Here is an 85116-nt window from a genome sequence, read left to right as displayed (position 1 = left end):
CAATGTGGGTTTGGGGACGATCAGCGTCCCCAATGCCACATTGGGGGCACCGATCGTAGGGAGCATCATGTCCTGAAGGCCCCCTTGAGACGATCAACGTCCCCAAGGGCCTTCAGGAGCACCTTGGCAGTAGCGACAATCAGACCGGACAGCTGCCGGCGCGCCCGCATCCAGCGGACTAAAGGCGGGGCGGGACGGGGCGCCGCAGGTGGTAGATGTCCATGATCCAGCCCTTTCGCGAACGCGCCGAAGCGCGTACCTCTTGGATCCGCGAAGCGAGATCCGCGGTCAGTGGGCCGGAGAGCAGGAGCTCGTCGGGCGTCCCGAGGTACGCACCCCAGTAGATCTCCAGCCCTGTATCCACGAACCGCGAGAACGTGCACTGGGCGTCCAGCATCACGAACACGTCGTCGACCTCCGCGGGCCAGCCGGCTTCGAGGCGACGGCCGGTCGTGACGAGCACCGGGCGCCCGATCTGGTTCATCGTGGTCCGGTGCCGTGACGTCAGCGCGGCCACGCTGCTGACCCCGGGGACGACGTCGTACTCGAACTCGACGTTCCCCCTGGCGAGCACGGCGTCCAGCAAAGTCAGGGTCGAGTCGTAGAGCGCCGGGTCACCCCACACCATGAACGCGCCCCGCTCATCGGGACCCAGCGAAGCGATCATGTTCTCGTAGACGTCGGTGCGGAGCCGGTGCCAGTCCGCGACGGCCTTCCGGTAGTCGTCAGGGGTACGGTCGCGTTCGGGGTCCGGTGCCCGCACGACGCGGTACCCGGGCCGCTCGACGAACCGGTCGAGGATCTCCTGGCGCAACCCGACCAGGTCCTGCTTCTCTGAACCCTTGTCGAGCACGAAGAACACATCGGTCTCGTTCAGCCGCCGGACGGCCTGGACCGTCAGGTGTTCCGGGTCGCCGGCGCCGATGCCGATGGCGGAGATCTTTCGCATTTCCGCAGTGTGCCCGCACCCTCCGTGCACACCCCTACCCCCATGGGGTATAAAGGAAATGATCGCTTCGTTTGTCCTGTAGAGGAGTTCGCACCGATGGCCGAAACCACCTACACCGTCAAGGGCATGTCCTGCGGGCACTGCGCCTCCTCCGTCACCGAGGAGGTCGGCGGGATCGCGGGCGTCAGCGCCGTGAACGTGGACGTCGCCAGCGGCAAGGTAACCGTCACCAGCGACACCGCGCTCGATGTCCAGATCGTGGACGCGGCCGTCACCGAGGCCGGTTACCAGCTCGTCTCGTGAGCACCGCCGTCAAGGTGTCGGCGTTCGCCGCGGCTCTGGTCGCGGTGTTCGTCGCCGCCTGGACGATCGGGTCCGCCGTCGGACCGCTGGACGAGGCGCCGCCGGCCCCACCCGCGCCGACGACCAGCGTGCACGAAGGGCATCACGAAGGACACACGGGAGGCACGCCGTGACCGCCGGGACGTCCCAGCGTGTCGAACTGGCCATCGGTGGGATGACCTGCGCCTCCTGTGCCGCGCGGGTCGAACGCAAGCTGAACAAGGTCGACGGCGTCTCCGCCACGGTCAATTACGCCACCGAGAAGGCGCAGGTCGACTTCCCCGCCGCGCTCTCGGTCGACGACCTCGTCGGTGTCGTCGAGTCCGCGGGCTACACGGCCCAGCCGCCGAAACCCGAGGCGAGCGAAGACAGCACGGAAAGTCTCCGGCAGCGGCTCCTGGTCTCCGCCGTGCTCGCCGTGCCGGTGATCGTGCTGGCGATGGTCCCGGCCTGGCAGTTCACCTACTGGCAGTGGGTCTCGCTGGCACTGGCCGCCCCCGTCGTCACCTGGGGCGCGTGGCCGTTTCACCGCCCCGCCTGGACGAACTTCCGCCACGGCGCCGCCACCATGGACACCCTGATCTCGCTCGGCGTCGTCGCCGCCACGCTCTGGTCGCTGTACGCGCTGCTGTTCGGCACCGCCGGAGTCCCCGGCATGCGGCACGGCTTCGCGCTGACCATGGAGCGCGGCTCCGGCGCGGGCAACCTCTACCTCGAGGTCGCCGCGGGAGTGACCACCTTCCTCCTCGCCGGTCGCTACTTCGAGGCCCGGTCCAAGCGCCGCTCCGGTGCCGCCCTGCGCGCGCTGCTCGAACTCGGCGCGAAGGACGTCGCCCTCCTCAGGGACGGCGTCGAGAGCCGTGTCCCGATCGGCGAGCTGAAGGTCGGTGACGAGTTCGTCGTGCGGCCGGGGGAGAAGATCGCCACCGACGGCGTCGTGACCGACGGCGGATCCGCGGTCGACCTGAGCATGCTGACGGGTGAAGCCGTCCCGGTCGAGGTGGCCCCCGGTGACAACGTCGTCGGAGGGACGGTCAACGCCGGCGGCAGGCTCCTCGTCCGCGCCACCCGGATCGGCTCCGGCACCCAGCTCGCGCAGATGGCGCGCCTGGTCGAGGACGCGCAGAACGGCAAGGCGCGCGTCCAGCGGCTCGCCGACCGGGTGTCGGCCGTATTCGTGCCGGTGGTGATCGCGCTCGCGGTCGGCACGCTCGGCTTCTGGCTCGGGGCGGGCAGCGGGGCGGACGCCGCCTTCACCGCCGCCGTCGCGGTCCTGATCATCGCCTGCCCATGCGCGCTCGGCCTGGCCACGCCGACAGCGCTCCTGGTCGGCACCGGCCGCGGCGCGCAGCTGGGCATCCTCATCAAGGGCCCCGAGGTGCTGGAGTCCACTCGCCAGGCCGACACCGTCGTCCTGGACAAGACCGGCACGGTGACCGCGGGGAAGATGAGCGTCACCGACGTTCAGGGAGAAGAGGCCGAGGTGCTCCGGCTCGCGGCCGCTGTCGAGCACGCCTCCGAGCATCCGATCGCGCGCGCGATCGTCACGGCCGCCGAGGAGCGGGTGGGCGAGGTGCCGCCGGTCGGCGGGTTCCGCAACGTCGAGGGCCTGGGGGTGCTCGGCGAGGTCGAGGGCAAGACCGTCCTGGCCGGGCGGTCCGCGTTCCTCGAACAGCACGGCATCACCGTCGGCGACACGTTCTCCCAGGTCAAGACTGCCGCCGAGGATCGTGGTGCGACCGCCGTCGTCGTCGCCTGGGAAGGTGAGACGCGAGGAGTGATCGTCGTCGCGGACACGGTCAAGCCGACGTCGGCCAAGGCTGTCGCCGAGTTGAAGGCGCTCGGGCTCCGGCCGGTACTGCTGACCGGCGACAACGCCGGATCCGCGCGAGCGGTCGCCGCCGAGGTCGGGATCGACGAGGTCGTCGCGGAGGTGCTGCCCGCCGGCAAGGTCGACGTCGTCAAGCGCTTGCAGGCCGAAGGCCGTGTGGTCGCCATGGTCGGGGACGGTGTCAACGACGCGGCCGCGCTCGCCCAGGCCGATCTCGGCCTCTCGATGGGGACCGGAACGGACGCCGCGATCGAGGCCGGTGACCTGACGCTGGTGCGAGGTGACCTGCGCGCGGCCGTCGACGCCATCCGGCTTTCGCGCCGCACGCTCGGCACGATCAAGGGCAACCTGTTCTGGGCGTTCGCCTACAACGTCGCCGCGCTGCCCTTGGCCGCGCTCGGCCTGCTCAACCCCATGATCGCCGGGGCGGCGATGGCGTTCTCGTCGGTCTTCGTCGTCACCAACAGCCTGCGGCTGAGGCGCTTCCGCGGCGTCGCTTGATCAGGAGCGGACCAGCCGGGCAATGGCGTCGGACGCCTCCCGGACCTTGAGGTCGGCCTCTTCACCGCCCGCGGCGGCGGCCTGGACCACGCAGGTGGCGAGGTGCTCGTCCAGCAGTTCGAGGGAGAACGACTGGAGCGCCTTGGTGGCCGCGGACACCTGGGTCAGGATGTCGATGCAGTACTTGTCCTCTTCGACCATCCGCTGCAACCCGCGGATCTGCCCCTCGATCCGGCGCAGGCGCTTGAGGTAGGCCTCCCGCTCGCTGCCGTATCCCGTCATCCCGCACCCGCTCTCTCGTCGTTCCCTGCCGAAGTTCACTATACCCTCCCCACGTATCCGCCCCGGGCGGGTGAAATTCGCGGGTGCCAGGATGTCGAGGACGATCCGGCGGCTCCGACTCCTGCGTGAGTGGCCGGGCACCGGCCGGATGACCAGGAGGAACACCGATGAAGTACATGATCATGATCACCATGAACCCCACCGCCTGGGACGCCCTCCCCGAGAAGGAGCGCGACGAGGTGGTCGCCCGCATCGACCCTTTCATGAAGAAGCTCACCGAGAGCGGCGAACTGCTGGGGACGCAGGCGCTGGGGGAGCCGAAGGAGAGCACGGTGGTCCGGGTGCGTGACGGCGTCCCGGTGGTGACCGACGGCCCGTTCGCGGAGTCGAAGGAGTACCTGGCGGGCTTCTACCTGGTGGAATGCGACAGCAAGGAGCGCGCGATCGAGATCGCGGGCCAGGTCCCGGACGCGCACATCAACGCGATGGAGATCCGCCCGGTGGTCTTCTCCTCTGGAGATGGCGCCTAGGTGGCGGCCGCTTCGGTGCCGGTGCGGGCTTCGGGCCTGCTCCGGCGCTGAACGGGCACTTCCGGTTTCGGATCGGCGGTGATCGCCAGGACGGTCCCGGCTTCCGCGAGCAGCTCGCGGGCCCCGACCAGCTGTTTCAGTACGTCATCGCGCAGGCCGAGGGCCACGTCGGCCTTCTGTCGCGCCTCGGCGACCAGGCGCTCGCCCTTTTCGGCGGCGTCGTCGAGCAGCTTCCGTGCCTTCGCCTGCGAGGCTTCGTCCCGCGCGGCGAGGGCGCGCATCGCCTCCGCCCGGCGCAGCGTCATCGCGCGCTCGAAGTCCTCGGCGATCCGCTTCCGTTCCGCCTCGGCCTCGGCGGCCTCCTCGGCGGCGCGCGCTTTGATGTCGGCGGCTTCTTCACGGGTGAGTTCGAGCATCCGGCGCGACCGCTCCTGAAGCGCGTCCGGGGCGATCGGCACGCGGCTGATCCGGTCGACGCTGTTCTTCAGTTCGCGGTTTTCCTCCTGTGCCGCGGTGAGCCTGGCGGCGAGTGCCTCCCCGCGCCGGATCGCTTCGTCGCGTTCGGCGGCGACTCGTCGTAGCTCGGTTTCCACCTCGCGAACGAATTCCCGGACCTGGGCGCGGTTGAAGCCACGCCACGCCAGATCGAAGCCGGGCATCTCCATTGGTCACCTCCACAGTGCGCGATTTTTCTTGCCACACGGGGCTTTCCCTGCCCAGTGTGCCTGAAGCCGCGAGGACACGCGTCACGGGTGGGTGATCTTTGCGCCGAACGGTCGGGCGCAAAGCGGAAGAAGGAGCATCCTCCAACCGGTGGGAGAATGGACGATCATCGTTTTACCCTTACGGGAGGTGGCCGCGTGACGAGCAGCCGAATTCGGGTCCCTGGCTGGAATACGGCGACCGCGGCCGAAGGATATCGGCAGGTCAGAGAGAACATCGTGATCTTGATCGCCGATCACGCCGGCGCGGCGGACCGGGTCGTCCCGGCTTGTCCACAGTGGACCGTCCGGGACCTGCTCGCGCATCTGACCGAAATCTGCGACCGGGTCATCACCCGGTTCGGCGGTGAGGCCTGCCCGGTTCCGGAGACGGCGTCGGCCGCCGAGGTGCTGCGGCTGTGGACCGAACGCGGACCCGAGGCCGACGCGCTGCTCGCCGCCGACGGCGACGGCGAGAGCCGCGGCGACATCATGGTGATGGACGCCTTCACCCACGAACTCGATCTCCGGTACGCGCTCGGCGCCCCGCCGCCCGAAGCGCACGCCGCCTGGCTGCGGAGTTTCGAAGTGCTCGTCGGCGGCCTCGGCACCTCGCTGGGCAAGCACGGCCTGCCCGGGATGCGGATCGAGATCGAGGGCGCGACCTGGGTCGCCGGCACCGAACCGGTCGCCGCGGTGCTCTCAGGCGCGCCGGTGGACGTCTACCGGTCGCTCGCCGGGCGCCGGAGCCCGGCCCAGATCGCCGCCATGGACTGGCTGGGCGATCCCGAGCCGTGGCTCCGGGCCTTCACCTGGGGGGTGTTCGCCCCGCCGGAAGAGGCGGTCGAACGCTGATCAGCCGGTCGGGGACATCGAGGACAGCGCCGCGGCCAGCGCCAGTACCACGGCCACGATCAGCACCTCGACCCCGACGCTGACCCGCAGTTTCCGCAGGTCGGCGGTCACGACGCCGGTGCCTCCGCGGCCGGAGATCCCGCGGCGCACCGCGTTGCGGCTCATGTTCGCCACCAGCAGCAACGCGGCGAACCCGGTCAGCTTCAGCAGGAAGACGATGCCGTAGGCCGACGTCCACAGCGCCTCCACCGACGGCACGAGCCGGAAGCCGAGGTACGCGCCGCTGACCACCATGACGACGATCGACCAGGTGGCGATCGGGTGGAACCGCGCCAGCGCCGGTTCGGCCTCGGCCGCCGAGTACTTGCCGCGCAGGAGCACGGCCAGCTGGATCAGCCCGCCCACCCAGACGGCCATCGCGCCGAAGTGCGCGAGGTCGGCGGTGACCGAGAGGAACATGATCTTGTCGGCCACCGCGTGCCCGGTCGCGGAGAAGCTCAGCATCACGATGAACCCGGCCGCGATGCCGAGGTTCTCGTACCGCGACCGCAGCCGGTCCGGCAGCGCGTCCGCCAGCAGCCGCCGGACGAACACGGCGAGCGCGACGATCGCGGCCAGGCGCAGGAGCAGGAGCTTCCCGTACGCCACCCGCAGGGTCGCTTCGATCAGCGCCGGGTCGAAGACCGAGCCCGCGCCGCGGCCCGCGACGTACGGGCCTTGCAGCAGGAACCCGGCCACGGCCGTGACCCCGGAGAGCCAAAGGCCCGCGGTGAGCAGCTTCCGCGCCGCCGGATCGGCCCGCCCGCCCGGGCGGCAGACCAGCAGGAAAACCAGTCCGCCGAGCAGCGCGACGCCGAGGAACGAGCCCCAGCGGAAGGTGGTGAACAACGCGTCGGTCACCGGATCGGTGCCGGTGGAGGCGGACACCGCGCCCGCCGAGGTGATCAGGGGGCCGGTGCCGATCACGAAGGCGAGCGTGCCGCGCACCGGATGCGAGTCGGCCGAGACGAAGGCGTACTCGACGAGGTAGCTGCCGTCGGGGAGATCGGGTTCGAGTTTGACGGCGACCTGTTCGGCGACGTCACCAGGCTGGAACACCGGACCGGAGACGACGTCGGTCCCCTGCTGGTCGACGACCTTGATCGAGTTCGGCTGGATGCCGATGTTCTCCGACAGGGTGATCGAGACCAGCGGCGGCGCCGAGGTGAGCCGGGCGCCGTCGGCAGGGTTCGAGTTGAGGAGTTCGACGTGGGCCGAGGCCGGGGCCGCGGCGAGTACCGCGACCCCCAGCCAGGCCGCCACCAGGGCGAGGAGGGCGAAGAGCCTCCGGGTCACGATGCCGCGGTGGCCAGCTCACGCCGGCTTTCGGGCGAACACGTGCAGCCGGTCAGTTCCCGCTCGGCGGCGGAGGCCTTCCGGTGCACGATCATCGCGATGATCATCGGGATCGTGACGATCGTGTTGTAGAACAGGTGCAGCTCGACGCGCGGGATGAACAGCTGGATGATGCTGCTCGGCGCGGTGCCGCCGCCGAGCCGCCAGCCGCTCTGCGCCTGGATCAGCAGGAGAAGATGCTCGATGTGGTGCCAGAACTGCAGGCCCAGCGCCAGGTTCCACCACTGCCGCGAGCGGCCGGCGAAGCCCTTGCGCAGGGCGAACAGGAAGACCAGCATGACGATGGCGTAGCCGTAGTGCAGCCATTCGGAGCTGATCAGCTTGGGGAACGGGATGCCCAGCACGCCGCGGGCGTCCGCGGTCTTCCAGCCGAGGGCGTAGATCTGGAACGCCTGCACGAGGTGTTCCGCCCAGTGCGCCAGCACGACGAGCGCGAAGATGTTGAGCGCCGCGCGATGGTATTTCCCGTTGAGCGAGGCGAGCAGGCCGGGACGGTGGGGATCGAGTGCGGCCATGAAAGGGCTCCTTGGAGGAAAAGACCGGCCGGTGACGGACATCGACGATATCTCGCTCGCCGCCGGTTTTCGTTACTCCGGATTGCTGAGCTGATCTGCGAAATTACGCCATTCGGAGTGCTTGTACTACGAATGGACTGGGTAAAAACACCGCCGGTCACGAAAAGCGGGGCCGGTTGGTCAGTGGATGACGATTCCGGACGACACCTGGGGCGTGGCGGGGATGTGGAAGAGTTCGGTGAACAGCGCCAGGTATTCGAAGGCGCCTTCGACGCGGACCTTGCCGGTGCGCAGGGCGTCTTCGGCGGTGAGTTCCCCGTTCAGCAGTTCCTTGATGTACGGGCCCAGCGGTTCGATGATCGCGTCGGCACCGGGATGCGACCCGTCGGCGACCTTGAGCGCGCCGTCCTCGATGATCGCGTGCAGGACCATCCCGCCCGGGTAGTGCAGTTCGTAGGTGGCCTGGATGCCCTTGGCCTTCTCGCTGCGGAAGGTCGTGTACAGCGAGAGGATCGCCGCGTCCAGGGTGAAGACGTCCTCGGGGGCGGGCAGTCCCAGCGACCGCGCGCCCCAGAGACCGAGGTCCAGCACGATCTGGTCGAGCTCGCCGCCGTACTCGGTGAGTTCGTAGACGACCGCGGCGTCGAGCTGGGGGAGCACACGGCGGCGGAGCACACCGGACTGCTCGAGTTCGTTGAGCCGCGCGGACAGCGTGCTCGCCGGGATCTTGGGCAGGCCGGCCTGGAGTTCGGTGAACCGCTTCGGGCCGAGGACGAGGTCACGGACGATCAGCAGCGACCAGCGTTCGCCGATGATCTCCAGCGCCCGGGCCAGACCGCAGAACTGTCCATAGGTACGACTCATCCGCCGATCCTCACTTTCGTTTCCCGTGACAGCAGTGGTTTTTCACGCGGGTTCGCCCTCGGAAAGCAGGTCGTGGTGCAGGACCTGCAGTTCGTCGCAGGGTTCGACGCCCAGTTCATTGTTGAGCCTCGACCGCACCTGGCGGTAGGTCGCGAGCGCGTCGGATCGGCGGCCGCTGCGGCCGAGGACGCGGATCAGCTGGCCGTGCAGGGCCTCGTCCAGCGGGTTCGCGGTGACCAGTGACCGCAGTTCGCCGATCAGCTCGTGCCGCATCCCGGCCGCGATGTCGGCCTCGATCCGCAGATGCAGGGTGCTGCGCCGCTGTTCGACGAGGTCGACCGCGTACGCCGACAGCACCTGTCCACAGTGGACGTTCGCCAGCGGCGGCCCGGACCACAGGTCGAGCGCGGCCCTGAAGGACTTCGCCGCCTCGGCGTGCTCGCCCCGCAGTTGCAGCTCCCGGCCCGTCTTCTGGAGCGCCTGGAACTCGAAGACGTCCACCTGCTCCGGCTCGATCCGGAACACGTACCCCGGCGGCTTCGTCGCCAGCATGGTCTCGCCGTACGGGGCGAGGTCGTTCTCGTCGATGCACCGGCGCAGCTGATAGACGTAGGTGTGCATCGTGGTGCGGACGCTGCGTGGCGGGTGGTTTGCCCACAGTTCCTGGACGATCGTGTCGATGTGCACGATCTTTCCGGGGCTCATCACCAGCATGGCGAGCACCTGAAGCAGCTTCGGCGTCGTCGGCGCGTAGTCGATCCCGTCCCGCACGAGTTCGAGCGGGCCGAGCAGGGTGAAACGGAGGGGACTCGCGGGCGGGGCCGGAATCGGGTCGGGTGCCGAGCCGTGCCGCGTGTCCGCTACTCGTGATCCGGGGTACATCGCAAGCGCCCTCCAGCTCGATACGCGTAGTGTCCTTTTTCCAGTGCCTCGACAGTGACAGAGCGCCCGGTCACCCGGCCAGTGAGCCGTCCACCAGGTCCCGCGTGCGTGCGTCCCGGAAAATCATGGGTTTTTCATGTCCGAGGTGTGAATCGCGCACTGGCCGGTACCCGCCCCCGCGCAGCAGGATTCTGGGATCGCACCGACCTACGGGGGTTCCCATGCGCGAGGCAGTGTCGAACGGGTCCGGCTCGATCAGCGGCGGTCTGGGATTCAAACGGCATCTGCGCGCGGAGATCAGTGAGGGCAACGGCGCCTACCTGTTCTCCGAACAGGGCGTCATCGCGATGCGAGGCGCGCAGGTCGCGTCGGTCGCGGCCCTGCTCGACGGCACCCGTGACCTCGACGGTCTCCTGTCCGCCTGCCCCGAGGGGATGAGCGCCGAACAGGTCACCGGTGTCCTGGCGAGGCTGGTCGAAGCGGGGTTGGTCACCGTCCGGGTCCCGGACGAGCTCAGCGGGGACGAACGCGCGCTCGCGTACTGGGACGCGTGCGGGCTCGACGCGTCCGCGGTGGCCTGCCGTCAGAAACCGGCGACGGCGAGCCTGACCGCGATCGGCCGCGGGGTGGACACCTCGCAGGTGGAGAACGCGCTCGTCGCGAGCGGCATCGAAGTGGTCGAGACGGCGTCGGAACTGGCCATCGTGCTGTGCGACGACTACCTCGACCCGAGGCTGGCCGAGATCGACGCCGAGCACCGGCGCACCGGGCGGCCGTGGCTGCTGGCCAGGCCGTCGGGTTCGCAGGTGTGGATCGGTCCGATCATGCAGCCCGGCCGGTCCGGCTGCTGGCACTGCCTGACCAACCGGCTGTGGGGGCACCGGCACGCGGAGGCGTGCGTGCAGGAGGTCCTCGGACACGACGGCCCGGCCGCGTTCCCGATCCCCGCCGTGCCGCCGCTGACCGCGGCCGCGTCGCACCTGATCTCCCTCGAAGCGTCCAAATGGCTGGCGGGACACCGCTATCCGGGGCAGCAGGCCGTGTGGATCCTGGACACCCTCGACCTCCAAGGGCGGCTGCACGAACTGCGGCGGCGCCCGCAGTGCGCGGAATGCGGTGACGAAGGGATCGTCGCCGCGCGGACGGCCGAGCCGGTCGTGCTGCGGGAGGCCAAGAAGGCGACGTCGGGTGGAGGCGGGCACCGGACGCTCACCCCGGTCGAGGTGCTCGACCGCTACGGCCACCTGGTCAGCCCGGTCACCGGCATCGTCAAGGAGATCGCCCGCGACCCGAGGGCGCCGGCGTTCGTGAACGCGTACCGCTCGGGGCTGAACGTCGCGCGCCGCGTGCGCGGCGAGGCCGGGCTCCAGGCGGGGTTGCGCGGGGACAACGGCGGCAAGGGCGCGAGCCCGCTCGACGCCGAGGTCGGCGCGCTGTGCGAGGCGATCGAACGGTTCTCGGCCAACTACCAGGGCGACGAACTGCGGATCCGCGGCACCTTCCGCGCGCTCGGCGAGGACGCGGTCCACCCGAACTCGTGCATGCTCTTCGACGAGCGCCAGTACGACGGCCGGGACGAATGGAACGCCAGGCACGCGAACTTCCAGCACGTCCCCGAACGGTTCGACGACGAGGCCGAAGTCGACTGGACGCCGCTGTGGTCGCTGTCGCAGCAGCGCCGGAAGCTGATGCCGACGGCGTACCTCTACTACGGGGTGCCGCCGGAGTGCGGGATCAAGGGCATGCGCGCGGACTCCAACGGTTGCGCGGCCGGAAGCAGCATCGAGGACGCCGTCCTGCAAGGGCTGCTCGAACTCGTCGAACGCGACGCCGTCGCGATGTGGTGGTACAACCGGCTTCCCGTGCCCGGCGTCGACATCGCTTCGTTCGACGACCCGTGGGCCGAGGAGATGGTCGGGCAGTACGCGCGAGCCGGCCGGGAGCTGTGGGTCCTCGACCTGACCGCGGATCTCGGTGTCCCGGTCATGGTCGCGCTGTCCAGGAGTATCGCCGGGCCGCGCGAGAACGTCATGATGGGTTTCGGCGCCCACCTGGATCCCAGGACGGCGCTGCGGAGGGCGGTCAGCGAGCTCAACCAGATGATCCCGGCGGTGCTCGCGAACGACGTCGAACTCGACGATCCCGACGCGGCGCAGTGGCTCCGGCACGCCACGGTCGCGAACCAGCCGTATCTGCTGCCGGCGCCCGGACGCTCGGCGAAACGGGCCGCGGACTTCAAGTTCGTCCGGCGGCCCGACGTACGGGACGACGTGGAGTGCTTGGTACGCAAGCTTTCCGCGTTGGGAATGGAGACGCTCGTGCTGGATCAGACCAGGCCCGACATCGATCTTCCGGTGGTCAGGGTGGTCGTTCCGGGGCTGCGTCCGTTCTGGAGCCGCTTCGCCCCGGGGCGGCTGTTCGACGTGCCGGTGCGACTGGGCAGGCTCGCCGAACCGACTCCGTACGACCGGCTGAACCCCTTCCCCATGTTCTTGTAGATCCGGCTGGAGCACCCCTTGACGACTGATCCCCCCGGCGGTGTGGCCGAGATGATCCCCTTGTGGTCGCTCACCGACGACAGTCTTGTCGAAATCGGTGAGGACGGCTCACTGGTGGTCGTCACGCGCTGGGGGGAGTACGACTTCGATCGTGCGGAGCCGTTGGTCCGGGAGTCGTTGCGGCGGATGGCTTTGGGGCCGATCTCGCTGGCGAACGTGACGTCGTCGTGGGAGCCGGTCGAGCGCGAGCCCGATCTCGAAGGCGAGCTGAGCTGGACGGCCGAGGGGGCCGACGCGCTGCGGCGGGCGCTCAAGGAACTCGGCGGTTCCGTGGTGCACTCGCTCGGTCTCGCCGACGGCAGGGGACCTTTGCTGTCGGCGATCCCGGTGGCGCTCGCCCCGGTGTTCGTCCCGGTGGAGATCCCGCCTGCCCGCCCGATTCGGTTGTCCCGCTTCAGTTCCCTGCGTTCCGACGCCTACGGGATGGGGCTGGAGTCGCCGTCCGCGCGCTACCGTGTCGTGCTGTACCAACCGTGGGCCGTGCACGTCGCGGCGACGCTGGCGACGGCCAAGTCGGTCGGGGAGATCGTGACCACCACGGGAATCGGACCCGGCGTGGTCGGCGCGATCGTGTCCTATCTCGTCGCCGCGGGCGTCGTCCAGGTCGCCGGGGAGCACGGCCGGTTCGCTGAGGACGACGACCCCGAACTGAGCCTGTGGTCCCCGGACGAACTGCTGTTCCACACCACGAGCCGCACCTGGCGGCCGGGTGGGCCCGCCGACCTGCCGGGGATCGGGAAACCGCCGGTGGTCAAGGCTTCCACCGGCGAGGGACCGGTCTACGCGCTCTACCGGCCGGACCTGGCCGACCGCGCGGCGACCGATCCGACGCTGACGACCTTGCTGGAGAAGGACCACATCTGCCCCGAGTTCACCGAGGGCGTGCTGTCCGCCGAGCAGATCGGCGAGTTCCTCTTCCGCGGCGCGCGGATCCGGTCGATCGGGCCCGCGTATCTCCCGAACGGTCCCGCGCACAGCGCGTCGCAGCGGCCGTATTTCAGCGTGGCCTGCCTGTACGAGCTGGAGCTGTACGTCTCGGTGAACCGCTGTTCGGGGCTGGAACGCGGGATCTACCATTACGATCCGCTCGAACACCGGCTCAGCCTGGTCAACGACGACGAGTCCGATCTGGACGCGATGCTCGACATGGCGATGATCGGCGGCGGGAATCACCGGCGGCCGTCGGCGCTGATCACGGTGACCACGCGGATGCCTCGGATGGCGTCGGTGCTCGGTGGCGGCGCGTACGCCACGACGCTGGCGCACGTCGGCGCTTTGCAGCAGACGCTCTACCTCGTCGCTCGCGCGATGGGGCTGGCCGCGCACGCCGTCCCGGTCGACGCCGGTGACCGCGTGGACCGCGCGCTGAAGCTCGAATGGCCTGCCGAGGTCGGCGTCGGGGAATGCGTGCTGGACCTGCCCGCGTGACCGAAGACGGATCTCTCGTGCTTACAGGCGGAACTCGCGTGCTTGAGGGCGGATCTCGCGAGTTCCGTCTCTGATCACGCGAGTTCCGCCTTCAAGCACGCGAGTTCCGTGTTCCGTCACGCGAGTTCGGGGTTCGTCACCCGGTCGCGCCCGTGCTGTCCGGCGTCGGGCTCGACCTGTCCGCGTGATCGAACACCGCACTCGCGTGTTCGAAGACCGATCTCGCGTGATCGAAGGCGGAACTCACGAGAACGGTTTCTCCGTTCGTGCCACCGGTTCGACCGTTTGCCGATCGCGCAGAACCGGATAACCCCTGGGCAGGCCCCATCTCGATCGCGTGTCGAGTGCTCCGAAATCGATGACGCGTTTGCTGGCGTACAGAGGAAAAGCGACAGCGAATCCGAGGTTGGTCTGATGCAGCTACGAACAGTCGCCACGGCGGCGAACGAGAAAGGCCTCATCGAATCCGGTCGGCTCCCCGAGCCGGCGTCCCCCCTGCAACCCGCGGTCCTACAGGCCATCTCATCGATGCACGCGAGGTACTTCGACCCGATCACCTTGGGCGACCTGGCGTCGGAGGTCTTCGTCAGCCCGTTCCACTTCTCGCGGATCTTCACCAAGGCGACCGGCGTGACCCCCGGCCGGTATCTCACCGCGATCCGGCTCTTCGAGGCGAAACGACTGCTGCTGACGACGTCGCTGACGGTGTCGGACATCGTGTGCAGCGTGGGCTACAGCAGTGTCGGCACGTTCACCAGCCGCTTCACCCGCGCCGTCGGGATGACCCCGACCCAGTACCGCGACCCCGAGGTCGGCGAACTGCTCGTCGCGCTGGCCCCCCACTTCCAGCGGCTGCCGACACTGGAAGCCCTGCACAGCGCCGGAATGGGTTGCGCGACGATGCGCAGCGGCACCGGCACGATCAGCGTCCGGGTCGAGACCCCGCGCGGGGCGGGCCCGGCGAGTGTCCTCATCGGACTGTTCGCCGAGTCGATCCCGCAGTGCGGCCCGGTCGCGTTCGGCGGCAGGGCGAACGTCCTTTCGGCCGACATCGAGATCCAGAACGTCCCCGAGGGCCGGTGGACCGTCATCGCGGTCGCCGAGCACGCCGCCGGGACCGCGGCCTCCTCCTTCTCCGTGGGCACCCTGCCCGGCCGTGTCGACATCACCAGGTACGGCCGGGTCCATCTGCGGATGCCGATGCGCACGCCGCGGCCGACCGACGCGCCGATGGCGATCACCCTCGCCGGCGGCCCGACCTCCACCGGCAACCGGACGACCATGCCCGCTCCCGACTATCTCCGTGCGGTGGCCTGACCAAAGGTTATTCCCGCGTTCTCCCGATCACGCAAGCCGGGAGAACCGCGGGCGCAACCGTGGAGTAGCTGCCCCATCGTCACGCATGTGAGCCTTTAACCAGTCCGCAGAATTCGAATCCACCCGTTAGGGGGAGAGTGCGTTGGGCAATGGTTGGCGCACGATCAGGCGTCGCATGATCACTCCGGACGTCTCCGAGACGTCGCTGGACAAGCGCGGTTTCCACAAGAAGAGCCCAGCCGCTCAAGAATTGCTGGAGACCGTCGGCGAGAAATTCCTGCTCGGCTACGCTCACGCGGTCGAAGCGCGTTCCGTCGATCAGGCGGAAGAATGGCTGGAACGTATTCCGGTGAAATACCGCGGCTTCGCCTACGAAGGCGCCGGAATGGGTTACGGAATGCTCGACGGCCTGCCTGGTGGAGGCCGTGGGCACATCGCGGACTTTCTCGCCGGTCCCGGTGAGAAGCACGACTACATCATCTACGTCGGTGTCGGCTGGGCGATGGCGCGGCTGCCGCGCTTCCGCTGGCCGTCCGCCGAGGACTTCGACCCGTTGCTGCGCTGGCTGGTGCTCGACGGGTACGGGTTCCACCAGGCGTACTTCAAGACGGCCAAGTACGTCGACGGCCAGTTCCAGGACACGGACTTCAACTGGCCGCCCGGGAACAACGGGTACTCGCTGCGCGCGATCGACCAGGGCATCGGCCGGGCACTGTGGTTCATCTGCGGCACCGACGTCGATCTCGTCGCCGACACGGTCGCGCGTTTCCCCGAGCACCGCCACGGTGACCTCTACGCCGGGATCGGGCTCGCCTCGACCTACGCGTGCGGTGTCACCTCCGACGAACTGCTGAAGCTGGCCGAGTTCGCCGGTGAACACCGGGGAAATCTGGCCCAGGGCAGTGCTTTCGCCGCCGAAGCCCGCGTTCGCGCCGGGCTGCTGATCCCCGAGACGGAGGTCGCCACGCAGGCGATCTGCGGGCTGCCGGCCGAGCGCGCCGCGGCCATCACGCAGGAGGTCCGACCGGCCGTGGTGGTCGACGGCGAACTCCCGCATTTCGAAACCTGGCGACAGCGCATCGCCACCGAGGTACTCACTTCTGGAGGTGCAGGTAAATGACCGCGACCTTGGGCTGGCTCCGCAAGCAGCTTGCGGGCATCGTGGCGCTGTTGCTGATGGCGGGACTGTTCGTGGTGGCGCAGCTGCCCACGGTCTCGACCGCCGAGGCGGACACCATGGCCTCGAAGTACGCGTTCGAACCCCTGACGATCGCCTTGCCGGAAGCGGCGAAGAGCCAGTCGATCCGCACGGTGAACAAGGAGTACGAGCACATCCGTGCCTGGATCTCCTCGGTGGGCGCCGCGATCGCGGTCAACGACCTCGACGGCGACAAGCTCGCGAACGACCTGTGCTTCGTGGACCCGCGCAGCGACCAGGTGGTCGTCACCCCGACGCCGGGCAAGGGCGGCGACCGGTACAAGCCGTTCGCGCTCGACGCGGCACCGCTGCCGATGGGCAAGTACATCGCGCCCATGGGCTGCGTGCCGGGCGACTTCAACGAGGACGGCCGGGTCGACCTGCTGGCCTACTACTGGGGTCGCACCCCGATCCTGTTCCTCGCCAAGCCGGGCGCAGCGAAGCTGGAGCCCTCGGCCTACGAGCCGGTGGAACTGGTGTCGGGCAACAACTCCAAGAACGGCGAGTATGCCGGTCCACTGTGGAACACCAACGCCGCGACGGTCGGTGACTTCGACGGCGACGGTCACCAGGACATCTTCATCGGCAACTACTTCCCCGACAGCGCGGTGCTCGACGACCGGGTCGAGGGCGGGGTCGAGATGAACAAATCGATGTCGCACGCCGACAACGCCGGTGGCAAGTACATCTTCCGGTTCACCGGTGCCACCCAGGGTGCCAAGCCGACGGCCACGTTCGTCTGCGACGACCAGGCCATCCCGGCCGACGCCCGCGGCGGCTGGTCGCTCGCGGCGAGCGCCACCGACGTCGACGGCGACAACCTGCCGGAGCTCTACATCGGCAACGACTTCGGGCACGACCGCCTGCTGTACAACAAGTCCCGCCCCGGTCACGTCGAATTCGCCGAGGTGAAGGGCATTCGCGGGCCCAACGAGCCGAAGTCGAAGGTGCTCGGCAACGACTCCTTCAAGGGCATGGGCGTCGACTTCGCCGACCTCGACCACGACGGTCTCTACGACCTGTACGTCAGCAACATCACGACGTCCTGGGGTATCGAGGAAAGCCACTTCCAGTTCATGAACACCGCCAAGGACACCGCGGACCTGCGCGGCCGTCTCCAGGGCGGCGAGGCACCGTGGGTGGACCGCAGCGCACAGGCCGGCACCGCGTGGTCCGGCTGGGGCTGGGACGTCAAGATCGCCGACTACAACAACAGCGGCGAATCGGTGATCACCCAGGCGACCGGCTTCGTCAAGGGCGACGTCAACCGCTGGCCGCAGCTGCAGGAACTGGCGACGTCCAACGACGAACTGCTGAAGCACCCCACCTTCTGGCCGAACATGCGGGCCGGTGACGACGTCGGTGGCGACCACACCCTGCACTTCTGGGCCAAGAGCGCCGACGGCCGCTACACCGACCTGGCCCCGCGTCTGGGTCTCGCTGTCCCGGTGCCCACCCGCGGCATCGCCACCGGTGACGCCGACGGTGACGGCAAGCTCGACTTCGCCGTGGCCCGCCAGTGGGAGCAGCCGATCTTCTACCACAACGTCAGCCCCGACTCCGGTTCGTACCTGAACCTGAAGCTGGTGCACGACAAGGCGACGTCCGACGGTCCGCTCAAGGCCGCGGGTACCGCCGCGATCGGCGCCCAGGTCACTGTCGTCACCCCCGACGGCAAGAAGTACATGGACCGCGTCGACGGCGGCAGCGGGCACTCCGGCAAGCGCAGCCACGAGATCCAGATCGGGCTCGGCAAGGTCACCGGGCCGGTGAAGGTGTGCCTCCAGTGGCGCGACCTGACCGGGCAGATCCGCACGCAGGAAGTCCAGCTGACCCCGGGCAACCACACGTTCCAGCTCGGCGCTCAGGCTAAGGAGAAGTGACCCGTCATGGCTGAGCAGACACTAACGGCACCGAAGAGCAACAAGACGATCACGGCCCTTCGCCGGTTCGCGATCTCGATCACCATCTTCAACATCATCGGCTACACCGTGCTCGGTTTCGAGCAGCCCTACACCTATCCGTTCATCGCGCTGGCGACGGCGTACACCACCGAGATCCTGCTGGAGATCATCGGGGCTCGCGTCCAGGGCCGTCCGGTCCGGTTCCGGGGCAACGGTTTCAAGGGACTGGTGGAGTTCCTCTTCCCGGCGCACATCACCGGTCTCGCGCTCAACATGCTGACCTACGTCAACGACCAGGTACTGGTCATGATGTTCGGCGTCGTGGTCGCCGTCGGCGCCAAGTGGGTCCTCCAGGCCCCGGTGCGGGGACGGCTCCGCCACTACATGAACCCGTCGAACTTCGGCATCACGATCATCCTGCTGGTGTTCCCCTGGGCGAGCATCGCGCCGCCGTACCACTTCACCGAGCAGGTCGACTCGTGGGTCGGCTGGCTGATCGTCGGCATCATCATGATCTCGGGCACCGTGCTCAACGCGATGCTGACCCAGCGGATGTGGCTGATCGGCGCCTGGCTGATCACCTTCGCGCTCCAGGCGATCATCCGTGGCCTGGTGTTCGACACCGCGATCCCGGGCGCGCTCGGGATGATGACCGGCGTGGCGTTCGTGCTCTACACGAACTACATGGTCACCGACCCGGGCACGACCCCGTCGAAGCCCGCGTCGCAGGTGCTGTTCGGTTCGGGAGTGGCGCTGGCGTACGGGTTCTTCATGATCGTGCACGTCGCCTACGGCCTGTTCCTGGCGACCGCGCTGGTCTGCCTCATCCGCGGGATGTTCCTGTGGGGCCTGCACTTCTCCAAGAAGGCCACCGAGAAGTGGGAGGCCGAGCAGGCGAAGTCGGCCGAGGTCACGAGCCTGCCCAAGCCGGCCGACAAGCCGGAGACCGAAGAAACCGGGGCCGTGGCGGCATGACCACCGGTGCGGAAACCACCCGGGGGGCGCGTCTCGCGCCCCCCGGGCCGCCGCGCCGGGCGACCTTCGGTCTGCTGAAGAAGCTTTTCACCGACCGGCTGGCGCTCATGTCGGATTCGGCGGAGGCGCACGGGGACGTCGTCCGGATCGCGATCGGTCCCAAGACGATGTACCTGGTGAACCACCCCGAGCTGGCGAAACACGTGCTCGCGGACAACGCGGCCAACTACCACAAGGGAATCGGCCTCCAGGAGGCGCGGCGGGCGCTCGGCGACGGGCTGCTCACCAGCGACGGCGACGTCTGGAAGAAACAGCGCCGGACCATCCAGCCGGTGTTCCAGCCCAAGCGGATCGCGCGGCAGGCCTCGATCGTCGCGAACGAGGTCGAAGGCCTCGTGAAACGCTTGCGGGACACCGAGGGGCCGGTGGAGATCCTGCACGAGATGACTGGGCTGACGCTCGGCGTGCTCGGCAAGACGTTGCTCGACGCCGACCTCGCCGGGTTCACGTCGCTGGGTCATTCGTTCGAAGCCGTGCAGGACCAGGCGATGTTCGAAGCGGTGACGCTGAGCATGGTCCCGGAGTGGGCGCCGCTGAAGAAACAGCTGCGGTTCCGCGAGTCGCGGGCCGACCTCCGGCGGATCGCCGACGAGCTCGTCGAGCAGCGGCTGGCGAATCCGGTGGAGAACGGTGAGGACGTGCTCTCGCGGCTCATCGCGACCGACGGGACCCGCGAGCAGATGCGGGACGAGCTGATCACCCTGTTGCTGGCCGGGCACGAGACGACGGCGAGCACCCTGGGCTGGGCGTTCCACCTGCTCGACGAGCATCCCGACGTCGCGGCGAAACTGCGTGCCGAGGCCGATTCGGTACTGGGCGACCAGCTGCCGACGCACGACGACCTGCACCGGCTGCCGTACACGGCGCGGGTCGTCGAAGAGGTCATGCGGCTGTATCCGCCGGTGTGGCTGCTGCCGCGGGTGGCGCAGGCCGACGACGAGATCGGCGGCTACCACATCCCCGCCGGATCCGACGTAGTCGTCGTGCCCTACACGCTGCACCGGCATCCGGCGTTCTGGCCGGAGCCGGAGAAATTCGACCCGGACCGGTTCGACCCGGACCGGCCGAGCGGGCGGCCGCGGTACGCCTACATCCCGTTCGGCGCCGGGCCGCGGTTCTGCATCGGCAACAGCCTCGGCGTGATGGAGGCCGTTTTCGTGCTGACGATGGTCCTGCGGGACCTCGAACTCAGGAAGCCCCCGGGCTACGACGTGGTTCCCGAGGCGATGCTCTCGCTGCGGGTGCGCGGCGGGCTGCCGATGACCGTGCACACCAGGAACAGGAGGTAGGTTCCGTGGATTCGGACGAACAGGTCAAGGTGTCCACTTTGGAGGCCTACGCGGACACGATCGTGCCGGGGGAGAAGCGGTCCCCCGACGACCACGCGATCGCCGGCGCCTCGCCGGGGCCGGGCGCCGTCGTGGCGGGCGCGCTCGAACTGCTGCACACCGAGGCGACCGGGGTGACCGTCGGGCTGCCGTATCTGGCGCAGTCCCTCAACGATCACGCGAAGGTCTACGCCAAGGAACACGACCTCACGCTGGACGAGTCGCTGCCGTCGTTCGTGGCGCTGTCCTTCGCGGACAGGACGGCGCTCGTGCGGTCGCTGACCGCGCCAGGACATCCGGAGAAGGACGGCTGGGTCAGCCTCGCCTTGTTCTGCAACATGTCCTTCGACAGCGCGGCGCACAAGCACACCGCCGAAGCCATCGCCGAAGGCCACCCCGGTCTGCTGGCGATGGGCTACACCGCGCCGGACGAGGACGGCCTGTGGCGGTTCCCGAAGTTCTCCTACCGCCGCGAGCTCGCGCAACTCCACCCTGACACCACGCCTTCCGGGAGCCCCGCATGACTGCCTACGACAAGACCGACGTCGTCATCGTCGGCAGCGGGTTCGGCGGTTCGATCCCGGCCTATCACCTGGCGGCGGGCGGCGCGAAGGTCACCGTGCTGGAACGCGGTCCGTGGCTGGAGACGAAGGACTTCGAGCACGACTACCTGCTCGGTTCGTCCTACACCAGGGCGTTCGACTTCGTCGTCGGCGACGGCATGAGCGTGCTCGGCGGCAACTGCGTCGGCGGCGGCAGCGTGGTGTACTTCGCCGCGATGCCGCGCGCGCCGAAGTTCGTCTTCGAACGCCACGGCAGCATCGGCCGTCGCATGTGGCCCTCCGCGATCACGCGGGACTCGCTGGAGCCTTGGTACGACCGGGTCTCGGATTCGCTTCCGGTGTCCAAACAGGACTGGAACGACGTCTCGTACGCCGGTGGCCTGTGGGCGGCGTTCTGCAACCACTCCGGCCGGACCGCCAACCCGGCGCCGGTCGCGGTGGACAACGACCGGTGCGTGAACTGCAACTTCATGATGGCGGGCTGCCGGTTCGACGCGAAACGCTCGCTGCTGACCAACTACCTGCCCGCCGCGCTCGCGCACGGCGCGAAGATCCGCCCGCTGCACGAGGTCCAGCGGATCGAGCGTATCGACGACGGCGACTACCGCGTGCATTTCAACGTCGTCGACGATGTCGACTACCGGGTGCACTCGGGCAGCGGGACGATCGACGCGAAGATCGTCATCATCGCCGCCGGCGCCGGCGCGACCCCGGTGATCCTGCAGCGTTCGGAGTCGGCGCTGGGCGAGATGCCGCACGCGGTCGGCCGGTACTTCTCGGGCAACGGCGAGCGGCTCAACACCGCGATCATCGACGAGGACCGGGTCCGCGAGGTGCTCGGCCTGTCGCGTGAGGACGGCAAGGTCTACGAGGCCAACCACATCGGCAAGGGCCCGACCGTGGCGAACTGGGACAAGCTCGACGGATCGCTGCCGGAGTACGAGCGGTACTCGCTGGAGCAGCTGTACTTCCCGCCCGGGCTCGGCACGATCCTCGCGCAGGTGCCCGACGGCGACGACCCTCGCTGGTTCGGGGCGCAGAAGAAGGAGATCCTCAAGAAGTGGGCCTCCTGGCTGACCATCTTCCTGATGACCGAGGACGACAACGAGGGCGTCTTCGGCACGCCGCCGCCCACCGGCAACGCCTACCGCATCTCGCAGCAGATGCTCGGCCGCGGCCCGCTGAAGTACGACCCGACGCCGAACACCCTGCACGGCTGGTCGCTGGCCGACGCGGAGTGCAAGGAGATCCTGGAGAAGGACGGCCTGGCGAAGGTGGCGCCGTGGACCAACGACGTCGTCGGCGCGTACACCGTGCACCCGCTGGCGTCGTGCCGGATCGGTGACGACCCGGAGACCTCGGCGCTGCACCCGAACCACGAACTCCGCAACCACCCCGGGATCTTCGTGACCGACAGCGCTTCCGTGCCGGGCGCGCTGACGGTGAACCCGGCGATGACGATCGCGGCGCTGGCCGAACGGTCGATCCCGGGGATCGTGCGGGCGCTGCAGGCGCGCGGTGTCGACGTCACCTACGGCGCCCCGGCGCCGGACGGCTCCATCACCGGGCGACGGGCGGTCAGCAAGCTTTCGCTCGTCGCCGGGAGCTGATCATGGCCCCCAGGGTGATGCGGTTCGCGCTGCGGCGGGTGCTGCGCGAAGTCCGGCACGTCCGGCCGGTTCCTTACGGCCGGGCGACCGGGCTCGTGCGCGACGTCTACCGTCAGCTGGAACGGGACTTCGGCATGCTCGCCCCGCCGGTGGCCCTGCATTCGCCGTCCCCGCCGGTACTCGCGGCGAGCTGGGCGATGCTGCGGGAATCGCTGGTGGCGGCGGGGGAGACGAGCCGGGCGGAGCGGGAGATCGTCGCGACCCTGGTGTCGCAGGCGAATTCGTGCCCCTACTGTGTCGAGGTCCACGGGATGGCGCTGGAGTCGCTCGGGCGTTCCTCGGAGGCTTCGGCGATCGCGGCGGGCCGGACCGTTCCGGATCCGCTGGCCGGTGAGCTGTCGGCGGCGGCCCGGACGGAGCTGACGGCGGTCGCGTTCGCCTTCCACTACCTGAACCGGGTGGTGAGCGTGTTCCTCGGACCGTCGCCGTTGCCCTCGAACGTGCCGGATTCCGCGCGGGCGAAGGCGAAGGCGGTCTTGGGACGGTTCCTGCGGCCCGTACCGGGAGCCGAGCCCGGCGAGTCGTCGAACCTGCTGCCGGCGGGCTCGCGGGACTTCTCCTGGGCGGCCGGGAACCCGTTCGTCGAGGACGCCTTCTCGCGGGCTTCCGCGGCGTTCGATTCGCTGGCGGTTTCTTCGGCCGTGCGGGATGTCGTGACGCGGGAACTGTCCACATGGGACGGCTCCCCGCCGGGCTTGAGCCGATCCTGGGCCGCCGCGGCCGGTGATCCCGCCGTGCGCTTGGCCTTGGTGGTCGCGAAAGCGCCCTACCAGGTCGACGACGCCTTGGTCGCGGCGGCGGGGCTGGACGATCGAGAACTGGTCGAGCTGGTGGGGTGGGCGAGTTTCGCCGCCGCCGCTCACTGCGTCTCGTTGGCCCCTGCCCGCAATTAGTCCTCTGAATGCGGCGGCCCCGGTCGCCATGAAAGGTCCTTTCCTTGCGAAATTCACAAGGAAAGGACCTTTCATGGCGGTTCGGCCCGCCTTCAACAACATGAGAGAAGACCGCCAGCCCGGCTCAGGGTCATGCTTGACCGGACTGCAGATGCGGACGGCGTCGTACTCCTGGAGACAGAGCCCCGGCGCCGAGACCGGATTCCGTGACTTGAGTGGTTGAGAGCTAGGGGAGTGCGGTGGCATGAGCGTTGAGCGGATTTCGATTGTCGGTATCGGTCTCCGATACCCGGACGCCGGTTCCCCGGACGAACTGTGGGAAAACGTCCTCTCCGGTCGTCGGGCGTTCCGGAGGCTTCCCGACGAGCGGATGAACCGCGAGGACTACTACTCGCCCGACCCCAAGGCGCCGGACCGTTTCTACGCCCAGAAGGCCGCGGTCCTCCGCGACTACGAGTTCGACCGGATCAAGTACAAGGTCGCGGGCAGCACGTTCCGGTCGACCGACACCACGCACTGGCTCGCCCTCGACGTCGCCGCGCAGGCTTTGGCGGACGCGGGTTTCCCCGAGGGTGAAGGGCTGCCGCGGCCCGCCACCGGCGTGGTCATCGGCAACAGCCTCACCGGAGAGTTCTCGCGCGCCAACATCATGAGGCTGCGCTGGCCGTACGTCCGCCGCACGGTCGCGGCGGCGCTCGCCGAACGCGGCTGGGCCGAGAGCGACACCGCCGAGTTCCTCCACGACCTCGAAGCGCAGTACAAGGCGCCGTTCCCCGAGATCAACGAGGACACCCTCGCGGGCGGCCTGGCGAACACGATCGCCGGCCGCGTCTGCAACTTCTTCGACTTCGGCGGCGGCGGGTTCACTGTGGACGGTGCCTGCTCGTCGTCGCTGCTTTCCGTGGTCACCGCGGCGAACGCGCTTTCCGAGGGTGACCTCGACGTCGCCATCGCGGGCGGTGTCGACTTGTCGATCGACCCGTTCGAGGTGATCGGCTTCGCCAAGACCGGCGCGCTCGCCAAGCGCGAGATGAAGGTCTACGACGCCGATTCCAACGGCTTCTGGCCCGGCGAGGGTTCCGGCATGCTCGTGCTGATGCGCGAGGAGGACGCGATCGCGCAGGGCAAGCGGATCTACGCCTCCATCGGCGGCTGGGGTGTCTCTTCCGACGGCAAGGGCGGCATCACGCGGCCCGAGGCGTCGGGGCACCGCCTCGCGCTCAAGCGGGCGTACGAAAAGGCCGGATACGGCGTCGAGACCGTCTCCTACTTCGAAGGCCACGGCACCGGGACCGCGCTGGGCGACGCCACCGAGATCGAGGCGCTCTCCACCGCCCGCCGCGACGCCGACCCGCTCGCCGACCGTGCCGCGCTGAGCACGATCAAGGGCAACATCGGCCACACCAAGGCCGCGGCCGGGGTCGCCGGGCTGATCAAGGCCACCCTCGCCGTCTACCACCAGGTCATCCCGCCCGCGACCGGTCACTACGAACCGCACGAGTCGCTGGTCGGCGACTCCGCGCGGATGTACGTCCCGGCCGAGGCCGGCCTGTGGCCCGTGGACCACCCCGTTCGCGCGGGTGTCTCCGCGATGGGCTTCGGCGGCATCAACTCGCACGTCACCGTCACCGAAGCGCCGGGAGCGGCCCGGCGCAAGGAACTCGACGAGAAGACCCGGGCGCTCGTCGCCGGACGCCAGGACAGCGAGCTGCTGCTCCTCGACGCCGACGACGCCGCGTCGCTGCGCGGCCAGGTGACCGGGTTGCTGGAGGTCGTGCCGAAGCTTTCGTTCGCGGAGCTCGCGGACCTCGCCGGGACGCTTTCCGCCGAACTGTCCGGGAAACCGGTCCGCGCGGCGATCGTCGCGACCAGCCCGGAGGACGCCGAGCGCAAGCTGGCCAAACTCCTCGACCTCCTCGGCGAGGGCGAGCCGGAAGTCTTCTCGGCCAGTGAAGGCATCTTCGCGAGCTCGCGCTCGAAGGATCCGAAGATCGGATTCCTGTTCCCCGGGCAGGGTTCCGGACAGGGCACGGTCGGCGCGGTGCGCAAACGCTTCGCCCACGCCGACGACATCTACCGCGCCGCGGGCCTGTCCACCGGCGCCGACCAGGTCGCCACCGACGTCGCGCAGCCGCGCATCGTCACCGGTTCGCTCGCGGGGCTGCGTGTCCTCAAGAGCCTCGGCATCGAGGCGGGGACGGCCGCCGGGCACAGCCTCGGTGAGCTCACCGCGCTGCACTGGGGTGGCGCGCTCACCGAACGCGAAGTCCTCAAACTGGCCAAGATCCGCGGCAAGGTGATGGCGGGAGCCAGCGACGGAAACGGCGCCATGGCGGGGATCGCGGCCACGCCGGGAGTCACGGAGCGGCTCGCCGAGGGCGAAGAGGTCGTCATCGCGGGCTACAACGCGCCCGAGCAGACCGTCCTTTCCGGACCGGCGGAGGCGATCGACCGGGTCGTCGCCCGGGCCCGCGCGGAGGGCTTCACCGCCACCCGCATCAACGTCTCGCACGCCTTCCACTCACCCGCGGTCGTCCCGGCCGCCGAGGCGATGACCGAGGAACTCACCGCGTTCGACTTCGCCCGGCTCGACCGGCCCGTCGTGTCCACGGTGACCGGTGACGTCCTGCACGCCGCCGAGGACCTGCGCGATCTGCTGCGCGACCAGGTCGTCCTGCCGGTGCGTTTCCGTGAGGCGGCCGCGAAGGTCGCCGAGCGCAGCGACCTGGTGATCGAGGTCGGCCCCGGCCGCGTGCTCACCGGGCTGTTCGGGGAGATCGCGCCCGGCACGCCGGTGCTCGCGATCGACACCGACAGCCCGACACTGGCTTCGGTGCTGAAGGTCGCCGGTGCCGCGTTCGCGTTCGGTGTCGCGCTGGAGACCTCCGCGTTGTTCGCCGGCCGGGTCGTGCGGGCCCTGCCGGTGGACGGCGAGTTCTCCTTCCTCGCGAGCCCGTGCGAGGCCGCGCCGTCGATCGGCGCCGAACTGGCCCGCGACCGTGTCGCCGACTCCGCCGAGGCCACGGCGGGCGAAGCCTCGGAGAACGGCGGCAGCAGCACCCTCGACCTGCTGCGCAAGCTCGCCTCCGAGCGGGTCGAACTGCCGCTCGAAGCGGTCACCGCCGACACGCATCCGCTCGACGACCTGCACCTGTCGTCGATCACCGTCGGCCAGCTGGTCAACGACGTGACCCGCGCGCTCGGCCGTCCGGCGCTGGAGGGCATGCCGAACTTCGCGACGGTCTGTCTCGGCGAACTCGCCGAGATGATCGACGAACTCGCGCAGACCGCCAAACCCGCGGACAGCAACCAGGCCGAGGTCGCCGGCGTCGGACCGTGGGTCCGGCCGTTCGCGGTCGAATACGTCGTCGCGCCGAAGCCGGCGCCCGACCTCACGACCGGCGTCTCCACCGCCGAATGGACGGTGTTCGCCAAGGACGGTCATCCGCTGGCGGAGCCGCTGCGCGCGGCGCTGGCGGGAGCGGGGGTCGGCGACGGTGTCCTCCTGTGCCTGAACGAGGACAGCGACGCGGACGACGTCGGACTGTTCCTCGACGCGGGCCGCGCGGTGCTGGCCGCGCCCAACGGCACGCGGTTCGTCGTGGTTCAGCACGGACTCGGCGCTTCCGGCCTGGCGAAGACGCTGCGGCTGGAGGACCCGTCGGCGCGCACCACGATCGTCGATCTCGCCGACGTCAACCCGGTCGACCCCGAGGCCGTCGGCGCCGCGGTGTCCACAGTGGTCACCGAAGTCGCGGCCACCAACGACTTCAGCGAGGTCCGCTACGACTCCGCGGGTGTCCGTTCGGTCCCGAAGCTCGCCGCGCTCGCGCCTTCGGAGGCGGAGGGGACCCCGCTGGGCACCGACGACGTCCTGCTCGTCACCGGTGGCGGCAAGGGCATCACGGCGGAGAGCGCTTTGGCGCTGGCCAAGGACTCCGGCGCGAAACTGGCGCTGCTCGGCCGGAGCGACCCGGCCGACGACGCCGAACTGTCGGAGAACCTCGGGCGCATGGCGGCGGCGGGCATCACCTACCGCTACGAGCGCGCCGACGTCACCGACGGCAGGCAGATCGCGGACGCGATCGGCCGGGTCCAGGCCGAGTTCGGCCCGGTCACCGCGGTGCTGCACGGCGCGGGCCGCAACGAGCCCGCCGCGCTGTTCTCCTTGACCGAGGAGAGCTTCCGCAAGACCCTCGCGCCGAAGATCGGCGGTCTCAACGCCGTCCTCGACGCCGTCGACAAGGACAAGATCAAGCTGCTGGTCACCTTCGGCAGCATCATCGGACGGGCGGGCCTGCGCGGTGAGGCGCACTACGCCACGGCCAACGACTGGATGACCGAACTGACCGTGCGGTTCGGCCGCGAGCACCCCCAAGCCCGCGCCATCGCACTCGAATGGTCGGTCTGGTCCGGCACCGGGATGGGCGAAAAGCTCGGTGTCGTCAGCGCTTTGATGCGCGACGGCATCACCCCCATCCCGACCGAGGAGGGCATCGAGATCCTCCGCCAGGTCGTCGGCGATCCGGCCGCCCCGTCGGTACTGGTCGTCTGCGGCCGTACCGCGGGGCTGGCCACCCTGCCGGTGGAGAAGCGCGAACTGCCGCTGACCCGCTTCGTGGACCGCGCCGTGGTGCACTACCCGGGTGTCGAGCTGATCACCGAGGCCGATCTCTCCGCGGGCAGCGACCCGTATCTGGCCGATCACCTGCTCGACGGTCAGCTGCTGTTCCCGGCGGTGATCGGCATGGAGGCGATGACCCAGGTCGCCAAGGCCGCGCTGGCCGCGGAAACCCTGCCGGCGCCGGTGTTCTCCGACGTCGAGTTCCTGCGCCCGATCATCGTCTCGCCGGGCGGATCGACCACGATCCGGCTCGCCGCGCTGGCCAGGGACGCCGAAACGGTGGACGTGGTGCTGCGCAGCGGGGAGACCGGGTTCAGCGCCGATCACTTCCGCGCCCGGCTGCGGTTCTCGCGGCCGGATCCGCTCGGGGAGACGGTCGTCCGCGACGTCGCGCTGCCGCCGGTCCCGGTCGACCCGACGACCGAGCTGTACGGCACGGTTCTCTTCCAGGGCAAGCGGTTCCAGCGCGTCACCGGCTACCGGCGGGCCAGCGCCCGGCACGCGGTCGCGGAGATCGCGACCGGCGCCGAGGTCGACTGGTTCGCGCCGTTCCTCCCGCAGGAACAGCTGCTGGCCGACCCGGGCACCCGCGACGCGATGATGCACGCGATCCAGTGCTGCGTCCCGGACGCGACCCTGCTGCCGCAGGGGATCGAGCGGCTGTACCTGGCCGAGCCCGGCGAGCAGGACCCGGAGTACGTGCTCCTCGACGCCCGCGAGCGTTCGCAGGACGGCGACAGCTACGTCTACGACCTCGACGTCCGCAACCCGGACGGGAAGCTCGTCGAACGATGGGAAGGGCTGAAGCTGCGCGCGGTGCGCAAGCGTGACGGCGAAGGACCTTGGGTCCCGTCGATGCTCGGGTCCTATTTGGAGCGTTCCGTCGAACGGCTGCTCGGCTCGTCCCGCGCGATCGTCGTCGAACCGGATCCGGTGGGCGGCTCCGTGGAGACCACGCCGGAACGCCGGGCGCAGACGGCACTGGCCGCTGGTCGCGCCGTCGACACCCCGCTCGAGATCCGCTACCGCCCGGACGGGAAACCGGAAGCCGACGGCGTCGAGGTGAGCGCGTCGCACAGCGCCGACCTCACCCTGGCGATCACGGGCACCGGCCGGATCGCGTGCGACGTCGAGACGGCGATCGAACGGACGCCGGAGGACTGGGCGGGCTTGCTCGGCGAGGACCTCCTTTCGGTGGGCGAACTGCTCGCCGCGGACGCCCGCGAGCCGCTCTCGGTCGCGCACACCAGGGTCTGGAGCGCGCTGGAATGCGTGCGCAAGACCGGAGACATGACACAGGCGCTCACCGTGCACCGGGTCGACCCGGACGGCTGGGCGGTGCTTTCCCACGGCAGTGCCCGCATCGCCACCTGGGTGACGACCGTCAACGACCGGACCGATCCCGTCGTCTTCGCGGTGCTCCAGGGAGAGGAGAACTGACATGGCCGACTACTACGAGATCCTTCACACGGTCGGGTTCGAGGAGACCAACCTGGTCGGCAACGTCTACTACGTGAACTACGTGCGCTGGCAGGGCCGGTGCCGCGAGATGTTCCTGAAGGAGAAGGCGCCGGCGGTGCTCGAAGAGGTCCGCCACGACCTCAAGCTCTTCACGCTCAAGGTCGACTGCGAGTTCTACGCGGAGATCACCGCGTTCGACGAGCTGTCCATCCGGCTGCGGCTGGAGGAGCTGACCCAGACCCAGATCCAGTTCACCTTCGACTACGTCCACCTCACCGACGAGGGCGAGCGGCTGGTCGCCCGCGGGCGGCAGCGGATCGCGTGCATGCGCGGTCCGAACACGGCGACGGTGCCCAGCCGGGTGCCCGAGCAGCTGCGTGAGGCGCTGGCCCCGTACACGGTCGATCGCAAGGGAGAGTGACGTGGGCACTGAGGACGAGCCCAAGCGGCCGGTGCTGAAACGCCTGCCGACACCCGCGACGCGGCGCCGGTTGTCCGCGCAGGCCGGGTTGCGGGAGGTGATGGGCCAGTTCGCCACCGGGGTCACGGTGCTGACCGCCGGGGGTGAACGGGCCCACGGGATGACCGCCAACGCCGTCACCTCCGTGTCGCTGGAACCGCCGATGGTGCTGTGCTGCGTTTCCCGTGCGGCCAGAATGCACGAAGCGATCGTGACGGCCGGCTCGTACGCGGTAACGGTCCTGGCTTCGGACCAGAAGGATCTGGCGAAGTACTTCGCGGACTGGCGCCGTCCGGCCGGGTTCGCGCAGTTCGACTCGGTCGACTGGACGGCGGGGCCACAGACCGGCGCCCCGCTGCTCGACGGCGCGCTGGCCTGGCTGGAATGCGAGCTGGCGGAGGTCTACGAGGGCGGTGACCACTCGATCTTCCTCGGAAAGGTGGTCGCCTCCAGCCGCGGCACGGCGCAGGACTCGCTGGTCTTCTACAGCGGCGGCTACCACCAGATCGACGGCCGGGTACGGGCATCGGCCTAACAGGGAGAGGAACTGTCATGACCATCAACGAATCCGCCACGCCCGCCCCGGCTCTCTCGCCGGAGCGGCCGCCGGTGGTCACCACGATGCCTCGGCTCGGGCGGGGGGTGTGCTGGCGCGACATCGTGCGCGAGATCGAACTCGACGAGCTCGAGCGTGAGGCCCGGATGAAGGAGGCGGCGTGACCCTCCAGGGCGATCCGGGCGCTCAGCGCACGGAGGACTCCGAGGTGGTGCCGCTGCCGGAAGACCGGCTGCGGCGCCCCCGGCCCCCGAGGACGACCGACGGGCAGGTGATCCCGCTCGCCCGCGGCGCCGAACCGGTGCACCCGCCGGAGCCGACGATGCCGTTGCTGCGCACACAGCGCGACGAACTGCGCGATCACATCGTCGACGGACGGCTCGACGGGGTCCGGCGGCAGCACTCGCTCGGCAAGCACACCGCGCGCGAACGGCTGGAGCTGTTGCTGGACCCCGATTCCTTCACCGAGGTCGAGCTGTACCGGCGGCATCAGGCGAGCGGGCTCGGGCTGGCGGAGAACCGGCCGTACACCGACGGCGTCATCGCCGGATCGGGCACCATCGACGGACGGCGCGTGTTCGTCTACGCGCAGGACTTCACCGTCTTCGGCGGTTCGCTCGGCGAGGCGCACGCGGCGAAGATCCACAAAGTGATGGATCTGGCCATCGCCACCGGCTCGCCGCTGATCGGGCTCAACGACAGCGGGGGAGCACGGATCCAGGAAGGCGTCATGGCGCTCAACGGCTATGGCGGCATCTTCCGCCGTCAGGTCGAGGCGTCCGGCGTGATCCCGCAGATCAGCGTGGTGCTGGGGCCGTGCGCGGGCGGGGCGGCGTATTCGCCCGCGCTCGCGGACTTCGTCTTCATGGTGCGCGACACCGCCCGGATGTACCTGACCGGGCCGGACGTCGTCGAGACCGTGACCGGGGAACGCGTCACCCACGACGAACTGGGCGGCGCGGACGTGCACGGCGCGTCGTCCGGCGTGGCGACCGTGGTGCACGACGACGAGGAGAGCTGCCTCGCCGACGTCCGCTACCTGGTGTCGCTGCTGCCGTCGAACTACCTGGAGCCCGCGCCGCGCGAGCCGTCGCAGGACGCGGGCAAGGACCGGCGCCCCCGGTTCGCGGAACTCGTCCCCGTGGAGCCGAACAAGCCCTACGACATGCGGGACGTGTTCACCGAGCTCGCCGACGACGGCGAGTTCTTCGAGCTGCACGAACGCTGGGCGCGGAACGTGCTGTGCGCGCTCGCGCGGGTCGACGGGCGCGTGGTCGGCCTGGTCGGCAACCAGCCGGTGGTGTTCGCCGGCGTGCTCGACGGCCCCGCCTCGCAGAAGGCGGCGCGGTTCGTGCGGTTCTGCGACGCGTTCAGCATCCCGCTGGTGACCCTGGTGGACGTCCCCGGCTTCCTGCCCGGCGTCGAGCAGGAGCACTCCGGGATCATCCGGCACGGCGCGCAGCTGCTGCACGCCTACTGCGAGGCGACCGTGCCGCGGATCCAGGTCATCCTGCGCAAGGCCTACGGCGGCGCGTACATCGTGATGGACTCGCGGTCCATCGGGACCGACCTGTCGCTGGCGTGGCCGACCAACCAGATCGCCGTGATGGGCGCCGAGGGCGCGGTCAACGTGTTGTTCCGCAAAGATCTCGCGGCCGCCTCGGATCCGGACGCGTTGCGCGCGCACCTGGTCGCCGAATACACCGAGGAGTTCATGAATCCGCAGTACTCGGCCGAACGCGGGCTCGTCGACGACATCATCGACCCGGCGGACACCCGCTCGGCCGTCGCCAGGGCGCTGGACATGCTGCAGGACAAGCGAAAGGCGGCACCCCAGCGCAAGCACGGCAACCACCCGATCTGAACGGGGGAACCATGTCACCGTCCGGAATGGACAGTGCGCCGGTCTTCCGGGTCCTGCGGGGGGACCCGGAAGACGCCGAACTGGCGGCGGTCGTCGCCGTCTTCACCGCGCTCGCTTCGGCCGCGCCCCCGCCGCCCGCCGCGCCCGCGCGTTCCGCCTGGTCGCCCCTCGCTTCGGCGACCTGGCGCACCTCGACCCTGCGCTGATGCCGGGCCCGAGGACGTGACTCGCGTGATCAGGGACGTGACTCGCGTGCTTGGAGACGTGACTTGCGTGCTTGGAGGCGGAACTCACGAGTTCCGTCTTTAAACACGCGAGTCACGTCTCTGAGCACACGAGTCACGTGTCGCGTCACGCGGTGGTGGTCGTCAGCCGGCGCGTCGCCTCGGCTTCCCGCCGCGGCGGGTACGTGCTGTGGCGCGTATGCACGGCGACGTAAAGGACTTCGCCGTCGATCACGGTCTCCAGTCCCGTTCGCTCCCTGGGCGCGAACGGGCCGCCGCAGGCCGCGCAGGTCCGCTGGCGGTCCGCCGCGCTCACGGCCGGTCCCGTTGCTCGGGGACGGCCGGGTCGGGCCAGGACAGGCCGAGCAGGTCGACGTCGAGCTCGTCGTCGGCGTAGATCTCGTACGGGTCGAGGCGTTCGGTCATGATGGGCTCCTAGTGTTCCGGGGTACCACAAGGGCACTACCGGGACCCCCTCACCGGCGACTTGTTATTTGCTCATCGGGATCTTCAGCCTTCTTCGAGCGGACCACGATCGGCTTCCGATCGGAGGGGTTCATCCTTGGTTGTCAAGTGAGCTCTTCATCCAAGGCCGGGAGGAACGTCATGACGGCACAGGTGCGAATTTGGGTCGTGACCGATGATTTCGACCCGTCCGGGGTCGCCGACGCCGACGTGGCGGCGTTCGTCCCCGAGCCGAGGCAGACGGGCGAAAACGAGTTCCCGGCCGAACACATCGTCCTCGGTTACAACTGACGGACATGAAGCGCCACCAGCGAAGACAGCAAGGACAAAGAAGACCACCGGGTATCCCGCGCGGGAGAATGAAGATCACCCGCGACCCGGCGAGACCTCTAGGAGGCCTTCGGATGGCTATGCGCCTCCAGCTCACGTCGGGATTACAGGTGCTGGAAGAATGGGCGATCAACGCCCCGCAGGCCGACCGCAATGTTATCTACGAGGCGCTGTTCGCGGTAGCCGACGGATCCGCTTTTCTCATCTACGACATTTTCGGAGATGGCCGGGATCCGCATCAGTTCATCATTCTGGTGAAACACGACCTCGTCATCAGAATAGGGCTCAAGCGCGCCGATTCCTCGTTCGAGATCGTCTACATCGGCGCGCTGGAGCACGGGACGCCCGCCGCGGCGTGGGCCGAGGACTCCGACGGTTCGTGAGCCGCCGCAGGAGTGGACAGGGCCGAAAGAACCAGACCTCGTACCGCTGAACGGCCCAGTGCCGGGAGTTGTACCGGCGGCCTTTCGCAGTAATGGATCATGCGTTCCTCATCTTGACATCGTCCGCTTCGGCGTGAAATTCTTCGGGTGTTTGCGGATGGGGAAATAACGCCGGGTCGAAATTGCGTTTCTCGAGGTCTGGAGGCATGAAAGATGTCGTCACCTGAATTTCCGGGATTGGATGTTTCCACACGGGTACGCGCGCGTGACATTCAGATGGCCGGAGTCGCCGACGTCCGCCGCCGGGTGCTGATGATCTCCGGGGCGATCGACACCACCGACCACGACATCTCGGTCAGCGTCAACCTGCCGGAACCGGGACGCTGGCAGGTGATCAAGTCCGAGACCAACCTGACCGACAAGACCTGGGTCGCGATGCAGGTCGTCACCGACGAGGATTCGACCTTCGTCGACGACGCCGACACCCTGGTGCTGTCCCGTCAGTTCTCCAAGTCCTTCATGACGCCGGACCAGCGCCGTCTCACCTTCTACGACGGTGAAGTCCGGCCCGGCGAGGCCGTGCTGAAGGTGTACTCGCTGGACGCGGGCGGGCGGAAGCCGACCTACTCGTACTCCCGCTACAGCCCCATCGCGACCGACACCGCCGAGCAGTCCCAGCAGACCCTGGACGAACTGATCAGCAACGGGATGAAGCAGCGTCCCGTGATCGAGCTGATCGTCCCGGTGACCGTGATCGGCTGAGTACGCCGGTGATCACCTTCGTCCCGGAGCCTCACCTGCTCGACTCCCCGCGCGGGCGGGAATGGCCGGTGCTCCCGGCCACCCGCGCCGCGGCCGGTCCCGCGCCGCCGCCCGGCGCCGACGTCGTCATCGTCGGCGCGGGTCCGGCCGGGCTCGCGGTCGCGTCCGCGTTGTGGCACCACGGTGTCCGCGACATCGTCGTCGTCGACCGCGACGGCCGTCCCTGCGGCCGGTTCTTCGACCGCGTCGACCTGCTCGGCCAGCGCGTGCTGCGGTCGCCGTACGAACACCACCCCGGTGTCGAGGGCTACCGCGACTGCGAACTCCTGGACTTCGCCAGGCTGCACTGGTCGGTGCTGACCCCGGTGGAGCGGCGGGAGATCCGGATGGCGCAGGCCGGACACCGTTCGGTCGTCCCCGTCGACGTCTTCGAGGCCTACTGCCGTCATCTGGCCGCGAGCCATCACGTCACCGAGCGGACCTGGCGCGGTTCGGTCCGTGAGGTGCTGCCGACCTCGGACGCGGTCACCGTGCGCGCCGACCGGTTCTCCGTCACCGCGCGCCACGCGGTGCTGTGCCTCGGCGAGGAACGCCGGTCCGCGCCGGACACCTGGTGGGGCGGCGGTTTCCCGCCGCGCGGCGTGAGTTACTGGGACGAACCCGTTCCTCCCGGCGGAAAACGGCTCGCCGTCGTCGGCGCGGGCCTCACCGCCGCGCATCTGATCTCCGCCGGGCTCGCGCAAGGCCGCGAAGTGCACTGGGTGGTCCGCGAAGCCGGCGAACGCTACCAGTGCGCCGACGTCAACTCGTCGTTCTTCCGCCCGGAGGGCCGCGCCCGCTTCGACGGCGTGAGCTGGTCCGACCGGCTGGAACTGATGGGCCGCTTCCGCCGCGCGTCGATCATGTTCGAGTTCCGGCCGATGCTCGAAGCGGCCGAAGCCGAAGGGCGGCTGGTGGTGCATCGCGGCAAGGCGATCACGAAGGTGACCCCGGGTGTCGCCCTCCACCTCGAAGACGGTTCCCGTGTTTCCGTGGACCACGCCGTCCTGGCGCTCGGGACCACGCCGTCGATCGGTGACGGCCTGATGCCCGACGACGCCGTCCTCGACCGCGGCGGCTGGCCGCAGCTGGACGAGCGCACCTTCGCCTACGTCGGCGCGCCCCGGGTCTTCGCCGTCGGCGCGGCCGCGGGGATGGCGCTGGGCCCGGCCGCCCGCAACATCGACGGCCACCGCGTCGCCACCGCGCGGGTCGCGGCCACTGTCGCCGAGAACCTGCGCCGGGACGCCCCGCTGAGCACGGCCACGAAGGACCACGTCCGTGTCTGAGCCCTACGACTCCCGGTTCACCCTGCCCTCGATCGACGACGCCCCCTCGACCGAGGCCGGGGTGATCCTGATGGGCCTGGACGCCGAGCGGCTGCTCGCCGGTGTCGGGCTCGCGCGGCTGGCCGACGAGCCCGCGCTGGTCGCCCTCGCCGTGGACCAGGCCCGGCACGACGCGCTCGACCTGAGCACCGAAGCGCTGGCCGAAGCCGGGATCCTGCGCTGGCGCGCCGTCCGCCCGCTGATCGAAGCAGGTCCGGAGATGACGGCGGCCGGTTCCCTGCGCCGAGAATGGGAACACACCACCGCGCGGGTCACCGCCACGGTGACCGGGCTGGGACCGGCGTCGGTGGCGTGCCTCGCGGCCTGCTGGCTGCGTCGCGACGACATCGACGACTTGGCGAAGTCCGCCCGGCACGGGCGGGCACCGGAAAAGGGGAGCGGTACACACGATGTCCTATCTCGGGTCTTTGCCGACTGACGCCACCTTGCTCCAGGTCTTCCAGAAGTTCCCCGCCCCCGCGTCGAAACTGCTGGACTTCCACGAACTGATCATGCGGGCGCCGTCGGCGTTCGACGCGGGGCAGCGGGAACTCATCGCGGCGTACGTCTCCGGCGTCAATGATTGCCGTTACTGCCATGGGGTCCACACCGTCACCGCGGAGGCTTTCGGTGTGCCGGAAGGACTTCTGGCGGCCGCGCTGGCCGATCTCGACTCCTCGCCCGTGGACGCGCGCATGAAGCCCGTGCTGGCCTATGTGGGCAAGCTGACGCGCACGCCGTCCCAGGTGACCGACGAAGACGCCGAAGCCGTCTTCGCGGCGGGCTGGGACGAAAGCGCGCTGCACGACGCCGTACTCGTGTGCGCCTTGTTCAACTTCATGAACCGGATGGTCGAGGGGCTCGGGATCCGTGCCGACGCCGCTTACGCGCAGACCTCGGGCGTCCGGTTGAAAGAGGGCGGGTACGCCGGCCTGGCGCGCCTGCTCGCCGGATGACTACGCCATCCAGGTGATGAAATCGGCATGGTGACCACAAGCGGTCACCATGCCCCCAAAGGCTCAGTCAGACACGTTCCGTAATCGAAAACGGCCTCCACTACTCCGTTCGACGTCCATGATCGCGGAAGTGGAGCAGTCGGCCCCAGCCTTCTGGCGTAGGCGAAAAGCACATCTTCACGGTGATGCATGCCACTGGCCGCGAACAGGCCCCGCGAGCACGATTTCCTCATCGAAGGAAAACCGCCGAAACGTCTGGGAGCCACTCGATGAAGAACGCTGTGACCGACAACGTCCGCTCGCTCTTCGCCGTCCAGGGAATCGACACCGGTACCGCGGGGGACCAGGTGGAGCTGGTCATCGACCGTTTCGACCACTGGACCAACAAGTCGCGTGGTGAAGCCTTCAACTGTTTCACCGGCGCCTGTTGTACCGCTCCGCCGCTGGCGGAGGCGAGCTGAAGGAGCCCCGGCCGGCCGTTTCCCGATGGCGGGAAACGGCCGGTTTCGCGCGTGGGAGGGAACCGTGATGAGCACAGCCGGGCCGAATCCATGGCGCGTCCTCGGCGTGCTCTGTATCGCGAACTTCCTCGTGTTGCTGGACACCACCATCGTCAACACCGCCGTGCCCGACCTGATGACCCGGCTCGACGTCGGGATCGGCGAGATCCTCTGGATCCTCAACGGCTACCTGCTGGCACTGGCTTCGCTGCTGGTCTTCTTCGGCAGGCTCGGTGACCTGGCAGGGCCGCGGCGGCTGTTCGTACTGGGGCTCGCGGTGTTCACCCTCGCCTCCGCGCTCTGCGGCCTGGCGGGTGACCCGGCCTGGCTCATCGCCGCCCGTGTCGCGCAGGGAATCGGCGCGGCGATCCTGAGCCCGCAGGCGTTCGTGCTGATCGCGGCGATCTTCCCGCCCGCCCGGCGCGGTGCCGCGTTCGGCCTGTTCACCGCCGTCGCCGGGATCGCCGCCATCAGCGGGCCCACCCTCGGCGGGCTGCTGGTCACCGAATTCGGCTGGCAGTCGGTGTTCCTGCTCAACGTTCCGGTCGGCCTCGCCGGCATCGTCCTCGCGCTGCGGGTGGTGCCGGACGCGCGGACCGGCAGACCGCACCGCTTCGACGTCGTCGGCGTGCTGCTGGTGACCGCCGGCCTGGTCGGCGTCGTCTACGGGCTCATCGAGAAGGCGGGGACGATCGAGGGCTTCGCCGTCGCGACCGTCGCGCTGACCGCGTTCGTCCTCTGGGAGCGGGGGAGAAAGGATCCCCTGATCCCGCTGGGGCTCTACCGCGACCGCGGCTACCGGATCGCCACCGCGCTCACCGGTGCGACGGCGTTCTCGATCGCCGGTTTCCTGCTGGTCTTCGTGCTCCTGACCCAGAACCTGCTCGGGATGAGCCCGCTGATGTCGGGCGTGGCCGCGTTGCCGTGGACACTGGCGCTCAGCGCGGTCGCCCCGGTCGCGGGGCGGCTGGCCGACCGGTTCGGCGGCCGCTGGCTGCTCGTGGGCGGCCTGGCCTTGTACGCGACGGGCGTGGCCGCGACGGCGTTGCTGCCGGACGAGACCTCGACGGCCGCGGTCTTCCTCGCGCCGCTGATCGCCGTCGGCGTCGGACAGGGGCTCGCGATCGCGCCCGCGACGACCGAGGCGCTCCGCGCCATCCCACCGGACACCGTCGGTGCCGCGTCGGGCGTGCTCAACACCGCGCGCCACGTCGGATCGGCGCTCGGGGCCGCCGTCTCGGGCGTGCTGTTCCAGGCCGGTCTCGCCGACGGCGAACTCGCCGCGGCACGCACCACGTTCCTCGTGCTGGCGGTCGTGCTCGCGGCCGCGGCGCTCCTCGCGGTGCGGATCCCGGCCAGGACGACGGAAAGTCACCGACCGAGTACGGAATCCGTAGCCGTGTGACTCGTTTGCCGTAACGCCTTCGAAGTGGACCAAGCCGACTCACCACCCGAACGGTGGAACGCGTTCCGTGCGGGCGTGTTTATGTTGGGGCGCGGGGGCGTGCTCGAAAAGGGGGCGGCGCGATGGTGATCAGAGTTCTCGTGGCCGAAGACATGCACATCGTCAGGGGAGCGCTCGTCGCGCTGCTGCGGTTGGAACCGGATATCGAGGTGGTGTCCGAAGTGGCGTCCGGAGACGAGATCCTCACCTCCGCCAGGACTTCCCGCGCGCAGGTCGCGATCATCGACATCGATCTGCCCGGCAAGGACGGGCTCACCGCGGCCACGGAACTCCACGAACAGCTCCCCGAGGTCAGGACGCTGATCTTGACCAGCCTCGGCAGGCCCGGGACGCTCCGCCGGGCCCTGGCCGCCAAAGTGAACGGGTTCCTGTTGAAGGACGCGCCCGCGGAGAAACTCGCCAGCGCCGTGCGCGGCGTCGCGGCCGGACGGCGGATGGTCGACGGCGATCTGGCGCTCGCCGCCTGGGACACCGTGGAATGCCCGCTGACCCCGCGAGAGATCGACGTCCTGCGGCTGACCGCGGAAGGCCGCGACACCCTGGAGGTCGCGGCGAAAGCCTTTCTCTCCACCGGAACCGTGCGGAACTACCTGACCACCATCGTTTCGAAGCTCAACGCGCGCAACCGGGTCGACGCGATCCGCATCGCCAAAGAGTCCGGCTGGATCTGACCGCGAGCTAGACGGGCACCACCGCGCGCAGCCGGAACCGCCCGTCCGCCTCGACCCCCGCGGTCAGTTCGCCGCCCAGCCCGGCGACCCGGTCGGACATGTTCGTGATGCCGCTGCCCGCGGCCTCGACCCGCACCGGCTGCTCCGGCTTCGGCCGCCCGTTTTCGACGCCGTCGTTGACGATGTCCAGCGCGACCCCGTCGCCGATCCGCCGCACGGCGATCTCGCAGCGTTCGACCTTGCTGTGCCGCAATACGTTCGTCACACCCTCGCGCAGCACCACGGCCAGCACCGTCCGCACCGTCGCCGGCAGGTCCTCGTGCTCGATCTCCAGCCGCACCTGGACGTCGGCGGCCACCAGGACCGCCTGTGCCGACCGGGACTCCTGATCCAGCGACAGTTCGCGGTAGCCGCTCGCCACTGAGCGCACGTCGGTCAGCGCCTGCCGGGTCAGCCCGAGGATCTCCAGCAGCTCGTCGGAGGCACGCGTGGTGTCGATGTCCATGATCCGGCTGGTCAGCTCGCTCTTGAGGGCGATCGCCGACAGGCTCATCCCCAGCAGGTCGTGCAGGTCGCGGGCGAACCGGAGCCGCTCCTCCGCGACCGCGACCTCGGCGAGCCGCTTCCTGGTCTCGCCCAGTTCGGTCACCAGCCGGATCAGCCAGATGAGACCGAAGACCATCAGGCCCGTGTTCAGGATGGACGCGAAGCTGTAGAAGGCGCCGATGAAGTCGGTGCCGTATTCGAACCGGACCAGCACCACGCTGGCGGCGGTGAGGGCGAACGCCGACCATCCCAGCAGCGGCGGCAGCACCAGCAGCGCGGTGCCGGCGAACAGGCTGGGCAGGCTCACCCAGGTGCTCCCGAGCGGGATCAGCGGCAGGAAGGTCAGACAGGCCTGGACGAGCAGCAGCGCATAACTCTGCCGTGAGCGCAGCCGGACGTTCGGCCGGGCGAAATAGGACAGTTGCAGGGTGACCAGCGCGATGAGGTAGCCGGCGGTGAACGCGATGTACCAGGTGTCCTGGGTGAGCGCGGTCCACAGGTCGGCGTACCCGGTCAGCATGAAGGCGCGGGCCATCGCGGACAGGCCGAAGAGGATGAAGACCGCCGTCAGCGTCCATTGGACGTTCCTGGCGTCGATCCGGGACCAGTGGTCGGACGCCTGGGCCAGCGCGGTCTCGGTGGGTTCGGCCTGGTCGGGCACCGGGAGCTCGGCGTGCAGCCGCCACCGGCCCGCCGCGTCGGGGCCAGCGCTCAGCGTCCCGCCGTGCCCGGAGACCTCCGCGGTCACCTCGCGCAGGCTCTCGGCCGTTTCGGCCGGGACGTCTTCGTGCGCGCTTCCGTCGTGGACGATCTCCAGCGCGACCCGGCCCGCGCTCTCGCGCACGGTGATCTCGCACTGCTCGACGCCGGTGTAGCGGAGCACGTTCGTGACGCCCTCCCGCAGCACCTTCGCCAGCAGCGTGCGCAGCTTCACCGGCAGTTTGACCTGCTCGAGGTCCAGCCGCACCGCCACGTTCGACGCCGAGAGCAGCGACACCGCGGTCCGCGATTCCTTGTCGAGCGACAGCTCCCGGTACCCCCGGGCCACCGACCGCACGTCGGACAGCGTCCGCTGCGCGATCCCGGTGATCTCGGCGAGTTCCTCACGCGCCCGGTCCAGCGACTTGCGCAGGAGCCGGTGCACCAGCTCGCCCTTGAGCGCGATCGCGGACAGGCTGAGCCCGAGCAGGTCGTGCAGGTCCCTCGCGAAGGCCAGCCGCTGCTCGGCCACGGCCCGCCTCGCCAGTTCGGTCCTGGCCTGGTGCAGCTCGGTGACCAGCCTCGCGAGCCAGGTCAGCAGGTAGACGACCAGCGCGTAGAAGATCGCGGTGATGATGTCGAAGATCGCGCCGAGCCAGGTGTCGTCGTAGGTCCACAGGATCCACGTCGTCCCCGCCATGAACACGGCGAACACCGTCCAGCCCGTCCGCGGCCGGAACAGCAGCAGCGCGCTGCCCGCCGCGAGGGTGGTCAGCGAGCTCAGCGCCGCGTCGAAGTGCAGTGTCGGCAGATAGGCGAGGCACGCCTGGATCACCAGCATGGCCTTCGCGAGCCTGGTGTCCAGGCGGACCGCCGGACGGCTGAAGAACAGCAGCTGGATCGCCAGCACGGGCGCGACGTACAGCACCGCCAGCAGGCCCTGCCAGAAGTCCACCCCGGGTCGCAGGAGCACCGCGAGGAGACCGAACAGGCAGGAGTTGACGAAGACGACGGTGATGATCAGCCCGGCGAGGAGCAGTGCTCTCCGGGGGCGCCGGTCGATCCCGGCGGTACCCAGAGGTTCGGCGGTCACCGCGAGCTGTTCCGGCACAGGCACCCCAGTGGTAACGGAAGACGTCTTGATCCTTGTCGTGCGGCCCTCGCGGCGGAGGCCGCCGCGCGACCTCCATCGCGGTGTGATTCGGATCGTAACCCATGTTCGTTACCCGGGTTGCCGCTTTCGAGGAGGGGAAGAGGCGGATCAAGGAGAAGTTTTCCCTCCGGGGACAGGGAAAATCACCATGCTCACCCGCGCGAGTGTGGGACATTCGGCCCACGCGGAGGATCGCGGAACACGCCACGATGGAAGACATGGGCGGTTCCGGGATTCCATTGTGTACGCCACCGCGTACGCCACGCCGGGCGGGCTCTCGCGGCGGGCGAGGGCCACTGGCCCTAAGCTCGGCGCATGGCCAGGTATTTCGACGTACATCCGGAAAATCCGCAGCGGCGCGCGATCGGACAGGTCGTCGACATCCTGCGCGAGGACGGGCTCATCGCGTATCCGACGGACTCCTGTTTCGCCCTCGGCTGCCAGCTGGGGAACAAACAGGGCATCGACCGCATCCGGAGCATCCGCAAACTGGACGACCGCCACCATTTCACCCTGGTGTGCCAGGACTTCGCCCAGCTGGGGCAGTTCGTGCACGTGGACAACGCGGTCTTCCGCGCGGTCAAGGCGTCCACGCCGGGCAGCTACACGTTCATCCTCCCGGCCACCAAGGAGGTTCCGCGCCGTCTGCTGCACGCCAAGAAGAAGACCGTCGGCGTGCGCATCCCGGACCACGTGGTCACCCAGGCGCTGCTGGGCGAACTCGGCGAACCGCTGCTGTCGAGCACGCTGCTGCTGCCCGACCAGGAGGAGCCGATGACCCAGGGCTGGGACATCAAGGAACATCTGGAACACGTGGTGGACGCGGTGATCGACTCCGGTGACTGCGGGGTCGAGCCCACCACGGTCATCGACTTCTCGTCGGGCGAACCGGAGATCGTGCGCCGGGGCGCCGGCGACACCTCGCGCTTCGAGTGACCGTGCGGGACCGGTCGCCCGGTCCCGCCACGGAAGCGCCTTCAGTGCGTGAGGAGCCCTTCGACCTTCGACGGGGCCGAGGGGATGTGGAACAGCCGGGTGAACAGGTCCAGCATCGCCGGTTCGCCCTTGATGGCGACAGCGCCGCAGGTGAGCGCGCTCGTGGCGTCCAGCTCGCCGTTCAGCAGCTTGAGCATGACCGGGCCGCGCGGCTCGATGACCAGGTCCGGGTCCGGATGCGTGCCCTCACCCGCGGTGATCGCGCCGTCCTCGACCACCGCGTGGACGATCATCTGGTCGCCGTAGCGCAGCTCGAAAGCGCGCCGGACGCCGCGCGCCGCGTCCGGCTGGAACGTCGTGTACAGCGACAGGATGGCGGCGTCGAGGGTGAACAGGTCGTCCGCCGCCGGTTCGGTGAGCGAACGGGCGCCCCACAGGCCCAGTTGCAGCACGATCTGGTCGAGGTCGTTGCCGTACTCGGTCAGCTCGTAGACCACCCCCGCGTCGAGCTGCGAGAGCACCCGGCGCTGGATGACGCCGTGCCGTTCGAGTTCGTTGAGCCGGGTCGACAGGATGCTCGTCGGGATCTTGGGCAGGCCCTGCTGGAGTTCGTCGAAACGTTTGGGGCCGAGCAGCAGGTCGCGGATCATGAGGAGGGACCAGCGTTCCCCGATGATCTCGAGCGCGCGGGCGAGGCCGCAGAACTGGCCGTAGGTGCGAGCGGTCATGCTTGACTCCTCAACTTCCTTGATCTGGTGGCGGGGTGGTGCTGGTTCAGCGGATCGGGTTTCCCTCGGAAAGCAGTTCGCGGTGCAGCTCTCGCAGTTCGGCGCAGGGTTCCACCCCCAGCTCGTCCTCGAGTCGCGTCCTCAGCCAGTGGTAGGCCGCCAGCGCGTCGCTGCGCCGCCCGCTGAGTCCCAGCGCGCGGATCAGCTGGCCGTGCAGGGTTTCGTCGAACGGGTTCGCGGTGGCGAGCGAGCGCAGCACGCCGAGCATCTCCCGGTGCCGCCCGGACCGGATCTCGGCCTCGATCCACAGGTCACGGGCGTTGCGCCGGTGCTCCAGCAGATAGACGGTGTACGCGGCCAGGGTCGGTCCACAGTGGATGTTGGCCAGTGGGGGACCGGACCACAGGTCCAGCGCGGTACGGAACGCTTGCGCCGCGGCGGTGTTGTCGCCTTCGTCCAGCAGATCGCGCCCGAGCCGGTGCAGTCGCTGGAACTCCGACACGTCGACCATGGCGGGATCGACGTCCAGCCGGAACCCGGGCGGGCCGGTGACCAGGATCCCGCCGTCGCCGCCGGGGTCGAGGTGACGGCGGAGGTGGTGGACGTAGGTGTGCAGGGTCCGGCGGACACTGCGCGGGGGAGCATCGTTCCACAGCTCGTGGACCAGGGAGTCGACGTGCACCGTCTTACCGGGACGGATGAGCAGCATCGCCAGCAGTTGCAGGAGTTTCGGCGTGGTGGGCGCGCGATCGGCGCCGCCGGCGTGCAGTTCCAGAGGTCCGAGCAGCCGCGCGCGCACCGGGTCCGGCTCTCGGTTCGAGGCGACCGGCGCGGCGGCCGTGTCTCCCGGTTCGATGGTCATCGCGTGCATCCCCTGCCCCTCCGGCGGACTCCCCCTCTGTGACGGTGACAGAGTCCGAACCTCCGGGACAGTGCCGGAAACACCGGCGAACCGTGATTTCTCCGTTGCGCCGTATGCGATCGTCACGACCGGGGGTCGCGGAACCTTTGCGGCAAAGGAGAAGACGCGGTGTGGGTCAGAGCCAGTCGGAATCGGTGGCGATGCGGATGGCGTCGACCCGGTTGCGGGCGTTGAGTTTCGTGACCACCGTGGCGAGATAGTTCCGCACGGTGCCCGGTGAGAGGAACAGTTCCGCCGCGATGTCGGCGACCGTGCGCCCGTTCGCGGCGAGGCGGAGGATCTCGGCTTCCCGCGGGGTCAGCGGACAGTCTTCCGTTTCCCACGCGGACAACGCGAGTTCACTGTCGATCACCCGGCGGCCGATGGCGACCGAGCGGACGGCGTTGGCGAGTTTGTCGGCGGGCGCGTCCTTGAGCAGGAAGCCGTTGACCTTCGCGTCGAGCGCGCGGCGCACGGTGCCCGGGCGGCCGAGCGAGGTGAGGATCAGCGTGCGGACGCTGGGAAGTTGCTGGTAGAGCTCGCAAGCGGCGGAGAGTCCGTCCTTGGCTGGCAGGTCGATGTCGATGATCGCGACGTCCGGGAGGTACTCCGCGGCCATCGGGAGGATCTTGTCGCCCGAGCAGACCTCCGCGACGACCTCTATGTCCTGTTCGAGGTTCAGCAGAGCGACCAAGGCGCCGCGGACCATGTGCATATCCTCGGCCAATAGGACTCGGATCACTCCGGCCTCCTCTTCCCCCAAATGCCCCCAAAACGCGCTAACTCTCAGTGTACATAGCAAACCCGGAAGAGTGAATCTGAATCGCACGATTCAAGGTTGTGCTTTTTCGGGCGACCTGGGCGGGCGATCAGTGCCCTGGTGAGCTGCGGTGATGGCAAAGGTTCGACGTTCATAGAACTGCTATCGATCGATTACTCAGTGTCAGGCCAGGAGACGGTAAAATTGCCACCACGAGTGCTTTCCATTCCTGGTCGAGTACGTTCCACTCCGGTGAATTCATCCGGCGAACGGGTGAAATCCTTATTGTCGGAGTGTGGGGATCGACTGTTCGGCGGTACCGGCGCCTGCCTCGATCGGCCGTCGAGTGGGCGGCCAGCGCGACGTGGTCTCCTCGGCGGGAGCCGAGTTCGCGCGAAGCCGCCACTATCCACAAAGGACGTATGTGATGAGCTCATTGCTGGGTGCCCTCCGACAGGCCCTGTTCGCCCCTTCGCTGGCCTCGGTCGGTTTCGAGGGGCGCGGCTTCGGGGTGCCGCCGACGCCGGCGACCGCCAGGCTGGAGTCGATCCCGCAGGCGGTGGTGTGCGGGTTCGAGTGGGGGATCCACGGGCCGGCGCTGTGGGAGGCCGAGCGGCGCCTGGACATGGTCGAGCAGGAGATGCGCGGCTTCGCCTACGAGGGCGCGGCGATGGCGTTCACCATCCTCGACGTCATGCCCGGCGGCCGGAAGGACCGCACGGCCGAACTGATGAGCGGTCCCGGCCTCCCGCACGTGTTCCTGACCTACATCGGCATCGGGTTCGCGATGGCCCGGCTGCCCCGGCCGCTCTGGAAGAAGGTCCTGCCGGACCTGGACGGGGTGCCGTTCCACCCGACGATGAGCTGGCTGGCCGTCGACGGCTACGCGTTCGACCGCGCGTACTTCGACACGCGCAAGTGGGTCGACCAGCAGTTCGTACCCAAGCCGTACCCGTGGGCGGACGCTCCCGCGTACTTCCCCCGCGCCTGCGATCAGGGCATCGGGCGGGCGCTGTGGTTCATCAACGGCGCCGACCCGGTGAAGGTCGCGGCGGCGGTGAACCGCTTCTCCGCCGGACGCCGTCCGGACCTGTGGGCCGGGGTCGGGCTGGCCTCGACCTTCGCGGGCGGCTGTGACCAGCCCGGGCTGGCCCGGCTGCGCGAGTCGGCGGGGGAGCATCAGGACGAACTGGGGCTCGGCGTCGTGTTCGCGGTGAAGGCGAGGACGTTCTCGTCGTTCGTCCCCCCGCACACCCGCCGCGCCGCCCGGGCGCTCGCCGGGCTGAGCATCGAGGAGGCCGTCGACCTGGCCGACTCGACCGAGGTCGTCGTGAACGCCGCGGACGGGACGCCCGCCTATGAACTCTGGCGGCGGAACATCCGGGAGGGTCTCGCGCCTTCGGTGGGTCGCCTGTCTGCCTGAGGTCACGCGGATGTCATGAGGGGTCCCCTTCGGACATTTTTCGTCCGATGGGGACCCCTCATGACACCCGGGAGCGGGGTCAGGCCGCGTGCTTGACCGGCTCCGGGCGGTACCGCAGGTCGGGCAGCGCGATCAGGACCGGAGGGTCGAACAGGCGCTTCGGGCGCACCCGCAGGTCGGCCAGCCGCGCGGTGACGCCCGGCTCGACGGTGATCGGGCCGTGGTGCCCGGTGTAGCCGGTGCCGCGGCGGGTGAGCGGCCCGGTCGCGCAGTGCGCGACGAGGTGCCAGGTGCCCTCCGGGACATCGGTCAACTGGTAGGCGCCGGGAGCGTCGATGACCGTGTAGCGCACGGGCGCGCCCTCGGGGATGCGTGTCGGGAAAAGACCGACGAAGACCAGTCCGGGCGAGATCTCCGGCGGCGCCGACACGAAACCGCGGACGATCGCCGGCCTCGTCCCGGGACGAGGCTCGCCCGTCAGGCGGCGCTGGAAACCGCCCTGCTGGCGGTACGCGGAAGGAGAGAGCCCGACGCGGCCGCTGAACCGGGTGCTGAAGGTGCCGACACTGTTGTAGCCCACGCGGTGGCTGATGTCGGCGACCGTGATCGAGGTCGTCAGCAGCAGGCGCTTGGCCTCGTCGAGCCGGAGCGCGGAGAGAAACCTGCCGGGCGAGACACCGGTGGCCTGCTGGAACACCCGGGTGAAATGAAATTTGCTGAACGTCGCGGCGCGGGCGATGTCGTCGATAGTGAGCTCTTCGCCCAGTTTCTCGTTCATGGCGGCAATGGCTCGCTCCACGGCTCGCCGGACAGTCTCATCCATTGTACCGTCCTTTCGCTCGAGGAATTCTGGCGTGCTTTGCGGTTTCCGACAGTAGTGTTCGCCGCCGCTTCTCCTGAAGTGCTTGATTCACCGGCGGATATGGATTCATGTGTGCGATGACGTGAAAATTTCACGGTCGCCGTGAGGTGTCCGGGGAAGGCCGCACATCATGGGATGACCATGCGAAAACCACAGGTCGGCGGTGGTGCGAACACTGGATCTTCCTGGTGGGAGGCCGCAAAATTCCTGGTAGCGCATTCACGCCGGAACAACCCGGCCGTGTTGGCGCGGTCCGAAGAACGTATTCCCGCGGCAACACAGAACCGGCCCTTGACCGCGACCCCCGCGGCGGTCAAGGGCCGGTTTCCATTTCGCGGTAAGGTTGTGTGAGGATAGTATTGTCGGCCCGTGGGGCGGGCACAGGCGAAAGGCAGATGGGGTCGATGATCAAGGTCCTGGTGGCGGAGGACATGCACATTGTCCGTGGGGCCCTGGTCGCGCTGCTCGGACTGGAAGCCGACATCGAGGTCGTCGCGGAATGCGCCAGCGGTGACGAGATCCTCCCGCTCGCCCAGTCCGCGCGCCCCGACATCGCGCTCATCGACATCGACCTGCCGGGCAAGGACGGCCTCACCGCGGCCGCCGAGCTGCACGAGCAGCTGCCCGGAGTGCGCACGCTGATCCTCACCTCGCTCGGCAGCCCCGGCACCCTTCGGCGGGCGTTGGCCGCGAAGGTCAACGGTTTCCTTCGCAAGGACGCACCCGCCGACAGGCTGGCCAACGCGGTCCGCGGGGTCGCCGCCGGCAGGCGCGTCGTCGACGGCGATCTCGCGCTCGCCGCCTGGGACAGCGAGGAATGCCCGCTCACCACCCGCGAGATCGAGGTGCTCCGGCTGGCGTCGGTCGGCTCCGACCCGACCGAGATCGCGGCGGAACTGTTCCTGTCCGCCGGTACCGTGCGGAACTACCTGACGACGATCGTGTCGAAGCTCAGCGCCCGCAACCGGGTCGACGCGGTGCGGATCGCGCGGGAGTCCGGCTGGCTGTGACGCCGGTTCGCCTCACCGGGTCGGCACGTTCATCGTCGCGTGGGCGAGATCCGCGGCGAATTCACCCGGGGAAGCCGCTTCCGCGAGTAATCGGCGTTGCCGCGCCGCGCCGGTCCCGTGTTCGAACAGCGAGTCCAGTCCTCGTTCGACGTCCTCCGTGTCACCGGCGGCGTCGAGGGCGGGCCGGATGAAGGCGACGAGTTCGCCGAGCAGGTCCCGCTGATCGGCCTCCTCGCCGGTGAAGACGTCGACGCCGGGCCCGTCGAGGCCCCGGCGCGCGGCGGCCGTCAGCGCCGCGCCGATCCGCGATCCGCGGGCTCGTGGCAGTACCGCGGTCTCGGCGCAGGTCGCGACCAGCCCGCGTACCAGCGCCGCGAGGAGCACGGCGTCGTCGACGGCCAGGCAGACGTCGGCGATCCGTACTTCCACAGTGCGATAGCGAGGGGAAAGGCGGGCGTAGAAGTAGACGCCCGCCGCGTCGAGCGCGGCGCCGTGGCGCAAGGCGTCCCGGATGCTCCGGTCGTAGGCGGCCGCGCCGGGCCATTCGTCGGGCGGTCTCGCCGTCGGCCACCGGTCCCAGATCGGGAAGCGCCTGCTCGACCATCCGGAATCGGCGCCGTGCTCGACCGGGGAGTTGACACTGAGCGCCAGCAACGGCGCGAGCCACGGCCGCAGCCCGGCGAGGACCCGCGCGCCGACGTCCCGCGACGGCAAGCCGACGTGCACGTGGCAGGCGCACGTTCCCGCCGCGTCGATCAGCTCGGGGAACGCCTGGGCCAACCGCCGGTACCGGGGTTCGGGCGTGAGCGCGTCTCCCCGCAGGTCACCGGGCGGGACCCCCGCCGCCACCATCAGGCAGCCGTCGGCCTCCGCCGCCTTCGCGACGGTCTCCCGCAGCCGGGTCAGGTCCGAGCGCACTTCGTCCAGGCCGTGGCAGATGCCGGTCGCGGTCTCGATCTGGAACCGCATCAGCTCACCGGTGACGTCCGTTTCGGGGGCGAGGTTTTCGAGAAGATCGGGCGCGCGTAACGCGACCGAGCCGTCCAACGGGTCCAAGAGGACGAACTCTTCTTCCACGCCAAGGGTGAAGTTCATACCGTCAAGCGCCATGGTTCTCCGTTTCTGGTGATTTCGCCGGTATCGATGAATCTCCCCCTTCCGACGCGGCGAAGAAAGGGCCGGTGTGCTGAACTTCGTTGCGGCGAAAGTGTTTCGCGCTCTCACGGACGGTCTAGGCTGGCTTCATGATCGACCTGTATCCGCCCGTCGAGCCTTACGACGAGGGGCTGCTCGAAGTAGGTGACGGCAACCGCGTCCACTGGGAGACCTGCGGGAACCCGGCCGGGAAACCCGCGGTCGTGCTGCACGGCGGACCAGGACAGGGCTGCACGCCGGGCATGCGGCGGATGTTCGACCCGGCCCGCTATCGCGTCGTGCTGTTCGACCAGCGAGGCTGCGGCCGCAGCACCCCGCACGCGAGCGATCCGGCGACCGACATGCGCCACAACACGACGGCGCATCTCGTCGCCGACATGGAACGTTTACGGGAACACCTGGGCATCGAACGCTGGCTCGTCACCGGCGGCTCGTGGGGTACGACGCTCGCGCTCGCTTACGCCGAACGGTTTCCGGAGCGGGTCACGGAGATCATCGTCAGCTCGATCAGCACGACACGTCCTGCCGAGATCGACTGGTTGTATCACGGTGCCGGCCGGTTCTTCCCTGAAGCGTGGGCCCGCTTCCGCGGTGATCTCACCGGCGACCTCGTGGCCGCTTACGCGCGGCTCATGGCGGATCCCGACCCGGACGTGCGCACCGAGGCCGCTCGTTCCTGGTGTGCCTGGGAGGACACCGTCCTTTCGCTCGAACCCGGCGTGACCGTCCACAATGGTCCCATCGGCGAATGGGAACTGGCCTTCGCGCGCATCGTCACGCACTACTACTCCCACGCGGCCTGGCTGGAACCCGGCGCGCTGATCCGCGACGCCGGTCTGTTGAAGGACATTCCCGGGGTGCTGATCCACGGGCGCCGGGACCTGAGCTGCCCGGTGGACACGGCCTGGGAACTCGCCCGCGCCTGGCCCGGCGCGGAACTGCTGATCGACGACGACTCGGGACATCATTCGAGCGACCTGAAACGCGGCTGGAAGCTGGAGGCGCTGGACCGTTTCGCCGACTGATTCCTGGAGCGTCTCGGGGGTGGATGTTCCCAATGTGGCATTGGGGACGCTCAGCGTCTCCAATGCCACATTGGGACCGAGGTTCGGAAACAGGCGACCCACCAGACCGCCCACCCTCAAAGGAACTCAAGCGGCGCGCTGAACGACGATGTCGTCAAGCCGAGTGCGCGCGTACACCTTGACCCCGCCCTCGCCGCCCGCCGCGATGGAGTTGCGCACCGACCCCTTCTTGCTCTCGGCGTCCACCGACGCGGTGTCCCCGTCGATGCCGACCTCGATGCCGCCGGACGCGTTCACGAGCTGGGCCGCGCCGTGCGACAGCCGTCCGACGCGGATCGGGCAGTTGGCCGCTTTCGCGATGACGTCGCCGTCGGCGCGGTCGATGTCGAAGCTCCCGCTCGAACCGGCGAGGTCGACGCTGGACCGGGCGTGCCCGATCCAGACCTTCCCGGTGGCACCCACGTACTTGACGGCGCCTTCGGCCTCGCCGATCCGCAGTCCAGCCGTGCCGCCCTCGACGTTCACGGTCCCGGAGACGTGCCGGACGACGACCTCGCCCGCCGCCACGTTGCCTCGCACCGCCGCGACGTGGTCGACCTGGATCCGGCCCGACCCCACCTCGAGTTCGCAGTCGCCGAACCGGCCTTCGGCGAGGATCTCCGACCAAGCCGTGTTCAGGACCAGTTTGGAACCGGTGGGCACCTCGATCGTGATCGCCACTGATCCGCTCTTGCCGCCGGCCTTCTTCGTCTCGATCGAGAGCTCGCCACCGGCGAAGTCGACCTTGGTGTTCTCGGCGACCTTCACGTCCGACTTGCTCGTGCCGTCGATCGGCTCGACGAGCACCACCGTGTCCGGGCGGTCGCTGGCGGCGACGCGCACCCGGGCGCCGGCGGTGGTCAGGATGGCGGTGATCGGCGACGGCGTGGTGAAGACGGACATGATGGGAACTCCCTCGGTGGTGGTGATCTCTTGCTGGTGAAGCAACGATCGCCGACCGCCCTGACACCGGACCGCCACGGCGCTGACACGCCGGGGACACGGCGTCAGTCGTGCGAGTGGACCCGTGCGCCGAGCGCGATCACAGGTAGGTACGGGGTAGGCGTCTCGCCGCCACCGGCCGTGCTCGAACAGGACGACCATCGAAGAGGCCGGGGCATCGGTCGACCCGGCCGCCGTCAGCCGTGAGCCGGAAGCACGACGTCTCCGGGGGTCTTGTCCGCCCGCAGCCCCCGCCAGGTCGTGTGCCGGAGCCGTCCGTCCGGGGTCCAGTTCCGGTGCACGACCTCGCCGACGAGCTCCGGCTCCACCCAGCGCGCCCGCCGCGCCCGATCGCGCGGGACCTCCGAGGCGAAAGGAGGCGTCTTCCGTTCCAGCGGAGTGAGCCTGCCGTACAGGTCGTCGAGGACCTTGTCGCTGAACCCGGTCCCGACATCGCCGATGTACCGCAGCTCGCCCGCCTCGTCGTGCGCGCCGAGCAGCAGCGCGCCGAGCGTCCCCGAACGCCGTCCCTCGCCGGGGCGCCACCCGCCGATCACGACCTCCTGGCCATGCCACAGTGCCCGCTTGATCCACTGCCGTGTCCGTTTGCCGGGGTGGTAGTGGCTGTCGAGCTTCTTCGCGATCAGTCCTTCGAGGCCGTGTTGCCGGACGATCTCGAGCAGCTGATCGGGTGAGATGTCGTCGTCGGTGTACCCCGGCGGGATGACGACGCGGCCGCCGGCGTCCAGGGAGGTCAGCAGGTCGCGGCGGGCGGCGTACGGCGTGTCGAGCAGGCTCTCACCGTCGAGAAGCAGCACGTCGAAGGCGAAAAAGTGCACCGGGCTGCGTTCCAGCAGCGACGCGTCCGGAGTGCGCAGGTGCCGGGTCTGCAACAGCGGGAAACTGGGCCGCCCTTTGTCGTCGAGGACGACGATCTCGCCGTCGAGCACCACCTCGCGGCCATCGAGCGCTTCGCCGGTCACGTCCGGATACGTCGCCGTGATGTCGAGGCCGCGACGGCTGGTCAGGCGCGTTTCGCCGCCGCGCGCGACACGCAGGCAGCAGCGATAGCCATCCCATTTGTATTCGTACCCCCACCCGCCGGTGGGCAGGTCGCCGTCGGTCGCCAGCATCGGGGCGATCGCGTCCGGCACGGTACTCATGCCTCACGGTACCCCGGAAACGCCGCCGGTGATCTATCGTCGAAGGGTGCCTGAGGAGCGGATAACGGTCGAGGTCGAGGGACGGCGGCTGGGGCTGTCCAATCTGGACAAGGTGCTGTATCCGTCGCACGGTTTCACCAAACGCGAGGTCCTCGACTACTACCGCCGCGTCGCCCCGGCCATGCTGCCGCATCTGCGCGACCGGGCCGCCACGTTCCGCCGGTTCCCGGACGGCGTCGACGGCGAACCGTTCTACGAGAAGAACGTCTCCCGGCACGTGCCCGACTGGGTGCGCACCGCCCGGCTCACCAAGCACAGCCGCCGGGGCGGGGAGGAGACGCTCGACTACCCGGTGGTCGCAGACCTCCCGACGCTGATGTGGGCGGCGAACCTCGCCGCGCTGGAACTGCACGTTCCACAATGGACGGTCGGACCGCGTGGCGCGCGGAAACCACCGGATCTGCTGGTGTTCGACCTCGACCCCGGCCCGCCCGCGGACGTCGTCGACTGCTGCCGGGTCGCCGAGACGCTCAGCGACCTGCTCACCGGTGACGGCCTGACGGTGTACGCGAAGACCAGCGGCAACAAGGGAATGCAGTTGTACTGCCCGGTGCGCACCCGCTCCGACGAGCGCACCTCCGAGTACGCCAAGGCGGTCGCGGAGGAGCTCGCGCGCCGCTCACCGGAAACCGTCGTCGCCAGGATGACGAAGGCGATCCGCCCCGGCCGCGTGTTCATCGACTGGAGCCAGAACAACACCGCCAAGACCACCATCGCGCCCTACTCGCTGCGCGGCCGCGCCATCCCGACCGTGTCCACTCCGGTGACCTGGGAAGAGGTCGAGGCCTGCCGCAAGGCCGCCGACCTGCTCTTCACCGCCGATCAGGTGATCGAGCGCGTCGAGGAGATGGGCGATCTGTTCGGTGACATCGCCGAGCACCGGGCGGCCGTCCCCACCCGGTGAGCCCGCCCCGGCGTTGTCCGGAACCGGACACGATCCGGCCCCGAAAAGACCACTGTGGACTCACGCCGTTCCGCATACGATCGGCGGATCGGGCGCGCGGGGGTGCGTGCCCACCGGGCTGGTACCTCCGGGGCCGGTGAGGATGTGGGTGTTGACCGGGTATCACACGCTGGCCGAGACCGAGAGCGCCGTGCGCGCCAAGCTGGGCGGAATCCCCCTGCTGTGGGAGCGGATGGAGGCGGTGGCCAACCTCCACCGCGCGGCCATCGCGGTCCGGCTGCACTTCGAGAACTCGGTGCTGCGCACCGCGGGCCTCACCTGGACCGCGTTCGTGGTGCTCTGGGTGGTGTGGATCTTCGGCGAGAAGGAGACCAGGCACGTCGCCGCGGAATCCGGGATCACCAAGGGCACGCTGACCGGCGTGATGAAGACCCTGGAGGCCCACGGCCTGGTCACGCGGCGCAAACATCCCGAAGACGGACGCCTGGTGCTGCTCGCGCTGACACCGGAGGGGGAGCGGCTGATGCGGGAGCTGTTCCCGGAGTTCAACCAGGAGGAAGCGTTCGTCACCGACAGGCTCAGCCCGGCGGAATGCACCGAGTTGGCGGTTTCGCTGCGGGAGATCGTCAAGCAACTGGAAGAGAAGGGCGAAGAACGGCGCCAGGCGGCGGTCGCCAAGGGGCCCTGACCCCTACCGAAGACGGTTGCGCGAGACCTCCGGGGACTCTTACGTTTTTTGGAGCCGAACGATCGAAGGGCGCCCTTGATGGACTTCCGGTACTGGCTCGGGCAGGCGTTGACGTCGAACGAGGCGTGGGCGGAGACGTTCACCCCCGTGCGGCCGCATCCGTCGCTGGAGATCTCCGACGGGCGGTTCGAGACCGCGTTCGAGGAGCTCACCGAGCGCCTGAAGGACAACTACCCGTTCTTCCACCCCTCCTACGCGGGCCAGATGCTCAAACCGCCGCATCCGGCCGCGGTGGTCGGCTACCTGACCGCGATGCTGGTCAACCCCAACAACCACGCGCTCGACGGCGGTCCCGCGACGGCCGAGATGGAACGCGAAGTGGTTCAGCAGCTGGCCACGATGTTCGGCTACCAGGAGCATCTGGGGCATCTGACCACCAGCGGCACGGTGGCGAACCTGGAGGCGTTGTTCGTCGCGCGGGAAACGCATCCGGGCAAGGGGATCGCGTACAGCGCCGAGGCGCACTACACGCACGGCCGGATGTGCGGCGTACTCGGCGTCGAGGGGCATACGGTGCCCGCCGACGCTCGCGGCGCGATGGATCTCGACGCGCTCGAAGAGTTGCTGCGCACCGGGAAGATCGGCACCGTGGTGGTCACCGCGGGCACGACGGCGCTCGGCACGGTGGAGCCGGTCCACGAGGTGCTGGCGCTGCGCGAACGCTACGGCGTCCGGGTGCACGTCGACGCGGCCTACGGCGGTTTCTTCCGGCTTCTGTCCGGTTTGGACGGTCCGGAAGGGCTGCCCGAGGCCCCGTGGCTCGCCATCGCCGAGGCCGATTCGATCGTGATCGACCCGCACAAGCACGGCCTCCAGCCCTATGGCTGCGGCGCGGTGCTCTTCAAGGATCCGGCGGCGGGCCGGTTCTACCTGCACGATTCGCCGTACACCTACTTCACCTCGGAAGACCTGCACCTCGGCGAGATCAGTCTCGAATGCTCCCGGGCGGGCGCGGCCGCCGCCGCGTTGTGGCTCACCTTCCGGGTGCTGCCGCCCACGCCCGACGGGCTGGGCCGGGTCCTCGCGGCAGGCCGCCGCGCGGCGCTGCGGTGGGCGAAGCTGCTGGAGGACTCCGAGCGGTTCGACCTGTACCAGCCACCGGAACTCGACATCGTCACCTACTTCCCCCGCACGGAACCGCTTTCGCTGTCGAAGATCGACGAGGCGAGCGCGCGGATCATGCGCGTCGGCATGGCCGCGGCGAAGGATCCGGTGTTCCTCAGCACGCTCCGGGTGAGCGAGCAGCAGTTCGGTCTGCGTCACACCGGGGTCGACGCGGATGCGGACGGCGCGAGGATCCTGCGTAGCGTGCTGATGAAGCCCGAAAGCGAGGACCACGTCGACCGGCTGCACGAACGGCTGGAAGAGTTGTCCCGCGGTTGAGCTCCTCAGTACCGCCGCGAACGAATGGATCCACCATGCCCGCACCAGGTCCCGCCGAACCCGTGACCGCGATCGAGACCCGGTCGCTCGGCACCGGCTTCCGGCGGCGGCACGTCACCATGCTGGCCATCAGCGGGGCGATCGGGGCGGGCCTGTTCGTCGGCACCGGCGCGGGGATCAAGACCGCGGGCCCCGGCATCCTGCTGTCCTATGTGGTCGCCGGCCTGCTGATGGTGCTCGTCATGCGCATGCTGGGCGAGATGGCGGCCGCCGAGCCGAGCAGCGGTTCGTTCTCGGTGTACGCGGAGAAGGCGCTCGGCCGCTGGGCCGGGTTCACCGTCGGCTGGCTGTACTGGTCGCTGCTGGTGGTCGTGGTGGCCGCCGAGGCGACCGCGGCGGCGGGGATCGCGAACGGGCTGCTGCCCGGGATTCCACAGTGGACCTGGGTGCTGCTGTTCATGGCGGTGCTGACCGTGGTGAACCTGTTCGCGGTGCGCTCGTTCGGGGAGTTCGAGTTCTGGTTCGGCGCCATCAAGGTGACCGCCGTGGTCGGCTTCCTCGTGCTGGGCACGCTGGCGGTGTTCGGGATCCTGCCGGGGACGACGCCGGTCGGCCTGAGCAATCTCACCGGACACGGCGGTTTCCTGCCCAACGGCCTCCAGGGTGTGCTGACCGGCCTGCTCGCGGTCGCGTTCTCCTTCGGTGGCATGGAACTGGTCACCATCGCCGCGGCGGAGTCCGAGGACCCGGCCGACTCGATCCGCCGCACCACGCGCACGGTCATCGTGCGGCTGCTGCTGTTCTACATCGGCTCGGTCGCGCTGATGGTGTTGTTGCTGCCGTGGGAATCGGCTTCGGCCAACACCAGCCCGTTCGTGACCATCCTGGAGCAGATCGGCGTGCCAGCGGCGGCGTTGCTGATGAGCTTCGTCGTGCTGACTTCGCTGCTCTCGGCGCTGAACGCGAACCTCTACGGCGCCTCGCGGATGGTGTTCTCCCTGGCCGAACGCCATGAAGCGCCGCGCGCGATGCTGAAGCTGTCCGGCTCGGGCGTCCCCCGGACCGCGGTGCTGTCGTCGGTGGCCTTCGGGTTCGTGGCCGTACTGCTGAACTTCCTCGCGCCCGAACACGTGCTGCCGTTCCTGCTCAACGCCATCGGCGCGAACATCCTGCTGGTGTGGATCTTCGTCGCCGTTTCCCAGCTGCGGCTGAGGAAAGCGGCGGAACGCGACGGCACGGCCGCGGACCTGCCGGTGCGGATGTGGGGCTTCCCGTGGCTCAGCTGGGTCGCCCTGATCGCGATGGCGGGCGTCCTCATTCTCATGTGGACGGACGCCGACGCGCGGGCGCAGCTGTTCACCAGCGGCGCGGTGGCCGTGCTGATCGTGGCGATCAGCCTGCTCAGGCGACGTCCGCGACGCTGAACAGTTCGCGTTCCACGCGGCTCAGTGCCAGCCGTACCGCGCCGAGCGCCACCGAGTCCTCGCCGAGCGTCGACGCCTCGACGCGCACCGGGAACAGGCACAACCGGGTCAGTTCGGCGCGCAGTGGCGCGGTCAGCCAGTCTCCGGAGCCGCCGATCACCACCAGTTGCGGGTCGACGGCGAGCACGCTCGCGGCGACCAGCTCGACGAAACCGCCGCCCCGCCGCAGGACGCCGATCTCGCCCGCCGCGCCGTGGTGGCCGTCGTGCAGCTTCCCGCCGAGCAGCAGGCCCAGCGAGACGGTGCGCCCGGCCCGCACGTAGACGACGTCGTCCACACCGTGCGCGACGCCGCGCCAGTGCTCGGCCAGCGTCGCGAGCTTGGTGTCGTTGCCGGCGAGCACCGGGCAGCCACCGCCGAACTCCGTCGGCAGGTCGACGCCGGTCCAGCCGGGAAGACGGTCGTCGCGGACGACCTTGCCGCCGGACACCACGCCGGTGGTGCCGATGCCGAGCACTCGCACGTTCGCGTGGCCCCGGACGGCGACGTCGAGCATCCGGCGGGCGGTGCCGAGCCGGTCGGACGCGTCCATCTCCGGGGTGAGTTCGGCCTTCGCCCGCCCGATGACCTCGCCCCGCAGGTCGGCGACCAGGCACAACGCCCGATGCGGGCCGACTTCGAGGCCGGCGACCTGTCCGGCTTCGGGACGGAAGCGGTAGCGCTTCGCGGGCCTGCCCACCGGTCGCGGCGCGTCGGGGGAGAGCGGGACTTCCTCGACCAGGCCCTGACCGCCGAGGTCGGTGGCGATCTCCTCGACCGTCGGCCGGGAGACCTCGCTCGCTTTGACCAGTTCCGCGAGGGTGAGCTCCTCGGCCGCGTACAGCGCTCGCAGGACGGCGATGGCGTTGAGCCGCCGCAGCAGTGACGGATCCCCTCCGGACAGTCTGGCCATACGGCTCCCTAGGCGTTGACGCGTTTGTCGTACTGGTCGCGCGCGAGGGCGATCTCGCTCCGGTGGTCTTCGGTCCAGGTGACCAGCGACTGGATGGTCTTGTGCAGCGTCATGCCCAGCGGTGTCAGCGCGTAGTCCACGCGGGGCGGCACGACCGGGTAGACGGTCCGGGACACGAGCCCGTCGCGTTCGAGGTGACGCAGCGTCGTGGTGAGCATCCGCTGGCTGATGCCGTCGATCTTGTACTTCAGCTCGGTGAACCGGAGGGTGTTCAGGTCGAGCAGCGCGATGACCAGCAGCGACCACTTGTCCGCCACCCGGTCCAGGATCTGGCGGACCTCGCAGTCCTCGCGGGTGTCCCACTGGAAGGCCTCGTAGTCCTCCTCGGTGAGTTCACAACGACTGGGTGAGTTCAAAGTGCCTTCTTCCATGGTCACCGATAGTGTCCGAAGATCTCCTTGGTTACAAGAGGGAACCGACCGGCATTCGGGTAACCGTCGGTCCCTTGTCCACCGAGGGAGAACTGATCTTGACTACAACACGTGCCGCCGACCGGATGAGCGGACGTGCCTGGGGCGTGCTCCTGGTGCTGTGCGGCGCCATCTTCCTGGAAGGCATCGACATCGCGATGCTGAACGTGGCGCTGCCCTCCATCCGGGCCGAACTCGGCCTGTCGACCGCGACCCTGAGCGGCGTGGTGAGCGCCTACGTGCTCGGTTACGGCGGGTTCATGCTGCTGGGCGGGCGCGCCGCGGACCTGTACGGCCGCCGCCGCATGTTCCTCACCTGGCTGGTGGTGTTCCTCGTCTTCTCCGGGCTGGGCGGGTTCGCCACCGAAGGCTGGATGCTCTTGCTCGCCCGGTTCGTCACCGGGGTCGCGGCGGCCTTCATGACCCCCGCCGGCCTGTCGATCATCACCACGAGCTTCGAAGAAGGCCCGAAACGCACCAAGGCGCTGCTGTTCTACGCCGGTACCGCGGCCGGCGGTTTCGCGCTCGGCCTCGTCATCGGCGGACTGCTGACCGGGATCGACTGGCGCTGGGTGTTCTTCACGCCGGTGATCCTGGCCGCGGTCATCCTGGCCGCCGCGCTCTGGCTTATCAAGGAGCCGGTGAAACGAGCCCGCGCCGCCCGGGGCCTGGACTTCGGCGGAGCGGTCACGGTGACCGCGGCGATGCTGCTGCTCGCCTACGGGGTGATCCGGCTGGAACATCCTGGGCAGGACTGGGGCTGGACGCTCGCTTCCTTCGCCGGGGGAGCGGCGGCGCTGGCGGTCTTCGTGGCCATCGAACGCCGCTCGCCCGCGCCACTGGTGCGGCTGGGCATCCTGCGGTCGGGACCGTTGCTGCGGGCGAACATCAGCACCCTGCTCTACGCGGGCTCGTTCTTCGGGTTCCAGTTCCTCGTGACGCTGTACCTGCAGGAACTCCGCGGCTGGTCGACGCTGGAGACGAGCCTGGCGCTGCTGGCGACCGGGATCGACGCGATCCTCGCGCCGACGCTGACCCCCCGGCTGGTGGCGAAGTTCGGCAACCCGCGGGTGATCTTCGGCGGCATCGTGCTCGCTGTCGCGGCGTACGCGCTCTTCCTGCCGCTGGGCATGGACTGGACGTACGCGGCGATGTTCCCGTCGATGATCCTGTTGGGACTCGGGTTCGCCCTGGCCTACGGCCCGCTGACGATCGTCGCCACCGACGGGGTCGCCGAAGACGAACAGGGACTGGCGGGCGGCCTGCTGTACACGTCCTTCCAGTTCGGGGCGGCGCTCGGGCTGTCCGCGGTGACCGCCGTCAGCACCGCCGCTCTCGGGGACGGTTCGCCGCAGGCCGCGCTCGGCGGTTTCCGGGCGGCGCTGGTCGTGCCGCTGGTGATGGCCGTCCTCGCCGCGATCGTCATCGCGCCCCGCCGTCAGCGGGCTTCGGCGAAGGAAGCCAGATTGGCCAAGGAGGAGGCGATCCCGGCTTCGTGATCCGCCTGGCCGATGCCGGACGGGACGTCCGTCGCGGTGACGGTCACTTCGGTGCCGTCACCCGCGGCGGCCAGCTCCCAGGTCATCGTCATGGTGCCCGCGAACGACGGGTCCTCGGACTCGAAGACGGCCAGCTGCACCACGCGTTCTCGCGGCACCAGATCGGCGAAGCCGACTTCGACGACGTCCGTCGCGTCCGACGATTTGCCGGGCGCGGCGGACGCGTCGAGGTAGGTCAGCGTCATCCGGAAGCCGCCGCCGGGCCGCGGATCCCAGCGTTCGATCCGGCCGCGCATGCCTTCGGGCGGCAGCCAGGCTTCGAGGGACTCCGGGTCCAGTAAGGCTTCGTAGACGGTCGCGGGCGGTGCGGCGATCACCCGGCTGCCGCTGTCGATCCTGTCCATGGGCCCGAGTCTAGGGCGGATAGGCTGATCACCGGGGATCACGGACGTCGGTGATCCGGGGAGGGGTGATCCACATCGAGTACTTCATCGCCTGGTCCGCCTTTCTCGGCGGCTGGCTCCTCGTCGCCGGGCCGATGTACCAGGGCGCGCTCGAACTCCGCGAGGAGAGCGAGCGGTTCGGCGATCTGCGGTCGGTCAAGGAGGCGCCTCGCCCCTCCTTCGGCAAGCCCGTTTCGCGCTGGTGGTGGCTGCTGCCGCCGGTGGCCATCGCCAAGGAGCGGCGACGGCGAGCCAAGGCGCACCGCGAGATCATGAATTCGCTCACGACCGAGCAGCGGCGCACCATGGCCACCTTCGCCAACAAGGCTCGCGGCTGGTTCATCGTGACCGGGGGCGCGTTCTTCATCGCCCTCAAGGAAACCTGGCACCTGAACCATCTGTACCACTGGCCTTTGTGGACCTATTTCGCGCTGGTGCTCGTCCCGCTGATGCTGAGTTTCGCCCACACGTCACGGGGTGTCCGGCTCACCGTCCTCATCATGGGTTCCGAGGAGTGATGGTGTCGCGGGTGATCGACTCGACGTTCTCCTGCGCCTTCTTGGCGTCGGTGACCCAGAGCTTGTAGAAGTCGAACGGGCAGTCCGCGACGCCCTTGTCGCCTTCGTCCGCGTCCTGCACGCCGGTGTAACCGCGGTGCAGCAGCTTGAAGATGTGGTTCTGCGACTGGTCGTAGGTGCGCGCGTCGCGGATCGCCGACACCGAAAGCTGCGCGTACTGGATCCCGTACTCCTCTTCGCCGGTCTCGCCGAGCGTGCGCCCGTCGAAGCCGATGATCGCGGAATGCCCGAAGTACGAGTACACGCCGTCGAAACCGGCGGCGTTCGCCACGGCCACGTAGCAGTTGTTGGCCCACGCCATCGCCTTGGCCATCAGTACCTGCTGTTCCTTGGCCGGATACATGTAGCCCTGGCAGCGCACGATCAGCTCGGCGCCCTTCATCGCGCAGTCGCGCCAGATCTCCGGGTAGTTCCCGTCGTCGCAGATGATCAGCGAGATCTTCATGCCCTTGGGTCCGTCGCTGACGTAGGTCTCTTCGCCGGGGTACCAGCCTTCGATCGGGCACCACGGCAGGATCTTGCGGTACTTCTGGACGATCTCGCCGCGGTCGTTGATGAGCACGAGCGTGTTGTACGGCGGCTTGTCGGGGTGGTCCTCATGCCGCTCGCCGGTGATGGAGAAGACGCCCCAGGTCTGGGCTTCCCGGCAGGCCGCGGCGAAGATCTCGGTTTCCTCGCCGGGAATGGTCGCCGCCGTCTCGTACATTTCCTTGGGGTCGTACATGATGCCCTGCGTCGAGTACTCCGGGAAGATCACCAGGTCCATCCCGGGCAGACCGGACTTCATGCCCACCACCATTTCGGCGATCTTGCGGGCGTTGTCGAGGACTTCGGCCTTGGTGTGCAGTCGCGGCATCTTGTAGTTGACCACCGCGACGCCGACCGTGTCCGGGCTGGCGGAAATGTCACCGTGTCGCATGAAGACTCCTTTTCTCGGAACGGTTTTTCAGGACGTCGAGGGAACCGGCCGTCGCGATCAGCGCCACCGCGATCGCGGCCGCCAGCAACGCCGTCCCGGCGTCGCTGCGATAGGCGCCGGTCAGGCCGAGGAACGCGGGCACCGTGCAGGTCGGCTGGCTGAGCAGCAGCACGGTCCACCCGGTGAACCGGGTCAGCCGCTCCATGCCGAGACCGAGCACCAGGAAGAACAAGGTCCACAGCAGCGCCCAGGACAGCCAGATGACGCCGAACACCGGATCGTCGTCGCGCCAGAACGCGATCCCCGCGTAGACCACGGCGGCGCCCGCGACGAAGAGCGAGAACCAGCCGATGCCTTCGGGCGCCAGGCCGGCGAGGTTCGCGATGCCGACGTACAGGTAGGTGAAACCGAACAGGTACAGCCCCGACGCGGCGAGGACCGCGTCCGGATTCCCGTTCGCCTGGACGATCAGCACGGTCGGGGTGACGCATTGCAGCGCGCCGACGAACAGGTTCAGCACCGCCGCCGACCGTGGCGGTATCCGGCCGAGCAACATCAGGCCGTTGATCATCAAGGCGGCGCCGACGTAGAGCAGGCCCACGTTGCCCATGCTCACCTCCGCGTAACGTGCATCACGTGGAATAATTTCAAATGAAAGTATGTGGTGTGCCGGAGCGAGTCAAGAGGGTCTGGTTCTACAGTCGGGTGAGGACTTCGAAGTCGTAGCCGTCGGCGACCGCGAGGTGGACGTGCTGGTCGGCCTGCTGCCCGCGGAACTCGATCGTGCCGCGCGGGCCGTGGTAGGCGACGCCGTCGATCGCCGCGTTGAGCGCGGGCAGTTCCGGTGTCCCCGCCCGGCGGACGAGTTCCGCCAGCGTGTGCAGTCCCTCGTAACAGGATTCGGCGGCGTTGTTCAGTGCCGGCGCGCCGGGACCGTTGCGGTCGACGTAGCGGCCGAGCAGGTCCATCGCGTCGGCGGTGACCATGGAACGGAAGTAGGCGGCGGAGACGTAGAGGCCGCCGGTGGCGTGCGCGCCGCTGGCGAGGAGCATGTTCTCCTCCATCAACGGGCTGAAGCGGATCAGGCGGTCACTGAGCCCCTGTGCGGCGAAGGCGCGATTGAAGCGGACCGCGTCCTGTCCGACCAGCAACATGAGCACACCGTCGCTTGTGGACTGTTCGACCGAACGGACCACTGTGGACATGTCGCCCTCGCCGAGCCCGACGAACGCCTCGCCGGTGATGCGCAGGCCGAGATCCTTGGCGTAGTGCCGGATCGCCCGCGCCGACCGGTGTGGCCAGACGTAGTCGTCGCCGACGACGAACCAGCGGCGGGCGCCGAGATGGTCGCGCAGCCAGCGCAGTGCCGGCTCGATCTGGCACCGTGGTGTCTCGCCCGTGCAGAAGATGCCCGAACGCCGCTCGCCGCCTTCGTAGAGCGAGGTGTACACGTACGGGATCCTGTCGGCCACCACCGGCGCGAGCGCGTTCCGGACCGAGGAGATGTGCCAGCCGCTCACCGCGTCGACCCGCCCGCCCTCGACCAGGCGTCGCAGGTCTTCGGCCACTTGCCCCGGGCTGCCGCCGCCGTCGACCACTTCGGCCTCGACCTGTCTGCCGAGGATGCCGCCGGACTCGTTGAGCTCGTGGACGGCCAGCTCCGTGATCGCCTCGCAGGACGGGCCGAACAGTCCGGCGGGCCCCTGCAGCGGGACCACCATGGCCACGCGCCAGATGTCGTCGCGGGGCCGTGTGGCGAGGCGTAGGGGCATGGCGCTCCGTGCGGTGGCCCGGTAAGGTCAAAGTGCTTTCACCTGGAAGTATTGCGAGGGTGTCCGGTTTTGGCAAGGGGACGGGATATGGGGACACGCGGCGTCGCGACCGCCGGAATGTCGGTCACCGGCTCGCTCACCCGTGCCGCCAGGGCCGTCGCCGCCAGGGTCGAGCAGGTGCTCGCCAAAGAAGGTCTCACCCTGGACCAGTGGCTGGCGCTGGACGCGCTGAGCGGCAAGGGCGGCCTCGCGATGGCCGATCTCGCCGACCGGACGCTGGCCACCGCCCCGACGCTGACCAGGGTGGTCGACAAACTGGTGACCACCGCGCAGGCCTACCGCGAGGTCGACGCCGCCGACAGGCGCCGCGTGCTCGTCCACCTCAGCGCCCGTGGCCGGGCGACGCACCGGCGCGTGGCCGCGAAGGTGTCGGAAGTGGAAGCCGGGCTCGAAGTGCCGGACGAACTGCTCGCGGCGTTGCGGAGTCTCGGCAGCTGAAGGTCAGGGGTGCGCCGGTGTCTTCACCTTGACCAAGGCGACGATGCCGAGGACTCCGGCGACGACGAGCGCGACGAGCACGAACAGCGCGGCCACCACGAACACCACGCGGAAACCGGTGGCGTCCGAGAGCAGCCCGCCGAGGACAGGCGCGATCACCAAGGCGACGACACCGAGGCCCGCCGTGACTCCGGCCGCGGCGCCGCGGCCGGAGTGGAGCCGCCGGATCAGAGCGACGGTCACCCCGAGGACGGCGCCCGCGCCGAGTCCGCCGAGCACCCGGCCGACCAGGAGCAAGCCGCTGCTGGGCACGAAGGCGACCAGCGCCACGCCCATGAGCATCAGGGCGATGGCGGGCACGGTCACCGGCGTCGGGAAGCGCCCGCCAAGCAGCAGACCGGCGGGGAAGGCGATCGCGGCCGCGACGAGGTACGAGACGAGGCCGTTCAGCAGCAGGGACTGGCTGGACATGCCCAGGTCGATCTGCAGGGCCGACCCGCCGTCGAAGCGGTAGATCACGGTGACCAGGAAAAGGCCGATGAGCGCGGCGAAGCCGGGTCCGATGACCAGCCACCAGGGAGGCCCGGCGGTCGGCTGAGAGTCGCGCTGCGTCGGCGTCGGCACGTACATGCGCCACAACCTATAGCGCCTGGCGCCGCCGATGGACCACTTCGCCGAGAATGCCGTTGCTTCTGCGTTCGCGGCGTTACGGGGCGCGGTCTCTGGCTGGTCGAAGCCGTTCGTGGCTTGGGTACACGTTTCCGGTGACAGGACGGCGGTTCAGGTGGATAATTGACCTCGAACTGGGAAACCTCGATGGATCTTGACCATGTCTTCGGCCCGTGACCTGCTCGCTGGGCGAGGCGGCCGACGTCACAGACGCTACGTCCAGTGACGGCAGCCTGAAGCAGGCGGCTTCAGGATGAGTCATGAGGATCGGGACCCCTGGCCACTTTCGTGACCAGGGGTTTCCCTCTGGCGGCGTGCCCCCGGCAGGACTTGAACCTGCGACCTAGAGATTAGAAGGCTCTTGCTCTATCCAGCTGAGCTACGAGGGCCGACGTCGGCGACGTTGGGTGTCGCCCAGCATCGGCAGCTTAGCCGTCGCCAACCTGTCGATCGTTCGACACCGCCAGATCGTTTCAGGTCGAGCCCACCGTTTTTTGGAACGCCCGTGAGCGCGTCACGACGCGGGGTGACGCGCTCACGGGCCGGGGCCGCTTCGGGGGAGCGGCCCCAGGGTTCGCGCAGGTCGCGAGTCGACTCTTCCGCGAGCGACCGTCGCGAACCGCCGGGGTGGTCAGTCCCAGATCTTGAGGGCGCGGATCACGAACGGTCCCTGGGGTACATAGGTGCCGCCACCCGGATAGGTGATGAAATCTCCCTCCGTCGTGCATTCCTCGCTCTGGTAAATCGTCACGTCCCGGCTCAGCCGGTTGACGAACGAATGTCCGTCGAACCCTTCGGGTAGCGGAATGCATTCCTCGGGATTGGAGGTGCGCAAGTCGAATTTATGCACGGTGCCGCCGAAAGATTCTTCGCCCCAGACGCAGAACTCGCCCTTCTGGCAGGCGGGTGCGGGCGGCGCGGTGGCGGCGCTCGCGACCCCGGTGCTGGTCAGCAAGCCGAGCATGGCGAGCAGGAGCACGTGCGGGAGTCGGGCGCGCAGGTTCGTCAAACGTCGTTGCATGGCTGGGTTCTCCCCCGTGGATCGGCGGCTCGTGGGCCGTCGGTGAATGTGTGATTCCACGATGGCGCGCCCGGAAGGGTTTGTCTGCCCGCATTTCTACTTCTGGGGATAAGTAGTTGTCCGCCGCTCGATCGGGGCGAGTTGTCCACATATCGCCGGGACCGCCTTGCGCGTACCGAAATCGGCTGCTAAACGCGCGCGGTGGACTCCCGGACGACCAGTTCGGCGGGGATTTCGGCGGGTGCGGGGGCCTTCTCCCCGCGCAGCAGGGTCAGCACCAGATCGCCGGCCGCCCGTCCCTTGGCGGCGAGATCCTGCCGGACGGTCGTCAGCGGTGGTTCGGACCAGCGGGCGGGCGGGACGTCGTCGAAGCCGACGACGGAAAGATCACCCGGAACCGACAGGCCGAGATGTCTGGCCGCCGAGATCGCCGCCAGCGCCAGCAGATCCGACATGCACAACAACGCCGTCGGTCTCGGGTGCCGGTCCAGCAGGCCGAAAGCGCTCGGCAGCGCGCCCTCGACCGAGAGCCCGGACGCCTCCCAGATCGGCACGTCCGTCGCCGGGACACCCGCTGCGGCCAGCGTCTCCAGGTAGCCGGCCATCCGCTCGCGATTGTCGTGGAACCGGCTGTTCCCGGCCTCCGCCGCGCTCAGTTCGCCACCGCGCGGCGCCGAGAGGCACTGCGCCGAGAAGATCCCGATCCGCCGGTGCCCGAGTTCCAGCAGGTGCCGGGCCGCCGCGGCCGCCCCGGCCCGGTCCGCCACGCCGATCCTGGCCGAACCGCGGATGTGCGGCTGGTCGATCACCACCAGCGGCAGGCCGCGATCGCGGACCGCGTTCAGCGCCGGCGCGCCGTCGGCCAGCGAATACGCCACCGCGATGTCGGCCTGTGCGGTCAGGATCCGCTCCGCGCGCGGTCCACCGCTCTCGCCGTCGCCGGGGAGCAGTAGCAGAGCGTGGCCTTCGGGGTCGACGACGGTCGAGAGCGCGTCGAGGGTGAGCGACAGCGCGGGATCCGAGAACGCCGTCGAGAGATTCGTGTCGAGCAGGACGGCGATCGCGCCGGTGCGGCTGGTGGCCAGGCTGCGCGCCGTCGGGTTCGGCCCGGCGTAACCGATCTTCTTGGCCGCGCGAAGCACCTCTTCCCGCAGCTGGGCGGACAGCTGATCGGGCCGGTTGTAGGCGTTGGAGACGGTCGCCCGCGACACCCCGACGGCGTCGGCGACATCGTCCAACGTCGGCCTTCGCCGTCGGGTGCTGGTCACCGGCGCAGTCTAGGCGCTGTCCGGTAAGTCCGTCCGCGGTCTTCGCGCCCAGGCGGCCCCTGACGGCACGGGCGATCCAGCCGAGTACAACCCGGTACGAGACTGAATCGCCCGCACCGCCAGAGACCACCTGGATCACGAAGCCCATCGAACGGACTTACCGGACAGCGCCTAGTCCCGGGCAGGACCGGTGGACTTTCTGAAGCGCTTAAGTCATTCTGGGGGAACAAGAATCGGAAGGAGACTGGGGTCTATGCGTGACCGTACGGCCGTTTTCGTCGTGTTCGCGCTCAACGGGGCCGCGCTCGGCTCCTGGGCGCCGCGGACTCCGGCGCTGTCGGAAAGGGTGAACGCCTCACCGGGTGTCTTCGGCCTGGCCCTGCTGGGCGCCAGCGTCGGCATGCTGATCGCGGCGTCGGTTTCGGGGCGGCTCATCGAGCGGCACGGCGCCCGCGCCGTGGTCGCCGGCAGCACGATCATCGCCTGCGCCGCGCTGCCGATGATCGGTTTCTCGACGTCGGTCGTGCTGCTCGCCGGGGCGTTGTTCGTCCTCGGCGCGAGCGTCGGCGCGCTGGACGTCGCGATGAACGTCGCGGGCGTCGAAGTGGAGCGCCGGTCCGGGCAGGCCATCATGCCGGTCCTGCACGCCGGGTTCAGCTTCGGCGCGCTGGCGGGTTCCGTCGCCGCCGGATTCGCCGCGTCGCACCAATGGTCGCCGGGGCGGCATCTCACTGTCGCCGCGTTGGCCGCGCTCGTCGTGCTCGCCTTCGTCATCGTGGCCGTGCCCGGCGCGCGGCCCGAACACGCCGGACCCGTCGAAAAGCCGCGCGTGGCCCCGGTCAAACGCCCCGTCCTCTGGCTGCTGGCCGCCATCGCGCTGTTCTCGGCGATCGCGGAAGGCGCCAGTTCGGACTGGTCCGCCCTGCTGATGACGTCCGTGCACGGGGTCGGCGACGGCGCCGCGGCCTTCGCCTACTCCGGATTCGCCCTGGCCATGGCGCTGGCCAGGCTCGCGGGTGCCTGGCTTCAGAATCGCTTCGGCGCCACCCGCGCGCTGGCGGTGGGCGCGGGGATCGCCGCCGCCGGGCTCGTGCTCGCCGCGCTTGCGCCGCTTCCTGTGTTCGGGTTCGTCGGCTTCGCGCTGGCGGGTGCCGGGCTGGCCGCGGCCTTCCCGATCGCGTTGAGCCTCGCGGGGGCGTCGGGCAAACGCGCCGACGGCACCGGAGGCGAGCGGGAACTGGCCTTCGTCACGGCGATCGCCTACACCGGCTTCCTCGCCGGGCCACCGCTGATCGGCGGGATCGCGCAGGTGACGTCGCTTTCGGTGTCGTTCCTGTTCGTCGGGCTGACCGCCGCGCTGATCGTTCCGTCCGCGGTGGCCGCGGCGCGGGCGCGGAAACGCGAGGAGGTCTCGGAACCCGTCGCCCGTTGACAGCCGCGCCGGACCGCGGGCAAGCTGCTCGGTAAACTGAGATGAATGCGACCTGGTCGCAGTTTCAGGGCGGCTGATCCGGGGGAGGAGCGGCGTGAGGGTGCTGATGCTCGGGGGTGGCGTGGGGATCCCGGCGAGGCTGGTGCAGACCACGCTGCCGCGGCTCGCTCTGGTGCCGGTGGTGTTCCGGCTGGTGATGCTGGCGCAGGCGCTGTGGACGGCCGGTCTCACCGGATCCCCGGTGCTGTGGACGTTCGCGGTGCTGCACCTGGTGCCGAACGTCGCCGAAGCGGCCTGGATCTTCCGCTGGTCCCCGGCCGGTACGCGGCTGGTGCCGGTGGCCGACGCCGGGATCGCCGTCCTCTTCGTCCTGGGCGCCACGCTGGTCGAGCAGGACGCCCTGATCACGTCGATCACCTGGACCCATCTGATGGGGACGGTGATGATCTGGACACTGCTGCGCGGCGCGCCGGCGGGGGCGCTGGTCCTCGGCGGCACGGTGGCGCTGCACACCGTGCTGGACCCGGCTTCCTCGTTCGCCCTGGTTCTCACGCTCGCGACAGCGCTGGTGGCGTCGCTCGCGCTGGTCGGCCTGGTCGGCGCGTCGATGCGGTTCGCGCTCGGGTTCGGGGAGCAGCAAGGGCGCGCGGCGGAACGGGAACGGCACCGCCGCGACGTCCACGACACGGTCCTCCAGGTGATGGAGTCGTTCGCGATTCCCGCGCCCGCCGACGAACTCGATCCGGCGGCCAGCCTCGACAGGCTCCGCCGCACCGCTCGCGCCCAGGCGATGCGCATCCGGATCAGCCTCGAACACGAACCCACCGGACCGGTCGGGCTGCACCAGCGGCTCCGGCTGCTCGCCGCCGAAATGGCCGCGGAAGGCCTGCGCGCCGAGGTCGTCATCCAGGACGACTGCGGTCCGGAGCTTCCGGAGGAGGCGGCCATGGCCCTGCACGACTCGGCAAGGGAGGCCCTGCGCAACACGTTGAAGCACTCCGGGACCAGACGAGCCGTCGTCAGCGTCGAAGAGATCGGCGGCGGGGTTTCCTTGACGGTGCGCGATCACGGCGCCGGTTTCGACGTCGGTGACCGGCGTCGCGGCTTCGGTCTCGAGAACTCGATCATCGCGCGGATGGCGGAAGTCGGCGGCTTCGCGCGGATCGAATCGAGTCCGGGGCTGGGGACCAGGGTCGTGCTTCTCGCCCCCTCAGTCCTGAGTCTCCCCGTCGGGTGAGTCACGCCACTGGCGGAACGGACGGTCCAGCGTCCACTTGTCGCCCACCCGCTCGACGACGCGGTATTCGCAGGTCGTCGGGTTGGACAGGGACTCGAACAGCTCGATGCTCCAGCCGAAGAGGCGACGGCACAGCAACCGGATCGTCAGGCCGTGCGAAACGATCAGCACGGTTTCGGGGTGATCTTCGCCGCACGCCGCCAGCTCGCTGAGGAATGCCGCGACCCGGTCGTCGACGTCCGCCCCGGATTCGCCGAACGGGAGCCGGTAGAAGAAGTGCCCGAACTCGTGACGGCGTTGCTTCTGGACCTCCTGCTCCTGCGGATCCTGGAGGTTGCCCCAGTCCTGTTCCCGCAGCCTCGGCTCCGGGACGATCCGCTCGCAGTCGTCCCGGATGTCCAGCAGCCGCAACGTTTCCCGCGTCCGCAGATACGGGCTGACGTAGACCGCCGGACGCTGCCCGCCGAGGACCTCCTCGATCTCGGGGCCCGCCAGCCTGGCCTGCTCGCGGCCTTGATCGGTGAGCGGGAGGGCGTGGTCGGGGATCCGGGTGTAGGCGAGCTCGTCGACGTTGCCGAGCGACTCGGCGTGCCTCAGCAGGATGATCCGCACGCCGCCATCTTGCCCGTTTCGCGTCCGGCTTACCCTCGTGACGTGCCTTCAGACCCCGAGACGACACCGGCCCCACCCGCACGGAAGGCCGGTGTCCTGCCGCTGGTGTCGATCGGGGCGCTCCTGGCCGCGGTGGTCGCCGTCGGCCTGGTCGCGCTGACCGGTGGCGCCGGTTACGTCATCGCCGGCCTGCCGGATCCGGGGCTGGTGACGCGCTACGGCATCACCGTCGTCCGGGTGCTGGCCGAGGCGGCTTCGGTGCTGTGCGTGGGATCGCTGCTGCTCGCCGCGTTCCTCGTCCCGCCGCAGAAATCCGGCACACTCGCGGCGGACGGCTACTCGGCCATCCGCGTCGCGGGTGTCGCCGCTTGGGTCTGGTTCTTCGCGGCCGCCGCGTCGATCTTCTTCTCCGCGGCCGACGGCGCGGGGCGCCCGTTCACCGAGGTGCTCTCGCCCCAGGTGCTGATCGATCTCGTGGACGCCATCGAGCAGCCCAAGGCCTGGCTGTTCACCGCGTTGATCGCGCTGCTGGTCGCGCTCGGCTGCCGTCTCGCGCTGACCTGGGGCTGGACGACGGTGGTCTTCTTCCTGTCCGTCGGCGGCCTGGTCCCGGTCGCGGTCACCGGGCATTCCGCGAGCGGCGGCTCGCACGACATGGCGACCAACAGCCTGCTCTACCACCTGGTCGCCGCCGCGCTGTGGGTCGGCGGCCTGGTGGCGCTGCTCGCGCTCGGCTGGCGCCGCGGCGAGAACCTCAAGCTCGCCGCGACACGGTTCTCCAAACTGGCGCTGGTCTGCTGGATCGTGATGGCGGTCTCCGGCCTCGTCAACGCGCTCGTGCGGATCAGGATCGCCGACCTGTTCACCACCGACTACGGCCTGCTGGTGGTCGCGAAGATCGTCGCGTTGCTGCTGCTCGGCGTCTTCGGTCACCAGCAGCGGCAGAAGGGTGTCGCCGGGCTGGTGAACGGCGCCGGAGGCGGGCAGTTGCTGCGGCTCGCCGCCGTCGAGGTGCTGATCATGTTCATCACGATCGGCATCGCCACCGGGCTCGCGAAGACCCCGCCGCCGCAGGAATCGTTCACCCAGCCGTCGACCACGGAACTGCTGATCGGCTACGACCTCTACGGTCCGCCGACGGTCTTCAGGCTGCTCACGGACTGGCGGTTCGACCTCGTCTACGGCACCCTCGCGATCGTTCTCGCCGGGCTGTACCTCGCCGGGGTGCGGCGGTTGCGGCGCCGCGGCGACACCTGGGCCACCGGCCGGATCGTCGCGTGGCTCGCGGGCTGTTTCGTGCTGCTGATCGCGACGTCGTCCGGCATCGGCCGGTACGCGCCCGCGATGTTCAGCGTGCACATGGGCAACCACATGCTGCTGTCCATGGTGGCGCCGGTGCTGTTCGTCCTCGGCGGACCCGTGACGCTCGCCCTGCGCGCGCTGCCCGCGGCGGGCAAGGACGCCCCGCCCGGACCGCGTGAATGGCTGCTCGCGTTCGTGCACTCGCCGCTTTCGCGGTTCCTGACGCATCCGATCGTCGCGCTGCTGCTGTTCGTCGGTTCCTTCTACGGCCTGTACTTTTCGGGCCTGTTCGACTCCGCGCTGAACTACCACTGGGCGCATCTGGCGATGAACGCCCACTTCCTGCTCGCCGGATACGTCTTCTACTGGCCGGTGATCGGGGTCGACCCGGCGCCGCGCCGGATCCCGCCGCTGGGACGGCTGGGGATGATGTTCGCCGCCATGCCGTTCCACGCGTTCTTCGGGATCGCGCTGATGAGCATGCAGACCGTGCTGGGCCAGGACTTCTACCGCGGGCTCAAACTGCCGTGGGTCACCGACCTGCTGACCGATCAGCGGCTCGGCGGCGGGATCGCGTGGGCGTCCGGCGAGCTGCCGGTGCTGCTGGTGCTCGTCGCGCTGCTGGTGCAGTGGGCGCGTCAGGACGAGCGGGAGGCCCGGCGCAAGGACCGGCGCGAGGACGCCTCGGGCGACGCGGATCTCAACGCCTACAACGCGATGCTGAAGAACCTCGCGGATCAGGGGCGGGGGCAGGGGAAGAGCTCTTAGCGGTCTAAAGGTGTCCTGCCGTGTTGCCGAGTCCGTGAAGGCCTCCTTGAGGGACTCTGGGTCTCTCAAGGAGGCCTTCATGGACCGGCGCTTGGCGGTGATCGGCGAGGTGAAGGGGACTTTCTCCTCATCCTCGCCATATCGCTTCGTGAAGGCCTCCTTGCCTACCCTCAAGGTAGGGAAGGAGGCCTTCACGGACTCGCCACCCGACAGGACACCCTTGCCTGGCCCCTCAACAGCCGTCCTCACCGCTCATGAGCGCCGCTAGCACATCTCCCGGCCGGCCCGCGTCTTCCGGCCCGAGTTGTCCACAGGAAGCCCACAACACCCGCAGTTGTCCACAGATCCCGTTCGCGCCCGTTTCCGCCCCTTGATCCGAGGCAGTCTGTGATCAAGGGAGACACCGGGAACGGCCCGGATCGAGGAGAAAGGCGAGTGTGATGGCGATGGGCGAGACGTGGGTGACCATGATCGGCAACCTGACCAGCGAACCGGTCCACCATCCGGAACGGGTGCACGGGCACGACGTCGTGTCGTTCGGGTTGCGGAGTGTCGAACGCCGGTACGACAAGGAAAGAGGGGAGTGGGGCGAGGGGCGGCAACTCGCGGTCAAGGTCACCTGCTGGCGGAAGCTGGCGATGGCGGCGTTCGCCTGCCTGAGCAAGGGCGATCCGGTGATCGTGGCCGGGCGATTGCGTGGTGCCGAGACCGCGGAGGAGATCCCGGCACCTCTCGGTCTACCTGAGCTTGAGGCCTTTTCGATCGGGCCGAATCTCGCGCGGTGTTCGGCGGAGATCCAGCGCGCCGGGCGTGATCGGCCCCGGGCGATCCCGATGACTCCGCAGTCACCCCAAGCACCCCAGTCACCGCCGCTGTCTCCGCCGCAGAGAGGGAATCCCATGGTCACCGCGCTCGAGGACGCGCCCGTGTGACGAGGGTGCCGATGCTCGCTCAGTGATGTGAGGCTGACTGTCGGTAGTTCGGTGGTGACCGCCGTCAAGGTCCCGATCGGCTCGCTCTACGATCGCTTGTATGGCCGAGTTCATCTACACCATGAAGAAGGTGCGCAAGACCGTCGGGGACAAGGTCATCCTCGACGACGTCAGCACCGCGTTCTACCCCGGCGCCAAGATCGGCGTGGTGGGGCCGAACGGCGCGGGTAAGTCCACCGTTCTGAAGATCATGGCGGGGATCGAGCAGGCCAGCAACGGCGAAGCGTTCCTCCAGCCTGGCGCCAGCGTCGGCATCCTCATGCAGGAGCCGGAGCTCAACGAGGCGAAGACCGTCCGCGAGAACGTCGAGGAGGGCCTCGGCGACATCAAGGTCAAGCTCAACCGCTTCAACGAGGTCGCCGAGCTCATGGCGACCGACTACAGCGACGAGCTGATGGAGGAGATGGGCAAGCTCCAGGAGGAGCTCGACCACGCCGACGCGTGGGAGATCGACTCCACGGTCGAGCAGGCGATGGACGCCCTTCGCTGCCCGCCGCCGGACGAGCCGGTCACCCACCTCTCCGGTGGTGAGCGCCGCCGGGTCGCGCTGTGCAAGCTGCTCCTGTCCGCGCCCGACCTGCTGCTCCTCGACGAGCCCACCAACCATCTGGACGCCGAAAGCGTGCTGTGGCTGGAACAGTTCCTCGCGAACTACGCCGGCGCCGTCCTCGCCGTCACCCACGACCGGTACTTCCTGGACAACGTCGCGCAGTGGATCATGGAGCTCGACCGCGGCCGCGTCGTCGGCTACGAGGGCAACTACTCGACGTACCTGGAAAAGAAGCGCGAGCGCCTCGAGGTCCAGGGCAAGAAGGACGCCAAGCTCGCCAAGCGGCTGAAGTCCGAGCTCGACTGGGTCCGGTCCAACGCCAAGGCCCGCCAGACCAAGTCGCGGTCCCGGCTGGACCGCTACGAGGAGATGGCCGCGGAGGCCGACAAGCACCGCAAGCTCGACTTCGAAGAGATCCAGATCCCGCCGGGGCCCCGGCTGGGCAGCGTGGTCGTCGAGGTCGAGAAGCTGCGCAAGGGCTTCGACGACCGCGTGCTGATCGACGGGCTGTCGTTCGACCTGCCGCGCAACGGCATCGTCGGCGTGATCGGGCCGAACGGTGTCGGCAAGACGACCCTGTTCAAGACGATCGTCGGGCTCGAGGAGCCGGACGACGGCCGGGTCAAGATCGGCGAGACGGTCAAACTGTCCTATGTGGACCAGAACCGCGGCGGGATCGACCCGAAGAAGACGGTATGGGAGGTGGTTTCGGACAAGCTGGACTACATCCACGTCGGGCAGACCGAAATGCCCTCGCGTGCCTACGTCAGCGCGTTCGGTTTCAAGGGTCCGGACCAGCAGAAGCCGGCGGGCGTGCTCTCCGGTGGTGAGCGCAACCGGCTGAACCTGGCGCTGACCCTGAAGCAGGGCGGGAACCTGATCCTGCTCGACGAGCCGACGAACGACCTGGACGTCGAGACCCTGGGCTCGCTGGAGAACGCTCTCGAGCAGTTCCCCGGCTGCGCCGTGGTGATCTCGCACGACCGGTGGTTCCTCGACCGGGTCGCCACGCACATCCTCGCCTGGGAAGGCACCGACGAGAACCCCTCGCAATGGTTCTGGTTCGAAGGTAACTTCGAGGGCTACGAGAAGAACAAGGTCGAACGTCTCGGTGCCGAGGCGGCTCGTCCGCACCGCGTCACCCATCGCAAGCTGACCCGCGACTGAGGGCCGGGGGTTCCCCGTGGAAGCCAGCAAGCGCCAACGGCCGGGCTCGCCCACCACCATGGTGGGTGGGCGGACGGCTGCCACCGGGGGAACCCTGTCCGCTGTCGGCAGGTTGATCGAACGCGCGGACGCCCTGCACCTGAGGGCGCCCGAACTCGCCTTGGTCCTCGGGGAGCGCGCGGCCGCGCTCGCCGAGGCCGCCGGTGCCGACGAACAGTGGATCCGTGCGGAGAGCCTGGTGGTGTCCGCACGGGTGCGGCTCGGTGGCCGTCCTCGGACGGTCGGCCGCGCGGTGGCCGCCTTGCGCGCCGCCGAACACGCGGGCTACGGCGACATCGCCGCCCGGCTGAGGATCGACCTGGCCGTCTGCGCGCGCAGCGTCGGCATCCCGCTGACCGGGCTGGCCGCCCTGCGGCCGCTGCTGGCGGATCCGGCCGTGTCACCGGCGCACCGGGCCGAGGCGTTGTGTCACCTCGTCGGCTGCCTGGCGCAGTTCGGCCGCAAGGCGGAACTGGACCGGGTGCTCGCCGAGGCGGACAAGCTCGTGCTCGGCGACGGCTCGATGACGGCGGATTCGCAGCTGCTGATCCGCGCGATGCTGCGGGTCGGGGTGTCGGCGCACCGTCGGAGGCACGGGGATCTGACGGCGGCCGCCGACGCCGCGCGGACTGGGCTCGGCATGCTCGAGAAGCTCGGAAACCCTGACGACGACGGAGGTCTCGTCCGGATCAGGCTGATCCTGCAACTCGTCTGCACGTTGCTGGACCGTGGCGACACGGACATGGCGATGGAGGTCGCGCAGCCGATCCTCGACGCGCCCGTCCGCGCCGCCGGGATCGCGCCGGCCGCGTGGCTGAGGCTGGCCGTGGCCACCCGTGTCCTGCTGCCCGCGGGATCCGGGGAAGCCGCGGGCATGCTCGTCCGCGAATCGGTCGCCGCCACCGAGGACCACAACCTCCACGCCGTCACGGCGCGGCTGTGGCTGGAACTCGCGCAGATCGAGGAGCGGCTCGGCCGGGCCGAGGAGGCCATCGGCTGCCTGCATCGTTCGCGTGCCGCCGAGCATCTGCACGCCCGCGTGCGCAGGCAGGCGTGCAACGTCCTGGTCGGCGAGTTCGGCGCGGCCGAGAACGCCGCTGTCGACCTCGACGACGTCCTGCGTTCCGTGGCCGCGCGGCCGCCCGCCGCGCCGGCTCCCAAGTCCGCCCCCGTTCCGACGCCGGTGCCCACACTCGAGCAGGCCGAGGTGACCGCGGTGATGGCGGCGATCGACGTGGCACCCCCGAAGCGGGCCGCCGCCGAACCGCCGGTTCGTCGCGAGCCGCCGCGGCCCGTGCGGCAGGCAGGGCAGCCGGAACCCGCGCGGGCCGAGCCTCCGCGTCCCGCGGCTACTCCGCGACCGGCGGAGCCACCCGTGGCACCGGTCGCGGAAAAGCCTGCCGCGGAAAAGAAGGTCGAAGCGCCGGTGCTCAAGCCGCCGTCCCGTCCTGAGCCGGTTCAGGATGCAGCGGCGTCCGACAGTGACTGGCGTCGCCGGGTGCCGAAGAAACCCCGGCAACCCAAACCGGCGATCAGGTTCGAGCCCAAGGCCGAACCCGCCGCACCGAAGCTGATGCCGCCGAAACCGGAACCCGCCCCGCGCCCCGAGCCGGTCTCGCACCGAGAGACGCCCCCGCGCTCCGACACTGCACCGCGCCGCGAGACGGCCCCGCGCTCAGAAGCGGCCCCGCACGGAGAGACGGCCCCGCGCTCAGAAGTGGCCCCGCGCTCGGAGGCGGTCTCGCACCGAGAGGCGGCCCCGCGCCCCGAGGCGGCACCGCGTTTCCAGCCGGAGACCTCGGGACGTCGCCGTCGGGAGGAGCCCGCGGTCCGCGAAACCCCCGCCGCCCACGAGGTCGTGCCCCAGGACCCCGCGGTCGCCCGCCTGGACACCCCCGCCCCGGAACCCTTTGCCCCGGAACCTGTTGTCCCGGAACTGCTTCTGGCTCCCGAACCGGCGGCCGAACCCCGGCCCCGGATGACCGCGGAGCCCGAGCCGCCCCGTCCGCCGGGGACCGCCGCCCCGTTGTGGGAGAGCGACGAATGGGCGGCCGAGGAGCGTGTCCGGCGGTCCGCCGCGCCCGCTTCACGCACGACCAGGCACGACGCCGAACACGGTTCCGTGGCGGCGAAGTCGGTGCTGGACCGGCTCGGGATTTCGAGCACCGGAGGAGGCCGAGGCCGCCGTCGCGCGGACGCCGCGGATCCCGTGCATCCCGAGCCCGTCGCGGAGGAACGCGCCGAAACCGCCCGCGCTCGCCGGGAACCGCCTCCGGTCGAGTACGCCGAACCCGCCGTCCCGCTCGCGCCGCCGCCTCGGGAAGACCCGGTGCCGTCGCGCGAGGACGTGCCGAGGGAAAGCGCCAAGGACGAGGTCGCGGATCCGTGGTTGCCGCGCTTGCGGATGCCGCCCGCGCTGGACCCGCTCACCGACACCGGATCCTGGCGGCCGGTCACACCGTTCCCGGAGAGCTACGCCCGGGCGATCGCGGAGGAGGAGCCGCCGCCGGACGCCGGTCTCGCCGATCTGCTCGCCCGTGCGCTCGCCGAGCATCAGGCGGGGACGGCGAGCGCCGCCGCGCTCGTGAAACAACTCGGCTCCCAGGACTCGGGAAAGCGTCCGGTCAACGGCCACGACCGGCACCGCGCCAACGGAAGCGACTGACGGGCGACAGCAAAGGTCCCTTGCTGCGCCCTGGGTGAAGACCGAAGGTGTCTTGAACGATTCAGTCGGGCGGGTGAGTCCGCTCGCCGTGGCCCTGCGCGGCAATGGGCGCTGGTCACCCCCGGTGCGGCGGGACGCGGGAAGGCCCGGACAGACCGCTGATGTGACCGACGAGTAGCTGAACCGATCACGGCGATTCCGGTATCTGAGCAGGGAAATCTTCGACGGACGGGAATGACCCGGCCTTGTGGAGCCGACAGTCCGGAGCTGTAGGTTGGGTCTGGGCCGGTACAGAGTCGTGCCGGTCGCGGTGTCAATCTCGCTACTGTGGAGAGTTGCCTCAAATGAGCTCGACGGGAGTCTCGTCCCTGCCCGGAAAAGATGTCGGCACCGAGGACGGCGCCCGGCGCCGGTCGGTGAACCCGGAGCAGATCCGGGACGACCTGATCGACGCCGCCGCGGCGTACGCCCCGGAGATCGGCGATCTGATCCGCCTCTACTACCGGCACATCCCGGCCGAAGAGATTCTCGGTGACGACCCGGTCGACCTCGTCGGCGCCGTCCGTTCGCACCTGCACCTGGCGAAGGACCGGATGCCCGGCCGCCCCGCCGTGCGGCTGCTGAACCCGACAGGCCCCGAAGACGGCTGGACCCGTGAGGCCACCGTCGTCCAGGTCGTCACGGACGACATGCCATACCTCGTGGACTCCGTCGCGGCCGAGTTCGCGCGGGACGGGGTGCAGGTCCAGCGCATCGTGCACCCGATCGTCGTGGTGAGCCGCGATCTGACCGGTGAGCTGCTGGAGGTCCACCCGGACGCCGACCCGGCCGATCCGCCGGCGAATTCCGCGGCCGAGTCGTGGATGTACATCGAGATCGACCTGGTGACCGACCCGAATCGCGCCCGCGAGCTGGACAACCGGCTCTCGTCGGTGCTGGGCGACGTGCGTGAGGTCGTCGAGGACACCGACAAGATGGCCGAGACCGCGCGCCGTCTCGCCGACGAGCTGGACGAGAAGCCGCCGGGGCTGGCCGTGGGCGAGGTCGCCGAAGGCGCCCGGTTGCTGCGCTGGCTCGCCGACGGTCACTTCACCTTCCTCGGCTACCGCCGCTACGAGCTGATCGACAACCCGCACCCGGACAGCGACGAGCCCGCCCTGCGCGCGGTGCTCGCGACCGGGCTGGGCGTGCTGCGCCAGGACAGCCTGGCCGCGCGCAGCCTCACCGCCGGTCCGGACACGGCGGCGTCCGCGCTCGCGCCGACACTGCTGGTGCTGACCCAGGCCAGCGCGCCGTCCACCGTGCACCGCCCCGTCTACCCGTACTACGTCGGCGTGAAAACGTTCGACGACAAGGGAAACGTCACCGGCGAACACCGCTTCCTCGGCATGTTCACCACCACCGCCCTGCACGAGAACGTGCTGGACATCCCGGTGGTCTGCAACCGGGTCCGCGAGGTCATCCACCGCGCGGGCTTCCCGATGGAGTCCTTCTCCGGCCAGCGGATGCTCGAAGTGCTGCAGAACTGGCCGCGCGCGGACCTGTTCTCGGCCGACACCGACTCGCTGTACTCGACGACGACGGGCGCGATCACGCTGTCGGATCGCAGACGGCTGCGCCTGTTCCTGCGCCGCGACCCGTACGGCCGTTTCTACTCCTGCCTCGTGTACCTCCCGCGTGACCGCTACACGACCCGTTCGCGGCTCGCGATGCAGGAGGTCCTGCTCGAAGAACTCGAAGGCACGCAACTCGAATACAGCGCGCGCATCGGGGAAACCGTGCTCGCGCAGGTGCACTTCATCGTGCACACCGACCCCTCTCAGCGGTCGGAACCGGACACCCTGCGCATCCAGGAACGGCTCAACGAAGCCGTCCGCAGCTGGGACGACCGGATGGTCGAGGCGATCCTCGCCGAGCGCCGCGAGCGCGCCGGTGACAGCGGCGTCGCGATCGGCCTCATGGGCGAGGAGTCCGCGGGTGAACAGGGCCAGCGGTTCGCCGCGGTGTTCCCCGAGGGCTACAAGGAGGACTTCACCGCGCTCGAAGCGCTCGCGGACCTCCGCGCCCTGGAGTCGCTGACCGACGAGGGCGACCTGTCGCTGTCGTTCTACCTGCCCGCCGACGCCGAGGCGGGGGAGCGGCGCTTCAAGCTGTACCTGCGCGGCGAGGGCGTCACCCTCTCCCAGGTGCTCCCGGTCCTCCAGCGGATGGGCGTCGAGGTCGTCGACGAACGACCGTACGAACTGCGCCGCGAAGACGGCGGCCGCTCCTGGATCTATGACTTCGGGCTGCTGATCGACCCACAGGTCCTCGACCACGCGGACCACGACCTCCGCACCCGCTTCCAGGACGCCTTCCACGCCGCCTGGCGTGGCGACTGCGAGGTCGACGGCTTCAACGGTCTCGTCCTGCGCGCCGGACTCACCTGGCGCCAGGCGGCCATCCTGCGGGCCTATTCGCGGTACCTGCGCCAGACGAAGATCCCGTTCTCCCAGGAATACATCGAGAACACCGTCCTCGCGCACACCGACATCGCCACCGCGCTGGTGCGGCTGTTCGAGACCCGCTTCGACCTCTCGCTCGGCGACGAGGTCCGCGCGTCGCAGGCCGATCACCTCACCACGGAGATCGGCAAGCTGGTCGACGAGGTGACCAGCCTCGACGAGGACCGGATCCTGCGACGGCTGATGGCGGTCATCCTCGCCACGCTGCGCACGAACTACCACGTCACCGACGGGGACGGGAACTCCCGCCAGTACCTGGCCCTCAAGCTCGACCCGAGCGCGGTGCCCGAACTGCCCGAGCCGCGGCCGAAGTACGAGATCTTCGTGTACTCGCCCCGGATCGAGGGTGTGCACCTGCGCTTCGGCGACGTCGCGCGCGGTGGCCTGCGGTGGTCCGACCGCCGGGAGGACTTCCGCACGGAGATCCTCGGCCTGGTCAAGGCGCAGGCGGTCAAGAACGCCGTCATCGTGCCTGTCGGCGCGAAGGGCGGCTTCGTCGTGAAGCGCCCGCCGACGGCCACGGGTGACCCGGGCCTGGACCGCGACGCCCAGTTGAACGAGGGCATCGCCTGCTATCGGATGTTCATTTCCGGCCTGCTGGACGTGACCGACAACCGTGTCGAGGGCAAGACCGTCCCGGCGCCGGGCGTGGTCCGTCACGACGGCGACGACAGCTACCTCGTGGTGGCCGCGGACAAGGGCACCGCGAAGTTCTCCGACATCGCGAACGAGGTCTCGGCGAACTACGGCTTCTGGCTCGGCGACGCTTTCGCGTCCGGTGGTTCGGTCGGCTACGACCACAAGGCCATGGGCATCACCGCGAAGGGCGCGTGGGAGAGCGTCAAGCGCAACTTCCGCGAGCTGGGCAAGGACACCCAGACCGAGGACTTCACCGTCGTCGGCATCGGCGACATGATGGGCGACGTCTTCGGCAACGGCATGCTGCTCTCGGAGCACATCCGCCTGGTGGCCGCCTTCAACCACCTGCACATCTTCCTCGACCCGACGCCGGATTCGGCCTCCTCGTACGCCGAGCGGCGGCGGTTGTTCGACCTGCCGCGGTCCTCGTGGGAGGACTACGACCGCTCGCTGATCAGCGAGGGTGGCGGGATCTACTCGCGCTCGGCGAAGACGATCCCGGTCAGCCCGCAGGTCCGCGAGGCGCTCGGACTCGCCGAGGACGTCACCACGCTGGCGCCGAACGACCTGATGCAGGCGATCCTGCTGTCGCCGGTCGAACTGCTGTGGAACGGCGGCATCGGCACCTACGTCAAGGCCGAGGGCGAGAGTCACGCGGACGCGGGCGACAAGGCCAACGACGCCTTGCGCGTCAACGGGAACCAGCTCCGCGTCAAGGTCGTCGGCGAGGGCGGGAACCTGGGGCTGACCCAGCTCGGCCGGATCGAGTTCGCCCGCGCGGGCGGCAAGATCAACACCGACGCGCTCGACAACTCCGCCGGCGTCGACTGCTCCGACCACGAGGTCAACATCAAGATCCTGCTGGATCACCTGGTCTCGACCGGATCGCTGGGCGCCGAGCGGCGCAACGAGCTGCTGGAGCAGATGACCGACGAGGTCGGCGAGCTGGTGCTGGCCGACAACTACCGGCAGAACGCCGTGCTCGGCGTCAGCCGGGCGCACGCCGGGCCGATGGTTTCGGTGCACCAGCGGCTCGTCGCGGCGCTGGTCGCGAAGGGCGCCTTCGACCGCAAGCTCGAAGCGCTCCCGAGTTCCGCGGAGTTCCGCGCGCTGGAGAAGGCGGGCGAAGGCCTCACGTCGCCTGAGCTGGCGACGCTGCTCGCGCACGTCAAGCTCGACCTGAAGGACGAGCTGCTGGCGAGCGAACTGCCGGACTCCGAGGTGTTCTCGCGCCGTCTGCCCGAGTACTTCCCGAAGCCGCTTCGGGAGCAGTTCGGCGACGCGATCTTCCAGCACCCGCTGAAGCGCGAGATCATCACGACGATGGTGGCCAACGAGGTCGTCGACGGCGCCGGGATCTCCTACGTCTTCCGCCTGATGGAGGAGATGAACGCGACCGCGACCGACGCCGTCCGCGCGTACGCCGTGGTCACCCACGTCTACGACCTGCCCTCGCTCTGGGCGCAGATCGACGCGCTGGACAACGTCGTGCCGACCGAGGTCGCGGACGAGATGATGCTGGAGACCCGCAGGCTGCTCGACCGGGCCGCCCGCTGGTTCCTCACCAACCGGCCGCAGCCCCTCGCGCCGCTCGCCGAGATCAACCGGTTCGGCCGCGTCGTCGGCGAACTGGCGCCGCGGGCGCACGAGCTGCTTCGCGGTGTCGAGTGCGCTTCGGTGGACGCGAACACCGAGCGGCTGATCGGGAAGGGCGTCCCGACGGAGCTGGCCGAGCGGGTGGCGCTCCTGCTGCACACCTTCGGCCTGCTCGACATCACCGACGTCGCGGAACTGGCCGAGCAGCAGGTGGGGATCGACGCGGTGCACACCCCGGCGGACACCGCCGGCCTGTACTACGCGCTGTCCGACCACCTCGGCATCGACAAGATGCTGACGTCCATCAGCGGCCTCGAACGCGGCAACCGCTGGCACGCGCTCGCGCGGCTGGCGCTGCGGGACGACGTCTACGGTTCGCTGCGCGCGATCACGCTGGACGCCTTGCGGCACAGCGATTCGGATACCGACCCGGACGAGAAGATCGTCCACTGGGAGAAGACGAACGCCTCACGGCTGCAGCGGGCCCGCGTCGCGCTGGACGAAATCAGCCAGTCCGGCAAACTCGACCTGGCGACGCTGTCCGTGGCGGCGAGGCAGATCCGGAGCACGGTGAGGTAGTGAGCTACATTTCCCTGATCCGGCCGCGCTGGTCGGATATGGACGTCTACGGGCACGTCAACCACGCGAATCTGGTGACCCTGCTCGAAGAGGCGCGGATCCCCCTGCTGTTCGGGGACGCCGTCCGGGCCGGGCTCACCGAACTGCCCAAGGGCATCGTGGTGGTGAAGCTCGCCGTCCACTACCGTTCGCCGATCGTGGTGTCCGATCAGGACATCCGGGTGGAGATCTCGTTGAAGGACTTGAAGCACGCCAGCTTTACCCTCGGCTACAAGGTGCACGCCGGGCCCGCCGAGTCGGACAAGGTCGCGGTCACCGCGGAGACGGTGCTCGCGCCGTTCGACACCGGGTCCGAACGGCCCCGGCGGCTGACCGAGGACGAACGCGCCTTCCTGGAGAAGGGGTTCGCGGATGCCTGAGCTCGTCATCCCGGACGCGGGTGACCGCGAGACGCTCGGCGCGTTCGTGGCCAGGGCGGTCCGGCTCGACCAGAACACGCTGGTGCGGTTGCGGCAGCGTGGCGACGGTGTCGTCGAGGCGTGGAGCACGACCCCGTTCGAGGTCCTGGCCACCAGGGCGGTCGCCGGTGACATCACGCCGTCGGACATCACCGTGTCCGGCAACGAACTGCTCGCGGCGCTGACCATCGCCGGCGGCGAGCGGATGGACCCTGGTCCGGCCCGTGACCTGATGTGGCATTCCGAGCTGCCCGCCCCCGGGCGCTGGCAGCTGGTGGACGAGCTGCCGGCGACGGTGATCTCGGAGCTGGCCGAGCGCGGGGTCACCCTCGCCCGCGACAACGTCGGCCCGCACGGCACGCCGCCCGCGTCGCTGATGGATCAGGCGGTGCTCACCGTGTCCGGCAACGAGCTGGAGATCAAGGTGCAGATGCGGTGCCTGTTCGCCCTGTCGGGGATGGGTTTCGTCGACTCGTCGATCGACGGCGACGTCGTCCGGGTCACCGCGACGGACTCGTGGATGCGTATCGACGCGCGGTACGGCGCCGTCATCAAGCGCCGTCACGCGCTCCTGCCGCTGCTGTTCTGACGGGTTTCTTACCACTTCACACCGCGGGTGGCTTCCGGTCGCCCGCGGTGTCAGGCTGTCCTCATGAACGACAAGGGCGGTGAGGACCCGACCGCGGACTTCCTCGCCGAGGTCCGGCCGGAGGAGACCCCGTGGCGCACCGAGCGCCCGCCGGGTGAGGAGGCGCCGGAACGCGCCGAACGCCCGGAGAAGTGGGGGCGCGCGAAAGCCGCCGGACGGGCCGCCGCGGCGGCGGCGCCGTACGTCCAGGCCGCCGCGCTGGCGACCTGGATCGTCTCGGGCACCGTGGATGACTCCGGTGACTCCGGCTTCGGCGACATGGGCTCCTCGGGCGACGCCTAACTCCCCGCGTTTCTAGCCGTCTAATGCTGAAGTGTGTAAAAACACCTAACCCCAACCAACTAGGAA

The 85116-nt window shown here is 69.3% G+C and carries 77 protein-coding genes and 1 tRNA gene; 51 read left to right on the top strand and 27 right to left on the bottom strand.

The features are described from left to right. Positions 1-178 precede the first annotated feature (178 nt). A complete protein-coding gene (gene cobF / locus ACFWMR_RS13710) occupies positions 179-949 on the bottom strand; it encodes a precorrin-6A synthase (deacetylating) (RefSeq protein WP_378378571.1) in 771 nt (256 codons plus the stop codon). Positions 950-1045: 96 nt separating this feature from the next. Here cobF and ACFWMR_RS13705 point away from each other — a divergent pair, with 96 nt between their 5' ends. Genes ACFWMR_RS13705 through ACFWMR_RS13695 form a run of 3 tightly spaced genes read left to right on the top strand, consistent with a single transcriptional unit; the run spans position 1046 to position 3623 of the window. Further along, positions 1046-1252 carry a heavy-metal-associated domain-containing protein gene (locus tag ACFWMR_RS13705; protein ID WP_093933112.1) on the top strand — a complete coding sequence of 69 codons (207 nt, stop codon included), beginning with the start codon at positions 1046-1048 and terminating at the stop codon, positions 1250-1252. Then, a complete protein-coding gene (locus ACFWMR_RS13700) occupies positions 1249-1425 on the top strand; it encodes a hypothetical protein (RefSeq protein WP_378378570.1) in 177 nt (58 codons plus the stop codon). Before ACFWMR_RS13705 ends, ACFWMR_RS13700 begins: the two co-directional genes overlap by 4 nt. Positions 1426-1466: 41 nt before the next feature. Further along, positions 1467-3623: a heavy metal translocating P-type ATPase gene (locus ACFWMR_RS13695; RefSeq protein ID WP_378378579.1), complete on the top strand. Its 2157-nt coding sequence runs from the start codon at positions 1467-1469 to the stop codon at positions 3621-3623. Here ACFWMR_RS13695 and ACFWMR_RS13690 read toward each other — a convergent pair whose 3' ends face one another. Beyond that, positions 3624-3905: a metal-sensitive transcriptional regulator gene (locus tag ACFWMR_RS13690; protein WP_009081418.1), complete on the bottom strand. Its 282-nt coding sequence runs from the start codon at positions 3903-3905 to the stop codon at positions 3624-3626. 167 nt (positions 3906-4072) lie between these two features. Between ACFWMR_RS13690 and ACFWMR_RS13685 the strand changes: the two genes are divergently transcribed. Further along, positions 4073-4435, top strand: coding sequence for a YciI family protein (locus ACFWMR_RS13685; protein ID WP_378378569.1), 363 nt, complete (start codon positions 4073-4075; stop codon positions 4433-4435). On the opposite strand, the gene ACFWMR_RS13680 is transcribed toward ACFWMR_RS13685, so the two are convergent. Then, positions 4432-5100 carry a M protein gene (locus ACFWMR_RS13680; protein WP_378378568.1) on the bottom strand — a complete coding sequence of 223 codons (669 nt, stop codon included), beginning with the start codon at positions 5098-5100 and terminating at the stop codon, positions 4432-4434. The genes ACFWMR_RS13685 and ACFWMR_RS13680 overlap by 4 nt on opposite strands. A gap of 282 nt (positions 5101-5382) precedes the next feature. Between ACFWMR_RS13680 and ACFWMR_RS13675 the strand changes: the two genes are divergently transcribed. Beyond that, a complete protein-coding gene (locus ACFWMR_RS13675) occupies positions 5383-5991 on the top strand; it encodes a maleylpyruvate isomerase family mycothiol-dependent enzyme (protein WP_378378578.1) in 609 nt (202 codons plus the stop codon). Here ACFWMR_RS13675 and ACFWMR_RS13670 read toward each other — a convergent pair whose 3' ends face one another. The 4 genes from ACFWMR_RS13670 to ACFWMR_RS13655 form a co-directional block, all read right to left on the bottom strand. After that, positions 5992-7326, bottom strand: a complete 1335-nt coding sequence (locus ACFWMR_RS13670; protein WP_378378567.1) for a copper resistance CopC/CopD family protein — start codon at positions 7324-7326, stop codon at positions 5992-5994. It abuts the gene before it with no gap. Continuing rightward, the gene (locus ACFWMR_RS13665) at positions 7323-7901 is read right to left on the bottom strand and encodes a hypothetical protein (protein ID WP_093933108.1); all 579 of its coding nucleotides are present in this window, start codon (positions 7899-7901) and stop codon (positions 7323-7325) included. Before ACFWMR_RS13665 ends, ACFWMR_RS13670 begins: the two co-directional genes overlap by 4 nt. 180 nt (positions 7902-8081) lie before the next feature. Then, complete coding sequence (locus tag ACFWMR_RS13660; protein ID WP_378378566.1) at positions 8082-8765, bottom strand: winged helix-turn-helix transcriptional regulator; 684 nt, start codon at positions 8763-8765, stop codon at positions 8082-8084. A 42-nt stretch (positions 8766-8807) separates the two neighbouring features. Further along, complete coding sequence (locus ACFWMR_RS13655) at positions 8808-9647, bottom strand: AfsR/SARP family transcriptional regulator (RefSeq protein ID WP_208635903.1); 840 nt, start codon at positions 9645-9647, stop codon at positions 8808-8810. Positions 9648-9868: 221 nt separating this feature from the next. On the opposite strand from ACFWMR_RS13655, the gene ACFWMR_RS13650 reads away from it, so the two are divergent. The 16 genes from ACFWMR_RS13650 (at position 9869) to ACFWMR_RS13575 (ending at position 32712) form a co-directional block, all read left to right on the top strand. Further along, entirely contained in the window at positions 9869-12145 is a 2277-nt protein-coding gene (locus ACFWMR_RS13650; RefSeq protein WP_378378565.1) for a TOMM precursor leader peptide-binding protein, read from the top strand. Positions 12146-12187: 42 nt separating this feature from the next. Next, positions 12188-13633 (top strand): SagB family peptide dehydrogenase, encoded by a 1446-nt coding sequence (locus tag ACFWMR_RS13645; protein ID WP_378378577.1) that lies wholly within the window; start codon positions 12188-12190, stop codon positions 13631-13633. A gap of 414 nt (positions 13634-14047) precedes the next feature. Next, the gene (locus ACFWMR_RS13640) at positions 14048-14950 is read left to right on the top strand and encodes a helix-turn-helix domain-containing protein (RefSeq protein ID WP_093933103.1); all 903 of its coding nucleotides are present in this window, start codon (positions 14048-14050) and stop codon (positions 14948-14950) included. A gap of 163 nt (positions 14951-15113) precedes the next feature. Continuing rightward, positions 15114-16070 (top strand): DUF1702 family protein, encoded by a 957-nt coding sequence (locus ACFWMR_RS13635; RefSeq protein ID WP_378378576.1) that lies wholly within the window; start codon positions 15114-15116, stop codon positions 16068-16070. Beyond that, positions 16067-18031, top strand: coding sequence for a CRTAC1 family protein (locus ACFWMR_RS13630; RefSeq protein ID WP_378378564.1), 1965 nt, complete (start codon positions 16067-16069; stop codon positions 18029-18031). Before ACFWMR_RS13635 ends, ACFWMR_RS13630 begins: the two co-directional genes overlap by 4 nt. Positions 18032-18037: 6 nt before the next feature. Continuing rightward, the gene (locus ACFWMR_RS13625) at positions 18038-19027 is read left to right on the top strand and encodes an enediyne biosynthesis protein (protein WP_093933114.1); all 990 of its coding nucleotides are present in this window, start codon (positions 18038-18040) and stop codon (positions 19025-19027) included. Further along, on the top strand, positions 19024-20376 hold the full coding sequence (locus ACFWMR_RS13620; protein WP_093933100.1) for a cytochrome P450: 1353 nt from the start codon (positions 19024-19026) through the stop codon (positions 20374-20376). The genes ACFWMR_RS13625 and ACFWMR_RS13620 overlap by 4 nt, the downstream gene beginning before the upstream one ends. 5 nt (positions 20377-20381) lie before the next feature. Then, the gene (locus ACFWMR_RS13615; RefSeq protein ID WP_378378563.1) at positions 20382-20939 is read left to right on the top strand and encodes a DUF5987 family protein; all 558 of its coding nucleotides are present in this window, start codon (positions 20382-20384) and stop codon (positions 20937-20939) included. Continuing rightward, on the top strand, positions 20936-22588 hold the full coding sequence (locus ACFWMR_RS13610) for a GMC family oxidoreductase N-terminal domain-containing protein (protein WP_378378562.1): 1653 nt from the start codon (positions 20936-20938) through the stop codon (positions 22586-22588). Before ACFWMR_RS13615 ends, ACFWMR_RS13610 begins: the two co-directional genes overlap by 4 nt. Positions 22589-22590: 2 nt before the next feature. Continuing rightward, positions 22591-23541 carry a carboxymuconolactone decarboxylase family protein gene (locus ACFWMR_RS13605; protein ID WP_378378561.1) on the top strand — a complete coding sequence of 317 codons (951 nt, stop codon included), beginning with the start codon at positions 22591-22593 and terminating at the stop codon, positions 23539-23541. 244 nt (positions 23542-23785) lie between these two features. Further along, on the top strand, positions 23786-29605 hold the full coding sequence (locus ACFWMR_RS13600; RefSeq protein ID WP_378378560.1) for a type I polyketide synthase: 5820 nt from the start codon (positions 23786-23788) through the stop codon (positions 29603-29605). A 1-nt stretch (position 29606) separates the two neighbouring features. Beyond that, entirely contained in the window at positions 29607-30047 is a 441-nt protein-coding gene (locus ACFWMR_RS13595) for an acyl-CoA thioesterase (protein WP_020629606.1), read from the top strand. A 1-nt stretch (position 30048) separates the two neighbouring features. Next, positions 30049-30621, top strand: a complete 573-nt coding sequence (locus ACFWMR_RS13590) for a flavin reductase family protein (protein WP_093933095.1) — start codon at positions 30049-30051, stop codon at positions 30619-30621. Between the two features lie 17 nt (positions 30622-30638). Then, complete coding sequence (locus ACFWMR_RS13585) at positions 30639-30806, top strand: DUF6222 family protein (protein ID WP_167406031.1); 168 nt, start codon at positions 30639-30641, stop codon at positions 30804-30806. After that, complete coding sequence (locus ACFWMR_RS13580) at positions 30803-32506, top strand: acyl-CoA carboxylase subunit beta (protein WP_093933094.1); 1704 nt, start codon at positions 30803-30805, stop codon at positions 32504-32506. Before ACFWMR_RS13585 ends, ACFWMR_RS13580 begins: the two co-directional genes overlap by 4 nt. An 11-nt stretch (positions 32507-32517) precedes the next feature. Next, positions 32518-32712 carry an acyl-CoA carboxylase subunit epsilon gene (locus tag ACFWMR_RS13575; protein ID WP_093933093.1) on the top strand — a complete coding sequence of 65 codons (195 nt, stop codon included), beginning with the start codon at positions 32518-32520 and terminating at the stop codon, positions 32710-32712. Positions 32713-32857: 145 nt separating this feature from the next. Here the strand turns inward: ACFWMR_RS13575 and ACFWMR_RS13570 are convergent, their stop codons facing one another. Continuing rightward, a complete protein-coding gene (locus tag ACFWMR_RS13570) occupies positions 32858-33046 on the bottom strand; it encodes a hypothetical protein (RefSeq protein ID WP_378378559.1) in 189 nt (62 codons plus the stop codon). 317 nt (positions 33047-33363) lie between these two features. Between ACFWMR_RS13570 and ACFWMR_RS13565 the strand changes: the two genes are divergently transcribed. The 9 genes from ACFWMR_RS13565 (at position 33364) to ACFWMR_RS13525 (ending at position 39629) form a co-directional block, all read left to right on the top strand. Beyond that, entirely contained in the window at positions 33364-33486 is a 123-nt protein-coding gene (locus tag ACFWMR_RS13565; RefSeq protein ID WP_378378558.1) for a hypothetical protein, read from the top strand. 113 nt (positions 33487-33599) lie between these two features. Then, on the top strand, positions 33600-33908 hold the full coding sequence (locus tag ACFWMR_RS13560) for a DUF6235 family protein (RefSeq protein ID WP_093933091.1): 309 nt from the start codon (positions 33600-33602) through the stop codon (positions 33906-33908). A gap of 276 nt (positions 33909-34184) precedes the next feature. After that, the gene (locus tag ACFWMR_RS13555; protein ID WP_093933090.1) at positions 34185-34670 is read left to right on the top strand and encodes a DUF6423 family protein; all 486 of its coding nucleotides are present in this window, start codon (positions 34185-34187) and stop codon (positions 34668-34670) included. 8 nt (positions 34671-34678) lie between these two features. Further along, on the top strand, positions 34679-35998 hold the full coding sequence (locus ACFWMR_RS13550; RefSeq protein WP_378378557.1) for an FAD-dependent oxidoreductase: 1320 nt from the start codon (positions 34679-34681) through the stop codon (positions 35996-35998). Then, positions 35991-36476, top strand: coding sequence for a DUF6187 family protein (locus ACFWMR_RS13545; RefSeq protein ID WP_093936248.1), 486 nt, complete (start codon positions 35991-35993; stop codon positions 36474-36476). Before ACFWMR_RS13550 ends, ACFWMR_RS13545 begins: the two co-directional genes overlap by 8 nt. Further along, on the top strand, positions 36448-36993 hold the full coding sequence (locus ACFWMR_RS13540) for a carboxymuconolactone decarboxylase family protein (protein WP_093936247.1): 546 nt from the start codon (positions 36448-36450) through the stop codon (positions 36991-36993). Before ACFWMR_RS13545 ends, ACFWMR_RS13540 begins: the two co-directional genes overlap by 29 nt. Before the next feature lie 269 nt (positions 36994-37262). Then, positions 37263-37454 (top strand): hypothetical protein, encoded by a 192-nt coding sequence (locus tag ACFWMR_RS13535; protein WP_093936246.1) that lies wholly within the window; start codon positions 37263-37265, stop codon positions 37452-37454. Positions 37455-37521: 67 nt separating this feature from the next. Next, the gene (locus tag ACFWMR_RS13530) at positions 37522-38898 is read left to right on the top strand and encodes an MFS transporter (protein WP_378378556.1); all 1377 of its coding nucleotides are present in this window, start codon (positions 37522-37524) and stop codon (positions 38896-38898) included. Between the two features lie 122 nt (positions 38899-39020). Beyond that, a complete protein-coding gene (locus ACFWMR_RS13525; RefSeq protein ID WP_208636027.1) occupies positions 39021-39629 on the top strand; it encodes a response regulator transcription factor in 609 nt (202 codons plus the stop codon). A 7-nt stretch (positions 39630-39636) separates the two neighbouring features. Here the strand turns inward: ACFWMR_RS13525 and ACFWMR_RS13520 are convergent, their stop codons facing one another. Beyond that, the gene (locus tag ACFWMR_RS13520; protein ID WP_378378555.1) at positions 39637-41985 is read right to left on the bottom strand and encodes a histidine kinase; all 2349 of its coding nucleotides are present in this window, start codon (positions 41983-41985) and stop codon (positions 39637-39639) included. A 357-nt stretch (positions 41986-42342) separates the two neighbouring features. On the opposite strand from ACFWMR_RS13520, the gene ACFWMR_RS13515 reads away from it, so the two are divergent. Next, on the top strand, positions 42343-42963 hold the full coding sequence (locus ACFWMR_RS13515; RefSeq protein WP_005154159.1) for an L-threonylcarbamoyladenylate synthase: 621 nt from the start codon (positions 42343-42345) through the stop codon (positions 42961-42963). 41 nt (positions 42964-43004) lie between these two features. On the opposite strand, the gene ACFWMR_RS13510 is transcribed toward ACFWMR_RS13515, so the two are convergent. The 3 genes from ACFWMR_RS13510 to ACFWMR_RS13500 form a co-directional block, all read right to left on the bottom strand. Further along, positions 43005-43691 carry a winged helix-turn-helix transcriptional regulator gene (locus tag ACFWMR_RS13510; RefSeq protein WP_378378554.1) on the bottom strand — a complete coding sequence of 229 codons (687 nt, stop codon included), beginning with the start codon at positions 43689-43691 and terminating at the stop codon, positions 43005-43007. A 46-nt stretch (positions 43692-43737) separates the two neighbouring features. Continuing rightward, positions 43738-44562 carry an AfsR/SARP family transcriptional regulator gene (locus ACFWMR_RS13505; protein ID WP_378378553.1) on the bottom strand — a complete coding sequence of 275 codons (825 nt, stop codon included), beginning with the start codon at positions 44560-44562 and terminating at the stop codon, positions 43738-43740. Positions 44563-44728: 166 nt separating this feature from the next. After that, positions 44729-45334: a response regulator transcription factor gene (locus ACFWMR_RS13500; protein WP_378378552.1), complete on the bottom strand. Its 606-nt coding sequence runs from the start codon at positions 45332-45334 to the stop codon at positions 44729-44731. Positions 45335-45779: 445 nt separating this feature from the next. On the opposite strand from ACFWMR_RS13500, the gene ACFWMR_RS13495 reads away from it, so the two are divergent. Next, entirely contained in the window at positions 45780-46775 is a 996-nt protein-coding gene (locus tag ACFWMR_RS13495) for a DUF1702 family protein (protein WP_378378551.1), read from the top strand. A 79-nt stretch (positions 46776-46854) separates the two neighbouring features. Here ACFWMR_RS13495 and ACFWMR_RS13490 read toward each other — a convergent pair whose 3' ends face one another. Beyond that, positions 46855-47553 carry a helix-turn-helix domain-containing protein gene (locus ACFWMR_RS13490; RefSeq protein ID WP_093936239.1) on the bottom strand — a complete coding sequence of 233 codons (699 nt, stop codon included), beginning with the start codon at positions 47551-47553 and terminating at the stop codon, positions 46855-46857. A 488-nt stretch (positions 47554-48041) separates the two neighbouring features. On the opposite strand from ACFWMR_RS13490, the gene ACFWMR_RS13485 reads away from it, so the two are divergent. Beyond that, entirely contained in the window at positions 48042-48647 is a 606-nt protein-coding gene (locus ACFWMR_RS13485; RefSeq protein ID WP_039924162.1) for a response regulator transcription factor, read from the top strand. A gap of 12 nt (positions 48648-48659) precedes the next feature. Here ACFWMR_RS13485 and ACFWMR_RS13480 read toward each other — a convergent pair whose 3' ends face one another. Beyond that, positions 48660-49757, bottom strand: coding sequence for a carboxylate-amine ligase (locus ACFWMR_RS13480; RefSeq protein ID WP_378378550.1), 1098 nt, complete (start codon positions 49755-49757; stop codon positions 48660-48662). A 134-nt stretch (positions 49758-49891) separates the two neighbouring features. Here ACFWMR_RS13480 and pip point away from each other — a divergent pair, with 134 nt between their 5' ends. Next, entirely contained in the window at positions 49892-50827 is a 936-nt protein-coding gene (pip, locus tag ACFWMR_RS13475) for a prolyl aminopeptidase (protein ID WP_378378549.1), read from the top strand. A gap of 126 nt (positions 50828-50953) precedes the next feature. Here pip and ACFWMR_RS13470 read toward each other — a convergent pair whose 3' ends face one another. Beyond that, entirely contained in the window at positions 50954-51769 is an 816-nt protein-coding gene (locus ACFWMR_RS13470) for a hypothetical protein (protein WP_378378548.1), read from the bottom strand. A 236-nt stretch (positions 51770-52005) separates the two neighbouring features. After that, entirely contained in the window at positions 52006-52971 is a 966-nt protein-coding gene (gene ligD, locus ACFWMR_RS13465; RefSeq protein WP_378378547.1) for a non-homologous end-joining DNA ligase, read from the bottom strand. A 46-nt stretch (positions 52972-53017) separates the two neighbouring features. Between ligD (ACFWMR_RS13465) and ligD (ACFWMR_RS13460) the strand changes: the two genes are divergently transcribed. The 4 genes from ligD (ACFWMR_RS13460) to ACFWMR_RS13445 all read left to right on the top strand — a co-directional run bounded on the left by ligD (ACFWMR_RS13460) (position 53018) and on the right by ACFWMR_RS13445 (position 57490). Next, on the top strand, positions 53018-53935 hold the full coding sequence (ligD, locus tag ACFWMR_RS13460; RefSeq protein ID WP_378378546.1) for a non-homologous end-joining DNA ligase: 918 nt from the start codon (positions 53018-53020) through the stop codon (positions 53933-53935). Between the two features lie 142 nt (positions 53936-54077). Beyond that, positions 54078-54623, top strand: coding sequence for a MarR family winged helix-turn-helix transcriptional regulator (locus ACFWMR_RS13455; RefSeq protein ID WP_378378575.1), 546 nt, complete (start codon positions 54078-54080; stop codon positions 54621-54623). A gap of 78 nt (positions 54624-54701) precedes the next feature. Beyond that, positions 54702-56066, top strand: coding sequence for a pyridoxal phosphate-dependent decarboxylase family protein (locus tag ACFWMR_RS13450; protein WP_378378545.1), 1365 nt, complete (start codon positions 54702-54704; stop codon positions 56064-56066). A gap of 35 nt (positions 56067-56101) precedes the next feature. Then, positions 56102-57490: an amino acid permease gene (locus ACFWMR_RS13445; protein WP_378378544.1), complete on the top strand. Its 1389-nt coding sequence runs from the start codon at positions 56102-56104 to the stop codon at positions 57488-57490. Here ACFWMR_RS13445 and ACFWMR_RS13440 read toward each other — a convergent pair. Together ACFWMR_RS13440 and ACFWMR_RS13435 are read right to left on the bottom strand one after the other, a co-directional pair. Next, positions 57468-58442 (bottom strand): ROK family transcriptional regulator, encoded by a 975-nt coding sequence (locus ACFWMR_RS13440; RefSeq protein WP_378378543.1) that lies wholly within the window; start codon positions 58440-58442, stop codon positions 57468-57470. The genes ACFWMR_RS13445 and ACFWMR_RS13440 overlap by 23 nt on opposite strands. An 8-nt stretch (positions 58443-58450) precedes the next feature. Beyond that, on the bottom strand, positions 58451-58873 hold the full coding sequence (locus tag ACFWMR_RS13435) for a winged helix-turn-helix transcriptional regulator (protein ID WP_093936228.1): 423 nt from the start codon (positions 58871-58873) through the stop codon (positions 58451-58453). 125 nt (positions 58874-58998) lie between these two features. Here ACFWMR_RS13435 and ACFWMR_RS13430 point away from each other — a divergent pair, with 125 nt between their 5' ends. Then, complete coding sequence (locus ACFWMR_RS13430; RefSeq protein ID WP_378378574.1) at positions 58999-60411, top strand: MFS transporter; 1413 nt, start codon at positions 58999-59001, stop codon at positions 60409-60411. Here ACFWMR_RS13430 and ACFWMR_RS13425 read toward each other — a convergent pair. Beyond that, the gene (locus tag ACFWMR_RS13425; protein ID WP_378378542.1) at positions 60351-60815 is read right to left on the bottom strand and encodes an SRPBCC family protein; all 465 of its coding nucleotides are present in this window, start codon (positions 60813-60815) and stop codon (positions 60351-60353) included. The two genes, ACFWMR_RS13430 and ACFWMR_RS13425, sit on opposite strands and share 61 nt — an antisense overlap. A gap of 65 nt (positions 60816-60880) precedes the next feature. Between ACFWMR_RS13425 and ACFWMR_RS13420 the strand changes: the two genes are divergently transcribed. Continuing rightward, positions 60881-61372 carry a hypothetical protein gene (locus ACFWMR_RS13420; protein ID WP_378378541.1) on the top strand — a complete coding sequence of 164 codons (492 nt, stop codon included), beginning with the start codon at positions 60881-60883 and terminating at the stop codon, positions 61370-61372. Here ACFWMR_RS13420 and ACFWMR_RS13415 read toward each other — a convergent pair. The 3 genes from ACFWMR_RS13415 to ACFWMR_RS13405 form a co-directional block, all read right to left on the bottom strand. After that, the gene (locus ACFWMR_RS13415; RefSeq protein ID WP_093936224.1) at positions 61353-62351 is read right to left on the bottom strand and encodes an aliphatic amidase; all 999 of its coding nucleotides are present in this window, start codon (positions 62349-62351) and stop codon (positions 61353-61355) included. The two genes, ACFWMR_RS13420 and ACFWMR_RS13415, sit on opposite strands and share 20 nt — an antisense overlap. Beyond that, the gene (locus ACFWMR_RS13410) at positions 62338-62961 is read right to left on the bottom strand and encodes an AmiS/UreI family transporter (protein ID WP_378378540.1); all 624 of its coding nucleotides are present in this window, start codon (positions 62959-62961) and stop codon (positions 62338-62340) included. The genes ACFWMR_RS13415 and ACFWMR_RS13410 overlap by 14 nt, the downstream gene beginning before the upstream one ends. A gap of 85 nt (positions 62962-63046) precedes the next feature. Beyond that, a complete protein-coding gene (locus ACFWMR_RS13405) occupies positions 63047-64072 on the bottom strand; it encodes a substrate-binding domain-containing protein (protein ID WP_378276226.1) in 1026 nt (341 codons plus the stop codon). Positions 64073-64210: 138 nt separating this feature from the next. Here ACFWMR_RS13405 and ACFWMR_RS13400 point away from each other — a divergent pair, with 138 nt between their 5' ends. After that, positions 64211-64621, top strand: a complete 411-nt coding sequence (locus ACFWMR_RS13400; protein ID WP_093936221.1) for a MarR family transcriptional regulator — start codon at positions 64211-64213, stop codon at positions 64619-64621. Positions 64622-64624: 3 nt separating this feature from the next. Here ACFWMR_RS13400 and ACFWMR_RS13395 read toward each other — a convergent pair whose 3' ends face one another. The 4 genes from ACFWMR_RS13395 to ACFWMR_RS13380 all read right to left on the bottom strand — a co-directional run bounded on the left by ACFWMR_RS13395 (position 64625) and on the right by ACFWMR_RS13380 (position 67549). After that, a complete protein-coding gene (locus ACFWMR_RS13395) occupies positions 64625-65251 on the bottom strand; it encodes an MFS transporter (RefSeq protein ID WP_378378539.1) in 627 nt (208 codons plus the stop codon). 354 nt (positions 65252-65605) lie between these two features. Beyond that, positions 65606-65679 (bottom strand) — tRNA-Arg (locus ACFWMR_RS13390). Between the two features lie 242 nt (positions 65680-65921). Then, positions 65922-66311: a peptidase inhibitor family I36 protein gene (locus ACFWMR_RS13385; RefSeq protein ID WP_093936219.1), complete on the bottom strand. Its 390-nt coding sequence runs from the start codon at positions 66309-66311 to the stop codon at positions 65922-65924. A 188-nt stretch (positions 66312-66499) separates the two neighbouring features. Continuing rightward, complete coding sequence (locus ACFWMR_RS13380; protein WP_378378573.1) at positions 66500-67549, bottom strand: LacI family DNA-binding transcriptional regulator; 1050 nt, start codon at positions 67547-67549, stop codon at positions 66500-66502. A gap of 283 nt (positions 67550-67832) precedes the next feature. Here ACFWMR_RS13380 and ACFWMR_RS13375 point away from each other — a divergent pair, with 283 nt between their 5' ends. Both ACFWMR_RS13375 and ACFWMR_RS13370 read left to right on the top strand, forming a co-directional pair. Beyond that, positions 67833-69011, top strand: a complete 1179-nt coding sequence (locus ACFWMR_RS13375; protein WP_378378538.1) for an MFS transporter — start codon at positions 67833-67835, stop codon at positions 69009-69011. 100 nt (positions 69012-69111) lie between these two features. Next, positions 69112-70248, top strand: coding sequence for a sensor histidine kinase (locus ACFWMR_RS13370; protein WP_378378572.1), 1137 nt, complete (start codon positions 69112-69114; stop codon positions 70246-70248). On the opposite strand, the gene ACFWMR_RS13365 is transcribed toward ACFWMR_RS13370, so the two are convergent. Then, positions 70222-70860: a histidine phosphatase family protein gene (locus ACFWMR_RS13365; protein ID WP_093936215.1), complete on the bottom strand. Its 639-nt coding sequence runs from the start codon at positions 70858-70860 to the stop codon at positions 70222-70224. The two genes, ACFWMR_RS13370 and ACFWMR_RS13365, sit on opposite strands and share 27 nt — an antisense overlap. 42 nt (positions 70861-70902) lie before the next feature. On the opposite strand from ACFWMR_RS13365, the gene ACFWMR_RS13360 reads away from it, so the two are divergent. The 8 genes from ACFWMR_RS13360 to ACFWMR_RS13325 all read left to right on the top strand — a co-directional run bounded on the left by ACFWMR_RS13360 (position 70903) and on the right by ACFWMR_RS13325 (position 85050). Continuing rightward, on the top strand, positions 70903-72930 hold the full coding sequence (locus tag ACFWMR_RS13360; RefSeq protein ID WP_093936214.1) for a cytochrome c oxidase assembly protein: 2028 nt from the start codon (positions 70903-70905) through the stop codon (positions 72928-72930). 446 nt (positions 72931-73376) lie between these two features. Further along, on the top strand, positions 73377-73862 hold the full coding sequence (locus tag ACFWMR_RS13355; RefSeq protein ID WP_378276445.1) for a single-stranded DNA-binding protein: 486 nt from the start codon (positions 73377-73379) through the stop codon (positions 73860-73862). Between the two features lie 100 nt (positions 73863-73962). Next, complete coding sequence (ettA, locus tag ACFWMR_RS13350) at positions 73963-75639, top strand: energy-dependent translational throttle protein EttA (protein ID WP_005158250.1); 1677 nt, start codon at positions 73963-73965, stop codon at positions 75637-75639. A gap of 16 nt (positions 75640-75655) precedes the next feature. After that, positions 75656-78343 carry a hypothetical protein gene (locus ACFWMR_RS13345; RefSeq protein ID WP_378378537.1) on the top strand — a complete coding sequence of 896 codons (2688 nt, stop codon included), beginning with the start codon at positions 75656-75658 and terminating at the stop codon, positions 78341-78343. Between the two features lie 344 nt (positions 78344-78687). Further along, positions 78688-83661 carry an NAD-glutamate dehydrogenase gene (locus tag ACFWMR_RS13340; RefSeq protein WP_378276448.1) on the top strand — a complete coding sequence of 1658 codons (4974 nt, stop codon included), beginning with the start codon at positions 78688-78690 and terminating at the stop codon, positions 83659-83661. Continuing rightward, positions 83661-84080, top strand: a complete 420-nt coding sequence (locus tag ACFWMR_RS13335) for an acyl-CoA thioesterase (protein WP_378276449.1) — start codon at positions 83661-83663, stop codon at positions 84078-84080. The genes ACFWMR_RS13340 and ACFWMR_RS13335 overlap by 1 nt, the downstream gene beginning before the upstream one ends. Continuing rightward, positions 84073-84708: a hypothetical protein gene (locus tag ACFWMR_RS13330; RefSeq protein ID WP_378276451.1), complete on the top strand. Its 636-nt coding sequence runs from the start codon at positions 84073-84075 to the stop codon at positions 84706-84708. Before ACFWMR_RS13335 ends, ACFWMR_RS13330 begins: the two co-directional genes overlap by 8 nt. Before the next feature lie 63 nt (positions 84709-84771). Further along, complete coding sequence (locus ACFWMR_RS13325) at positions 84772-85050, top strand: hypothetical protein (RefSeq protein ID WP_378378536.1); 279 nt, start codon at positions 84772-84774, stop codon at positions 85048-85050. Positions 85051-85116: the final 66 nt, after the last annotated feature.

It is taken from the genome of Amycolatopsis thailandensis (genome assembly GCF_042723255.1).
GTDB lineage: Bacteria > Actinomycetota > Actinomycetes > Mycobacteriales > Pseudonocardiaceae > Amycolatopsis > Amycolatopsis thailandensis.
Note: the sequence above shows the minus strand (reverse complement) of the source record. Positions and strands in the feature narration are given on the sequence as shown.

What these genes read in the sequence shown, in the direction of transcription:
- ACFWMR_RS13665 (WP_093933108.1), bottom strand. Translation starts at nt 7,901, where the DNA reads ATGGCCGCACTCGATCCCCACCGTCCCGGCCTGCTCGCCTCGCTCAAC.
- ACFWMR_RS13395 (WP_378378539.1), bottom strand. Translation starts at nt 65,251, where the DNA reads ATGTACGTGCCGACGCCGACGCAGCGCGACTCTCAGCCGACCGCCGGG.
- ACFWMR_RS13455 (WP_378378575.1), top strand. Translation starts at nt 54,078, where the DNA reads ATGTGGGTGTTGACCGGGTATCACACGCTGGCCGAGACCGAGAGCGCC.
- ACFWMR_RS13525 (WP_208636027.1), top strand. Translation starts at nt 39,021, where the DNA reads ATGGTGATCAGAGTTCTCGTGGCCGAAGACATGCACATCGTCAGGGGA.
- ACFWMR_RS13495 (WP_378378551.1), top strand. Translation starts at nt 45,780, where the DNA reads ATGAGCTCATTGCTGGGTGCCCTCCGACAGGCCCTGTTCGCCCCTTCG.
- ACFWMR_RS13540 (WP_093936247.1), top strand. Translation starts at nt 36,448, where the DNA reads ATGTCCTATCTCGGGTCTTTGCCGACTGACGCCACCTTGCTCCAGGTC.
- ACFWMR_RS13595 (WP_020629606.1), top strand. Translation starts at nt 29,607, where the DNA reads ATGGCCGACTACTACGAGATCCTTCACACGGTCGGGTTCGAGGAGACC.
- ACFWMR_RS13705 (WP_093933112.1), top strand. Translation starts at nt 1,046, where the DNA reads ATGGCCGAAACCACCTACACCGTCAAGGGCATGTCCTGCGGGCACTGC.
- ACFWMR_RS13330 (WP_378276451.1), top strand. Translation starts at nt 84,073, where the DNA reads ATGCCTGAGCTCGTCATCCCGGACGCGGGTGACCGCGAGACGCTCGGC.
- ACFWMR_RS13430 (WP_378378574.1), top strand. Translation starts at nt 58,999, where the DNA reads ATGAGCGGACGTGCCTGGGGCGTGCTCCTGGTGCTGTGCGGCGCCATC.
- ACFWMR_RS13325 (WP_378378536.1), top strand. Translation starts at nt 84,772, where the DNA reads ATGAACGACAAGGGCGGTGAGGACCCGACCGCGGACTTCCTCGCCGAG.
- ACFWMR_RS13610 (WP_378378562.1), top strand. Translation starts at nt 20,936, where the DNA reads ATGACTGCCTACGACAAGACCGACGTCGTCATCGTCGGCAGCGGGTTC.
- ACFWMR_RS13410 (WP_378378540.1), bottom strand. Translation starts at nt 62,961, where the DNA reads ATGGGCAACGTGGGCCTGCTCTACGTCGGCGCCGCCTTGATGATCAAC.
- ligD (WP_378378547.1), bottom strand. Translation starts at nt 52,971, where the DNA reads ATGAGTACCGTGCCGGACGCGATCGCCCCGATGCTGGCGACCGACGGC.
- ACFWMR_RS13630 (WP_378378564.1), top strand. Translation starts at nt 16,067, where the DNA reads ATGACCGCGACCTTGGGCTGGCTCCGCAAGCAGCTTGCGGGCATCGTG.
- ACFWMR_RS13485 (WP_039924162.1), top strand. Translation starts at nt 48,042, where the DNA reads ATGATCAAGGTCCTGGTGGCGGAGGACATGCACATTGTCCGTGGGGCC.
- ACFWMR_RS13690 (WP_009081418.1), bottom strand. Translation starts at nt 3,905, where the DNA reads ATGACGGGATACGGCAGCGAGCGGGAGGCCTACCTCAAGCGCCTGCGC.
- ACFWMR_RS13510 (WP_378378554.1), bottom strand. Translation starts at nt 43,691, where the DNA reads ATGACCGCTCGCACCTACGGCCAGTTCTGCGGCCTCGCCCGCGCGCTC.
- ACFWMR_RS13600 (WP_378378560.1), top strand. Translation starts at nt 23,786, where the DNA reads ATGAGCGTTGAGCGGATTTCGATTGTCGGTATCGGTCTCCGATACCCG.
- ettA (WP_005158250.1), top strand. Translation starts at nt 73,963, where the DNA reads ATGGCCGAGTTCATCTACACCATGAAGAAGGTGCGCAAGACCGTCGGG.
- ACFWMR_RS13655 (WP_208635903.1), bottom strand. Translation starts at nt 9,647, where the DNA reads ATGTACCCCGGATCACGAGTAGCGGACACGCGGCACGGCTCGGCACCC.
- ACFWMR_RS13400 (WP_093936221.1), top strand. Translation starts at nt 64,211, where the DNA reads ATGGGGACACGCGGCGTCGCGACCGCCGGAATGTCGGTCACCGGCTCG.
- ACFWMR_RS13560 (WP_093933091.1), top strand. Translation starts at nt 33,600, where the DNA reads ATGGCTATGCGCCTCCAGCTCACGTCGGGATTACAGGTGCTGGAAGAA.
- ACFWMR_RS13405 (WP_378276226.1), bottom strand. Translation starts at nt 64,072, where the DNA reads ATGGTGGTCCCGCTGCAGGGGCCCGCCGGACTGTTCGGCCCGTCCTGC.
- ACFWMR_RS13650 (WP_378378565.1), top strand. Translation starts at nt 9,869, where the DNA reads ATGCGCGAGGCAGTGTCGAACGGGTCCGGCTCGATCAGCGGCGGTCTG.
- ACFWMR_RS13585 (WP_167406031.1), top strand. Translation starts at nt 30,639, where the DNA reads ATGACCATCAACGAATCCGCCACGCCCGCCCCGGCTCTCTCGCCGGAG.
- pip (WP_378378549.1), top strand. Translation starts at nt 49,892, where the DNA reads ATGATCGACCTGTATCCGCCCGTCGAGCCTTACGACGAGGGGCTGCTC.
- ACFWMR_RS13385 (WP_093936219.1), bottom strand. Translation starts at nt 66,311, where the DNA reads ATGCAACGACGTTTGACGAACCTGCGCGCCCGACTCCCGCACGTGCTC.
- ACFWMR_RS13695 (WP_378378579.1), top strand. Translation starts at nt 1,467, where the DNA reads ATGACCTGCGCCTCCTGTGCCGCGCGGGTCGAACGCAAGCTGAACAAG.
- ACFWMR_RS13445 (WP_378378544.1), top strand. Translation starts at nt 56,102, where the DNA reads ATGCCCGCACCAGGTCCCGCCGAACCCGTGACCGCGATCGAGACCCGG.
- ACFWMR_RS13625 (WP_093933114.1), top strand. Translation starts at nt 18,038, where the DNA reads ATGGCTGAGCAGACACTAACGGCACCGAAGAGCAACAAGACGATCACG.
- ACFWMR_RS13435 (WP_093936228.1), bottom strand. Translation starts at nt 58,873, where the DNA reads ATGGAAGAAGGCACTTTGAACTCACCCAGTCGTTGTGAACTCACCGAG.
- ACFWMR_RS13355 (WP_378276445.1), top strand. Translation starts at nt 73,377, where the DNA reads ATGGGCGAGACGTGGGTGACCATGATCGGCAACCTGACCAGCGAACCG.
- ACFWMR_RS13450 (WP_378378545.1), top strand. Translation starts at nt 54,702, where the DNA reads ATGGACTTCCGGTACTGGCTCGGGCAGGCGTTGACGTCGAACGAGGCG.
- ACFWMR_RS13605 (WP_378378561.1), top strand. Translation starts at nt 22,591, where the DNA reads ATGGCCCCCAGGGTGATGCGGTTCGCGCTGCGGCGGGTGCTGCGCGAA.
- ACFWMR_RS13480 (WP_378378550.1), bottom strand. Translation starts at nt 49,757, where the DNA reads ATGGCGCTTGACGGTATGAACTTCACCCTTGGCGTGGAAGAAGAGTTC.
- ACFWMR_RS13660 (WP_378378566.1), bottom strand. Translation starts at nt 8,765, where the DNA reads ATGAGTCGTACCTATGGACAGTTCTGCGGTCTGGCCCGGGCGCTGGAG.
- ACFWMR_RS13490 (WP_093936239.1), bottom strand. Translation starts at nt 47,553, where the DNA reads ATGAACGAGAAACTGGGCGAAGAGCTCACTATCGACGACATCGCCCGC.
- ACFWMR_RS13680 (WP_378378568.1), bottom strand. Translation starts at nt 5,100, where the DNA reads ATGGAGATGCCCGGCTTCGATCTGGCGTGGCGTGGCTTCAACCGCGCC.
- ACFWMR_RS13620 (WP_093933100.1), top strand. Translation starts at nt 19,024, where the DNA reads ATGACCACCGGTGCGGAAACCACCCGGGGGGCGCGTCTCGCGCCCCCC.
- ACFWMR_RS13535 (WP_093936246.1), top strand. Translation starts at nt 37,263, where the DNA reads ATGAAGAACGCTGTGACCGACAACGTCCGCTCGCTCTTCGCCGTCCAG.
- ACFWMR_RS13515 (WP_005154159.1), top strand. Translation starts at nt 42,343, where the DNA reads ATGGCCAGGTATTTCGACGTACATCCGGAAAATCCGCAGCGGCGCGCG.
- ACFWMR_RS13340 (WP_378276448.1), top strand. Translation starts at nt 78,688, where the DNA reads ATGAGCTCGACGGGAGTCTCGTCCCTGCCCGGAAAAGATGTCGGCACC.
- ACFWMR_RS13575 (WP_093933093.1), top strand. Translation starts at nt 32,518, where the DNA reads ATGTCACCGTCCGGAATGGACAGTGCGCCGGTCTTCCGGGTCCTGCGG.
- ACFWMR_RS13640 (WP_093933103.1), top strand. Translation starts at nt 14,048, where the DNA reads ATGCAGCTACGAACAGTCGCCACGGCGGCGAACGAGAAAGGCCTCATC.
- cobF (WP_378378571.1), bottom strand. Translation starts at nt 949, where the DNA reads ATGCGAAAGATCTCCGCCATCGGCATCGGCGCCGGCGACCCGGAACAC.
- ACFWMR_RS13470 (WP_378378548.1), bottom strand. Translation starts at nt 51,769, where the DNA reads ATGTCCGTCTTCACCACGCCGTCGCCGATCACCGCCATCCTGACCACC.
- ACFWMR_RS13505 (WP_378378553.1), bottom strand. Translation starts at nt 44,562, where the DNA reads ATGCACGCGATGACCATCGAACCGGGAGACACGGCCGCCGCGCCGGTC.
- ACFWMR_RS13685 (WP_378378569.1), top strand. Translation starts at nt 4,073, where the DNA reads ATGAAGTACATGATCATGATCACCATGAACCCCACCGCCTGGGACGCC.
- ACFWMR_RS13425 (WP_378378542.1), bottom strand. Translation starts at nt 60,815, where the DNA reads ATGGACAGGATCGACAGCGGCAGCCGGGTGATCGCCGCACCGCCCGCG.
- ACFWMR_RS13375 (WP_378378538.1), top strand. Translation starts at nt 67,833, where the DNA reads ATGCGTGACCGTACGGCCGTTTTCGTCGTGTTCGCGCTCAACGGGGCC.
- ACFWMR_RS13440 (WP_378378543.1), bottom strand. Translation starts at nt 58,442, where the DNA reads ATGGCCAGACTGTCCGGAGGGGATCCGTCACTGCTGCGGCGGCTCAAC.
- ACFWMR_RS13555 (WP_093933090.1), top strand. Translation starts at nt 34,185, where the DNA reads ATGGCCGGAGTCGCCGACGTCCGCCGCCGGGTGCTGATGATCTCCGGG.
- ACFWMR_RS13415 (WP_093936224.1), bottom strand. Translation starts at nt 62,351, where the DNA reads ATGCGACACGGTGACATTTCCGCCAGCCCGGACACGGTCGGCGTCGCG.
- ACFWMR_RS13530 (WP_378378556.1), top strand. Translation starts at nt 37,522, where the DNA reads ATGAGCACAGCCGGGCCGAATCCATGGCGCGTCCTCGGCGTGCTCTGT.